Consider the following 113,398-nt stretch of genomic DNA (forward strand, 5'->3'; position numbering starts at 1 on the left):
TGGGTCGATGGATACGTCGCCATCAGGCAAGCGAGCTTGTCCCCTGCCTCCGAGGCTTTTTTCTTGAGGTCATCCAGATCGACGTTGCCGGCTTCGTCGCACTCGACAATCACCACGCGCATCCCGGCCATTTGCGCCGAGGCCGGGTTGGTGCCGTGGGCCGAGGACGGAATCAGGCAGATGTCCCGCGCCCCTTGATGACGGCTCTCGTGGTATTTACGGATCGCCAGCAACCCGGCGTATTCGCCCTGGGCGCCGGAGTTGGGTTGCATGCAAATCGCATCGAAACCGGTGATCGCGCAGAGCCAGCGCTCCAGCTCTTCGATCATCAGCGAATACCCCACGGCCTGCTCCTTCGGCACGAATGGGTGCAGGTTGGCGAACTGCGGCCAGGTGATGGGGATCATCTCGCTGGTGGCATTGAGCTTCATGGTGCAGGAACCCAACGGGATCATCGACTGATTGAGGGCGAGGTCCTTGTTCTCCAGTTGCTTGAGATAGCGCAGCATCTCGGTTTCGCTGTGGTGCGCATTGAACACCGGGTGGCGCAAGTAAGGCGAGGCGCGCAGCAATCCGTCAGGAATGCCGGACGCCAGCGTTTCAGCGTCCAGATCGTCGACGTTCAGACCATGATCGGCGCCAAGGAACACGTCGAACAACTTGGCGACGGTGGTTTCGTCCGAGGTTTCATCGAGGCTCAACCCCAACCGTCCACGCCCCAGAATGCGCAAATTGATCTGCGCGGCTTGAGCGCTTTCGATGATCGCGGTCTGGGTGCCGCCAACGTCCAGGGTCAGGGTGTCGAAGAAGTGCTGGTTGAGGCGGCTAACGCCATGTCGCTCAAGGCCGGCAGCGAGGATGCAGGTCAAGCGATGCACACGCTGGGCAATGCGTTTGAGCCCTTCAGGCCCGTGGTAGACCGCGTAGAAACTGGCGATGTTGGCCAGCAACACTTGAGCGGTGCAAATGTTCGAGTTGGCCTTCTCCCGGCGGATGTGTTGCTCGCGGGTTTGCAGGGCCATGCGCAACGCAACATTGCCGCGAGCATCCTTGGACACGCCGATGATCCGCCCGGGAATCGCCCGTTTGTACTCATCGCGGCTGGCAAAAAACGCCGCGTGCGGCCCGCCGTAGCCCATCGGCACACCAAAACGCTGGGATGAGCCAAACACCACATCGGCGCCCAACTCTCCCGGTGGGGTCAGTAGCAGCAAACTCATCAAATCAGTGGCAACACACGCCAGGGCTTGCTGCGCATGGAGGTGATCGATCAACGGCCGCAGATCGCGGATCTCGCCGTGGGTGTCGGGGTATTGCAGCAGGGCGCCGAACACCTGGTGCTGTTTCAAGTTATCCACAGTGTCGATGATCAGTTCGAAGCCAAAGCCTTCGGCGCGGGTCTGCACCACCGAAATGGTCTGCGGATGGCAGTTCTGGTCGACGAAGAACAGATTGCTTTTGGACTTGGCGACTCGCTTGGCCAGCGCCATGGCTTCCGCGGCGGCAGTGGCTTCATCCAGCAAGGACGCGTTGGCCAGTTCCAGGCCGGTGAGGTCGATGGTCAGTTGCTGGAAATTCAGCAGCGCTTCGAGCCGGCCTTGGGCAATCTCTGGCTGATAAGGCGTGTACGCGGTGTACCAACCGGGGTTTTCCAGAACGTTACGCACAATCACGGTCGGCGTGAGGGTGCCGTGGTAGCCCATGCCGATCAGGCTGGTCCAGACCTGGTTTTGCTCGGCGTAGCCGCGCAGCTTGGCCAGCGCGGCTTGTTCATCGAGGGCGGGCGGCAGGTCGAGCGGGCGGTTCAGACGGATACCCGGCGGTACCGTCTGCTCGATCAGTTCGACCCGGCTGCCGAGGCCGAGGCTGTCGAGCATCGCCTGCTGCTCGGCGGCATCGGGCCCGAGGTGGCGGCGCAGAAAGGCATTGGGGTCGCGTAACTGGCTCAGGGACGGCAACTGGGACATGACGGGCTCTCTCTTGACTGGCGCTCGGCGTCGATGCAACACGGTCAAACCAGCATAGCAGTCGATATCCGGGCGGATGGCTTGGCGCCGACGACCATTGCGGACATCATGCTCGGCATCTGCCTAATGTCCGCTGATCAGGTGCCTGAATTTATGAGCCAACAGCCTTTCCTGCCGTTCTCCAAACCCACCATCGATGAAGCGACGATTGCCGCAGTTGGCGACGTGTTGCGCTCGGGCTGGATTACCAGCGGCCCCAAGGTCCAGGCCTTTGAACAACAACTCTCGGATTTTTTTGGCGGGCGCCCGGTGCTCACCTTCAATTCCGGCACCTGCACCATGGAAATCGCCCTGCGCATTGCCGGGGTCGGACCGGGCGATGAAGTAATCACCACGCCGATTTCCTGGGTGGCCACCGCCAACGTCATTCTGGAAGTCGGCGCCACCCCGGTGTTTGCCGACATCGACCCGGTCACCCGCAACATCGACCTGGCGCAACTCGAAGCGGCCATCACCCCACGCACCAAAGCGATCCTGCCGGTGTATCTCGCCGGACTGCCGGTGGACATGACGCGCCTTTACGCACTGGCGAAGCAGTACAACCTGCGGGTACTGGAAGACGCGGCCCAGGCGCTGGGCTCCAGCTGGAACGGCCAGCGCATCGGCTCGACCGGTGATTTCGTGTCCTTCAGTTTCCAGGCGAACAAGAACGTCACCTCGTCAGAGGGCGGATGCCTGGTGTTGAACAATGATGAGGAAGTGCGACTGGCGCAGAAGTACCGTTTGCAGGGCGTGACCCGTAGTGGCTTCGATGGTTTGGATGTCGATGTGCTGGGCGGCAAGTTCAACATGACCGACGTCGCGGCGGCCATCGGCCTTGGGCAATTTGCTCATATCGAAGCCATCACAGCCGATCGCCGTGAACTGGCCAGGCACTATTTCGCGTATTTTGGTGAGGATTTCGAGGCGCAGTACGGGGCTCAACTGCCTCCGGCGGATTTCGAAAACAGCAACTGGCATTTATTCCAGCTGGTGTTGCCGGAGCGCGGGGATGGCCTGCCGGCACGGGCGACCTTCATGGAGCAGATGCAGGCGTTGGGCGTCGGTATCGGCTATCACTATCCGCCGATTCACTTGCTGAGCCTTTACCGCGAACGCGGGTTCAAGGAGGGCATGTTCCCGATCGCCGAGCGGGTCGGCCGCCTGATTGTCTCGTTGCCGATGTTCACGGCGATGAGCAAAGCGGATGTCGAGCGGTCAGTCGCAGCGGTGAAGTCCGTACTAAATCCATAGAACCTGTGGGAGCGAGCCTGCTCGCGAAGTAAGAGTGTCAGTTGGCATAACTGTTTGCTGACACACCGCTTTCGCGAGCAGACTCGCTCCCACAGGGATTTCGCAGGGCGTGGATTACTCGCCGATCGCAGCCTTGTAGCCAGCCGCGTCGAGCAGTTTTTCCAGGTCAGCGGTGTTGCTTGGCTTGAGCTTGAAGATCCACGCGCCGTACGGGTCGGTGTTGAGCAATTCCGGGTTGGCACTCAGTTCTTCGTTGATGGCAATCACTTCACCGGCAACCGGGGAGTAGATGTCGGAAGCGGCTTTAACCGACTCCACCACACCGGATTGATCACCGGCGGCGAAGACTTTGCCCACTTCGGTCAGCTCAACGAACACCACATCACCCAGCGCTTCCTGCGCGTGATCGCTAATGCCCACGGTGACGGTGCCGTCGGCTTCCAGGCGGGCCCATTCGTGACTTTCGGCAAAACGCAGGTCGGCAGGAATATCGCTCATGTTCTGTGTCCTCAAGAAAAATGTCAGCGGTTGTAGTCCGCCAAAAAAGGTTAGATCAAGGTTTTGCCATGGCGTACGAAGGTCGGCTTGACCACTCGGACCGGGTACCACTTGCCACGGATTTCCACTTCTGCGCGGTCGGCAGTTGCCATCGGCACGCGCGCCAGTGCTATCGACTTGCTAAGCGTAGGAGAGAAACTACCACTGGTGATCTCCCCTTCGCCAACATTGGCGATGCGGACCACTTGATGAGCGCGCAAAACACCGCGTTCCTCAAGGACCAGCCCCACCAGTTTGTGCTGTACGCCACCGGCCCGTTCGGCTTCCAGGGCGGTGCGCCCGATGAACTGGCGAGAGACCGGTTCCCAGGCAATGCTCCAGGCCATATTGGACGCCAGTGGCGATACATCTTGATGAATGTCCTGACCGTACAGGTTCATGCCGGCTTCGACCCGCAAGGTATCCCGCGCACCCAGGCCGATAGGGGAAATGCCCGCGCCGACCAGATCGTTGAAAAAACCCGGGGCTTGATCGGCCGGTAGAACGATTTCCAATCCATCTTCGCCGGTGTACCCGGTACGGGCGATGAACCAGTCACCTTCCGGCTGGCCTTCGAATGGCTTGAGCAGCTGGATCAGATTGCCGCGAGCCTGGGAGACCAGTTCGCAGATTTTCTGACGGGCATGCGGGCCTTGTATCGCCAGCATCGCCAGCTCTGCACGCTCGTTGAGCTGCACATCGAAACCATCGAGGTGAGCCTGCATCCAGGCGAGGTCTTGATTGCGGGTGGAGGCGTTGACCACCAGGCGATAACCGTCGTCGAGGCGATAGACGATCATGTCGTCGACGATGCCGCCGCGCTCATTGAGCATGGTGCTGTACAAGGCACGGCCGGGGCTGTGCAGGCGTTCGACATCATTGGCCAGCAAGTGCTGGAGCCAGGCCTTGGCCTGGGAGCCGCTGACATCGATCACGGTCATGTGGGATACATCGAAAACCCCGCAATCGCGGCGCACCTGATGGTGTTCCTCGACCTGCGAGCCGTAATGCAGAGGCATATCCCAACCGCCAAAATCGACCATCTTCGCGCCGAGGGCGAGATGAAGGTCATACAGAGGCGTACGCTGTCCCATGGGTTTCTCCTTCCGGGCGTGGCGAAGGTGCGGACAGGTGCTGCACGGGGTGAAAACCTTGAAGTAGAAGGCTTTCAGCCGATTTCAGCTACCGGGTCTGTCAGACGGACCGCACCGAATGCCGCGCATTGTAGCCGCAAGGTGTAGGACTGGCACCTAGCTGTTTCGATGCGCCGAACGTCGAATCAATCCGATGACCGGTAACAGGCCGACCAAAACCAGCGTCAGTGCCGGCAAAGACGCCCTCGCCCACTCCCCTTCGCTGGTCATTTCAAAGATCCGCACGGCCAGCGTGTCCCAGCCAAACGGGCGCATCAGCAGGGTGGCGGGCATTTCCTTGAGCACATCGACGAACACCAGCAACGCGGCGCTCAACGTGCCCGGCAACAACAACGGCAGATACACCTTGAAAAACAGTCGTGGCCCACTGACGCCAAGGCTACGTGCTGCTTCGGGCAAAGATGGCCGTATACGCGCCAGGCTGCTTTCCAGTGGTCCATATGCCACCGCGATGAAACGCACCAGATAGGCGAGCAATAACGCCGACAGGCTGCCCAGAAGCAAGGGCTTGCCAGCGCCGCCGAGCCAGCCGGACAGCGGGATGACCAGCTCGCGATCGAGGTAACTGAAGGCCAGCATGATCGACACCGCTAACACCGAACCCGGCAAGGCGTAGCCGAGGTTGGCCAGGCCGATGCCGGAACGGATCGTTCGAGTCGGTGCCAGGCGTCGCGCGAACGCCAGCACCAAGGCAACGCTGACCGTGATCAATGCCGCCATGCCGCCCAGGTACAAGGTGTGAAGAATCAGGCCGGTGTAACGCTCATCCAGATCGAAGCGCCCGCGCTGCCAGAACCACACCAGCAGTTGCAGCATCGGGATGACGAACGCACAGGCGAATACCAAACCGCACCAGCTCATTGCCGCCAGCGCCTTGAAACCCCGCAAGTGATACAACGCCTTGACCCGCGGCCGTTCGTTGCTCGCCCGGTTGGCCCCGCGAGCACGACGCTCGCCGTACAGCACGACCATCACCACCAGCAGCAACAGGCTGGCCAGTTGGGCGGCGGTGGACAGGCTGAAGAATCCGTACCAGGTTTTGTAAATCGCGGTGGTGAACGTGTCGAAGTTGAACACCGACACTGCACCGAAATCCGCCAGGGTTTCCATCAGCGCCAGTGCCACCCCCGCACCAATGGCCGGACGCGCCATCGGCAAGGCCACTCGCCAGAACGCCTGCCACGGCGATTGACCGAGCACCCGGGCGGCTTCCATCAAGCCTTTGCCCTGAGCGAGGAACGCCGTGCGGGCCAGCAGATAGACGTAGGGATAGAAAACCAGCACCAGCACGACAATGACCCCACCGGTGGAGCGCACGCGCGGCAACCTCAGGCCGGTGCCAAACCACTCGCGCATCAGGGTTTGCACGGGGCCGGCGAAATCCAGCAGGCCGACGAAGACAAACGCCAGCACGTAGGCCGGAATCGCAAACGGCAGCATCAGCGCCCAGTCCAGCCAGCGCCGGCCGGGAAACTCACAGAGGCTGGTGAGCCACGCGAGGCTGACGCCCAGCAGCGTGACGCCGACCCCGACGCCAACTATCAGAGTCAGGGTGTTGCCCAACAGGCGCGGCATCTGGGTGTCCCAGAGGTGGGACCAGATCTGTTGATCGATGGTTTGCCAGGACAGCAGTAGAACACTGAGGGGCAACAAGACCAGCGCAGCGATGGCGAAGACCAGGGGATACCAGCGGCGTTGGGCGGGGTGGGCCAAGGGGGTTCTCTAGAAAGTGTTGGGCTAACTCAAACCTGCAGTCAGCTCCATTGTGTGGCGAGGGAGCTTGCTCCCGCTCGGGTGCGAAGCAGCCGCATAGGGTATCAGGCCGTTAGGGCTGCTTCGCAGCCCAGCGGGAGCAAGCTCCCTCGCCACAGGTACGTCACTCGCCACAAAGGCAGTGTCAGTTCCAGCCAGCGCGATCCATCATGCGGATTGCTTCGGCCTGACGCTTGCCCGCCACTTCCACCGGCAGGGTATCGGCCACGAACTTGCCCCAGGCTGCCACTTCTTCCGAAGGCGCTACCGCCGGGTTGGCCGGGAATTCCTGGTTCACGTCGGCGAAAATCTTCTGCGCCTCAGGAGTGGTCATCCACTCGACCAGTGCCTTGGCCGCTTCCGGGTGTGGCGCGTGTTTGGTCAGGCCAATACCCGACAGGTTGACGTGCACACCGCGGTCAGCCTGGTTCGGCCAGAACAGCTTTACGCCCAGATCAGGCTTCTGCTTGTGCAGGCGACCGTAGTAGTAGGTGTTGACGATACCGACATCACATTGGCCCGCGTTGATCGCTTCCAGCACCGCAACGTCATCCGAGAATACGTCGGTGGACAGGTTGCTCACCCAGCCCTTGAGGATCTTCTCGGTTTTTTCGGCGCCGTGGACTTCGATCATGGTGGCGGTCAGGGACTGGTTGTAGACCTTCTTCGCCGTGCGCAGGCACAGGCGCCCTTCCCAGTTCTTGTCGGCCAGTGCTTCGTAAGTGGTCAGCTCGCCCGGCTTCACCCGAGCCGTGGAGTAAGCGATGGTCCGCGCCCGCAGGCTCAGGCCGGTCCAGGCGTGGGAGGCCGCGCGGTATTGCAGCGGAATGTTGGTATCGATCACTTTGGAGGTGAACGGCTGCAGGATGCCCATTTGCTCGGCCTGCCAGAGGTTACCGGCATCGACCGTCAACAGCAGGTCGGCGGTAGCGTTCTCGCCCTCGGCCTTGATGCGCTGCATCAGCGGCGCTTCCTTGTCGGTGATGAACTTCACCTTCACCCCGGTCTTGGCGGTGTAGGCGTCGAAGACCGGTTTGATCAGCTCGTCGATACGCGAGGAGTAAACCACCACCTCGTCAGCGGCCTGGGCGGCGGTGCTGCCAATCAGGGACAGGGCGAGTGCGGTCAGTAGACGCTTCGGCAACATGGGGAGCGATCTCTCGATAGAAAAAGTGAGGCCAAATGATAAGGACTCACATTTAGCATCTCAATCGATCAGTTCGCGGAGGAGTTACCAGATGTTGCATCGACTGAGATATGCGGTGAATGTTCCGGCCTCTTCGCGAGCAGGCTCGCTCCCACAGGGGTTTTGTGAACACTGAAAATTCCCTGTGGGAGCGAGCCTGCTCGCGAAGGGGCCATCAGCCGCAACGAAAATGTCAGGCCTTGGCCAGCGCCGGCAAATCCCCGGTGAGCCCAAGCGCCTCACGCACAAACAACGCCTTGGCCTCGGGCATCTTCTCAACCATCTTCAACCCGGCATTGCGCAACCAGCGCACTGGCAACGGGTCGGCCTGGAACAACCGCTCAAACCCTTCCATCGCCGCCATCAGCGCCAGGTTGTGAGGCATGCGTCGGCGCTCGTAACGGCTCAGCACTTTGACATCCGCCAGGCGCTCACCCCGCTCAAACGCTTGCAGCAGTACTTCGGCCAACACGGCAGCATCCAGGAAACCAAGGTTCACACCCTGCCCGGCCAGCGGGTGAATGGTGTGCGCCGCGTCGCCGATCAATGCCAGGCCTTCGGCCACATAACGCTTGGCGTGACGCTGACGCAGCGGCACGCACAAACGCGGGTCGGCGCTGAGCACGGTGCCGAGTCGCCCTTCAAAGGCACGTTCCAGCTCGCGGCAAAAGCCGTCGTCGTCCAGCGCCATCAGGCGTTCGGCTTCACTCGGCGTGGTCGACCAGACGATCGAACACCAATCCTGCTGCCCATCACGCTCCAGCGGCAAAAACGCCAGCGGACCGTTGTCGGTGAAACGCTGCCAGGCCGTCATTTGATGCGCCTTGGAGCTACGCACACTGGTGACAATCGCGTGGTGCAGGTAGTCCCACTCGCGCGTCGCCATCCCGGTCAAACGCCGAACGGCCGAGTTGGCGCCGTCAGCCGCAATCACCAACGGTGCGCGCAAGGTGCGGCCGTCCGCCAGGGTCAGCAGCCAGTCATCGCCCGAGCGGCGCATCTGCTCCAGACGCGCATTGGCCAGCATCCCGAGGTCGCAGTCGTGCAAACGGTCGAGCAAGGCGTCCTGAACCACACGGTTTTCGACGATGTGCCCAAGCACATCGGCATGCACGCTGGCGGCCGAGAAATGAATCTGCCCGGTGCCGCTGCCGTCCCATACGTGCATGTCGGTGTAAGGGCTGCTGCGTCGCTTGGCGATGCCGTCCCACACGCCCAGGCGTTCGAGAATGCGCTGGCTGGCCGTCGACAAGGCGCTCACTCGCGGTTCGAACGGCGCTTGGCCATCGAAGGGTTTGACGCTCAGGGGGCTGCCGTCCAGCAACAGGACTTCCAGCCCGCTGTCCTGCAACGCCAGCGCCAAGGCGCTGCCGACCATTCCGGCCCCGACAATCAGCAGATCTGCGCGCATGTCCATGCTTAAGCCTGTCTCGCTTGCGGCTTGAGCCGCACGTAAAGGGTTTTTTCGACCCGTGCCACCAAGGTGCCGGCGCCGTCGTGAATATCGACCTGCAACTTCGGCAGGTATTTTTCGCCATCGGCCGTTTGCCGGCGGATCTCGTCGAGCAAGGTCTCGTCGATGCGGAATTTGGCAAACACCGGGCCTTTGCCCGGCGAAATGAAATCGATGTCGGCGGCTTTGTCCCAGACGATGTAACGATGCCCGAGGTTTTCCATCAGCATCAGCATGTAGAACGGATCGACCATCGAATACAGGCTGCCACCAAACTGGGTGCCCACGTAATTGCGGTTGTACCAGCCCAGGCCCATGGACACCGTGATGTCGCGGAAGTCATCACTGATGTGCCGCACCCGAACCCCGGCGCCCATGTACGGCGGGTAAAAGGACATAAACCAACGCATCACCCGCGCTTTGCCGAACCTGTTCGTCAGCCACTTAAGCATCGGGGCGTGTACCCAGACCCATGGCCTGCCGGGCGAACCAGCGCTTGGCCGGCGGCAACAGATCGAGACCGAGCAGGCCGAGATTGCGACCCAGCGACACCAGCGGCTGGGTGCTGCCGAACAACCGGGTGACCTGATCGGAGAAGCCCACGGTCAGGTTTTGATCCAGACGCTGGCGCTCGCGGTAAGCCTGCAAGGTGGCAAAGTCGCCCGGCCCGTTCTCGCTGGCCAACAAGGCCTCGGCCAACGCTTGCGCATCGCGCAGCGACAGGTTGAAACCCTGGCCGGCAATCGGGTGCAGGCTGTGGGCCGCGTTGCCGAGGATCGCCAGATGCGGACGCACCTGCTCTTCGGCTTCGATCAGCGTCAGCGGGTAAAGATGCCGCGCGCCGACCTGTTTCAACGTGCCGAGGCGATAGCCGAACACACTCTGCAATTCGCTGAGGAAACTCTTTTCATCCAGTGCAGCCAGCCGTTGCGCGTCCATGCCCAGACGGGTCCAGACCAAGGCGCAGCGGTTTTCCGGCAGCGGCAACAACGCCATCGGGCCGTCGTCGGTGAATCGCTCGAACGCCATGCCGTTATGCGCTTCGCTCGGGGTAATGTTGGCGATCAGCGCGCTCTGGTTATACGGACGCGTCTTGATGCCGATTCCCAGTTGCTCGCGCAGGCCCGAACGGCCGCCGTCAGCGAGCACCGCGAGGTCACATTCCAGGGTGGTTTCGTCATTGAGGGTCAGGCGGTAGCCATCGGTCAGCGGCTCCATGCGCGTGACTTCTGCCGGGCAACGCCAGGCGACCACGTCCTTGTCCAGACCTTGCCAGAGGCATTGGCCGAGCCAGGCGTTTTCCACCACATAACCCAGCGCCGGAACACCTTCTTCCATCGCCGATAAACGCGCGGTGGAAAAACGTCCACGGTCAGAGACATGAATCTGCTTGATCGGCTCGGCGCGGCGGGAGATTTCCTGCCACACGCCCAACCGTTGATAAATCTGCTTGGCGCCGTAGGACAGCGCCGAAGAGCGCGCGTCGTAGCTCGGCTGATAGGTATCGCCGGGAGCGAAGGGCTCGATCAGGACGATCTTCCAGCCGCGCGCTTTAGCCCCGGCCTGCAACGCCAATGCAAGACTGGCGCCGACCAGGCCGCCACCGATGATTGCCAGATTGACCCGGCTCATGCTGCTTGTGTCCGCGCTTGCGCCATCAGGGCCTCGATGTCGGCGACCGTTTTCGGCACGCCTTTGGTCAATATTTCACAACCGGTCTTGGTCACCACCACGTCGTCCTCGATGCGCACGCCGATGCCGCGCCATTTCTTCGCCACGTTCTGGTTGTCCGGGGAAATGTAGATCCCCGGCTCCACCGTCAGCGCCATGCCGACTTCCAGCACTCGCCATTCGCCGCCGACCTTGTATTCGCCGACGTCATGCACATCCATCCCCAGCCAGTGGCCGGCACGGTGCATGTAAAACGCTTTGTAGGCTTCGCTGGCGATCAGTTCGTCGACGTCACCCTGCAACAGGCCGAGCTTCACCAGCCCGGTGGTAATCACCCGGACCGTGGCTTCGTGCGCCTGATTCCAGTGTTTGTTCGGGGCGATTTCGGCGAAGGCGGCTTCTTGCGAGGCCAGCACCAACTCGTAGATCGCTTTCTGTTCCGGTGAATACTTGCCGTTGACCGGCCAGGTGCGGGTGATGTCGCTGGCGTAGCAGTCGATCTCGCAACCGGCGTCGATCAGCACCAGGTCACCGTCCTTGAGCACCGCATCATTCTGCTGGTAATGCAGGATGCAGCTGTTGCGCCCGGCGGCGACGATTGAACCGTAGGCCGGCATTTTCGCTCCGCCCTTGCGGAACTCGTAATCAAGCTCGGCTTCGAGACTGAACTCGTGCAGCCCGGCGCGGCTGGCCTGCATCGCGCGGATATGCGCCTGGGCGGAAATCCGTGCGGCTTCGCGCATCACCTTCACTTCTGCCGCCGATTTATACAGGCGCATGTCGTGAAGCAGATGATCCAGCGCAACAAATTCGTTCGGCGGCTGGGCACCGAGGTGCGCTTTGGAGCGGATCACGTTGATCCAGTCCATCAGGTGCCGGTCGAATTCGGGGTTGCTGCCCATGGCCGAATACACCCGGTCGCGCCCTTCAATGAGGCCCGGCAGGATGTCGTCGATGTCGGTGATGGGGAAAGCGTCGTCGGCGCCAAAGTCACGGATCGCGCCTTCCTGGCCGGCGCGCAAACCGTCCCACAACTCGCGTTCGGCGTTGCGCTCACGGCAGAACAGGATGTATTCGCCGTGGGCACGCCCCGGCATCAACACGAGGACCGCTTGCGGCTCGGGAAAGCCGCTCAGGTACTGGAAATCACTGTCCTGGCGATAGACGTGCTCGACGTCGCGGTTGCGGATGGCGACCGCGGCGGCGGGCAGGATCGCGATGCTGTTGGGTTCCATCTGCGCCATCAAGGCCTTGCGGCGACGGCTGTATTCCGGTTTCGGGATATGAATCATGGGCAGATGGCTTTTCCTGGCACGCGATTAATGCAACGACGGTTTGGCGGCTGGCGGCACGTCCGCTTTTTTGGTTTCGGAGAACAGCAGCAGCGGTGCGACGCGCAGGTATTCCATGACTTCCATGTAATCGCTTTCGCCGTCTTCGGACTCTTCCAGGGCGTCTTGCACCTGAGAAATGGCCGCCAGGTCCTGCAATACTTCGGTGGCTTCAGTGCTGAGCGTGCTGCTGTCCCGGCAGTTCAAGCCGAAACCGCTGAGGAAGCCCTGGCACCACTCACCCAGTGCGACGGCACGGTCAACCAAGGGCGCGTCATCGGTCGGCAGCAGCAGAACAACGGTCACGTCGTCGCCGGTCAGCTCGCCCTTGACCATCTCCTGCAAGCCGATCAAGGCGTTGCGGACATTGTCCTGCGGTTCGCTTTCCAGCAGTTCGGCGGCATCGATCAACCACTCTTCGGCATTGAAACCGGCACCGGCGCAACTGCGGCCGAGCAACAGGCCATGCAGTTCGGCAGGCGAGACGTTATGACCGCTGGAGGTCAGCAGTGTGGCGAAGGCTTGGTACGGGGAATTCTGAATGGTCATGGGCAGCTAGGCGCCAGACGGCGCTATGTCTAGAATGAAGGCCTTGTATCCTACATCGACAGACTCGCCAAGACTATTAAAGGCTGTCCGCCAGCTACCCCCATCAAGCACACATTCAGTGGACACAATGGAAGACACCGACCTGCAAGCGCTGATGGCCAGACTCGAACTGCTAATTAGTCGAGTCGAGCAACTAAAGAGCCAAAACGGACTCTTACTAGCTCAGGAAAAGACCTGGCGCGAGGAACGCGCGCACCTCATTGAAAAAAACGAAATCGCCCGGCGTAAGGTTGAATCGATGATTTCGCGCCTCAAGGCCCTGGAGCAAGACTCATGAGTTCAAGCAATAGCGTTACCGTGCAGATCCTCGATAAAGAATATTCGATCATCTGCCCCCAGGAAGAACGCAGCAATCTGGTGAGTGCCGCCCGCTACCTGGACGGCAAGATGCGCGAAATCCGCAGCAGCGGCAAAGTCATCGGCGCCGACCGCATCGCCGTCATGGCCGCGCTGAACATCACGCATGACCTGCTGCACAAGGAAGAACGCCCGGATGTACAGGCCAGCGGCTCGACTCGTGAACAGGTGCGCGACCTGCTGGACCGCGTCGATCTGGTGCTCGCTACCGATCCGGACGTCACCAAGGGCTGAAACACGAAACCGCTTGGGGTATACTCGCATCACTCCCTGGGGTGCTTGCCAGTTGACCACGTCCCTGAGCCGATTCGCACTACCCTGGAGGCTGCACGTTGGGCTGGTGTGCATGTCCGCTAGACGGAAAGCCTTAAAGCCTACTGCATCTTCCACCTTGAACTTTCGGGTTCAAGGGCTAAGTCAGCAGCGGTTCATCCGGGGAGCCTGATTCCAGTCCGATGGCGGTTTAATTACCGGCATCGGCTTTTTTACGGGTACGCTTTACGTATTCGTCCTGTCGAAGCCTGAATTCATGACCGAACCTGCGCTGCTGCCCCGCCCGCAACTTCGACGCATGCTGCGCAAGGCCCGCCGCGCACTGACTCCCAGTCAACAGCGCCAGGCTGCTCGCGGGCTGTACAAGCAATTGGCTCAACAGCCGTTGTTTCGACGCGCCAGACACATCTCCCTGTACCTGCCGACCGACGGTGAAATCGACCCGCGCGTTCTGCTGCGTGCCGCCCAACGCCGCGGTAAGGCGACGTATCTGCCGGTGCTCAGTGCCTGGCCGCGCACCAAAATGGTGTTCCAGCGCATTCGCCCCGGCGAAAAACTCAAACCCAACCGCTTTCGAATTCTCGAACCCCTGCACAACCTCGCCCGACAACGCAAAGTCTGGGCGCTGGATCTGATTCTGTTGCCGCTGGTGGGTTTTGACGATGTCGGCGGGCGCCTGGGCATGGGCGGCGGCTTCTACGATCGAAGCCTCGCGTACCTGGCGCGCCGCAAAACCTGGCGCAAGCCGACGCTGCTGGGGCTGGCCCATGAATGTCAGAAAGTCGAACGATTGGCTCAGGCGAGTTGGGATGTGCCGTTGCAAGGAACGGTGACAGACAAGGCGTGGTATTTCGCAGGCTAGACGCCACTGCGATCAGCGGCGTCCAAAAGACCGGTTTAGCGCTTGAACGCCGATGGCTGCTGTTGCTGCTGCGCGATTTCGATCGGCGCGTCGGTCTTGTTATTCCACAGGCTTTGGGCATAACCGGTGGTTACGACGCCGAGGCCGAACAAGATAACCAAAATCCATAGTAAATCCGGTTTGCGTTTCATCGATTGCCCCCCAAAGGCACATCAACACGATGACAGCAGCGGTTCCGTTTCGGGTGTAGGCCGTGCAGCAGCGTCAAGCTTAGAAGGCCGGCATTTTGCGACAACGTGAACTGACACGCAAACGCTGGCGTCAACCGACTGTCGGTTTGTCATAAAATTGCCCGACAACCTGTCCACACACCTCGCAAGGAGCAAAATCCATGGCCTATTGGCTGATGAAATCCGAGCCCGACGAACTCTCGATCAAAGGTCTGGAGAAGCTGGGCCGAGCGCGCTGGGACGGGGTTCGCAACTATCAGGCGCGTAACTTTTTGCGCGCCATGGCGGTCGGTGATGCGTTTTTCTTCTATCACTCCAGCTGCCCCGAGCCGGGAATTGCCGGAATCGGAAAAATTGTCGAAGCGGCGTATCCGGACCCGACAGCGCTGGAGCCGGAGAGTCATTACTACGATCCCAAGGCCACGCCTGAGAAAAACGCCTGGAGTGCGATTGATGTCGAGCATGTCGAGACGTTTGCCAGGGTGTTGAAGCTGGATTATTTGAAGCAGCAGACGGCGTTGGCCGAGATGCCACTGGTGCAAAAGGGGTCGAGATTGTCGGTGATGCCGGTGACGGCTGAGCAATGGGCGGCGGTGATTGCGCTAAAGCCTTGAGACATTTTGCGGCTGCAAGAATGCTTTCGCGAGCAGGCTCGCTCCCACAAGGGCTCTTCAGTGAATGCAGATCCAGTGTGGGAGCGAGCCCGCTCGCGAAGAGGCCAGCCCGGACAGCGAATGACTTATTGAATGATCAGGTTGTTAAACAACAAATCCTCAACCACCGGCTTGCCGGTCTCGTCGTTCATCACTTGCTGCGTCTGCTTCAAAGCTTCCTGGCGCAGCTTCTCCTTGGCTTCAACGTTGCTCATCGTCTCGGTCGTCTGCTGGGCAAACAACGCCACCAGTTGATTACGGATCAACGGCTCGTTGGCCTTCACCGCTTTGGTGGCGTCATCACCGGTCACGCGCAAGGCCACATCAGCCTTGTAGACCTTGAGCTTCGGCGTACCGTCCAGCCCGTAGTTGCCCACGAACGGTGGGCTCAGGGTGATGTAATTGACCTTCGGAGCTTCACCTTCTTTGGCTTCTTCGGCCATCGCTGCCACAGGCAGAGACAGGGCCAGCAACAACATGATCCACGCTTTCACAATTCGCTCCTTATCCGGTTTGCGGCCTAGCATAACGACCCGCAGCTCAAGCACAAGCTTATGGCTGACTATCAGGGTCGGGCATGCTCGTTGACCCATCGACTCACACACCTACACTTATCGGCCATTACTCCCAAAGGAATAGCCCTGATGAAAGCCGTGCTGTGCAAAGCCTTCGGCCCTGCCGAATCGCTGGTGCTGGAAGACGTCGCCAGTCCTGTCGCGAAGAAGAACGAAATCCTGCTGGACGTGCACGCCGCCGGGGTGAATTTCCCGGACACGCTGATCATCGAGGGCAAATACCAGTTCAAGCCGCCCTTCCCGTTTTCGCCGGGCGGTGAAGCGGCCGGCGTGGTCAGCGCGGTGGGCGAAAAGATCAGCCACCTCAAGGTCGGTGATCGCGTCATGGCCCTGACCGGCTGGGGCAGCTTTGCCGAACAGGTCGCCGTGCCGGGCTACAACGTGCTGCCGATTCCACCCTCGATGGACTTCAACACCGCCGCCGCTTTTAGCATGACCTACGGCACGTCGATGCACGCCCTCAAGCAGCGGGCAAACCTGCAACCCGGCGAAACCCTGCTGGTGCTGGGCGCTTCCGGCGGTGTGGGCCTCGCGGCCGTGGAAATCGGCAAAGCCATGGGCGCCCGCGTGATTGCCGCCGCCAGCAGCGCCGAAAAACTTGCCGTGGCCAAGGCGGCCGGCGCCGATGAGCTGATCAACTACAGCGAAACCAGCCTCAAGGACGAGATCAAGCGCCTGACCGATGGCCAGGGCGCCGACGTGATCTACGACCCGGTCGGCGGCGACCTGTTTGACCAGGCCGTGCGCGCCATCGCCTGGAACGGCCGCCTGCTGGTGGTCGGTTTCGCCAGCGGCCGCATTCCGGAATTCCCGGTCAACCTCGCGCTGCTCAAAGGCGCGGCCGTGGTTGGTGTGTTCTGGGGTTCGTTTGCCCAGCGCCAGCCGCAAGACAACGCGGCGAACTTCCAGCAACTGTTTGGCTGGTTTGCCGAGGGCAAGTTGAAGCCGCTGGTGTCGCAGGTGTATCCGCTAAACAACGCGGCGCAAGCGATCAACGATCTCGGCCAGCGCAAGGCGGTCGGGAAAGTCGTGGTTCAGGTTCGCTGAGCCGGAAAATGCGGTCTGGATTGTCCAGACCGCATTTTTATTGGCCGGGACTAAAACAACTTCCGAACCTCCTCCGGCAGCAGACTCACATACCTGCGCACTGGACTTGCCCGGCATTCCCTGACGATTCTAAATGCCTTTCCTGCAAAACGCCGCGACGTCCCATTCCAACGCAGGACATTTCCCAAAGCCTCGTCCTACCCCGGACTGAAATGCGTCGTTAAAGCGTGCCAAAGACGTTTCCCACAACGCCCTTCACTTATACCTGTGCGACATGTTCATAAAGGAACACTCGATTGCCCACATTTCCGCTGTTTTGCTAATGCGAACCGGTGCTATTTTCGGTAACGAAACTGTAACATTCGCATCCGCAGTCAAAACAAGAAATCTGGAGCTCTTGAATGTTTGCTTTCTTTCGCCCTGCCGCACATCAGGCTCCATTGCCTGACGAAAAAATCGATGACACGTACAAACGCCTCCGCTGGCAGATCTTCGCCGGGATATTCATTGGCTATGCGGGTTACTACCTGCTGCGCAAGAACTTCACCCTGGCGTTCCCGGACCTGATTGCCCAAGGCTACACAAAGGGTCAACTGGGCGTGGCCATGTCGGCGATTGCGATCGCCTACGGCCTGTCCAAGTTTCTGATGGGCATCGTGTCCGACCGCTCCAACCCGCGTTACTTCCTGCCCTTTGGCCTGGTGGTCTCCGCGGGGGTCATGTTCGTGTTCGGTTTCGCACCTTGGGCAACGTCCAGCGTGACCATGATGTTCATCCTGTTGTTCATCAACGGCTGGGCCCAAGGCATGGGCTGGCCGCCAAGTGGCCGGACCATGGTGCACTGGTGGTCGCAGAAAGAACGCGGTCAGGTGGTGTCGGTGTGGAACACGGCGCATAACGTGGGCGGCGGTTTGATCGGCCCGTTGGCGATTCTCGGCATGGGCTGGTTCAACGACTGGCACAGCAAGTTCTATGTACCCGCTGCCGTGGCGCTGCTGGTCGCCGTGTTCGCCTTCATTGTGATGCGCGATACACCGCAATCGACCGGCCTGCCGCCAATCGAGAAATACAAAAACGATTACCCGGACGGCTACGACGCCAGCCACGAAGAAGAATTCAGCGCCAAGGACATCTTCGTCAAATACGTGCTGCGCAACAAAATGCTCTGGTTCATCGCCCTGGCCAACGTCTTCGTCTACCTGCTGCGCTACGGCATCCTCGACTGGGCGCCGACCTACCTCAAAGAGGTCAAGCACTTCGACTTCGACAAGACCTCGTGGGCTTACTTCCTGTACGAGTGGGCCGGTATTCCGGGCACGCTGCTGTGCGGCTGGATGTCGGACAAGATCTTCCGCGGCAACCGTGGCCTGACCGGCATGGTGTTCATGGCGTTGGTGACCGTGGCGACAATCGTGTACTGGCTGAACCCGCCGGGTAACCCGATGATCGACATGATCTCGCTGTTCGCCATCGGCTTCCTGATCTACGGCCCGGTGATGCTGGTCGGCTTGCAAGCGCTGGAACTGGTGCCGAAGAAAGCCGCCGGGACTGCCGCGGGCTTTACCGGTCTGTTCGGTTATCTGGGTGGTTCAGTCGCGGCCAGTGCCCTGATGGGTTACACCGTGGACTATTTTGGCTGGGATGGCGGTTTCATTCTGCTGGTCGTTGCCTGCCTGCTGGCGATGGCGTTCCTGGCGCCCACGCTGGGCCACAAGAACGTCGCCAGTCAGACCCGCGAAGCGATCGCCTGATCGGATTGTGATTTGCAGCGCTTGAGCCGCGCCTCCAGATTCCGGTCTGGCATGGCGTGGCTACGCAGGGCGTGAGCGGTCTGCTCGACATAATCGCGAGTGGTACCGTAGCGCCCGCAAGCGTTTTCAAACACATGGCTCAGCACATGATCCGGCAAGTTGCCGGCATAGCTGGGCAGGTGCCGCTCCAGTACAAATCCCAACGCCTGAACCTGGCTTCCGTCTTCAAGACGGCAGTTGAGCCAGTGTGGGCGATAGGACGGGAATGGCATTTCGCGCTGCCAGAGTGCGTAAAGCGAGGCTTCAAGTTGTTCTTCGGGCAAGCGATACGCGAAGCCGCTGCAAGAACCGCCACGATCCAGACCAAACACCAGGCCAGGCACTTCGGGTGTGCCGCGATGTTCGTGGGACCACAGGTACAAACCGCGATGGTAACCATGCACCCGGCCGCGCACGCGTTCTACTGCGGCGCATTCAGGACGCCAGATCAGCGAACCGTAAGCGAACAACCAGACTGGCCCGCCCTTGTGGCGCGCCATGGTCGACTGCATGGAGCAGAGTAATTGTTCGTGCGTGAGCTGCGGCCCCAGATCGAGCTGCGGAGGGTAAGCCAGATTCAAAAAAGCAGATTCAACGGCATTCATGGCAATGGAGTTTCGGCCCTGCGAGTATTGCAAAATGTAAGCAACTTAATCGTTATAGAACATATAGCAGTAATGGTGAAACGAAAAGTGCTAAAGGACCTAGGTCCAACAAACAACAGAAGGGTTCAGGAACTGTTCATATACCCTAATGTAATCTTGGCAATATTCTAAATACCGGAATGAAATATACATAAGCCTTAGGCCCGATCAGGATCGAACCCGCATACAAGACTTTTCCTACGTCTTCTTCTGATTTTTCGCCTGCTCGCCCCATTGGGAGTCGCGTATAACAGCGACCCTCAGGCGCATGCCAACGGCTATCACAAGAGATTGAATGATGAAAACCCCCTGGATGTTCGGGCTACTGCCAATGCTCTTGGCACCGCTTGCACTGGCTGCCGAGACACCCGCCAAAGACACCGGCTCCTGGTATCTGCAAACCAGTGTCTACACCAAACACTATTCGCCCGACCCTGAGCACAATAATAATCAGGACCTGATTGGCCTTGAACGTGACGATGCGTCAGGCTGGTTGTTTGGCGGCGCCACTTTTCGCAACTCGTTCAGCCAGCGGTCTTATTACGCCTATGCGGGCAAACGTTATGAGAGCGCCAACTATCCGGTGTATATAAAACTTACCGGTGGTCTTCTGGAGGGCTACAGCGGCAAGTATCAGGACAAGATCCCGTTGAATCACTTCGGGGTTGCGCCGGTGATTATCCCCTCACTCGGCGCGCATTACGGACCGCTGGCGGCCGAGCTGGTACTGCTCGGCTTCAATGCCGCCATGGTGACGACTGGCGTGCGCTTCTGACACGCCACAATGGCCTAGGATCTTGGCGCGTAAGCGAAAACATCCGCACGCATCTGATGCGCATCCATTCCCGCTTCGACCAACGCATCCAATGTGCCGTAGACCATGGCCGGTGAGCCGCTGGCGTAGACATGCAGGGCTTTCAGGTCCGGGAAATCCTCACACACCGCCTCATGCAGCATCCCGCACCGCCCCTGCCAACCGCACTGATCACTGACGACCTTGTGCAGGAACAGATTTGGCAGCTTCAGCCATTCATCCCAATGCTCGATCTGGTAAAAGTCTTCAGGGCGACGCACGCCCCAATACAGGTGCACCGGGTGCTTGAAGCCGGTGGCGCGGCAGTGTTCGATCAGGCTGTGGATCTGGCCCATGCCCGTGCCAGCGGCGATCAGCACTAACGGGCCGTCCGGCAATTCCGCCAGATGGGTATCGCCGAAGGGCAGCTCGACTCGCACCATGGGATTTCGTTGCAGCTGCTCGATCAGGCTTAGCGCACTGCTTTCGCGCGCCAATACATGAATTTCCAGATCCCGCCCGCCATGAGGAGCCGACGCGAGGGAGAACGCGGATTTTTCGCCACTCTCACGTTCGATCATCAAATACTGGCCCGCGTGATAACGCGGTGGCTTGCCGGCCGGCGTGCGCAGGCGCACGCGCCAGGTATCGCCGCCGACGTCCCTGCATTCAATGACCTGACACGACACGCTGCGCACCGGCAGTTCTCCCAGCGCGAGCACGCCATCCCACAGCAAAATGCAGTCTTCCAGCGGCTCTGCTATGCAAGTGTAGAACTCGCCGTGGTCGTGCACATTGCCGGCTTGTTCGACCCGCCCTTCCACCAGCAACGCCGCGCACACGTGGCAATTGCCGTTGCGGCAGCTTTGCGGGCATTCATAGCCCAGGCGCCGCGCGCCATCGAGAATCCGCTCGCCGGGCAGAATATCCAGCACTGCTCCGGAGGGCTGCAAGGTTACACGCATCAATCTATTCCTAACTGATTCCAGATGGCATCGATCCGTTGGGTCACGGCGTCGTCCTTGACGATCACCCGGCCCCACTCGCGAGTGGTTTCGCCCGGCCATTTATGCGTGGCATCCAGGCCCATTTTCGAGCCCAGGCCCGAGACCGGCGAGGCGAAGTCGAGGTAGTCGATCGGCGTGTTGTCGATCATCACCGTGTCGCGCTTGGGGTCCATGCGCGTGGTGATGGCCCAGATCACGTCGTTCCAGTCCCGCGCGTTGATATCGTCGTCAGTGACGATAACGAACTTGGTGTACATGAACTGTCGCAAAAACGACCAGACACCGAGCATTACCCGCTTGGCGTGCCCAGGATACGACTTCTTCATGGTCACGATGGCCATGCGATACGAGCAGCCTTCGGGCGGCAGATAGAAATCGGTGATCTCCGGGAACTGCTTCTGCAGGATCGGCACGAACACTTCGTTCAGCGCCACGCCGAGAATCGCTGGCTCATCCGGTGGACGGCCGGTGTAGGTGCTGTGGTAGATCGGCTTGATCCGGTGGGTGATGCGCTCGACGGTGAACACCGGGAAGCTGTCGACTTCGTTGTAATAACCGGTGTGGTCGCCGTACGGGCCTTCATCAGCCATTTCACCCGGATGGATCACGCCTTCGAGGATGATCTCGGCAGTGGCCGGGACTTGCAGGTCGTTGCCGCGGCACTTCACCAGCTCGGTGCGATTGCCGCGCAGCAGACCGGCGAACGCGTATTCGGAGAGGCTGTCCGGCACCGGCGTCACGGCACCGAGGATGGTCGCCGGGTCAGCGCCCAACGCCACGGAGACCGGGAACGGCTGGCCGGGATGCTTTTCGCACCATTCGCGGTAATCCAGCGCGCCGCCACGGTGGCTCAACCAGCGCATGATGACCTTGTTGCGCCCAATCACTTGCTGACGGTAGATACCGAGGTTCTGGCGGTCCTTGTTCGGACCTTTGGTGACGGTCAGGCCCCAGGTAATCAGCGGGCCGACGTCGCCGGGCCAGCAGGTTTGCACGGGGAGCATCGCCAGATCGACGTCGTCGCCTTCGATAACCACTTCCTGGCACACCGCGTCTTTGACGACTTTCGGCGCCATGGCGATGATCTTGCGGAAGATCGGCAACTTCGACCAGGCGTCTTTCAAGCCCTTCGGTGGCTCGGGTTCCTTGAGGAAGGCCAGCAACTTGCCGATTTCGCGCAACTCGCTGACCGCCTCGGCGCCCATGCCCATGGCGACCCGCTCGGGGGTGCCGAACAGGTTGCCGAGCACCGGAATGTCGTAGCCGGTAGGGTTTTCGAACAGCAGCGCCGGGCCTTTGGCCCGCAGTGTGCGATCACAGACTTCGGTCATCTCCAGCACTGGAGAGACGGGGATCTGGATGCGTTTCAACTCTCCGCGCTGCTCAAGCTGCTGCACGAAATCCCGAAGGTCCTTGAATTTCATTGACGATGGCACCCCTAAAATAGGCGTACATCCTACCTGCTCTGCCGTCCGCTGGCAGCTTATCGCTGATTACCTGACCGCATTTTGGTTGCCATTGCCGAGTGTTGACCGGGCTTGCAGGTGCCTGAACAACGGCTCAAGTGCCGGCGCGATGAACCGTGCCCCGACCTCGGACAAGTGATTGTCGTCGGTGTACAGCGAATGACCGTCGAGTTCGGCGCGGCAAAGACCTTCGTCATCGCACAGCAGCGGCGCGGGGTCGACCACGGTTACGCCGGGATTGGCGGCCGCTATTTGCGCGAACAACTGGCTGATGAAGGCCTGACGCTTGAAGTGCTCCGCCACCGGCAATCCAACATCATCGGTTGGCCGATGCAACATCGCCAAGCGGCTGAGGCGGTAAGGCGGGCTGAACTGTTGCAGCGGCGCCTCTTTGACCAGCCAGACGCGATGCCCGTCATTGCGCAGCTGCCGGACAGTCGCCGTTAACCCTTCGGCCAGGCGTTGTTCGGCGATCGCCCGGTCATAACGGCCCTGGGAGTCGCGCAGCACATACCCGAGGTCTCCTTTCACATCGCCATAGAGGTACAGGCTCCAGCGTGCGACCAGCACCACATCGCCCACCGATTGCGGCTTCATGGCCTGCTCGACCCGGCGGTTGAAGCGGGCACACTGCGAATGGTGCTCCAGCCCTGCGACCGGAATGCAGCCCGGGGAACTGGCGAGTATCACGCTGACGCCGTGTTTTTGCGCGCCATCGTCGAAAACCGGAATCAGCGCCGTGGCATGACTGTCGCCCCAGACCAGCGCCTTTGATGCGGTAGGTGTGGGCGTCCCGTAATGACAAAAGAGCTTGTCGTCAGGGGTTTTGTCATTGGCCAGGCAACGCATCAGTTCCGCACGCCACTCTTTCCCTTTGGCGTACTGCAAGGCCTGCTCAGGCAGGCGCGCGGGCAAACCATCGGTCCAGCGCAACGTCTGGCCGGCCAGCCCCAGCACCAGCACACCACAGGCCGCCGCGAGCAGAATCTGCCGACGCTCCGCCAACAATCGCCGCTCGCGCAATGGCGTCTCGACGAATCGCCACGACAGATAACCCAGCACCAGGCTGAGCAGAATCAACCCCGAAATATCAAACGGGCCTGGCTCATCGACGCTGGCATAGCTGGCAAAGACGAACACCGGCCAGTGCCACAAGTACCAGGAATAGGAAATCAGCCCGAGCCCGACCAACAAACGGCTGGCGAGCAAGCCACCGACCAGTGTTTGCCGATGGCCGTTGGCCCAGATCAGCGCCACCACGCCCAGCGTCGGCAGCAATGCGGCGGCGCCGGGGAATGGCGTGCTTTTGTCATAGCAGAACACGGCCAGCAGAATCAAAGCAGAGCCGGCCAGGCTCACCACTTGCGCCCCCGTAGAGGTCAGGCGCCAGCCAGTTCTTGGCGCAACCGCCAGCATGGCGCCGGCCAACAGCTCCCAGGCGCGCATCGGCAACAGGAAAAAGGCTTTCTCGGGATGATGCGCCACGGCCCAGACGCTGAGCCCGAATGACACCAACAACACGCCGAACAACGCCAGTCGCCAATGCTTGAGGCGACTCGACAGCACCGTCAGCAACAGCGGGAAGACAATATAGAACTGCTCTTCAACCGCCAGCGACCACGTGTGCAACAACGGTTTGAGATCGGAAGCAGCATCAAAATAGCCGTCCTGACGCATAAACAGGATGTTGGAAACGAACATCACCTGGTAACGCACCGAGCGGCCCAGTTCTTCGTAATCCTTGGGCGCCATCAGAAACCAGCCCACCGCCAGCACCGCGAGAATCATCACGAACAGCGCCGGCAGGATCCGCCGCGCACGACGCGCCCAGAAATCCACAAAGCTGAAGCGCCCGGCCTGGCGCTGATTCCAGATGATCGAGGTGATCAGGTAGCCGGAAATCACGAAGAAGATATCAACACCGACGAAGCCGCCGGTGAAGCCAGGAACACCAAAATGGAACAACACCACCGCAATCACCGCGATTGCGCGTAAGCCGTCGATATCCCTTCGATAAGCAAGAGTGCTCATAAACAAAAAATGCCGTTCAGATTTGAGTTTTGGGTCCGTCGACCCTTTCGATTCTGTACAGACCAATCCCAGCCGCAAACCTCCCTTTTTTCTGCAAAAAAAATGGCGCCCCGAAGGACGCCATTTTCAGCGGCTGAAAAACCGTCTTACTTACGCTTCATCGACAAGAAGAACTCGTCGTTGGTCTTGGTCGTTTTCAGCTTGTCGACCAGGAACTCGATGGCAGCGATTTCGTCCATCGGGTGCAGCAGCTTGCGCAGGATCCACATGCGTTGCAACTCGTCGTCGGCGGTCAGCAACTCTTCGCGGCGGGTGCCGGAACGGTTGATGTTGATGGCCGGGAAGACGCGTTTTTCAGCGATACGGCGATCCAGAGGCAGTTCCATGTTGCCGGTGCCTTTGAATTCTTCGTAGATCACTTCGTCCATCTTCGAGCCGGTTTCAACCAGCGCGGTGGCGATGATGGTCAGCGAACCGCCTTCCTCGATGTTCCGCGCGGCGCCGAAGAAACGTTTCGGTTTCTCCAGGGCGTGGGCATCGACACCACCGGTGAGCACTTTGCCGGAGCTCGGGATCACGGTGTTGTAGGCGCGAGCCAGACGGGTGATGGAGTCGAGCAGGATCACCACGTCTTTCTTGTGTTCGACCAGGCGCTTGGCCTTCTCGATCACCATTTCGGCAACCTGCACGTGGCGGGTTGGCGGCTCATCGAACGTCGAGGCAACCACTTCGCCGCGCACGGTGCGCTGCATTTCGGTCACTTCTTCCGGACGTTCGTCGATCAGCAGCACGATCAGATGAACTTCAGGGTTGTTACGGGCGATGTTCGCTGCAATGTTCTGCAGCATGATGGTTTTACCGGCTTTCGGCGGTGCAACGATCAGACCGCGCTGGCCTTTGCCGATCGGGGCGCACAGGTCGATGACACGACCGGTCAAGTCTTCGGTGGAACCGTTGCCGGCTTCCATCTTCATGCGCACAGTCGGGAACAGCGGGGTCAGGTTCTCGAAGAGAATCTTGTTTTTCGCGTTCTCGGGACGATCGTAGTTGATCGTGTCGACCTTGAGCAGCGCGAAATAACGCTCGCCTTCCTTTGGAGGGCGGATCTTGCCAACGATGGTGTCACCGGTGCGCAAGTTGAAACGGCGGATCTGGCTCGGCGAGACGTAGATATCGTCCGGGCCGGCGAGATAGGAAGCGTCAGCGGAGCGCAGGAAGCCGAAGCCGTCCTGGAGAATCTCCAGCACGCCATCACCGGAGATTTCCTCGCCGCTTTTAGCGTGCTTTTTGAGCAGGGAGAAAATCACGTCCTGCTTGCGCGAACGGGCCATATTTTCTATGCCCATCTGTTCGGCCAATTCGAGCAGTTCGGTAATCGGCTTTTGCTTGAGTTCAGTCAGATTCATATAGGAATGACGTAATCATTTATGGAGGGGGGAAATTAAGCTTTTGGCTTAATGAGGCCGCGCCGCAGAGAAGGCGACAGGATCGCGTACTTATTCGAAAAGGAGTGCGTCGGCGACGGCTAGCAGGGGGCAATGGAGAAACCAGTGCGGGGCCGAATGTACCACCTGAGTTTCGGAGCGTCTAGCCCTGAATAACGAAAAGGCCCCGCAATGTGCGGGGCCTTTTTGATCACGCTTTGATCGACGCTTAGATGTTGGCGTCGAGGAAGGCAGCCAGTTGCGACTTGGACAGTGCGCCGACCTTGGTCGCTTCAACGTTGCCGTTCTTGAACAGCATCAGGGTCGGGATACCACGCACGCCATGCTTGGCCGGGGTTTCCTGGTTTTCGTCGATGTTCAGCTTGGCAACGGTCAGCTTGCCTTTGTAGGTTTCAGCAATCTCGTCCAGAACAGGAGCGATCATTTTGCATGGGCCGCACCATTCAGCCCAGTAGTCGACCAGTACAGCGCCTTCGGCCTTGAGGACGTCGACGTCGAAGCTAGCGTCGGTGACGTGTTTAATAAGATCGCTGCTCATGGAAGTCTCCAGGTTGTAAGCAAAAAAACGTGGCCCATCATAGCCGCCCTTCCTTCGTTCAGGAAGGTGCAGATGATTGAGTCTCGCTATGGTGGTCCATGAGTTTGGGTATAGCTCAAGACAGGGAGGGCCGGGACCGGAGGCAGCAGATTTCGGTACGCAATGCGACATTTGGCGCGGTCACTGGCATTACTGTGCTGGATCAACGCTTTGAACACTGCGCGTTGGCGCCAGCCTTTGATCGTGGCACGATGTCGAGGTTATCGACCGAGACCCCCTGACCATGCCGCAATCCCAAGCCAAGAATCTGTCCCTGATCGCCGCAATCGACCTGGGCTCCAACAGCTTTCACATGGTCGTGGCCAAGGCCCAGAACGGCGAAATCCGTATTCTCGAGCGTCTCGGGGAGAAGGTCCAGCTGGCCGCCGGCATCGACGAAGAGCGCCATCTCAACGAAGAATCCATGCAACGCGGGCTCGACTGCCTCAAGCGTTTTGCCCAACTGATCAACGGCATGCCCCCGGGCGCCGTGCGCATCGTCGGCACCAACGCCCTGCGCGAGGCCCGTAACCGCGCCGAATTCATCCGCCGCGCCGAAGACATCCTCGGGCACCCGGTGGAAGTCATCTCCGGCCGTGAAGAAGCGCGCCTGATCTACCTCGGCGTGTCCCACACCCTCGCCGACACTCCGGGCAAACGTCTGGTGGCCGACATCGGCGGTGGCAGTACCGAATTCATCATCGGCCAGCGCTTCGAGCCGCTGCTGCGCGAAAGCCTGCAAATGGGCTGCGTCAGCTACACCCAGCGCTATTTCAAGGACGGCAAGATCACCCCGGCCCGTTACGCCCAGGCGTACACCGCGGCGCGGCTGGAGATCATGAGCATCGAGCACGCCCTGCACCGCCTGACCTGGGATGAAGCCATCGGCTCCTCGGGCACCATCCGCGCCATCGGCCTGGCACTGAAGGCCGGCGGCCACGGCACGGGCGAGGTGAATGCCGAAGGCCTGGCCTGGCTCAAACGCAAACTGATCAAGCTCGGCGATGTCGATAAAATCGACTTCGACGGCATCAAGCCTGACCGCCGGGCGATTTTCCCGGCGGGTCTGGCGATCCTCGAGGCTATTTTCGACGCCCTCGAACTCCAGCGCATGGACCACTGCGAAGGTGCCCTGCGTGAAGGCGTGCTCTACGACCTGTTGGGTCGCCATCATCACGAAGACGTCCGTGAGCGCACGCTCAGTTCGTTGATGGAGCGGTATCACGTCGATCAGGAACAAGCGGTGCGGGTCGAGCGCAAGGCGTTGCACGCCTTCGATCAAGTGGCCAAGGATTGGGACCTGGATGACGGTGTCTGGCGCGAACTGCTCGGCTGGGCCGCCAAGGTCCACGAAGTGGGCCTGGACATCGCTCACTATCAGTACCACAAGCATGGCGCCTACCTGATCGAACACTCGGACCTGGCCGGGTTCTCCCGCGAGGACCAGCAAATGCTGGCGCTGTTGGTGCGTGGTCACCGACGCAACATTCCCAAGGACAAATTCGCCGAGTTCGGCGATGACGGCATCAAGCTGATTCGCCTGTGCGTGCTGCTGCGTTTTGCGATCCTGTTCCATCACATCCGCGGCACTCAGCAAATGCCTCAGGTGGAACTGCACGCCAATGGCAACAGCCTGGAGGTGGTGTTCCCGGACCAATGGCTGGACGACAACCAACTGACCCAGGCCGACTTCGCCATCGAAGCGGAATGGCTCACCCGTGTCGACATTGTCCTGAACGCCCGCTGAAACTGAAAAAGGCCTTCTTCGGAAGGCCTTTTTTATGCTCGCGATTCAGCAAGCGACACAATCCCCTGTGGGTTAACGAACGGTCAGGATCGGGCTGCCCAAACGCTCCAGCAACGTCGCCTGCGCACTGCGCGGGTTCTGGTTGCCGGTCGGTGTGTTGCGGATGTAACGACCGTCCGACTGCAGGCTCCAGCTGTGGGTGTTGTCGGTGAGGTACAGCTCCAGCTCCTTCTTGACCCGCACAATCAGCTTGCGACCTTCCACCGGGAAGCAAGTCTCGACGCGCTTGTCGAGGTTGCGCTCCATCCAGTCGGCACTGGAGAGGAACATCTGTTCGTCGCCGCCATTGAGGAAGTAGAAGACCCGGGTGTGCTCCAGGAAGCGGCCGATGATCGAGCGCACGTGGATGTTGTGCGAAACCCCGGCGATGCCCGGACGCAGGCAGCACATGCCGCGTACGACGAGGTCGATACGCACGCCCGACTGGCTGGCCTTGTACAGCGCGCGGATGATCTTCGGATCGGTCAGCGAGTTGAACTTGGCGATGATGTGCGCCGGTTTGCCGTCGAGAGCGAACTGAGTCTCCCGGGCAATCATGTCGAGCATGCCCTTCTTCAGCGTGAACGGCGCATGCAGCAGCTTCTTCATGCGCAGGGTTTTACCCATGCCGATCAACTGGCTGAACAGTTTGCCGACGTCCTCGCACAAAGCGTCGTCGGAGGTCAGCAGGCTGTAGTCGGTGTAGAGGCGCGCGTTGCCGGCGTGATAGTTGCCCGTGCCCAAGTGCGCGTAACGAACGATTTCGCCCGCCTCGCGACGCAGGATCAGCATCATCTTGGCGTGGGTCTTGAAACCGACCACGCCGTAAATCACCACCGCACCGGCCGCTTGCAGACGGCTGGCCAGTTGCAGGTTGGACTCTTCGTCGAAGCGTGCGCGCAATTCGATGACCGCCGTGACCTCTTTGCCGTTACGCGCGGCATCCACCAGCGCATCGACGATTTCCGAGTTGGCACCCGAACGGTACAGGGTCTGGCGGACGGCCAGAACGTGCGGGTCCTTGGCGGCCTGACGCAGCAGGTCGACCACCGGGGTAAACGACTCGAACGGGTGCAGCAGCAGGATGTCCTGCTTGCTGATCACGCTGAAGATGTTTTCGCTGTTTTGCAGCAGCTTCGGGATCTGCGGCGTGAACGGCAGGTATTGCAGCTCGCGCTGGCTGTCCAGGCCGGTGATGCTGAACAGACGCGTCAGGTTCACCGGACCGTTGACTTGATACAGCTCGGACTCGCTCAGGTTGAATTGCTTGAGCAGGTAGTCCGACAGGTGTTTCGGGCAGGTATCCGCCACTTCCAGACGCACCGCGTCACCGTAGCGACGGGAGAACAACTCGCCGCGCAATGCGCGGGCCAGGTCTTCCACATCTTCGGAGTCCAGCGCCAGGTCGGCGTTTCGGGTCAGGCGGAACTGGTAGCAGCCCTTGACCTTCATGCCCTGGAACAGGTCATCGGCGTGAGCGTGGATCATCGACGACAGGAACACATAGTTGTCGCCGGCGCCGCCGACCTCTTCCGGCACCTTGATCACGCGCGGCAGCAGACGCGGCGCCGGGATGATCGCCAGACCGGAATCGCGACCGAAGGCGTCGATGCCTTCGAGTTCGACGATGAAGTTCAGGCTCTTGTTCACCAGCAACGGGAACGGGTGCGTCGGGTCGAGGCCGATCGGGGTGATGATCGGCGCGATCTCGTCGCGGAAATAACGGCGCACCCAGGTCTTGAGCTTGGTGGTCCAGTAACGACGGCGGATGAAGCGGACCTGATGTTTTTCCAGTTCCGGCAACAGGATGTCGTTGAGGATCGCGTATTGGCGGTCAACGTGACCGTGCACCAGTTCGCTGATGCGGGCCAGGGCCTGATGCGGCTGCAGACCGTCGGCGCCGGCTTGTTCACGGGCGAAGGTGATCTGCTTCTTCAGGCCGGCCACACGAATTTCGAAGAACTCGTCCAGGTTGCTGGAGAAGATCAGCAGAAATTTCAGCCGTTCCAGCAAAGGGTAGGACTCATCCAGCGCCTGTTCCAGCACGCGAATGTTGAATTGCAGTTGCGAGAGCTCGCGGTGGATGTACAGGCTGCTGTCATCCAGACCGGGAATGGCAATCGCCGGCGCCGCGGCTGCGGCAGCGGTTTCGGCCACCACCGCGGGCGGAGCAGGCTCCAGCTCCGGTGGGGTTTCGGCGATTTGCTCGACCAGGGGTTGAGCCTCTTTTACGGCAACTTCAGTGAGTCCTTCGGTATTCATGGAATGTTCCTGGGAGGGCTATTTTTGCTCTCGTAACAGTTGAGCGGCGCGGACGGCAAAGTAAGTCAGGATGCCATCGGCGCCTGCACGTTTAAAAGCGGTCAGGGATTCGAGAATCACCCCTTCGCTCAACCAGCCATTCTGGATCGCCGCCATGTGCATGGCGTATTCGCCGCTGACTTGATAAACAAACGTCGGCACTTTGAATTCTTCTTTGACCCGGTAAAGGATGTCCAGGTACGGCATGCCTGGCTTGACCATGACCATGTCCGCGCCTTCTGACAAGTCCGCCGCCACTTCGTGCAGGGCTTCGTTGCTGTTGGCCGGGTCCATCTGATAGCTGGCCTTGTTGGCCTTGCCCAGGTTCAGCGCCGAACCCACCGCATCGCGGAACGGGCCATAGTAGGCGCTGGCGTATTTTGCCGAATAGGCCATGATCCGCACGTTGACGTGATCAGCCAGCTCGAGGGCTTCGCGGATCGCCTGGATGCGGCCGTCCATCATGTCCGAGGGAGCCACCACTTGGGCGCCGGCTTCGGCGTGGGACAGGGCCTGGCGGACCAGTGCATCGACGGTAATGTCGTTCTGCACGTAGCCTTCTTCGTCGATGATGCCGTCCTGACCGTGGGTGGTAAACGGGTCAAGGGCAACGTCGGTGATCACTCCAAGTTCCGGAAACTGCGCACGCAGGGCGCGAGTGGCGCGCTGGGCGATACCGTTCGGGTTCCAGGCCTCGGCGGCGTCCAGTGTCTTGAGCTCCGGCGGCGTGACCGGGAACAGCGCCAGCGCCGGAATCCCCAGTTCGACCCATTTGGCCGCTTCTTCCAGCAACAGGTCGATGGTCAGGCGTTCGACACCCGGCATCGAGGCCACCGCTTCGCGACGGTTTTCACCGTCCAGGACGAACACCGGCAGGATCAGGTCATCGACGGTCAGAACGTTTTCACGGACCAGTCGACGCGAAAAATCATCACGACGGTTACGGCGCAGGCGGGTTGCGGGGAACAGACGGTTGGCGGGGGTAAAGCTCACGGCAGACTCCTGAGCCCGCGCTTACGGGCGAGCGTGACAGTTATAAGCGGCCATTATGACGAACGTATTACAGTTATGTGCACCCCTGTGACAGGTAGCCGCATTCCATTGTCGTTGTAGGAAATGTTCACGTCGAGACACATTTGGACACTTTCATGAATGTGCACGAAGGGTTAGGCTGCGCGTTCATTTCGCCAGCACCCAGACAATGCTCCAACAATTTCTGCATGACTTCGGCTACTTTGCCCTGTTTCTCGGCACGTTCTTCGAAGGCGAAACCATTCTTGTGCTCGCCGGCTTCCTCGCGTTCCGCGGATACATGGACATCAACCTGGTGGTGGTCGTGGCGTTCTTCGGCAGTTATGCCGGTGACCAGCTGTGGTACTTCCTGGGGCGCAAGCACGGGCGCAAATTGCTGGCCCGCAAGCCGCGCTGGCAGATGATGGGCGATCGGGCGCTGGAACATATCCGCAAGCACCCGGACATCTGGGTGCTGAGCTTCCGCTTTGTCTACGGTTTGCGCACGGTGATGCCGGTGGCCATCGGCCTGTCAGGTTATCCGCCGGGACGTTATCTGCTGCTCAACGGCATTGGTGCGGCGATCTGGGCGGCAGCCCTGGCGGCGGCGGCTTACCACTTTGGCGCCGTGCTGGAAGGCATGCTCGGCAGCGTCAAGAAGTACGAGCTGTGGGTGCTCGGCGCGTTGCTGGTACTGGGCCTGGGCCTGTGGCTACGTCGGCGTTTCAAGAATGCCCGTCTGGCGAAGAAAATCTACGCCGACGAGCAAGCCCTGAAAGCCGCCAGGGCTCACGCCGAAGTGCCTAAGACGCCAAGCGAGTGAAGCGGTTTCTGCAACAGTAGAGACCGATAGCGCTAAGCAGACTGTAACTGAGCAGGCCGATCCAGCCCACTGTGCTGGCCGGCCACAGCCCGACCACTGGCGCCAGCCATACCAACGGCACGTTCGATGCCAATCGCAGCAGCTCCAGTTTCAACGCCCACGGGCGATTCTCCAGGGCCACGCCCAACGTAAACAACCCTAGCGCCACCGCACTCCAGCCGAGTACCAATGCGGCGGTTGGCAAGCTGCGCTCCAGATTCATCAAGTAGCTGCCCAACGCGATGTAGGCGCAGAACTGTAGCGCCACATACAGTTGCTGACGGCCGTCCAGCGGCACCTCGAATTTGCGGAACAGGTTCAAGTCGGGCTTGTTCATCGGGTACCTGGCCGCCACATCCGCCGGACGCCAACCGGTGCGCATGAACCAGATCCGCAGTTTGTCCCACGTGCGCTCGGCCCGCCGCGCGTCATCCCACAGTTGCACATAAAACTGCACGTTGGCCCACAGCGGATTCCAGCTCGCCAACGGCGTGGTCACACCGAAAATCACCGGCTCGTTGTCGTCTTCTTCCTGGAATGAGCCAAACAGACGGTCCCAAATAATGAACACCCCGCCGTAGTTGCGATCCATGTAGAGAGCGTTCTGCGCATGGTGGGCCCGATGATTGGACGGCGACACGAAGAACCATTCGAACCAGCCAAGCTTGGGAATGTGCCTGGTATGGACCCAGAACTGATACAGCAGATTCAGCGCCGCGACGCTGACGAACACCAGCAGTGGCACGCCGAGCACCGCCATCGGCAGGTAGAAAATCCAGCCCAGCAGGAAGCCGGTACTGGTCTGGCGCAACGCCGTGGAGAGGTTGTACTCCTCGCTCTGGTGATGCACCGAGTGCGCGGCCCAGAGGATATTGCGTTCGTGGCCCATGCGGTGCAGCCAGTAGTAGCAGAAGTCGTAGAGGACAAAGGCCAACACCCAGACCCAGACGCTCTCGGTCGACAGCTCGTACAGCGCCACATGCTCAAGGGCAAACCCATAGGTGAGCAGCCCGATACCCTTGGTCAACAGGCCCGTGGTGGTCGACAGCACACCGGTGCTCATGCTGTTGATCGCATCGGCCACGCGATAATGACTGACCCCGCGCCAACGATCGGCCAGCAGTTCGACAGCGATCAGCACAATGAAAAACGGCACCGCATACAGAATGAAGTCCATGACGCGCCCTGATCGGAATCTTGAGGACAGATGCTAGGTGTAGCCGCCCATTTACCCTATGGCAACGAGCGACAAATTAGTGGACATTTAACGCCATGAATCTGGAGAACAACCCATGAGCAAAAAAATTGCAGTGATCCTTTCCGGCTGTGGCGTGTACGACGGCGCCGAGATCCACGAAAGCGTGATTACCCTGCTGAGACTGGACCAGCGTGGCGCTCAGGTGCAGTGCTTTGCGCCGAACATTGCGCAATTGCATGTAATCAATCACCTGACCGGAGAGGAAATGCCCGAGTCGCGCAACGTACTGGTGGAATCGGCGCGGATCGCCCGGGGCAATATCAAGGACATTCGCGACGCCGACGTCGACGATTTTGATGCGTTGATCGTTCCCGGCGGATTTGGCTCGGCCAAGAACCTGTCGAACTTTGCGATTGAAGGTGCGGGTTGCACGGTACAACCGGATGTCCTGGCGCTAACCGAAGCATTCGCTGAAGCGGGCAAACCGGTCGGTTTGATGTGCATCTCGCCCGCGCTGGCGGCGAAGATCTATGGCCCGGGGGTTAACTGCACCATCGGCAACGACGCCGAGACCGCGGCAGCCATGAACAAAATGGGTGCGACGCATACTGATTGCGCGGTGACCGAAATCGTCGAGGACCGGGCGCGCAAACTGGTGAGTACACCGGCGTATATGCTGGCGCAGAGCATCAGCGAAGCCGCGTCCGGCATCAACAAAATGGTCGACCGCGTCCTCGAGCTGACCCACGAAGACGACGCCTGACCCGATCTAACTGTGGGAGCGAGCCTGCTCGCGAAGACGGACTGCCAATCAACATTATCGTTGGATGTGCTGACCCCTTCGCGAGCAGGCTCGCTCCCACAGGGTTCACTGTCTGGTTCATTGTTTACGGGTCAGCCGGGTGAGTATCCGGTCCAGCGCATTGGCAAACGCCTGCTTCTCGCGATCACCAAACGGTGCCGGCCCGCCGCCCATCTGCCCCTGTTCACGCAGATCGGTGAACAGGTTGCGTACCGCCAGCCGATCCCCCATGTTCTGCGCATCGAACTCCTTGCCTCGCGGGTCCAGCGCGGCCACGCCCTTCTTCACCAGGCGATCCGCCAACGGCACGTCGCTGCAAATCACCAGCTCACCCGGCACCGCGTGTTCCACCAGGTAGTCATCGGCGGCGTCCGGGCCACTCGGCACCACGATCAACTTCACCAGCGCCAGCCCCGGCTTGATCTGCGGCTGCCCCGCCACCAGCACCACTTCGTACTGGCGCTTGAGGGCGAATTTCACCACCAGATCCTTGGCCGCCCGCGGGCAGGCGTCAGCGTCGATCCAGACTCGCATCATGTTTTCCTCTTCCAAAAAAAATCGCGAGCAAGCTCGCTCCCACAAGGTTAACCCTAAACCTGTGGGAGCGTGGCTTGCCCGCGATCATGAGCGCAGCGAATGCCGTTAAGAGGCAGTCACCCGCTGCTTCTCCGCCATCCGACTGCGGCTATACAGCACAACGATCGCAATGATCGCCAGCGCCTGAGCACTCAACGAATACGCATCCGCATGAATGCCCAGCCAGTCAAAATCAAAGAACGGCACCGGCCGGGTGCCGAAAATGCCCGCTTCCTGCAACGCCTTCACGCCATGCCCGGCGAACACCACCGACAACGCGCACAGCAGGCCAGCGTTGATGCTGAAGAACAACGACAGCGGCAATTTCGCCGACCCGCGCAAGATCACCCACGCCAGACCCACCAACAGCACCAGCGCCGTCGCGCCGCCGGCCAACACCGCGTTGTGCCCGGCAGGCCCGGCCTGCAGCCACAGGGTTTCGTAGAACAGAATCACTTCGAACAACTCGCGATACACCGAGAAGAACGCCAGGATCGCAAAGCCGAAACGCCCGCCGCCGCCCACCAGGCTGCTCTTGATGTAATCCTGCCACGCCGCCGCATGGCGACGGTCGTGCATCCATACGCCGAGCCAGAGCACCATGACTGCGGCAAACAGCGCCGTCGCGCCTTCCAGCAATTCGCGCTGCGAGCCGCTGACATCGATCACGTACGCCGCCAGCGCCCAGGTCCCCAGGCCGGCCAACAATGCCAGGCCCCAGCCGACGTTGACGCTGCGCACAGCCGATTGCTGGCCGGTGTTGCGCAGGAAGGCGAGGATCGCCGCCAGCACCAGAATCGCCTCCAGGCCTTCACGCAGCAAAATCAGCAAACCGGAGATGTAGCTCAAGGTCCAGCTCAGGCCATCGCTGCCCAGCAGGTCGGCGGATTCCTTCAGCTTGGCCTTGGCCGTGTCCAGACGCTGCTGGGCCTGAGCCACCGGCAAACCGTCCTGCAACGACTGACGGTAAGCCATCAACGACTTTTCAGTGTCTTTGCGCACGTTGGCGTCGACGTTGTCGAGGGAGCTTTCGACCAGCTCGAAACCTTCCAGATACGCCGCCACAGACAGGTCATAGGCTTGATCGTGATCGCCGGCACGGTAGGCGGCGATGCTCTTGTCCAGCGTCGCCGCGGTGTAATCGAGCAACTGCGCCGGGCCGCGCTTGACCTGCGGCGGTTGCGCCCGCTGCGCACGGAACGTCGCAGCGGCTTGTGGGCCCTCAGCGGCCTGCACTTCGGCCGGGGTCTGACGCCCGAGGTCGGCGATGTTGTAGGTCTTGTCGGATTTTGCAGCCGCCGGATCGGCGCTGAAGCTGGCGATGTAGGTCGCCAGGTCCCAGCGCTGACGATCATCCAGCTGATCGGCGAAGGCCGGCATGTCGGTGCCTTCAACCCCCAGGCCCAGCGTGCTGTAGAGCGCGTAGAGGCTCAGGTGATCCAGGCGTGTCGCATCACGCAGATTGGACGGTGGCGGCGTTAGCCCCACGCCCGCCGGGCCATCACCGGCCCCAGCATCACCGTGGCATACCGAACAGTGTTGGGCATACAGCGGCGCACCGCGGGTCGGGTCCGGCGTAATGATCGGTGCCTGGCTGACTTCATAAGTCACGGCCAGTTTCGCACCCAGCTGCCGGGCCTGACGAGAGACGTCCGCGCCGTCCTGACGGGCAGCGATGGCACTGCGCAGCGAACCGACGCCCTGCTCCAGACCCGCCTTCTCCTGCTTGGCCGGCATCGCCGCGATCAGGCCCTGCAACGTCTTGATGGATTCCAGCTGCCCGCGGTACTCGGACTCATCAATCACCTTGCCCGCTTGCACGGTTTGCGGGTAGTCCGCGCTGATGAAGTCGAGCAAATGCAGCGCTTGCGGTGCGCCTTCCAAGGTGTCGGCCAGCAGATTGAAACTGCACAAGGCAAACAGCGGAAACACCAGCCAGGCCAGTAAACGGGACGGGGCAGTCATGAATGAATCTCAATTGGTAATACGAAGTAACACATTGTTCCCTCCCAATCACTTTCACTCAAGCTTTGTCTGCAAGAAGAGATCAGAGGAAGGGGAACAAAGTGCCATCATTCTCCTCTATAGTTTGCCGCCTCTTGGCGGCTTATCTTCAAGGAAGACACACAGCACATGGCCACCCGCCTGCGCTTCATATTTGTACTCGGTGCCTGCTTGCTACTGAGTGGTTGCCCTACCATGCGGGACTACAACGCGGAGCTGAGCGAGACCCTCGACTATTTCAAAGCCGGCCAGGTCGACTCCGCCGTTGCTGTACTGGACCGAAACAATCCCATTGCCCCGGGCGACCTGCTCTATAACTTTGAGAAGGGCGAACTGCTGCGGCTCACTGGCGATATGACCGGTAGTTACGCCAGTTGGGATTACGCCGACCGGCTGATTGAGGGGTGGGAAAACTCGCCACTGTTCGGCACCTTCAAAGCCTTCACCGAGTTCAACAGTTACGGCGCCAATGACAAAGTGCGTTTGTACGATGGCTACGACTTCGAGAAGGTCGCCCTGACCACGCAAATGGCCCTGACAAGCCTGTCCAGTGCCGACGTCGAACTCGCTCGGGTGATGATCAAGAAAACCCACGAGCGCGAGGCAACCATTGCCGAAAAGCGCGACTTGCAATATCTGGCACTGGAGAACCAGGCCCAGGAACAAGGCGCGGCCCTGAAATACCAGAACCTTCAGGGCTACCCGGTGGCGACCCTTGATGCGCCCGAAGTGATTGCCCTGAAAAACAGCTACCAAAGTGCGTTCAGTCATTACCTGGCAGGTTTCGTCTATGAAACGCTGAACGAAAAAGACCTCGCCGCGCCGGGGTATCGCAAGGCCATTGAGTTGCGCCCCAACACACCGCTGCTGGAGCAGGCGCTGCGCAATCTCGACAAATCGCCGCTCAAGGCCGGCGAAAGCGATGTCTTGCTGATCGTGCAAACCGGCCTGGCACCTGCACGCAACTCGGTGCGCGTGCCGATTTCGGTGGATGTCGAGGGCGAAACCTACATCACCAACATGTCGTTCCCGATCCTTGTCTCCGATACCTCTACGCCACCGGTGGACTTCGTCATCGTGGACGGCAAAAAACACAAGCTGACCTTTCTCAACAGCTATGGCGACATGTCGCGGCGCACCTTGCGTGACGACATGCCGGGCATCATCCAGCGCACGCTCCACCGCGCCCGGTCCAATGTCGAGTACCTGGCCTATCTGAAAAAACACAAACCCGAGAAAATTGAGGAGACGCTCCTGCAGCAAACTCAACGCGAGGATGCGGACACACGAGGCTGGCGCACGCTACCGGACAGGACGCTGGTCGCTCGCCTGCGACTCAAGAAAGGCGAGCATCAACTGACCCTGCCCAATGCCCCGGAACAAGCTCCGGTCAGGTTCAGGATCGACCAGCCCCATCAAGCCTTCAGCCTGCGCGCAGTGACTAACCGGATTTTCGCCGCCGATGTTGCTCTGGAGCTCAACCCCCCTTACGCACCGCAGGCTGTCACCAGCCGCGCTCAACCCTGAACGGAGATCTTCATGGGATTGAAATGCATCGCCATTGTCGCGCTGGCCCTGTTGGCCGGTTGCGCCACCCCACCGCCACCGGAACCGGGCAGTGCTGCCAGCAAAGTCCTGGCCACGGGACCGATCGAGGACCTGGCTATCGGCCCGATGCGCATGGCCCGGGAAAACGGTTTCCTGACCGTCAGCACGCAGCTGAGCAACGCCGACACCCGTAACAAAACGCTCTACTACCGCTATCTGTGGCTCGGACCGGAAGGTTTTCCAGTGGCCGAAGCCGAGTCCTGGAAAAGCCTGACCCTGTATGCCGAGCAGACGAGTTTCCTGCCGGCGATCGCTCCCGTGCCACAAGCCGTGGATTTCCGTCTGGAGATCAATACACCGTGAACCGTCCACACGAGAACCTGCCCATGTTTGTACGCTTGTCGTTCCTTGCCTTGAGCGTCCTGCTGATCGGCGGCTGCGCGGCCAATAAGTCGCCGGTGCTGGGCAGCGGCAACATCAGTTACGGCGACCCGAAAGCCGTGGAACTGGTGACCAACGAATTCGGCTCCACCGACCTGCAGATGATCGCTGAAAGCATGACCCGCTCGCTCGCCCAGTCCGGGGTCCTGAAAGGTCGGCCGGTGGTTCAGGTGTACGACGTGCGGAACAAGACCAGCGAGTACATCGACACGCGCGACATCACCACGTCGATCAAGACCCAACTGATGCGCTCCGGCACCGCACGCTTTGCCAGTGATAACACCGACATGCAGAGCCAGGTCGATCAACTCAAGCTGCAAAACCAGAGCGGCCTGTACAAGAAAAGTACGGTGGACAAAACCGGCAACATGATCGCCGCCCGTTATCGCCTGGAAGGCTCGATCAGCTCGATCATCAAGCGCAGCAACGATTACAAGGACGTCTTCTACAAATTCAGCCTGCAATTGATCGATGTCGAAAGCGGGCTGGCCGAGTGGATGGACGAGAAAGAAATCCGCAAGACCACGGAGCGCTAAGCAATGCGTGCATGGATTGGCATCATGGCCCTGACTTGCGCCCTGGGCGTTCAGGCCGCCCCGAAAATCGCTGTCACCGACATCGCCTACGAGGCCAGCGTGGATCAATACGTCCACGTGATTTCGTCCCGTGACGATCATCAGCAGGACTATTACGGCGCCAGCGGCTCGTCCAGTTATGACGAGTACACGACGCAGAACAGTTATCTGGAACAGACCGAAATCCGTCGGTTCAGCGGTGATATCAAAGGTCAGATGCTCAAGACCGGCATGTTCCAGCTGATTCAGGGGACGCCCTACACCGCCAACGCAAAACGCGATGTGTATGACGTGATCAAACGCATCAAGGCCGGTGATTTCGAAGGTGCTGACTACGTGCTGTTTGGCACGCTGTCAGACATCGACTTCACCCAGGACATGAACGAACTGGCCAACACCGACAGCTATTCGGCGGTGCTGGCGCTGACCCTGGTGGCAGACTTCAGCCTGATCAACACCAAGACCTACGAGATCACCTCGGCCTTCACCGCGATGGGTGAGGCTCAAGACACCAAACTGGTGAATGATCGGGACATCCACGTCTCGCTGAACCGACCCCGGGTGGTGCGCGAAGTGTCCAGGTCTCTGGGTGAGGATGTGGCGCGGCAATTGAGCGAGCAGCTCGGGGATGGCAGTTATCAGCCGTCGGGGCAACCCGAGCCGCGCAACGACCTGCCAGCGGATACCGCGCCGGTCATTCTGCGCTGACGCCTGAAATGAAAAAGGCGACCGTTAAAGGTCGCCTTTTTTGTGCCTGACAGCGTTTACACCGCGGCTTTACGCAGCGTCGCCATAAATGCCGCTGCGCCAATAAACAGCCCGGCAAACGTGCGGTTCATGCGTTTTTGCTGCTGGGGTGTGCGCAATAGGCGCAGCACCTTGGACGCCAGCCCGGTGTAACCGGCCATGACGATCAGGTCGACGCAGATCATGGTCACGCCGATGATCAGGTACTGGGCCAGCAACGGTGCATGCGGATCAATGAACTGCGGCAACACCGCGAGCATGAACACCAGCGCCTTGGGGTTGCTGATGTTGACCAGGAAACCACGGAACACCAACGCCATCGGCTTGCCGATCTGACGCACAGCCGCGTCATCGCTCATGTCGCTGGGCAACGCGCGCCATTGCTTGATGGCGAGGTACACCAGGTACGCCACGCCGAACCATTTGATCGCATAGAAGGCGGACGCTGAAGCGGTGAGGATCGCGCCCACGCCAGCGCCGACAATCGCGATCTGCACCGCCAGGCCCAATTGCAGGCCCAGGGCATTCCAGTAACCGCGCCAGAAACCGTATTGCAGACCGCTGGACATCGACGCAATGGCGCCGGCACCAGGCGACAGACTGATCACCCAGCAGGCGGCAAAAAACGCCAGCCATGTTTGAAGCTCCATTGCACACCTCGACTCAGACTCGTGACAGACGTCTAAGCTAATGCGGCTTTGGGCGGATGACTATCGATTTTTTGCCGGATGTTGCGGCTGCCGACCAGCCTTTGCAGCCCATTTTGTGAACGACCAAAAAATAGTGTGGGAGCGAGCCTGCTCGCGAAGGCGGCATGTCAGGCAACAGAAGCCTTACTTTTCAAACCCGCTCGAAGGGAATACATCACTCCCCCGCCAGCGCCGAACCGAGCGCTGGAAGAACAGGCTGTTAGGCACCTGCACCATCGCACTGCCAGTCCCGAGTTCTTCCGCTTCGATCAACGTGGTGTACAGCAGATTGATCGCCACCACCCGGCCTTTGACGCCAGGCTTATCGGTGGTGTCCACCAACTCGACCACGTCGCCGAGGCGAAACGGGCCGACGGTGAAAATCAGGATCGCGCACAGCAGGTTGGAAAGCACACTCCACATGGCGAAGAACGCCACCGCCGCCACCGCGACGAAACCGGACAACGCGGTCCAGAGTACGGTGGCTGACACGCCAAGGCGTTCCAGCACGAAAATCAGCGCGCTGCCCATGATCAGCCAGCGCAGCCCGCCCCGCAGCGGCATCAGCAACTGCGGCGGAAACGGATAGCGCTCGCCCAGCCGGGTCAGGCCCTTCGCCACAAAGCGTTGGGTGAAGTAGCCGGCCAGCAGAATCAGCAGAATCTGCACGACCAGCCAGAGGGGCTCGATCCACACCGCCGGCAACGGCAGCTTGAACGCCTCCATCAAGACAGTGCCTCCAGCTCCGCCTGCATGCTTTCCAGCAGTTCCAGCGCTTCCATCCAGGATTCTTCCAGCTCTGCTTCACGCACCTTCAGCTTGGCCTGTTCAGCCAGCAGATCGCGCAGATCATTCTTGCGCGCCGGTTCGTAGATATCGCTGTCGCCAAGGCTGGCATCAATCTTCGCCAGCTTCTCGTGCAGCTTGCCCAGCTCGGCTTCCAGCTTGTCAGCCTCACGCTTGTGCGGCGCCAGTTGCTGACGCAACGCAGCAGCGGCCTGGCGCTGGGCCTTCTTGTCGGTTTTGTCCGGATTGACCGGCGTGGTGTTGACCGGCGCATTGCGCTGGCGATAGTCGACCAGCCAACGGGCGTAGTCTTCCAGGTCGCCGTCGAATTCCTCGACCTTGCCGTCCGCCACCAGATAGAAATTATCGGTCGTGCTTTTAAGCAAATGACGATCGTGGGAAACCACCAGAACCGCACCACTGAACTCCTGTAGCGCCATGGTCAATGCCAGGCGCATTTCCAGGTCCAGGTGGTTGGTCGGTTCGTCGAGCAGCAGCAGGTTCGGCCGATCCCAGGCGATCAACGCCAGGGCCAGACGGGCCTTTTCGCCGCCGGAGAAGTTCAGCACCGGCTCATCGATGCGCGCACCACGGAAGTCGAAACCACCGAGGAAGTCGCGCAGGGTCTGCTCACGCTCGGTCGGGGCCAGACGCTGCAAGTGCAGCAACGGGCTGGCCTTGGCGTCGAGAGAGTCCAACTGATGCTGGGCGAAGTAACCCACGACGGTGTTTTCGCCACGGGTCAGGCGACCGGACAACGGTTCGAGCTCACCGGCGAGGTTCTTGATCAGGGTCGATTTACCAGCGCCGTTCGGGCCGAGCAAACCGATGCGCGCGCCAGGGGTCAGTTGCAGCTTGACCTTTTCCAGCACGGCTTTGTCGCCATAACCCAAACGGGCATCGGACAGGTCGATCAGCGGACTGGAGATTTTCTGCGATTCACGGAAGACGAAATCGAACGGCGAATCGACGTGGGCGGCGGACAGTTCTTCCATCCGCTCCAGCGCCTTGATCCGGCTCTGGGCCTGACGGGCCTTGGTGGCCTGGGCCTTGAAGCGGGCGATGTAGCTTTCCATGTGCGCACGTTGCGCCTGCTGCTTCTCGTAAGCCTGTTGTTGCTGGGCCAGACGTTCGGCGCGGGCGCGTTCGAAAGCGCTATAGCCACCGCGGTACAGCGTGATCTTGCGTTGATCGACGTGAGCCACGTGATCGACCACGGCATCGAGGAAATCCCGGTCGTGGGAAATCAGCAACAACGTGCCGGGGTAACTTTTCAGCCACTCTTCGAGCCAGATGATGGCGTCGAGGTCCAAGTGGTTGGTGGGTTCGTCGAGTAGCAACAAGTCCGAAGGGCACATCAAAGCCTGCGCCAGATTCAGACGCATCCGCCAGCCACCAGAGAAATCTCCTACCGGACGATCCATCTGTTCGTTGGTGAACCCAAGGCCGGCCAACAGCTTTCTGGCACGGGCGTCGGCGGTGTAACCGTCGGCGCTGTCGAGTTCCGAGTGCAGGCGGGCCTGAGCGGCACCGTCATGGGCCGCTTCGGCTGCGGCGAGGTCGCGTTGCACCTCACGCAGGCGCAGGTCGCCATCGAGCACGTAGTCGACCGCCAGGCGTTCGAGCGTCTCGATTTCCTGGCGCATATGGGCGATGCGCCAGTCGGCCGGCAGGAAGCAGTCACCCGAGTCCGGGTGCAGTTCGCCCCGAATCAAGGCGAACAGGCTCGATTTGCCGGCGCCGTTGGCACCGATGAGGCCGGCTTTGTGGCCGGCGTGCAGGGTCAGCTCAGCGTCTTCTAGCAGACGTTGAGGGCCACGCTGTAAAGTCAGGTTCTGAAGTCGAATCATAATGGCGGCGGAGTCTACCAGCTTCGCTCGCAACTGGCGCGAGTAGCACTATGTCCTCTGACCTGTGGAGCTTTTCCCTGACGACTTACGCCCGTCCCGGCGTTGAACGCGCGTGCCTGCAGTTGCAGTCGGATGGCGTCAATGTGTGTTTGCTGCTCTGCGCAGCATGGCTGGGACAGCGTGGCGTCGCCTGCAATGAACAGCGAATCAAGCTACTGCGCACAGTGGCGGAGCCCTGGGATGGGGATGTCGTGCAACCGTTGCGCGCATTGCGCATGCGTTGGAAAGTCGTCGCGACTGAGGATGCCGAGCTGAAAAAGCTGCGTGAACGCGTGAAGGCACTGGAGCTAGAAGCCGAGCGGCATCTGTTGTTGCGGCTGGAGCGAACGGCGCAGAGCTGGCCGCAGGGTGAGGCGACCGATCTGACGGCCTGGTTGGAAGGTGTGGCGGCAGGCGCCGCCAACCTGGACCGCGACGCGCTGCATCAGCTGCGCGTCGCGGTAACCGGCACTTAGGAAGCGCTGGTTGGGGTGGTGCTGGCGCTCGACGGGGCGGCTGGCGTTGGCGCAGGCGTGGCTGTCGAGGTGGTAGCTGCGGGTGCAGCCGATGCTGCTGGCGCTGGAGTCACTGGCTTGGCAGCGGGCGCTGGGGTCGGCTTGGCAACGGCAGGTTTTGCAGCAGCTGGTTTGGCTGCTGGTTTTGCAGCGGCAGGTTTAGCTGCTGGTTTTGCAGCCGGTTTAGCAGCGGCAGGTTTAGCTGCTGGTTTAGCGGCGGCTGGCTTGGCAGCAGCAGGTTTCGCGGCAGCCGTTCTGGCAGCCGGTTTCGCGGCTGGTTTGGCTGCAGCTTTTACAGCAGGTTTAGCAGCGGGTTTAGCGGCGGCTTTTACAGCCGGTTTAGCAGCCGGTTTGGCAGCAGCTTTTACAGCCGGTTTCGCGGCAGGCTTGGCAGCAGCGGTACGCGCAGCAGCTGGCTTGGCAGCAGGTTTTGCAGCAGCCGTTTTGGCGGCAGGTTTGGCAGCCGGTTTAGCGGCTGTGGTTTTTGCTGCAGCAGGTTTGGCAGCAGGCGATTTTGCAGCTGGCTTGGCAGCAGCGGTTCGCGCAGCAGCTGGCTTGGCGGCAGGTTTCGCAGCGGCAGTTTTAGCGGCCGGTTTGGCAGCGCTGGCAGCGGCTGGTTTTTTTGCAGCGGCAGGTTTTGCAGCAGCTTTAATCGGAGCCTTGGCAGCAGGCTTGGCCGGTGCTTTTGCAGCAGCCGGTTTGGCGGCGGTTTTCTTGGCAGGTGTAGCAGCAGGTTTGGCCGCACGCAGGGACAACGCCTTGCCGACAGCCTCTTGAACACGACCGACGCCCTGGGCCAGTTTCAGGCTTTCTTGAGCATCGCGCTTGAGTTGCAGAATGTAGGCACGGGTGTCGGACTGACGATCCTTGAGGGCATCGAGCACGTCTTCGAGTTGCTGCACGCCGTCCTTCGCCTTGGCTTGTGCCTTGGCTTTGCCGGCCGACGCAGCGTCCTGCAATTTGGTACGGGACTTGTGCAATTTTTCCTGCGCTTTTCCGCGCTGCTTTTCCAGTTTGGCGAGCAGTTTTTCTGCATCAGCCAAGGCTTGGGAACAAGCATTTTCCAGATGCTCGAGCAGGCTGCCCGAGAGTTGTTGGAGTAAGTGCAACGGGGTATTTACAGGCTTCTTGGTGGCCGACATGGTTTACCTCCTGGCTGACGTGGGTGCGGCTCATACTAGACCTCTGCTGCTACCGCCGCTAGGGCATGTTGACAGTATCGAAAGCGTTGCGTTGCAACGGATCGAAAAACTTCTGCGCTTGCGCAAAACCAGTTCACCTTTGTGCCCATTCTCACTGGCATAATCCACCGCATTCCAGGTCGGAGAGTGCCCATGTCGCGCTACCTTTTTTTATCGCTGTGCGTGTTTTTTTCAGTGGCTCAAGCCGACGAAAAAACCTCCGCAAATAACCCTCACGATCTTGCTTACAGCCTGGGCGCGAGCCTCGGTGAACGCCTGCGCCAGGAGGTCCCCGATCTGCAACTTCAGGCACTGCTGGAGGGTCTGCAACAAGCGTATCAAGGCAAGCCACTGGCGTTGAAGGACGAGCAGATCGAGCGAATCCTGGCCGAGCATGAAGCCCAGCTCGCCGAGCAGCCGGCGCTCCCGCAAAGCGAAGCCGCACTGGAAAAAGAGCAGCGCTTTCTCACCGAGGAAAAAGCCAAACCGGGTGTTCGCGAATTGGCGGATGGCGTGTTGCTGACGGAGCTGACTCCCGGCACCGGCGCCAAGGCCGGCCCTAATGGCAAGGTCCAGGTTTTGTATGTCGGGCGCCTGCCGGATGGCACGGTGTTCGATCAGAACAGTCAGCCGCAGTGGTTCAGTCTCGACAGCGTGATCAGCGGCTGGCGCAGCGCACTGCAAAATATGCCGGTCGGTGCGAAATGGCGCTTGGTGATTCCATCGTCTCAAGCCTATGGCGCGGACGGCGCCGGCGACCTGATCGCACCGTTCACCCCACTGGTATTTGAAGTCGAATTGCGCGGCGCTACCATCTGAATTACAGGCATAAAAAAACGGTGCGCAGTGCGCACCGTTTTTAGTTTGCCGGGAGGGATTCAGGCCTGAACCGAATCCTCTTCCTTGTGAGCGGTATGCAGCACTTCGATCAGGCAATCTTCCAGTTCGAAGCGTTCATGCAACAGGCCGCCCAACTCCTTGAATTTCTCCGCGACGCACTTGCCTGCATCACACAGGTCGTTGAACGCCAGCAGCTTCTCGGTGATGACATCGATGCGCGGGTAGATTGTCTCGGCCAGCTCCAGACCACGCGTGTCGCCAAATGCCTTGGCTTCACCGGTGAGCTGTTCGTAGATCTCGAAATGCCCCGCCGACACATAATCGACCAGCACGCCGCAGAATTCCTGCAACGGCTTGCGGTTCTCGCCTAGTGCCTCAGGCTTGGCGCCGAGAGCATCATAGGCCCGAACCAGTTCGTGACGCTCCTGCAACCAACGATCGATCAGCAGATGCACTCCACCCCAACGTTCCTGAGCATTCTGACAACTTTCGAGCATGGTGATCTCTCTTCCCTTGTGGGTCAGCTGCTCAATGCCTGCTCGCCTCTTGTTAAGTCAATGGGCGGTCAGGCAGAGCGTCATCGAGCAACATAATTCCAATGACACGTGCGGGCCAGATTATGCCCGCGCGACTGTGGCTTCAAGGTACGCAGGAGATAAAGTTCATACAAGTGTTTAATCGCCCATCTGCACCCGGTGCGACGACACGCCGCTGAGCGGTCGCTCACACGCGAGCCAAACGACGCGAAGCAATTGATAAACCCCCAGAATCGTCACCCCGATAAAGAACAGCAGGCTCCATTCCGGGATGCTCAGGTCGAACAGCGTCCAGGAAATCTCGGCACAATTAGCCTCCCCCTTGAACATCTCCGTGACCCGGCATAACCAAGGCATGTTCTCGTAGGTCACCTCCAGGCTGGACGAGCACGTCAAGAGCTGATGCATGGGATCACTTTGCAGCAGTATCTGCCGCCACGCCGTAATCATGCCCGCGAGACTGCAGAAGAATCCGAGCAACCAATACAGGAACGATCCAAAGCGCCCCGGACCCTGCACGGAGGCTGCCAGGCAGATACCCGTGAGTAGCGCCAGACAAGCCCGCTGCAAAACGCACAAGCCGCAAGGTTTGAGTCCGACCGCATATTCCAGGTAATAGGAAATGCCCAAGGCCAGGGAACCTGTAATGAAAACCATGAAAAACAAGGAGCGTGAGCAGGCCAAAGACATGGCTTTTCCGTACCAGTAGAGACAGGTGGTTACGGTAGAGGAAAGCGCGCAAGCCTTTCAAGGCAGGCCGGCACGGACACTTCACCAGAAGTGTAGGGAATTCCCGACAGCGTCGAGAGGAATCGGTGTAGTCCTCTGTAGGAGGATTCCGATCAGGGACTACAAGGCCAAACACGCGACGCGTTTCGAACCCAGAGAGCGCCGCCCCGCCCCTGTAGCCGCTGGCGAAGCCTGCGGCTACAGGACCAGCCTCAGGCGTAAACGGGCGCTGGCAGCGGTGCCGCCAGCAGACGCTCATCGAGCATGCCCAAGCCTTCCTGGAACAACTGATTGCTGCGTTCGGTGTCGCCCAGTTGCGCCAGCAACCGCGCCAGTTCCGCACAAGCTTCCGGGTTACGCTGAATCCGCAGACTGTTCTCCAGATAGTCTCGCGCCTTGCCCCACAAGCTGTTTTGCAGGCACAAGCGGCCCAGTGTCAGCAACAGGCTCGGGTCGGCTGGATGATCCTTGAGCCAGCCCTCGGCAGTCTGCAGTTGGCGCGCCGGATCGCTGCCGCGAACCAGTCCATACAGTCGCGCCAGATGACTGTCGTAATGGCGCTTGAGGGCCGTGCGCAGAACCTCCTCCGCCTCGACCTGCGCCCCCAGTTGTCGTAGCTGCTCGGCATAGGCCAGCACCAATTGCGGTTCCTGACGCTGAGCCGACGTGAGCTGTTGCCAAGCGCGAGTGAGCGATTGCAAACCGACCTTGCCATCTTCTTCCTGATGCGCCGCCAGCGACAGGTTTTCACCCCACGCACGGCGCTCCAGTTCGGCCAGTTCGGCGGGCGGCAGGACCTTATCCTTGCGCAGCTCGGGCAACAGGCGAATCACCGCCGACCAGTCGCCACGCTGCTGAAGCAGGCGCTGTAACTGGCGCAATGTCTGGGCGTTATGGGGATGACGCTCATGCATGGCTTGCAGGGTGGCCAAGGCGCCGTCGGTATCGCCACGGTCGGTCTGCAATTGGGCGTGATTCAAGGCAATCGCCAATTCGGCCTGTGGCTGGCGCTCGAGGGCACGCTCCAGCAAATTGTCGCTTTCTTCGTAATGACCCTGCTCGTTGGCGGCACGTGCCGCACCAAGGTAGTAGAGCAGTGGTTGGCGCTCAGCTTCGGCAGCGCGATGCAAATGACGCTGTGCACTCGCCCAGCGACCTTCCGCCAGATCCAGCTGACCGTGCTCGATCGCCACTTGCACCCGGCGACTGCGATTGCGCCGCGACCAGGGATTGACCACGCCACTGGAGGTCATCACCAGCTCGACCAGCACCTTGATGCCCCAGAACAGCAGCCACAACACTGCGACCAATGCGAGGGTCGCCCACAGGCTCGATTCGTAACGAAAGCTCTTATAGGCAATCAGCACGTAACCGGCATGCTCGGCAATCGCCAATCCCAGCGCGGCAGCAGCGGCGATCACCAGGAACACGATCACATAGAGGCGCTTCATGGCGTTGCCTCCTGAGCGGTACCTGCAGCAGGCTTGGCCATTGGCTTGATCGAGTCTTCAGCGTTGACATTACGCCGCTCCAGATACCCCTGCACCGCGCTCAACGTGCCGGTCAGATCCGGTGTCACGACCGTGACCCGTTGCTTGCTCAGCTCGCCAACCTGCTCCAGCATCACTTTGCTCTGGGGGTTGTCCTGGTTGAAGTTGCCGGTCAACACATCCCGAGCCTCCGCCAGCGCCTGGGTGTAAACCGCGGCCTGGCCATTGAGCGCGGCCCATTGCGCCTGCTCCAGCGCCAGGCTCAGGGCAAGCCGTACCTGGCTCAGGCTCTGCCCGGCCAACAGTGGACGGACATTTTTGTCAGCACTGAAGTCGATGCGAATGTAACGGGAGATCTGATCCCACCATTGCGCCCAACGACTGGCACCGTCGCCATCAGCGGTCAGGCCCAGCAGAGACTCGCCCCGGTCCTTGTACTCGGGTGCCAGCTCGGTGAGGTCGATCACTTGATCACGCAACGCGCCCAGTCGCAGGAACAACCCGGTACGATCCGGCTGTTCCGTACTGCGTAACGCCACCAGGGTTTTGGCCACTTGCTCGCGAGCGGCGAAGGAGCCCGGATCGTTCTGTTCACGGAGAATATCGTCGGCCCCCTGCACCAGCGCCTGCGCGCTGCTGATGTCCTGCAAGGCAGAGAGGCGCAGGCTGGCCAGACGCAACAAATGCTCGGCCTCGGCCAGGCGCCAGTCCTTGCGGCTGGCACCGAGGACGGTTTCCAGGCGCTGGTTAAGGCGTTGTTGATCACCCTGCAACTGCGTGACCAGACGGGCGCGCGCCTCCAGTTCATCAACGGCGGGTAACTGCTCCAGACGGGTGCTGATGCGCTGCTCATTGAGCTTGAGGCTTTGCGCCTGGTCGTTCAGCGCTTGCACCTGAGCCAGTTGCTGCTGGTTATTGGCTTGCAGGTGACGCACCTGCCAGACACCCCAGCCGCCCACGGCAACACCGGCAGCGCCGAGCAGCAGCGCGACGATTGCCAGCCCATTGCCTCGACGCTGCACGTCAGGGGGTGGCGTCGTTTCAACCGGAGTTTCAACCGGTGCATCAAGCACTGGCTGGACGTCATCTTTAGGCAAGGCAGTTTCGCTCACGTATCCATCCTTTGCATTAGAGAACGGGTTCGGGATGCTCCCGTAACGCCGTCAGCAAAGCCGCGGCACTGGCGCCGCGACAATCCACAACTGTTTGAGCCCCGGCGGCACGTGCCAGTTCGGCGACCCTTGGGCTTGGAACAAACAACGGCAACCGCGCCAATTGTGGCCAGGCAACGCCGGCCAGTTGATGCAGGTGCTCAAAACCTAGTCCACTGCTGACCACCAGCCCGTTCAAGCGTTCCGCTTCAATCCGGTCAGGCAGTGCCGCCAGCGGGTAATGAGGCAGGCCGCGACGGTACAACTCCAGATACTCGACACTAGCACCAAGCTCGCGCAAACGCTCTGCCAGGAGTTCGCGTCCACCTTCCCCGCGCACGATCAACACGCGCGGATCGGGCCGGTTGACAGCCTCGCGCAACCCGGGAAGTTCCAGCAAGGCTTCGCTGTCATCACCTTCGGCTGGAAAGCTCACGTCCAGCCCGCGGTCCTCAAGGATTTGCGCAGTGGCGGCGCCGACACTGAACCATTTCAACGCAGGAGGATGCGGCCAAACCTGGTCGACCAGATCAACAGCGATTCTGGCCGCGGGTTTACTGACCACGATCACCGCACAAAAGCGATCCAGTGCCTGAATCAGCCCGCGCATTGTGTCAGAGGCCGGGATCGGCTCGATTGCCAAAAGCGGCAAGCTGCTACTGAAAATCCCCGCTTGCGCCAAAACATCGCTCAACGCTGCGGATTCATCCGCAGGTCGCGTCAGCAGCAAGCGCCAGCCAGTCACTCGTGACCTGCCTCGCCATACACCGCTTTGAGGATATCGTCGGCGCCCTGGCTCAAAAGGTCCTCGGCGACTTGCACACCCAAGGTTTCGGCGTCAGCGCGGGGGGCACGGGCTTCGGCGCTGAGCAGCCGGCCGCCACTTGGATCACCGACCAGGCCTCGCAACCAGATCTGCTCGCCTTCCAGCACGGCGTAGCAGGCGATCGGCACTTGGCAGCCACCGTTCAAATGTTTGTTGAGGGCACGTTCGGCGGTCACGCGAGTGGCGGTGTCGAGATGGTGCAGCGGGGCCAACAAGGCATGAATTTCGCTGTCGGCGGTGCGGCATTCGATACCGACTGCGCCCTGGCCACCGGCCGGCAGGCTGTCGTCGACGCTGATGGCCGAGGTGATGCGGTCTTCGAAGCCCAGGCGAATGAGGCCAGCGGCGGCGAGGATGATGGCGTCGTACTCACCCGCATCAAGCTTGGCCAGACGCGTATTGACGTTGCCACGCAGGAAGCGGATCTGCAGGTCCGGGCGACGGGTCAGCAACTGGGCCTGACGGCGCAGGCTGGAGGTGCCGACGATGCTGCCTTGTGGCAACTCATCCAGGCTGGAGTAGGTGTTGGAGACGAACGCATCGCGTGGATCTTCACGCTCGCAGATGCAAAACAGGCCGAGCCCTTCCGGGAAGTCCATCGGCACGTCTTTCATCGAATGCACGGCGATGTCGGCTTCGTTTTCCAGCAGCGCGGTTTCCAGCTCTTTGACGAACAGGCCCTTGCCGCCGATTTTCGACAGCGGCGAGTCCAGCAGCTTGTCGCCGCGACTGACCATGGGCACCAGTGTCACGAGCAGACCGGGATGGGCCTCTTCCAGACGGGCTTTGACGTATTCGGCCTGCCATAGGGCCAGGGCACTTTTGCGTGTGGCGATGCGGATTTCGCGAGAGGACATGGATCAATCCGTACTGAATAGATACGGCGGATAATAACAGCTCAGCCAAATCCACTTTGACTTGTATCAGGTACTGCATGGCCTCCCTGGCCTGGTTGTCCGGCAAGCGGGTGTGAAGATCGCCCCGTGAACGGCGAATTAAAGCTGCTGCATCATCTTGCGCACGCCGGCCACATGGCGCCGGCTGACGATCAAAGCGTCGCCGTTCAAACCTTTGAGGAACAGCTGGAAATGCCCCAGAGGTGTGCGTTGCAGGCGTTCGATGCGCTCGCGGGCGACCAGGGCATTGCGGTGGATTCGCACGAATCGGTCGCCAAACTCATCCTCAAGGGCCTTGAGCGGTTCATCCAGCAACACTTCGCCGCTTTCATGGCGCAAGGTCACGTATTTGTGGTCGGCAATGAAGTAGACCACCTGATCCAGCGGGATCAGCTCGATACCCTTTCGGGTTCGTGCGCTGATGTGGCTGCGGGGGCCGCTGCCACTTTCGGCGGCGGGACGCGTCAGGGCAGCGAGCTGGAGACGATTGGGGCGCTCGGCTTTCTTTAATGCTTCGTGAAGCTGTTCAGTACGCACAGGTTTCACCACATAGCCTACGGCGCTGGCCTGTAAGGCTTCCACGGCAAATTCATCGGGTCCTGCACAAAACACCACAGCGGGCGGAGTTTCGCGTTCGCACAACCGCGCAGCCACTTGCAGGCCGTCAAGGCCTGGCATACGGATATCGAGTAGCACGATATCCGGCTTGTGGCTGTCGATCAGTGCCAACGCCTCTTCGCCGTTCGTGGCGCTGGGCTCCAGGACACTGTATCCCTCGAGTTCGCCGACCATTCGGCTCAGGCGCTCGCGGGCCAGGGGTTCGTCATCAACGATCAGGACATTCATATTGCGCTGGATTCCTGCGTGAGTCTCGCACAAGGATAGCGTAGACAGGTGAAGTGACGTCCGTCACCGCGATCCACGCTAAGACTAGCGCGAGGGCCAAAAAGTGCCGCGAGATCGGCGGCTAAATTTTCAACTGCCGCGTGATTGGAGGCTCTGGCCCGCGTTGGCGAGGGATCGCCGTAGGGTTTGCCGATACACAATATGAACACCCCCTCTTCTTATAGTCAGTGGTCGCACCAAAAAGTGCGCTGATCCTACTGTCCAACTGTAGACGGTTGCCGGGACGTTATTGCTCAATTGAAAAATATCGTTGCGCAATTTCCCAAAGGCTCACCTTGAGTATGGACCGCGCCATAAGAAAAAAACGTATCGACCAGTGTCAGCGACAGGATTGGCAACCCTGTTATTATCCGCGACAGCTTTCAACGTCACTTTTCTCCAGCCGATACGAGCGAATTCATGAGCACTGACAAGACCAATCAGTCCTGGGGCGGCCGCTTCAGTGAACCCGTCGACGCCTTCGTCGCCCGCTTCACCGCCTCCGTCACTTTCGACCAGCGCCTGTATCGCCACGACATCATGGGCTCGATCGCCCACGCCACCATGCTGGCCAAGGTCGGCGTGCTGACCGATGCCGAGCGCGACAGCATCATCGATGGCCTGAACACCATCCAGGGTGAAATCGAGGCCGGCCAGTTCGACTGGCGCATCGACCTCGAAGACGTGCACATGAACATCGAGGCGCGCCTGACCGATCGCATCGGCGTCACCGGCAAGAAGCTGCACACCGGCCGCAGCCGTAACGACCAGGTCGCCACCGATATCCGCCTGTGGCTGCGTGACGAGATCGACCTGATCCTCAGCGAAATCACCCGTCTGCAAAAAGGCTTGCTGGAGCAGGCCGAGCGCGAAGCCGGCAGCATCATGCCCGGCTTCACTCACTTGCAAACCGCACAGCCGGTGACCTTCGGGCACCACATGCTGGCCTGGTTCGAAATGCTCAGCCGCGACTACGAGCGCCTGGTCGACTGCCGCAAGCGCACCAACCGCATGCCGCTGGGCAGCGCTGCGCTGGCCGGCACCACCTACCCGATCGACCGTGAATTCACCGCGCAGTTGCTGGGTTTCGACGCCGTCGGCGGCAACTCGCTGGACAACGTGTCGGATCGTGACTTCGCCATCGAGTTCTGCTCGGCGGCGAGCATCGCGATGATGCACCTGTCGCGTTTCTCCGAAGAGCTGGTGCTGTGGACCAGCGCGCAATTCCAGTTCATCGATCTGCCGGACCGTTTCTGCACCGGCAGCTCGATCATGCCGCAGAAGAAAAACCCGGACGTGCCGGAACTGGTTCGCGGCAAATCCGGCCGCGTCTTCGGCGCACTGATGGGTTTGCTGACCTTGATGAAGGGCCAGCCGCTGGCCTACAACAAGGACAATCAGGAAGACAAAGAGCCGCTGTTCGACGCGGCTGACACCCTGCGCGACTCGCTGCGGGCCTTTGCCGACATGATCCCGGCGATCAAACCCAAGCACGCGATGATGCGCGAAGCGGCGCTGCGTGGCTTCTCTACCGCCACCGACCTGGCTGACTATCTGGTGCGCCGCGGCTTGCCGTTCCGCGACTGCCACGAAATCGTTGGCCATGCCGTGAAGTACGGCGTGGAAAGCGGCAAGGACCTGGCGGAAATGAGCCTGGAAGAGCTGCGCAAGTTCAGCGATCAGATCGATCAGGACGTATTTGCCGTGCTGACCCTGGAAGGTTCGGTGAATGCCCGTGACCATATCGGCGGCACTGCGCCGGCGCAGGTCAAGCAGGCAGTGGTTCGCGGCCAGGCGCTGCTCGCCAGCCGCTAATCGCTAAAAGCATCGCGAGCAGGCTCACTCCCACAGGGTCCGGTGTGTTCAACACTTTCCCCTGTGGGAGCGAGCCTGCTCGCGAAGGCTATCTTACAAACACCAAAAAACTACTTCTTGGACGCGATCATCGCCATAAACGCTGGCATCGCCGCTTCCTTGTCCACTGCAATCCGCTTTACATTCGGGTTCTCGCCCAGTCGCTCCAGCAATGCCTTGGCTTCTGGCATCTCGGCCAACAAATCCAGGCCAAACAACTTCTGCCCCACCGCAGCGGCCAACGGCACGCTGTACAGGAAATACAGATCGGCAATGCTCAGGCTGTCGCCCGCCACATAAGGGGCAAACTTGCCGTGCCGCGCGAGCGAGGCAAACCCCAGCAGCAACTCGGACCTGGTCCTCTCCTTGATCGCGTCCGGCACCGGCGAACCAAAAAACGCCTCGCCGTAGCACATGCGCCCCGGCAGCTCGATATACAGCTCGATTTCCTTGGCCAGCGCCAGCACCTGTGCGCGCTCGAAAGGATCGCTCGGCAACAGCGGCGTACCTTTCTGACTCTGTTCGATGTATTCGAGAATTACAGCGGTTTCGTTGATGAAACCTTGTTCGGTGCCCAGCACAGGGACCTTGCCGCGCGGGCTGATGGCCAGCGCTTCTGGGCTCGGGCCAGGGTAAAACAGCACTTCTTCGAACGGCAGTCCCTTCTCCAGCAGCGCCAGTTTCACCATGTTGTAGTAGTTGCTGACAGAAAATCCATAAAGCTTGAGCATCACAAAGCCTCCAGGCCGTGCGGGGTTGGCAGTCCTGTTTTATAGAACGCCCGTGCGATTCTTGCCAGCAGCATCACAGCGTTGAATGCAGGTAAACTGGCCGCCTTAACTTGAGGAGCCTGCCATGAGCGAGCCAACCGACATCGATAGCGACGAAGAAGAATTTACCGAAACCACCCTGATCGAAGCCATCGAAAACCAGATCGAAAGCGACAACCCGCCGGCTGCCAAGGCGACCTTCAACAAGTTGACGCTGGTCGGTTACGAGCGTGAAGAAATCCTCAATTTGATGGCACACGTGTTGGCGGTAGAAATCGACGCAATCCTCGAAGAAGACCGCGCGTTCAATACCGAATGGTACGAAACAGCGCTGCGCGCGCTGCCGGAATTGCCGCCGGAAAAGAAGTAAACCCGATTTGATGGACAGCAAGCTTCTGTGGCGAGGGAGCTTGCTCCCGCTCGGCTGCGGAGCAGTCGCAAAACTTTTGGGGCCGCTCCGCGCCCCAGCGGGAGCAAGCTCCCTCGCCACACAATCCGCTCCTACACAAATTGTCACCCATCAATCCTGCCTTCCCCCATACCCTGACTACACTGGTACGCACCCCGCTGCCGCACCAGCCGCCGGGGAATGCTTCCCGAGGTGAAAAAACCCTGATGCAGGCACTGGACATGCCGCACGAGTGGGCTCACCTTAGGGGCGCTGTCGTCCAATTCCTAGAAAGTCTGGAGTCCTTATGTCGCTTACCCCTGAGTTGGTTGCCGAACTGGAAGTCCTCGCACTCTTCAACCTGGACAGTTCCCAGGAAGGTCTGAAAATTCATCAGACCGCTGCCCCGAAACACATTGCCGCCGCCCAACGCCTTTTTGAAAAAGAACTGACCGACCAGCCCGATGGCGGTTACCTGACCAGCCTGGGTCGTGACGCCGCGCAAAATGTACAAACCGTGCTGACCATTCTGCGCGCCGAAGAAACAGCCTGAACAACACCGCTTCGCCCACGGAAACCCCTGTCACGGGATTTCCGCGGGCAAACCCGGCGCCTGCTGTCGCCCCGCGATAAAAATCTGACGTCAAAAATACAAATTCAGCTTAAAAGTGGCAGGCCCGAGGCGCTAAACTGCCCCTCATTCGCCGCCCCCACGTCCGAGCCTCGCGAGCCGGTTTGAGCTGACATGACCCGCACCCATGAAATCCGCCCCGATCTGGACGAGGGAATCGACCGCAAGGTTCTCAGCCAACTGCGCGCACGCTTTCTAAAACTCAATGAAGGCCGCATGGCCCGGGCCATGGAAGGGTTGTCGACCCGCCAGCAAACGGTGCTGACGCTGCTACCGCTGTTTTTCCACGTCAATCATCCGTTATTACCGGGGTATGTTTCCGGCGCTACGCCGGCCGGGCTGTCGAACTTCGAGCCAGATGCCAATGCCCTCGCTGAAGCCCAGCGCCTGACCCGCTCGTTCTCTTACAAGCCGCGACACGGCAGCAATCCGCCGCGACCGATCCACGGCCTGTTCCTGATGGGCAGCCTTGGCACGCTGGCTCAAGCCGATCAAAGCGACATGGACGTCTGGGTCTGCCACGCGCCGGACCTCAGCGAAAGCGAACTCGCCGAGCTGCGCAAAAAATGCCAACTGCTGGAGGTCTGGGCCGCCAGCCAGGGCGCCGAGGCGCATTTCTTCCTGATCGATCCGACGCGCTTCGTGCTCGGTGAGCGCGACACCCAGTTGAGTTCCGAAGACTGCGGCACCACCCAGCATTACCTGCTGCTGGATGAGTTCTATCGCACCGCCATCTGGCTGGCCGGTCGCACGCCGATCTGGTGGCTGGTGCCGGTCTACGAAGAGTCCGCCTACGACCGCTACACCCACACGCTGCTGTCCAAACGCTTCATCCGTGCCGACGAAAGTCTGGACCTGGGGCATCTGGCATTCATACCGCCGGGGGAGTTCATCGGTGCCGGGCTCTGGCAGTTGTTCAAGGGCATCGAGTCGCCCTACAAGTCCGTACTCAAGCTGCTGCTGACCGAGGTCTACGCCAGCGAACACCCCAAGGTTCATTGCCTGAGCCTGCGTTTCAAGCAAGCGGTGTTCGCCAATCAACTGGACCTCGACGAGCTGGACCCGTACATCGTGGTCTACCGGCGCATCGAGGAATACCTCAAGGCCCAGGGCGAACCGGAGCGGCTGGAACTGGTGCGCCGCGCGCTGTACCTGAAGGTCAATCGCAAACTGACCGGCAACATCCGCACCCAGAGCTGGCAGCGTTCATTGCTGGAGCGACTGGCCCAGGAATGGGGTTGGGACCAACGGCAACTGGCGCTGCTCGATAGCCGCAGCCAGTGGAAAGTCCGCCAGGTCAGCGCTGAACGTCGCGCCTTGGTCAACGAGCTGAATTACAGCTACCGCTTCCTGACCCAGTTCGCCCGCACTGAAGACACCGCCAGCCTGATCAACAAGCGCGACCTCAATGTGTTGGGTCGCCGACTGTATGCCGCCTTCGAGCGCAAGGCCGACAAGGTCGAATTCATCAACCCCGGCATCGCCCCGGACCTGGCCGAAGACACGCTGACGCTGGTGCAGGCGCCGAACAAGAAGGAACCGGGGCAAACCCAGTGGGGTTTGTACAACGGCAGCCTGACTGCTCAAGAGTGGGAGCATTTCGCGCCGATCAAGCGCAGCCGCCAATTGCTGGAACTCCTGACCTGGTGCCATCGCAACGGCGTGATCGACAGCAGCACGCGCCTCGCCCTGCACCCTGGCATTAGCGACCTGAGCGAATTCGAACTGTTCAACCTGCTCGGCAGCCTGCAACAGTGCATCGCCCTGCCCCTGACCACCGTGGCGGAAGAGCCCTTGCTGCGCGCCAGCGTACCGAGCGAGGTATTGATCCTGGTGAACGTTGGCGTCGACCCGCTCAAGCACCATCGCGACTTGAACATCCTGATGACCACAGAACGCACCGACTCGCTGAGCTATGCCGGGGTTCGCGAGAACCTCGTGCTGACGCTGGACCAGGTCACGCTCAACAGCTGGAACGAAGTGCTGGTCAGCCGCTATGACGGCCCTCACGCCCTGCTCGACTGCCTGCGCGCTTACCTCAACAACCTGCCGAGCGGGCCACAACAGCCCAAGCTGCGGGTTCGTTGTTTCTGCCATAACCGTGCGCAGTTCATTGCCCGCCGGGTAGAAGAGGTGATCGACACCGCACAGAACCTTCTGTTGAGCAACCTCAATCACCGCTACCTGATCCAGGTCCAGCAGCACTATCACGTGCTGGAACTGGTGCCGGGCCAAGTCAATCACGTCGCCATCGCCACCTTGCCGGCGTTGATCGATTACCTGGGTGAGGAGCTGACAGGCTACAGCCCGCTACACCTGGACCCGATGGCACTGGAAGACCACGACCTCGCGCTGATCCTGCCGATGGGCCAGCCCGAGTGCATTCAGGTGTTCTACAGAATCAACGAGGATCAGGCTGATCTCTACGTGCTGGATGAGCTCAATGCGCTGTGGCAACAACGCCTGCCCTATCACGACGAACAGAGCCTGTTGGTGCCGTTGCAACGCTTCCTGCAATCCATCCAGTACCGGCGCGATGCCTTGTTGCCGATGGATGCCGCTCAACCCGTGAGCATGGACACGTTGTACTACCAACTGCTGCCGTCCGGCCCCGGGCGGGCGCGTCGGGTCGAAGTGCGGCCAGCGCCGCAAACGCCGGTCAACAAACCTTTCTACGACGTGCAAGCCATCATCGGCAAAGCCGCGCCAGGCGAGGTGCAGGTGACGTTGTATTGCAATCAGCGAGAGTTTTCAGAGCTGGAACATGGCGACCAACTGTTCAGCGTGGTCGCGCAGGAGATTGTCGATCAGCGACGCGAAACCGAACGCTATCGCTGCTACATCACCGACCTGGACCTCTCGGGCCTGCTCGGTGACGGTCAGAGTTCCAGCAATCTGTATCTGCGTTACAAGGCTGACCTGGAGCGCTCGTTGAACGAGGCGCTCGAACAGGTCTGAAGGGGGTTATTCCGGAAAGTGGCCGCCCTCGGCCGGCTGCGATTCGACTTCCAGCAGGGTCAGTTTCAGTGTCTTGCCGCCCGGTGCCGGCCAGTCGATGTGCTGACCAACCTTGAGACCGAGCAGTGCGCTGCCGACCGGCGCCAGAATGGAAATCTTGCCTTCGTCGGCATTGGCGTCTTTAGGGTAGACCAACGTCAGGTGATAGTCCTTGCCGCTGCCTTCTTCGCGGCAATGCACACGGGAATTCATCGTCACGACATCGGCCGGCACTTCATCGTGGCCGACCAGGGTATCGGCGCGATCCAGTTCGGTTTGCAGCGCGATAACGCCCGGCAGCGTGTCGTCCAGGCTGTCGATCAGGCGCTCCAGACGTTGCACGTCCAGACGAGTAAGGGTGATGGAAGGTGCGGTCATGATTGAGGCAGACTCCTTTCTTCTGCACAGAAAAAGCAAAACCCCGCCAGAAAAAGGCGGGGTTTTCACGAGCCTCGATGAGTTGAGGCGTTTCCGGACACTATCACAGCTCAATAAATATACAAGTCAGGTGCGACCATGGGCCTGTGTAGACCACTGTGGCGAGGGAGCTTGCTCCCGCTGGGGCGCGAAGCGGCCCTGAAAATCTTGCGGTCGCTTCGCAACCGAGCGGGAGCAAGCTCCCTCGCCACAAAAACCCTTATGCCAAGGATTTTCGCTGGACCGCTTGGGCGCAGATAACCCGCCTGCGCTCATCATCCGCCGAGCGCCATTCGCGGATGTCTTCGACATGGCGAAAACATCCCAGGCAAACCTTCTGTTCGTCCAGCCGGCACACACCACTGCACGGCGAAGGGACCGCCGGGCTGACATTACTGTAGAGCGGCTTGGGTGGGCGAACGACGGCGGGCTCGGTCACGATCTCACAGACCTTCGAAATCGAGTTCGACGTCAGCCTGCTGCTTGACGATGCGCTCGAGCATTTCGCCCAGCTGCTCTTCGCTCTTGTCGCACATCCAGCGCTCGCTCTCTTCGTCATAGTCGAAGTGGAAACCACCGGACACCGCCGCCAGCCACAGCTGACGCAGCGGTTCCTGACGACTGAAGATCAACTGGCTGCCGTTTTCGAACTTGACGGTGAGCACACCGGCCGAGCTCTCCAGATCGATATCCAGGTCACACTCGTCAAAAATATCCTCCAGCGTCTGCTGGGTGGCATCGACCAGATCGTGGAAACGGGCTTCGGTCAAACTCATTGCGGCAACCTCAAAAAGTGTCTGTTCACGCTCAAGCGCCGCAAGATACGGGCGAGCCCCGGTGATTGCAAAGGATAACGATCAAGCACCGATTTAGGTACATCAAACACTGTACCTGTGGGAGCGGGCTTGCCCGCGAAGAGGCCAGCACATTCAATATCTTTGTTGACTGAACCACCGCTTTCGCGGGCAAGCCCGCTCCCACAGGGATTGCGCCTGGCTGACCGGCATCGTGCCAAGCCCCGCCGGACGGGAGCCCCGTCGCATAGGCAAGCTGACGGGTGGCCGGTATACTCCGGCGCAATTAACGCATTTTCAAGGATTTCGCCATGAAGCGCCTGATCTCTTCCCTTGCTGCGCTCGTCGCGGTTGCCTGCCTTGTGTCGGCCTGTGGTCAAAAAGGCCCGCTGTATCTGCCAGACGAAGACCAGGACCCTGTCGAGCAGGCCAAGTCCTCGCAAAAACAGCCTGCCTCCAAAGCACACAAGCACGACGTCTACCAATAAGGGAACGCCATGGACGCTTTTAATTACCGTGGCGGGGAGCTGTTTGCCGAAGGTGTGGCCCTGTCGGCCATTGCCGAACGTTTCGGCACACCGACCTACGTCTACTCCCGCGCGCACATCGAAGCCCAGTACCTGGCTTACGCCGATGCGCTAGCCGGCATGCCGCACCTGGTCTGCTTCGCGGTCAAGGCCAACTCCAACCTCGGTGTACTGAATGTCCTGGCGCGTCTGGGCGCCGGTTTTGACATCGTCTCCCGTGGCGAGCTGGAACGTGTGCTGGCCGCTGGCGGCAGCGCCGACAAGATCGTCTTCTCCGGTGTCGGCAAGACCCGTGACGACATGCGTCGCGCCCTCGAAGTCGGCGTGCATTGCTTCAACGTCGAATCCACCGATGAGCTGGAACGCCTGCAAGTGGTCGCCGCCGAGCTGGGCGTTCGCGCACCGATCTCGCTGCGTGTGAACCCGGACGTTGATGCGGGCACGCACCCGTACATCTCCACCGGTCTCAAAGAGAACAAGTTCGGCATCGCCATTGCCGACGCCGAAGACGTGTACATCCGCGCCGCGCAACTGCAAAACCTGGAAATTGTCGGCGTCGATTGCCACATCGGCTCGCAGCTGACCACGCTGCCGCCCTTCATCGATGCCCTCGACCGCCTGCTGGGCCTGGTCGATCGCCTCGGCGATTGCGGCATCTACCTGCGTCACATCGATCTCGGTGGTGGTTTGGGCGTGCGTTATCGCGACGAGGAGCCGCCATTGGCTGGCGACTACATCAAGGCTGTGCGCGAGCGTCTCGACGGTCGTGACCTGGCGCTGGTGTTCGAGCCGGGCCGCTTCATCGTGGCCAACGCCGGTGTACTGCTGACCCAGGTCGAGTACCTCAAGCACACCGAACACAAAGACTTCGCCATCGTCGATGCGGCCATGAACGACTTGATCCGCCCGGCGCTGTATCAGGCCTGGATGGACGTCACTGCCGTGCGCCCACGCGATACCGCCGCGCGTGCCTACGACATCGTCGGCCCGATCTGCGAAACCGGCGACTTCCTGGCCAAGGATCGTCAGCTGGCCCTGGAAGAAGGCGACCTGCTGGCCGTGCATTCGGCTGGCGCCTACGGGTTTGTCATGAGTTCCAACTACAACACCCGCGGCCGCGCCGCTGAAGTGTTGGTGGACGGTGATCAGGCAGTTGAAGTGCGTCGCCGTGAGACGGTAGCCGAGTTGTTTGCTGGCGAAAGCCTGCTGCCGGAGTAACCCCATGCTGCTGCGTTTTACCAAAATGCACGGCCTGGGCAATGACTTCATGGTCCTCGACCTGGTCAGCCAGCACGCGCACATCCTGCCCAAGCACGCCAAGCAATGGGGCGACCGGCACACCGGCATCGGTTTCGACCAGTTGCTGATCGTCGAAGCGCCGAGCAACCCGGATGTGGATTTCCGTTATCGGATCTTCAACTCCGACGGCTCCGAAGTGGAACAGTGCGGCAACGGTGCGCGCTGTTTCGCCCGCTTCGTGCTCGACAAGCGCCTGACCGCAAAACGGCAGATTCGCGTCGAAACCAAAAGCGGCATCATCGAACTGGACGTGCGTAGCGACGGCCAGATCAGCGTCAACATGGGGGCACCGCGCCTGGTACCGGCGGACATTCCGTTTGTGGCCCCGGAGCAAGCGCTGAGCTATCCGGTCGACGTCGATGGCACGCCGGTCGAACTGGCCGCCGTGTCCATGGGCAACCCCCATGCCGTGGTGCGGGTCAGCGACATCAATAACGCACCGGTGCATGAACTGGGGCCGAAAATCGAACACCACCCGCGCTTTCCGGCGCGGGTCAATGTCGGTTTTCTCCAGGTCATCGACCGGAGCCGTGCACAGTTGCGCGTCTGGGAACGTGGCGCCGGGGAAACCCAGGCGTGCGGAACCGGTGCCTGCGCAGCCGCAGTGGCCGCGATCAGCCAGGGGTGGATGGATTCGCCGCTATTGATCGACCTGCCTGGCGGGCGCTTGTCCATTGAGTGGGCAGGCCCTGGCCAACCGGTCATGATGACCGGCCCGGCAGTCCGCGTATACGAAGGACAAGTGCGTCTTTGAGTGAGCGAAATCCATGACCGACAAGCCCCAGGTTCCCGCCCTGCAGCCCGACGAATCCCCTTCCGAAAGCCTTGAGGCGGCGGCGATTGCCGCGTACCTGGAGGCTCATCCGGATTTCTTCATCGAGCACGAAGAACTGCTCCCGGCCATGCGCATTCCGCACCGTCGCGGCGACACCATTTCACTGGTCGAACGGCAGATGACCATCCTGCGTGACCGTAACATCGAGCTGCGTCATCGCCTGTCGCACTTGATGGACGTGGCCCGCGACAACGACCGCCTCTTCGACAAGACCCGCCGCCTGATTCTCGCGCTGATGGACGCCACCAGCCTGGAAGACGTGGTGATCAGCGTCGAAGACAGCTTGCGCCAGGACTTCCAGGTGCCTTTTGTCAGCCTGATCCTGCTGGGTGACAACCCGATGCCGGTGGGTCGCTGGGTGACTCACGCCGAGGCGCAAACGGCCATCGGTGGCTTGCTCTCGGAAGACAAAAGCGTCAGCGGCAGCCTGCGTGAACACGAACTGGACTTCCTGTTCGGCGAAGAACAGCGCAAGCAAATCGGCTCCACCGCCGTCGTCGCGATCAGTCATCAAGGCATTCACGGTATCCTGGCCATCGCCAGCCGTGATCCGCAGCACTACAAAAGCTCGGTCGGCACCCTGTTCCTGAGCTACATCGCCGAAGTCATGGGCCGCGTGCTGCCACGGGTCAACAGCTCCCTGCGCTCGGTCCGCTGAGCATGGAACGGCAACTGGACGCTTACTGCGAACACCTGCGCAGTGAGCGACAGGTGTCGCCGCACACGCTGTACGCCTATCGCCGCGACCTCGATAAGGTGCTGGGCTTCTGCGTCAAACAGAACATCGGCAGCTGGGCCGCGCTGGACATCCAGCGCCTGCGCAGCCTGATCGCCCGCCTGCATTCACAGGGCCAATCGTCGCGCAGTCTCGCGAGACTGTTATCAGCGGTTCGCGGGCTCTACCACTATCTGAATCGCGAAGGCCTGTGCGACCACGACCCGGCCAATGGCCTGGCGCCGCCCAAAGGTGAGCGCCGCCTGCCGAAAACCCTCGACACCGACCGCGCGCTGCAACTGCTGGAAGGCGCGGTGGAGGATGATTTCCTGGCGCGGCGGGATCAGGCGATTCTGGAGTTGTTCTATTCCTCGGGATTGCGCCTTTCCGAGCTGACCGGGCTTAATCTGGATCAACTTGACCTGGCCGATGGCATGGTTCAAGTGCTGGGCAAGGGCAGCAAAACCCGTCTGTTGCCCGTCGGCAAGAAAGCACGCGAAGCGCTGGAGCTGTGGCTGCCGCTGCGGGCCATGACCAATCCAGCCGACGACGCCGTATTCGTCAGCCAGCAAGGCCGGCGCCTCGGGCCTCGGGCGATTCAGGTGCGGGTCAAGGCTGCCGGCGCGCGTGAGCTGGGACAAAACCTGCACCCGCACATGCTGCGACACTCCTTTGCCAGCCACCTGCTCGAGTCCTCGCAGGACCTGCGCGCGGTGCAGGAACTGCTCGGCCACTCGGACATCAAGACCACCCAGATCTACACCCACCTGGATTTCCAGCACCTGGCCACGGTTTACGACAGCGCCCATCCACGGGCCAAACGCATTAAAGGCGATGACTCATGACCATCCAATTGATCACCTTCGACCTCGACGACACCCTGTGGGACACCGCCCCGGTAATCCTCAGCGCCGAAGCCGTATTGCGTGAATGGCTGACCGAGCATGCGCCGAACCTTGGGGCGGTGCCGGTGGAGCATTTGTGGGCGATTCGCGAGCGGATCCTCAGCAGCGAACCGGGGCTCAAACATCGCATCAGCGCGTTGCGTCGCCGCGTGTTGTTCCATGCGCTGGAAGAGGCCGGTTACGACCATGACCAGGCCAACGATCTCGCCGACCAAAGCTTTGAAGTGTTTTTGCATGCGCGGCATCAGATCGACGTGTTCCCCGACGTCGAGCCGACCCTGGAAACACTGGCCAAGCACTACGCCCTCGGCGTGGTCACCAATGGCAACGCCGATGTGCGTCGGTTAGGGCTGGCGGATTACTTCAAGTTTGCGTTGTGCGCCGAAGATATCGGCATCGCCAAACCGGATGCGCGGTTGTTTCATGAGGCGTTGCAACGCGGTGGGGCAACGCCCGAGACGGCAGTGCACATTGGTGATCATCCGGGTGATGACATTGCCGGGGCACAGCAGGCAGGGTTGCGGGCGATCTGGTTTAACCCGCAAGGCAAAGCGTGGGAAGCCAATAAGGCACCGGACGCGGAGATTCGCAGCCTGATTGAATTGCCGGCGTTGTTGGCCCTGTGGAACTCCGTCTCGGGTTGACGCAAAAACTGTGGGAGCGAGCCTGCTCGCGAAAGCGCTGGGTCAGCCGACATGGATTTTGAATGTGAGGTCCTCTTCGCGAGCAGGCTCGCTCCCACAGGGGATCGTGTCGAGCTCAAGAGTTTTGTTTCACCCATGAAAAAGCCCGCAGCGACGGCGGGCTTTTTCAGCAAGCAAGGGCAGACGCTTAGATAGGCCGGCTGCCGTACTTGTTATCAGGCTTCTTGGGAGGATCGGCGACCACGTTGGCCTCCACTTCCTGCACCTTGCCGCCCTTGGCCAAAAACTCTTCCATGGCCCGCGCGAGAGCATCGCGTTCCTTGTTCTTGGCTTCGACACTCGGCAGCTCATCGACCGATACCGCTGCCTTGGCTTTGCCTTTGGCGGTCGGAACGGGCGTTTCACCACCGTCGTCTTCAGCGACGTCTTCGGCCGCTGCTTCCAGACCTTCTTCGGTTTCGTCGTCGTCGCCTACTTCGAGGTCGTCGTTTTCCAGATCATCGTCGCTCATGTTCTACCTCATGACTCTTGCGAAAAGCAGATTAGTTATAGCCCAGCTTTACCGTCTGTCGACAGCTGCCGGAAAAATTCAATAACCGCTGGTGACCAGCGGTTCATGCCTCTTCACCGTGCACGGTGGCGAGGACTTTACGGGCACCGCCAAAATCACGGTGCTCGCCCAGATAAACACCTTGCCAGGTCCCCAGCGCCAGTCGGCCTGCCGAGATCGGCAAACTGAGCTGACAGCCAAGCACGCTGGCCTTGAAGTGCGCCGGGAGGTCGTCCAGGCCTTCGTCGTTATGCTCATAGCCGTCTGTTCCTTGTGGGATCAGACGATTGAAAAATCGTTCGAAGTCGCGACGTACCGCCGGATCGGCGTTCTCGTTGATGGTCAACGACGCCGAGGTATGCTGTAGCCACAAATGCAACAGACCGACCCGACACGCCTTGAGTTCAGGCAAGCCGGCGAGTAACTCGTCCGTTACCAGATGAAAGCCCCGGGGCCGCGCCCGCAGGGTAATCAGAGTCTGTTGCCACATACAGTTCTCCGCACGTTCGGGGCGCATTCTAGCGCGCTCTGGGAAAAAACAAAGGCCCTAATATTCCTTCAATCATGTAAGCCATTGGCCGCAGAAAAACGCCCGTCGTAAACGCCCCTGAACGTGTACGAAAAAACCTTTCAGCAGTTCTATCACTGACAAACGCCAGACAAAAAAATGCCCGGCAAGCCGGGCAAGTTTTTTATGCGCGTCTTACAAGTTGTAGCCGCGTTCGTTATGGAGTGCCAGGTCGATGCCGACAGCCTCTTCTTCTTCCGTGATACGCAGGCCCATGACAGCGTCCAGGACCTTGAGAATGATGAAGGTGACGATCGCGGTGTAGATCACCGTGAAGCCCACGCCTTTGCACTGGATCCAGACTTGTGCGGCGATGTCGGTGACGGTGCCGAAGCCACCCAGGGACGGCGCAGCGAACACACCGGTCAGGATCGCGCCGAGGATACCGCCGATACCGTGTACACCGAAGGCGTCCAGGGAATCGTCATAACCAAGTTTGCGTTTCAAGGTGGTGGCGCAGAAGAAGCACACCACGCCCGCTGCCAGGCCGATCACCAGAGCGCCCATCGGGCCCACGGTGCCAGCGGCTGGCGTAATGGCGACCAGGCCGGCGACCACACCCGAAGCAATACCCAGTGCACTTGGTTTGCCGTGAGTCATCCACTCGGCGAACATCCAGCCCAGCGCAGCGGCGGCGGTTGCGATCTGGGTCACCAGCATCGCCATGCCGGCGGTGCCGTTGGCCGCAGCTGCGGAACCGGCGTTGAAGCCGAACCAGCCGACCCACAACATCGCGGCACCCATCAGGGTGTAACCGAGGTTGTGCGGGGCCATTGGGGTGGTCGGGAAGCCTTTGCGCTTGCCCAGCACCAGGCAGGCAATCAGACCGGCCACACCGGCGTTGATGTGCACCACGGTGCCGCCGGCGAAGTCGAGCACGCCCCAGTCCCACAACAGGCCGCCATTACCGGACCAGACCATGTGCGCAATCGGTGCGTAAACCAGGGTGAACCACACGCCCATGAAGATCAGCATGGCGGAGAACTTCATCCGCTCGGCGAAAGCACCGACGATCAACGCAGGAGTAATGATGGCGAAGGTCATCTGGAAGGTGACGAACACCGCCTCAGGGAACAGCGCCGCAGGACCCGTCAGGCTGGCCGGCGTGATGCCGGCGAGGAAGGCCTTGTTCAGGCTTCCGAAGAACGAGTTGAAATTGATGACGCCCTGTTCCATGCCGGTGGTGTCGAACGCGATGCTGTAGCCATAAATGACCCACAGGACGCTGATCAGACCGGTAATGGCGAAGCACTGCATCATCACGGAAAGAATGTTTTTGGACCGAACCATGCCGCCGTAGAACAGCGCGAGGCCGGGAATGGTCATGAACAGCACGAGGGCTGTCGAGGTCATCATCCAGGCGGTGTCGCCGGAATTGAGGACTGGGGCCGCCACTTCGTCTGCCGCCAAGGCCAGGCCGGGCATTACGAGGGACAACAGGGCTCCTAGCCCTGCGAATTTACGCAGAGTCATATTGTTTTCTCCTGGGGCGTTGGGTTTGTGGCGGCTTTTAAATCGCGTCGGTATCGGTTTCGCCGGTACGGATGCGAATCGCCTGTTCCAGATTGACCACGAAGATCTTGCCGTCACCGATCTTGCCGGTGTTGGCTGCCTTGGTTATCGCCTCGATAACCCGGTCCAGATCCTTGTCGTCAATGGCGACATCGATCTTCACCTTGGGCAGAAAATCGACCACGTATTCCGCGCCGCGATACAGCTCGGTGTGACCCTTCTGCCGACCGAAGCCTTTGACTTCAGTAACGGTAATGCCCTGCACGCCGATCTCGGACAGCGACTCGCGCACGTCGTCCAGTTTGAACGGCTTGATGATGGCAGTGACTAGCTTCATGAAAACTCTCTCCCGAATTGGTGGACTTGCCCCAGGAAAACAAACCCGACTCAAGTCTAAGCGCAGTGCCTGGCTTTGTAACGCATCGTCGGCCTTGAATGCCCGTCCGACCCCAGCTAACCACCCCGTACGAAACACTTCCCCCGTTTCGCCTGGCGCACTGCATTCGTCACAGCGACTGCATCAGTGCATGGGTTGATAGTCACTAAGCAGAAAGCTTGCCATCTCGCCAAAAACCTCTGAATTCAATCCCTTGGCCAATACCACGAGCCGGCGTTCTCCATTACCCGCGAACTAACGCACAACAACAGTGCGCTGCCGTCCGTCCGCATGCGCGAAAAGCGTGCGCGGGCTACCCGCCGGAATTGACTATAGACACTGCGTGATACACTGCCCGCCATTGTTTCCAGGACCTTTCCCATGCTCGCGCCCAAAGACTTCCTCGACGCCCTGACGGGCACCGCCTCCCGCCTCTTCAGCGGCGAAACCCCGCTGCCGAAAAGCGAAATCGAAAGCCAGTTCAAGGCGTTGTTGCAGAGCGGCTTCAGCAAGCTCGACCTGGTCAGCCGGGAAGAATTTGATAGTCAGATGGTTGTGCTGGCTCGCACCCGTGCACGGCTGGAAAGCCTTGAGGCCAAAGTTGCGGAACTGGAAGCGAAGCTGACTCCGCCAAGCGAGTAACACGATCGATCCCACGGTGAAACCCAATCCACTGTGGGCCCCCAATCTACTGTGGGAGCGAGCCTGCTCGCGATAAGGTCGGAACGACCTTCCAGCTATTCCGGATTCAGCGCTGATTCAAGGCAGAGTCCTACAACGATCTCATCCGCCGTCCGATAGCGCCGCAAAGCTCCAGTTCCTAAGCTCACCCAATGCTGAATGTTCAGCACTGGGTTTGGCGACCCGGAAGCTTAAGGCGCATTACGACCATCCGATGGCGGGTTTACTTCCGCCACATCGAGTCATGGCGGTTGTGCGTGGGAGATCTTCGGGTCTGCCGGGTTCCTTTTGCTCCGGTTCGCCAACCCGCGTACAGCTGCCACCCAATCGTTTGGCGACGATTGACGGCAGCCCCTTTAGCAAAAGGAGTTGTATCAATGAATAGCAATGACGTTTATCTAATTCCCCACGTCTTCACCCGCCACAAACTCAGCCTCCACGCCCTCCTCCTGGAAAACCAACCCTGGTTCAGCGCCCGCGACCTCGGCCGACTGCTCCGCCTTTTCCTCGACGAACGCGCCGTCCGAAAAATCGACCCCGATCAACACCAGTCCGCGCAAATCCTCATCCATGGCGTCATCGAAGACACCCTGCTGATCAGCGAATCCGGCATCTACGCCCTGCTGGTCTACCACTACTGCCCCGAATACCGGGCCCTGCGCGAATGGCTGACCCACGACGTGGTCCCCGCCCTCAGGGACGCACAGCAACCGACCACAAACGAACGCCCGATTTTGAGCCTGTTGAACTGGCCCGAGATGTCATTGAGTTTGCTGCACTGGAATAACCAGCCGTGGATTCGGTTGCAGGATGTTCCGCACATGCTGGGAGAAGGTGAACGGCCACAGCGTGCGGTCATTGCGCCGTGGTGGAAGCGTGCTTCACAGGTGCTGCAGTCGCTTTAATTACTCAAATCGCTACCACGTCCGATTTCGGCTTTGCGCAGCTCGTAAGTCAATTGCAAGTTCAGCCAGAACTCGGGCGTGGTGTGCAAATGGATGGAGAGCTTCTTCGCAAGACCTGCACTGACACCGACCTGCTGACTCACAACATCGCCTATTTCCGCCTCTGGCTCGTTCAGCAATCGAGCCAAAGCCTCGTTTGCAATATCCAGCGGCTTTAAAAACTCTTCGCTAAGAATTTCACCAGGATGAATCGGGCACATTCCATTCCTTTTCATTCGCGTCTCCTATGGCTGTTTCAGCGAGATAATAAGTAGCAACCTTCTTATCGCAAGACCAACCGCGCTCTTTCACCGTCGTCCTTCAACTTTTTAGGCACGGCCCTACAAAAAAAGCAGCTCTCCAGTCTGATTTAATAGTTCGCACCGGCTCCTCTACGCTTCCCGCCAAACAAAAATTCAATCCCAGGAGGTGCGAATGAGCCCAAAAAAGCGAAAGGCGAAGCTGTTACAAATTGCTGAGTTTCACGCCGAAGCACGTCGCTTGGCTGGAAGTTTATCGGCCAATCAAGAACGTTTTATTGAAGTCGCCATCGCGCATGGCAAAGAACTTGAACCAAGCGGTTGGCTGGCCGGTGGGCAAGCTGATTTTTTCGATAAAAAAACCGTCTAGTGGCGGCTTTTTTACCTCGCCGATGCTCTGGTTCGTAACCGTAACATCCCGCGAAAGTTTGCTCGCGTAACCGCCCCACCAATCCCCTCTCCCCGTCTACCCTTAAAAAACCCGCAGGAAGCGGCCTCTCGTCTAGCTCAAGGAACGACCATGCCCCTCTCCATCGTCCACTGCCGCGCCCAGATAGGGGTGGATTTGCCCGCCGTCTCTGTAGAAGTTCATCTGGCCACAGGCTTGCCGTCGCTGATGATGATCGGCTTGCCTGAAGCGGCGCTTAGCTAGCGATTTATCAAAATCCAGCCAAAATGAGCAAAAAGCGGTGACGTGACCCTAAAGGGTAAACACGGTAGAATTGTGGGTCGGCCTACGCCCCTAGGATTCGAATCTGCTCACCAAATTTCACGGAGACACCGATGACGTATACGTTTAACTACGCCAAAGGCCGCGGCGGATTTGCAAGGGTAGATATCGTCTCCAATCCTCAAGGTCAGCAGTTCGCGCAAAAAACCTATGACCCACAATCACAGCTCTTGAATGACGTTGGAGATGCAGAGCTTCGGCGCCGTTTCGTAAGGGAAGTCCAATACCAATCATCAGTGAACCATCCGAATGTCGTGCAGATTTTGGAAAGCTTCCTGTCGGCTGACCCGCCCGCGTTCATCATGCCAGTGGCAGACTGCACCCTCAGAGACGAAATGGCGTATGACCCGACCCTAGGGACAAATCTGCATACCGCTCTGTCCGATATCCTCAATGGCCTAGAACACCTCCATCGGAGTGGATATGTACATCGTGACCTGAAGCCTGCGAACGTGCTGCGATTCACAAACGGCACACAGGTGAGATACGCCATCTCCGATTTTGGTCTCATGAGTGCATCGCACAGTGACTCCTCGACATTGACGGGGACGAACGCTAATGGCGGCACGACTAACTACGCCGCCCCAGAGCTCATAGGCAATTTTCGGCGAGCCACAGCGGCTGCCGACATATACGCCTTCGGCGCTATCCTACATGACATCTTCGGCAATGCAGCTCAACGCATTCCTTATACGGAATTAGATGGGCCTGGCGAAATAGGCGCAATAATACAGCGCTGCACGAAACGCCTGCCCATGCGTCGATACCCTAATGTAAGCGTATTGCGCGATGAACTATATCAGGCTCTAAACAATCGACCTGTAGTGTTCAATTCATCCGGCGAAGAGCGCATTGTAGACTTACTAAGAGCTAACGCGACCTTAACAGATGCTCAATGGGACGAAGTTTTCATTCAGATTGAAAGAAACACAGATAGAAGCCAATCTACAAATACTATTTTTCAAGCGTTATCAATTGATCACATTACAGCGCTGAGCGCAAATGCGCCTGAGTTATTTATTGCCTTTGGGAGTTATTTCTCCGACCATATCAACGGTGCAAGCTTTAATTTTGACTATTGCGATGTTCTCGCAAGCAAAGCCGAGATTTTCTACAACTTTGGCGATATAACACTAAAAACAAACATCGCGCTCTCGCTTCTTTATTTAGGTGTTTCTCACAATCGCTGGTATGTAGAGAGAAAGGCAGCCGCTATGGTTTCTAGCTCAATAGAGGATGCGCTTGCCGACCGGATTCGGGTGGAGATTGCAGTGACCAATTATCCATTCGCATCCCGAATACAAAGCATGGAAAGGTCGATTAGTTTCACAAGGGAGTCACTACATCCAACTCTTAGAGCGCTCGTATGACTATCGAGAGCTTTAAAATCGACTCATTTTCGTTTCCTGGCAGGAATAAACCTAATCAAGATTCGGTGATGACCAGAAGATATGGAAAAGGTCATCTGGTACTCGGTATCGCTGACGGAATGGGTGGCAAACCGGGTGGAAACTTCGCGTCCAAAATTGCACTTCAGACCATTGATTCAGAATTAGATAATAACCCTGAGATTTCAATTGAAGAGATTTTTTCACAGGTGAAAAAAGCACTTGTGGCGGATAGCCACTCATTTCCAGCCTTTGGAGAAATGGCTACAACCCTTACCGTATGCTTGATTAAAGGAAAGGAAGTTACCCTTGGACATGTTGGAGATTGCCGAGTATACCAACTTAGAGGTAACGGAATCGCTACGAGAACAAAAGACCAAACTGAAGTTCAACGGCTGCTTGATGACGGAATACTTCCTCGACACATGGCTAAGGATTATCCCAGAAGAAACATACTTCTTTCCGTAATGAATGCAACGCTGGAGTATACCCTTCAGAAGAGCACGTTCAGCATGAAGGCCGGAGATAGGATTGTCCTAATGAGCGATGGAGCGTATAGCCTTCTTTCCAAATCAGAAATCAGAGACCTTTCGGTCAGCACGGAATCCGAAGCCTCGTTCAAGTCCAGCGTTCTTGAGTTAATCCGAACACGCCCTATCAAAGATGATTACTCTGCAATATTTTGCCGAGTCAATTAATACACCTCCAACCCTTGTAGTTTAAAACCTGCTCTATCGAGTAGAACCCTAAGGAGAAAAATTGGAGTGTGCGGCCTTCTGGCGTGTATTTTATAAAGGCACTTACGCCAGTTTTCTAATGTTCAAAGATATTTCATTTTTACATTAGCGAATATTTCATATTGTAGGTTCGCCCTTCACGCTTAAACGGGACAGATCTATTAGAAAAGCTCTTAAATGCCAAGACCGATCCTGCATCCGCAACCTTTCTCCGGTGTCCTTCATTGGTCTCGGCAACGTCCTACAAAAACCTCATCCCGCGACTGATTACGTCGGTACTCCACACTCGCTTACGCTCCACCAACCAGAAAGACACTCGCAACATCCTGCGAAAGTTTGGTGCCTGTGCCGTCGCGCGACCCGGCTACTCTTCAAAAAACCGCAGGAAGCGGTTCCCGTAAAGCTCAAGGAACGACCATGTCCCTCTCCATCGTCCACAGCCGCGCCCAGATTGGCGTGGATGCGCCCGCCGTCACCGTCGAAGTCCACTTGGCCAACGGTTTGCCATCGCTGACCATGGTCGGTTTACCCGAAGCGGCCGTGAAGGAAAGCAAAGACCGGGTTCGAAGCGCGATCATCAATTCAGGCCTGCAATTCCCAGCACGACGCATCACGTTGAATCTTGCCCCGGCGGATTTGCCAAAGGACGGCGGACGATTTGATCTGGCGATTGCCTTGGGGATTCTTTCGGCCAGCGTGCAGGTGCCGACGTTGACGCTGGATGATGTGGAATGTCTGGGGGAGTTGGCGCTGTCAGGCGCAGTGCGGGCAGTACGCGGTGTATTGCCGGCAGCCTTGGCAGCGCGCAAGGCCGGGCGGTCGCTAATGGTGCCGCGAGCAAACGCTGAAGAAGCGTGCCTGGCCTCAGGGCTCAAGGTGATCGCGGTGGATCATTTGCTGGAAGCGGTCGCGCACTTCAATGGGCACACACCGGTCGAGCCTTATGTTTCCAATGGTTTGCTCTACGCCAGCAAACCCTATCCGGACCTCAATGAAGTGCAGGGGCAACTCTCGGCCAAGCGCGCCTTGCTGATTGCCGCGGCAGGGGCACATAACCTGTTGTTCAGCGGGCCGCCGGGCACGGGCAAAACCCTGCTGGCGAGCCGTTTGCCGGGGCTGTTGCCACCCTTGGCCGAGAACGAAGCGCTGGAAGTGGCGGCGATTCAATCGGTCACCAGTTGTGTGCCGTTGAGCCATTGGCCACAGCGGCCATTTCGCCAACCCCACCACTCCGCCTCAGGACCCGCACTTGTAGGTGGAGGTTCGAAACCTCAACCCGGTGAAATCACCCTCGCCCACCATGGCGTGTTGTTTCTCGATGAACTCCCGGAATTTGATCGCAAGGTATTGGAGGTTCTGAGAGAGCCATTGGAGTCTGGCTGCATCGTGATTTCCCGCGCCAAAGACCGCGTACGATTCCCGGCGCGATTCCAGTTGGTCGCCGCGATGAACCCGTGCCCTTGTGGATATCTTGGCGAACCGAGTGGCAAATGCAGTTGTACACCGGACATGGTCCAGCGCTACCGCAATAAACTGTCGGGGCCGTTGCTGGATCGCATCGACCTGCACCTGACGGTCGCGCGGGAAGCTACGGCGTTGAACCCTGCGCGCAAACCCGGTGACGACACCTCCACCGCCGCATTACTGGTCGCCGACGCACGAGAGCGACAACATAAACGCCAGGGCTGCGCGAACGCTTTCCTTGATCTACCGGGCCTGCGCCAACACTGCAAGTTGTCCACAACCGACGAAGCCTGGCTGGAAACCGCCTGCGAGCGTTTGACCTTGTCACTCAGGTCAGCCCATCGACTGCTCAAAGTCGCGCGTACCTTGGCAGACCTTGAACAAGTCGACGGCATTACTCGCGAGCACTTGGCCGAAGCGCTTCAGTATCGGCCGACCTCAAACTAGCAGGGACTATTCCTTGCTCAGGTCCACCAACGGCGCCTGCCGCACCTCAGTCTCCCGCCCACCTTGAATATCACTCACCGTCTTCAACGCCTTATCCACAGCCCCTTTATCCGCCAGCAAGCTGTACCGGATCTGGAACTGCTTCTGTTCTTTAACCCCAATCATCGGCACCAACCCCAGTGGCCGCTGATACCGCCGGTTGTAAGAAAAACTCGTCCCCGGCTCCAACCCGGTCACATACCCCTGCCCCTGCGTATCGGTGTTTTTCCACAACGAAAAAACCGGCAACTGCTGAGTATTAAACCCGACCGAAACCCCAAGGCTTCCCGCCTTGTTATGCAACACGGTCAACGTGTCACCCTGGGCATCGCCATAAGGCACAACGTTGTAAACGGTCTCGTCATAATCCTTGGTCGGCGCGCGGTAGGTCTGCCAGTCCGGCAAATCGCCTTTGGCCTTGTCATTGAACGGCGAAACCTGTTTCACCGGCGCAGCGAATCGAGCGCCCTGCTCCAGGAACGGGGTACTGAAATTACTGTGGTACAGCGCCTGATATTCCTTCGGATAATCACCGTTGTTGGTCAGGGTGTCGTTGAGGGCGAACGTGACGCTACCGGGCTCCGTGACCAGTTCGGTCATCACCGAGAAGTCGACTTTCTTGAACGCCTGCTCTTTAAGCTCGCCACGCAGACTGATGGCGTAAGGCGGTTTTTCATCGATGTGCAGAGAGACTTTGCTGGCCGGGATGTTGGCGGCACGGCCATGCAGGGTCAGCAGTTCGCCGTTGTCCATGCCGGGATGGCCGACCCATTCGTAACCGCAGCGGGCGACCAGTTCGTTGAAGCCTTCGAGCCAACCCAGGCCGCCGCGGCCGTTGAGCTCGATGAAGGACGGATTGACCACATCCTTGACCGGCGAATCCCAGCCCATGCGCACAGTACCGACCGACGCCTGCAAGACGTTCATCCCGCGAGTCGGGACCACCGAGAGTTTCATCGTGCCGTTATCGATGTCGACGATGCTGACGCCTTCTTGCCGACCACCGTGCAAGGTGCGAAGGGTCACGGAAAAAGGTCGGTCGGTTTTCACCCCGAGTTGTTGGCTGGTGATCTGCCAGTTCTGGGGAGCCTTGTCGCTGTCGAGCAGCACGTAATCCCAGGCCAGGGCGTGGGAGGCCGCGGTGAGCGCCCCGAAGGCGACAGCGAGTTTGAGCAGGGTCATGGGAAAAGCCTTTCTTGGAGTTGTGCGTTTTTTATAGCGCTGATGAAACGTTTCAGCAAGCTTAAAAAAGCGCACCTCCGAGCCTTCCCAAGTCAATTCAAATTGACCTCATGCAACCTCTGCACACTTACGCTAGTCTCATACGGTTTTGGACCTCCGCTAATTGACGGCGACATCATTATGACATTAAGGTCGCCAGCTAATTGCAGGAGCAAGCGCAGACACCTTTGTCTGTCAATTTTGCGCAACGGAACATATGGAGTTTGAATGCGCGGGGCACTATTACGCAGCGGTAAGAGCGGGTCATTTATTGCCCTGGGCGAAACAGGTCAACCGGTCTACCGGGCTGCCTTGCAATTGCGCGAAGCCATTCGCCGCAAAAATCCTGAGTTGGTCGATCATCTGGCCATCCCTCAAAGCGATGAGCTCGGTAACCAGATCGACTGGTACAGCGGCCTCGACGGTGATGTGATCCCGTGGAGCAGTGCGACCGAAGAAGAACGCGCGCCTGCCCGCCTCCAACTTGAAGCGCTGAAAACCGCGCTCGAAGACTTGAGCCAGCGTTTCCTGGTGACTGATTCCGGCGAACCGCAGCAAGGCGACAAGGCCGTGTTCGGCAAGCTGCTCAAGCGCGTCATTCATTTCCCCGACGAGAATTTCGTCTACCTGGTGCAAGGCAAACCGGTGCTGACCTTTTGGGGTTTCGAGCATGCCGGTAACGGCACTCGCGATCCCCTGCACTGCCTCTATCAGGTTCCGCCCGCGTTCACGCTTCCACCTGAGGTCGAACCCGCGCCTGTTGTTGCGCCCGTCGTGCCGGTGGTTGCTCGTCCATGGTGGCGGCGCTGGTGGTGGCTGTTGCTGCTGCCGCTCCTGCTGCTGCTTTTGTGGCTGCTGCTCGGCCTGCGCGGTTGCGTACCGATTCCGTCGGTGGCGGTAGACCTGTTGCCTGAGGGCATCGTGCCGGTGGAAAAACAACTGGAAGAGCCGAAGCTGCCTGGCAATGTCACGACGTTGAATGGCGTTCCGGTGAATGGCACGGTTGTTGGCTCCACCACGGGAACCGGCACCGCCGTGACCGGAACCCATGGCGTGGAAGCGCCGGCGGTAGAAGGTAGCGAAGCTGACACAGCGCCCGCCGGCGTGACCCAAGACCCCGGCAAAGACCCGGCCAAAGACCCGGCAGCAGACCCGGCCGCCGAATCACCAACCACACCACCCGAAAACAAAACCGCGCCGCCGGATATCACATCGCCCGAGGCCGAAAAACCCGCCACAAAACCCGGCCCTCCGCTGAGCATTCCGCCAGACGCCGCTGACGGTGCCGCCAAGTTCCTCGACGGTCAGTACCGCGCCGGGGCGGGAATTCAGGATCGCCGGACCGGCAAACCGTTGCGTCTGGAGTACCAGCTCAAGGACGGCAAGGGCGAAGTCACCGTGCACCAGGCCGACGGCACCAAGTGCAGCGGGCCAGTGAGCGCTACCATGAAGGGAGGCAGCTTGGCCATCGACAGCCAGGGTCAGGCCGTGTGCGCCGATGGCAGCACTTACGACATGCCCAAGGTCAACTGCCGCAAAGGAGCGACCACGGTCGCGGACTGCACCGGCGGTTACGGAAAAGATCAATTCCCCATGTCCATGCGGCACGCGGCCGAATAAAAACGGAATAACCTGACATGTTGCCTGAAGTCACCCAATTCGAAGACACCGTCACGCTGGTCAGCGACACCGGCATCCAGTTCATGGATTTCGCCCTGCGCCTGGACCCCCGCAAGGAACCGGCGGGCGAATTCGCGCCGATGATCAGCGGACTGATCTGCCGCCTGGCGTACAACCAAGAGAAAGACTTCTTTTTCTACGAGCCCGAACCGGAAAAGATCGAGAAGGCCAAGCCTGCGTTCAGCGTCGACATGAAGAGCAGCCTCGAATTGCTCGACGGTGTCTGGCTGCCGACCCCGTTTTTCCGCTTCATGCCGCCCCATCGCTTCGATGAAGGCCCGACCAACTGGTCGCGCATGCGCCTGGTGAAACTGGCGACACCCGACATTGACGGCAACACCCACCGCCTGACGATGGCGTTCGACAGCCGTGTGATGCCCAAGCGTGACGGCACCGCTTACCTGGCGCCAAACGAAGAAGACATCAGCTCCGGCGTGTCCTTCAAACTGGCGACCAAGGCCAGCGAAACCCGCTGGTTCCTGGCGCAGCCGTGGGTCAACGAGTGGCTACTGGAAGTCTTCAACGAGGGCAATGCCCACCGTTCGCGCGCAGAGCTGGACACCGATATCCGCGCCAACTATCACCTGGCGCACTACCTCAATTTGCTCAGCCTGTTGAGCACGCCGTCCGCTGCCCAGCAATCAACGGTCCGTGCAAAAGTTGAAATCCCCGAGCTGAAAGTGGTTGCCAACGACAGCAATGGCCTGGTCAAACCGATTCCGGTGGACCTGGTGCTGGACGTCGGCAACTCGCGCACCTGCGGCATCCTGATCGAGAACCACGGTCAGGCCGGCTCCGGGCTGAAGCAAAACTACGTGCTGGAACTGCGTGACCTGATCACCCCGGAACACACCTACAACCTGCCGTTCGAAAGCCGCGTGGAGTTCGCCCAGGCGTATTTCGGCAAGGATCACTGCTCGGTCAAGAGCGGCCGGCACGATGCGTTCCAGTGGGCGACGATTGCCCGCGTCGGCAATGAGGCCAGCCGTCTGGCCAGCCGTCGTCGCGGCACCGAGGGCTCCACCGGCCTGTCCAGCCCGAAACGCTACCTGTGGGACGAAAACGCCTACGGCCATGGCTGGCGTTTCAACTGCTCGTACATCAAGACCGACAGCGAGCCGTACGCCACCGCCGCGCCGTTCTCTCACCTGATCAACGAAACCGGCGAGGCGCTTTACAGCCTCGAAGAAGATGATCGCCTGCCGGTGTTCATGCCGCGTTATTCGCGCAGCTCGCTGATGACCTTCATGCTCGCCGAAGTGCTGGCCCAGGCGCTGTCGCAAATCAACAGCCCGGCCCAACGCTCGCGCCAGGGTCACACCCGCGTGCCGCGCCAGCTCAACAGCATCACCCTGACCGTGCCGCCGGGCATGCCCCAGGCCGAGCGCAGCATTCTCAACGAACGCATGCTGCAAGCCATCGGCCTGGTGTGGAAAAGCCTCGGCTGGCATGCCGGCGAGGAAGACCCGCATCTGGATCAGGCCGTCAGCCCGCGCACGCCGATCCCGAGCATTCGCGTGGAATGGGACGAAGCCTCCTGCGGCCAGTTGGTGTACCTGTACACCGAGGTCAACGAGAACTTTGCCGGTCACCCGGAAGAGTTTTTCGACACCATCGCCCGGCCGGACAAGACCGACCGCGAACGCATCACCCTGGCGACCATCGACATCGGCGGCGGCACCACCGACCTGGTCATCACCGACTACCGCCTCGACCGTGCTGGCAATACCGGCAGCGGCAGCAACGTACACATCGTCCCCGAGCAGCGTTTTCGCGATGGTTTCAAAGTCGCCGGTGACGACATCCTGCTGGACGTGATTCAAGACTTCATCCTGCCGAGCTTCGAAAAAGCCTTGCAGAACGCCGGCGTGAAAGCCCCGGATTCGCTGATGTCACGCCTGTGCGGCGACGAATCGGTCAGCGCTCAGGACATGATCCTGCGCCAGCAATTGAACCTGCAGGTGTTCGTCCCGCTGGGCCTGGCACTGCTCAAGGCGTACGAGCATTACGACCCGCAAGTCCCGCAAGAAGTCACCCCGCAAAGCTATCGCCAGTTGCTCGGTGACAACGCTATCAGCCAGACCGTGCTTGACTACGTCAACGCCGCCGTGCGCCGCGATGTCGGTGCTCAGAGCGGTTTCGACCTGTATGCCGCGCCGATCAGCTTCGACCTGCAAAAGCTCCACGCCGCGTTCCTCAACGACCAGATCAACATCACCAAGATTCTCGGTGCGCTGTGTGAAGTGGTCGCGCATTACCCGTGCGACGTCCTGCTGCTGACCGGCCGCCCTTCGCGCCTGCCCGGCATCCAGGCGTTCATCCGCAAGGTGCTGCCGCTGCCACCGGGGCGCATTCTGGCGCTGCAAAACTACCGCACCGGCGGCTGGTATCCGTTCCACAAGAACGGCCGGATCGACGACCCGAAAAGCACCGCGTCGGTCGGCGCGATGCTCTGCCTGCTCTGCGCCAACCATAGCGTGCCGAACTTCTACTTCCGTGCGTCGGCGCTCAAGCCGTATTCGACGGTCAAGCATATCGGCGTGATCGACCTGAACAACGTGATCAAGGATGCCGACGTGCTGTACCGCGACATCCAGTCCGAAGACTACAAAATCAAGCTGCCGGAAATCGGCGTGGGCGAGGCCGCCGACACACCACAACTGGAAATGCGTGGCGATCTGCGCCTCGGTTTCCGCCAACTGGCCGCTGACCGCTGGGCCGCCTCGCCGCTGTACACGCTGCGGTTCACCAAGGTCGGTCGGGAAAAGTTTTCCCGGGCGATCGGCGAAAACGGCAGTGCGCCGTTGCTCAAGGTACGGTTCGAGGTCAAGCCGGCGGACAAGTACACTCGCAAGCAGGATCTGGTCAGCGACCGCCTCTCGGTTCGCAACATCGAATCCAACTGTAACAACGTCAACTTCAACCCGCGCAGCGACCTCGAGCTGGAACTCAACACCATGCTCGACGCCGGCCTGAGCGAGACCAAGTACTGGCTCGACAGTGGAAGTGTGAAACGCAAATGAATGACCTGACCCCCGATCAAACTCAGCTCTCTGCCAGTTGGGCCGCTGTTTATGAAGGCGCCGGTCAGGCGCTGGACTGGATTGCCCAGACGCGCGGCAACGCGCCGCGCCTGGACAGCGAAGCCGATAACCTGAACATCCGCCTGCACCGTGCCCGCAACCTGGCTCGCAGCCTTGGCCGCGTGGCCTGCACGCCGATGACCATTGGCTTTTTCGGCTTGTCCCAGGCCGGCAAGTCCTACCTGATCTCGGCCCTCGCAGCGGGTCAGAACGGCAAACTGGAAACCGATTTCGGCGGCCAGCGCCTGGACTTCATCAAGCACATCAACCCGGTGGGGGGCGGCAAGGAAGCCACCGGCCTGGTGACGCGCTTCAGCCGTCGGGCGACGGAAAGCCAGGACAATGACTTTCCGGTACAGCTCACGCTGTTCAAGGAAATCGAGCTGGCGAAGATTCTCGCCAACTCCTGGTTCAAGGATTTCGACCTTGAGCGCATTTCCTACGAGATCGACGAAGAGCGCATCCAGCGCGTGCTCAAACCGTTCGAAGGCCGCGAAACCGGACCGCTGCAAACCGGTGTCAACGCCGACGACCTGGTGTCGCTGTGGGATTACCTGCGCGACAACTTCCGCAACTCGGTGAAAAAACTTGAGCACTTGTACTGGCCCAAGGCATTGCAGTTGGCGCCACGCCTGAATTTCCAGGAACGGGCCGAGCTGTTTTCGATCCTCTGGGGTGAGCAAAGCGAACTGACGCGGGTGTACCAGCAACTGGCCGGCGCCCTGCACGCGCTGGGCCTGCCCGAAACCGTGTTCGCACCGCTGAAGGCCTTGGTGAGTTTCGAAAACGACACCTACAGCCAGCGCGACAGCATCATGAACGTCGACATCCTCGAACGCTTCGGCAGCCCACGGGACTTGCCGATTGAGGTTCGGCCCCTGATTGGCGGTCGCCTGCAAAACAGTCAGGGCATCCCGGTCGCGCAACTGGCGGCACTGACGGCCGAAATGACCTTCCGCCTGATCGAAGCGCCGCTGGATGACATCGTCAATCAGGTCGACCTGCTGGACTTCCCCGGTTATCGCGGGCGCAAGAAGCTGCACGAGATCGCCGACTCCAACGATCCGCAATCCGCCACCAAGGACAACTCCGTTTCGCAGCTGATCCTGCGGGGCAAGGTCGCCTACCTGTTCGAGCGCTACACCGACAACCAGGAAATGAACGCGCTGGTGGTCTGCACCGGTTCGACCAAGCAGAGCGACGTCAACGACGTGGGCCCGGTGCTGACCCGCTGGATCGAAAAGACCCAAGGCGCCGACTCGGCCGCTCGCAGCAAGCGCGACACCGGTCTGATCTGGGCGCTGACCATGCTCGACCTGCGCATCACCAATTCCCTGAGCCTGACGCCGGACCAGTACGACGAGAGCTGGAACGGCATGGTCAAGCTGACCATGCTGGAGCGCTTCGGCAGCCTGAGCTGGATGAGCGATTGGGCCGGCACGCCGTTCCAGAACACCTTCCTGGTGCGCAAACCGCGCATGGACGCGGCGTTCATCGAGCAAGACGCGAGCGGTGCGGAAACCGGCCTCAACGCCATCTATCAGGAACGTGTCGACGCACTGGGCAGCAGCTTCGCCAGCAACGCCCTGGTGTGCAAACACATCAAGAACCCGGTTAATGCCTGGGCGCAAATGCTGCGCAACGATGACGGCGGTATCAGCCACTTCAGCAGCAGCTTCACTGGCGTGGCCAACATCGAATTCAAATTGCAGCGCATCCGCGAGCAATTGAGCGAATGCCTCGAAGGCCTGACCACTCACGGCCTGAGTACTTGGTACCACGCCGACGCCGACGGTGCCGCCGCCGCGAAGAAAGCCCAGGCGCAGATGATTCTGACCGGCCTGGGCCGTCGCCCGGCAGTGCTCGGCGAGCTGATCGATCAACTCGACATGCCGAGTGAAGAGGTGCGCGACCTGTACCTCAGCGGCGTGTATGAAACCGATGACGAGCCGGCCGCTGACGATGAACCGGTCTCGCCGACACCGAGCCAGAGCCTGTACGGCAACGACGCCGGTTTCGATTTCGATTTCGGTGACGACACCAGCCCTGAAGCGCCCGTCAGCAACAACACCGGCACTCCGGCGCCCGAGCTGCAAAGCAACGAGCACCGATTCGCCAAAGCGGCGTTCAAGGCCTGGATCGCGCATTTGCGTGAGCTGACCACCCGCCAAAGCCTGCTCAATCTGCTCGGTCTGGAAAAGGCCTTGCTCGAAGCGGTGGTCGACGAACTGATCACTGCCGGCTATCGCCAGGACCTGCCGGGGCAACTGAGCCGCGCCGTCCTCAAGCGTGCACAAAGCGGCGCGCGGCGCGATCAACTGGTCGAGCGGCAGGTATTCGAAGTGCAGCGTGTACTGCGCGATTTCGTGTCCTGGTTCGGCTACCTGCAGAAGCCGGTGAGCGAGCGTCCGAACAGCCGCGCCGGTGCCAAGGCGCCGCTGTTCTCGTTCTACACCGACGTTGGCCCGGGACAAGTGCCCGTGCTGCCGGCACAACCGGCGAACCAGGCGCAGCGCTACCTCGGCGACTGGCTCTCGGGCCTGGCCTATGTCACGCAGGACAATGCCGGCCATGGTGCCGGACGTGAAATCACCCCTGAACAGAACGAACGGCTGGGCAAAGTGCTCACAGCCTTCGCAGCGAGATAAGTAATGCCAATTCGTGTCGACCTGCTCGCGTTAGAGCCCAATGTGCCTGGCAAGGCCCGCCTTACTGTGAAGAAGTGGCAGGGTGGCGAGGAACAGCTGGAGTTTTCCATTCAGCGTAACCAGGACGGTTTTTACCTCCAGGACCACAAGGCCTGGAGCAACAATCCATTCTGGTTCAAGGTCTCGCGTTTCGACGTCACCGCCAGCGGCGACGGCCTGGAAGCGCAGGTCGGCCCGGACGTGGTCGACCCGCTGCTGGAGGGTGGCGTCAACTCGCAATTCCAGATCGAACTGCGTGAACAGAGCCAAGGCCACGCCGACAAAGGCGTGGTTCGCCCAGGCGTTGGCGTGTTGCCGTCCACGGCCGGCGGCCAGACGCGCTCGACGTATGGCGGCGCCGAACTGACGGCGCCGAGTGCACCGGCACCCACGCCGGAAATCCTGGAAATCCCGGAGCTGCCTGAACTGGTCCTGTCCACCGCCGAGCCCGAAGTGGAGCTGGAGTCAGTGCCCCACGACCCCGACTACGCACCACCTCCCCCTCCGGTGAAGAAAAGCAACAAAGGCCTGATCGGCCTGTTGATTGTCGTGCTGTTGCTGCTCGCAGCGGGTGGTGGATTCTGGTTCTACAAACGCACTCCGGCGCCTGCCCCGGTGGCCGCCAACCCTGCCGCCGTACCGGCCGGCGCTGACGCTCAAGCCTGCACCCTCGAGAGCATGAACAGCCTGCCTGAATTGACCTTCGTCCAGACCTGCATCAAGGCGGCGCCCGACAGTGCCAAGTTGCTGGAGATCATCAATCAGGCCAAGGCCGGCAAACACTGCGGTGTCGCCCAACGGCTGTACGCCAACCGTGCCCAGGCCGGTGACGCGCTGATCGCCAACGCTTATGCGCGCGAATACGACCCTAAATACCTGCAGGCCAGCGAGTGCTTCCCGACCGCGGACAATGCCACTGCCGCCTATTGGTACGAAACCATCCTCACCCAGGACCCGAACAACGCCGAAGCCAAGCAGCGTTTCGAGGAGTTGCAGAAGTGATGCGTTCTCCCCTGAGTCGATTCCTGTTGAGCGGCGCCGCCCTGCTGGCGCTGTGCATCAGCCCGCTGTCCCAGGCCGATGACAAGCCGCTGATCCAGGCCGGTAAAAAAACCCTGTTCCAGCGCGTGCTGACCACCCCGGGCTGCAAGATCAGCCCTACGGCCGGCGGTGCCGCCGGTGACGAACAGCCGGTGTTCAGCCGCTTTTACGTGTACGAGCGCGCGCAGGCGAACAACGCCGAGTGGCTGAAAGTCGGCCCCGACAGTTACGGCAAAACCATTGGCTGGTTGCCGGCCGGCTGCACCACCGACTGGAAGATGCAGCTGACGCTGGCCTTCACCAACCCGGCCAACCGCGACCGGTTGCTGTTTTTCAAGGACCGCGCCACCGTCGAAGCCATCCTCGATGCGCCGGACCCGGTGAGCAAAGTTGCACCGCTGCGGGCCAAGCTGAAAAAGGGCCAGCAGGCACCAGGCGTACTGGCTGAAGAACCTGAATTCTTCGTCGACCTGCAAAAGCAGTTCTACCTGCTGCCGGTGCTCAGCGGCGAAGAAGTCATGACCGAAAGCGGTTTCCGCACGCGCCTGCTTAACGTCGCGTCGGTCAGCAAACCGGATGACAAGACTGCCAAGGCCGGTGCTGCCAACAGCGCTGCCGGCGGCAAGGAAGCCGAAGACAAAAACGCCAACCAACTGAAGGAATTCAGTGCGGCGGTGGTGTTTGTCATCGACTCGACGATTTCCATGGACCCGTACATCGACCGCACCCGCGAGGCAATCCGCAAGGTCTATCAGCAGATCGAAGCGCAGAACCTCGGCAAGCAGGTCAAGTTCGGCATGGTCGCTTTCCGCTCCAACACACAGGCGGTGCCGGGGCTGGAATACACCACCAAGATGTACGCCGACCCGACCAAGGTGAAAGACAGCGCCGACTTTTTTGCCAAGATCGCCGACCTCAAGCAGGCCTCGGTGTCGAGCAGCAGCTTCGATGAAGATTCGTTTGCCGGCGTCATGGAAAGCATCGACAAGGTCGACTGGAGCCAGTTCGGCGCGCGCTACGTGGTGTTGATCACCGACGCGGGCGCCATCGAAGGCGACGACAAGCTGTCGAAGACTGGTTTGAGCGCCGCACAGGTGCGTATCGAAGCCGCCAACCCGGGCGTGGCGATTTACACGCTGCACTTGAAAACCCCGGCCGGGGCCAAGGACCACGCCAAGGCTGAGGCGCAGTACCGGAACCTGTCGACTTACCCGGGTACCAACACCTCGCTGTACTACCCGGTGGACGCGGGCGATGTGCATGAGTTCGGGCGCAAGGTCGACGCACTGGCCGCCGCGATCACCACTCAGGTGAAAGCCGCCTACATGGGCGAAGACGCCATCGGCAGCGCGGCGAACGCCAAGCAGGACCCGGCCGAGAAGAAAATGCTCGAGGACGCGGCGCTGATCGGCCACGCGATGCAACTGGCCTATCTCGGCGAGAAGACCAACAGCAAGGCCCCGCCGGTGTTCAAGGCGTGGATCACCGACCGCGACCTGATCAAGCAGAACATCCCGACCACCGATGTGCGGGTGCTGTTGACCAAGTCGCAGCTCAGCGACTTGAGCGACGTGATGAAAAAGATCCTCGATGCCGCCAACGAAGGCCTGATTTCGCCAACGGAAATGTTCGATCGCCTGCGCACAGTGGCGGCGACCATGGGCGCCGATCCCAATCAGCTCAAGCAGAACAGCAACGCCAAACTGGCGGACATGGGCGTGCTCGGCGAGTACCTCGAAGACCTGCCCTACCAGAGCGAAGTGCTGAACCTGGATGAAGAGACCTGGAAGAGCTGGGACGGTCTGGCGCAAGAGAAATTCATCCGCACGCTGAACACCAAACTGCGGCATTACCAGCGTTACAACGCTGACGTCGACCGCTGGGTTGCTTTAGCCAAGGACAGCGATGCGCGGGACAACGTGTACCCCGTGCCACTGGAAATGATGCCTTAACGAGACGCTGATGCTCGATATCAAGAACCTGCTGGTGCGCCGTGGTGAAGGCGCACAGGCTCATCATGTGCGTCTGCCGAACTTGCAGGTCGGTGCCGGGGAAATCCTCGCCATCACCGGCGAGAGCGGCAGCGGCAAAAGCACCTTGCTCGAAGCCATCGGCCTGTTGCTCGCGCCGGTGGAACTCGAGCGCTTTCGGCTGGGCCCGACGCTCGCTCAGGACGTAGCCCAACTGCTGGCGACCGACGACCAACCGGCGCTCGCAGCGGTGCGTTCACGGCATTTGGGCTTCATTTTGCAGAGCGGCGGCTTGCTGCCGTTCCTGAGCGTGCGCGACAACATCAGCCTGCCACGCCGTTTGCTCGGGATGTCGGTGAAGAGCGCGCACATCGACCACGCCGTCGACGTGTTGCGCCTGCAAGGGTTGCTGGATAAACAACCGCAGGCCTTGTCGATCGGCGAACGCCAGCGCGTGGCCTGCGTTCGCGCGATTGCCCATGAACCGCTGCTGCTGTTGGCCGATGAACCGACCGCCGCGCTCGACCCGCTCAGCGCCCGGCGTTTGTTCGAGTTGCTGCTGAGCCTGGTGTCGAGCATGGGTTTAAGTGCGCTCGTGGTGTCCCATGACTGGGCCTTGCTGAAGGATTTCGGCTTGCCGCGACTCGGCGCTATCAGCCGTCAGGGAGAAACACTGTTTGAACCGATGGACTGACCGCTTGCGCCTGCTGGCCTCACTGGCGCTGCAAGACCTCTGGCACGACCGCAAGGTCTCGCTGTGCATTGCCGCGTCCCTGGTGGCGGTGATTGCGCCGCTGTTGCTGCTGTTCGGGCTCAAGCACGGGGTGGTCAGCCAGTTGCAGGACGAACTGCTGCGTGACCCGCGCAACCTTGAAGTGAAGATGCTCAGCAACGGCAACTACGACACGGCCTGGATCGAGCGTTTGCGCCTGCGCCCCGAAACCGGTTTTGCCCTCGGCCAGACGCGCTCGCTCAATACCCAGGCAGACCTGCTGATCGGCATGCAGCGGTTTGTCGAAGGTGCTGAAATCATCGCCACCGAGCCGGGCGATCCACAACTCAACATGGCGTCGCTTACCCCGGTCGGCAATCAAGTGATCCTCAGCGCCAGCGCCGCGCAGCGCTTGCAGGCCAAGGTCGGCGACAGCGTGAAACTGCGAGCATTGCGGCGCCTGGAAGGGGTCAATGAACGCGGTGAGATGACGCTGACAGTGTTGGCAGTGCTCGACGGCGCCCGGTTCGGGCGTGCGGCCGGGTTTGTCGCCCCGCCGCTGCTGCTGGATCTGGAGCACTTTCGCGACGGTTATCAAGTCAGCGCTTTCGGCATCGCCACCGGCAAGCCGCTGGGCGATCTGCAACCGCTGTACGCCCGCGCCCGTGTTTATGCGCGCGACATCGATCAGGTCGCGCCGCTGGAGCACTGGCTCAACGAACAACACATCGAAACATCCAGCCGATTGGCCGACATCGACAACGTCAAAGCCATCAACCATGTGCTGGGGCTGATCTTCGGCGTGATCGCCGTGGCGGCGCTGATCGGCTGTGTGGCGTCGATGGTCGGCGCGTTCCTGGCCAACATCGACCGCAAGCGTAAAAGCCTGGCGGTCCTGCGCCTGCTGGGGTTCAAACGTCGGGCCGTCGGCGGTTTTGTGGTTCTGCAAGCGCTGATACTGAGCCTGGCCGGTTACATCGGCGGGCTGGGGTTTTATGCTGTCGGCAGCCATTTGTTCGATTACTTGCTCGGCAGCAGCCAGGCCACCGGCACCTTCGTTTGCCACATTACTGTCTGGCACGGCGTTGCCGCCCTGCTCCTGACCTTTCTGGTCGCCGCATTGGTGGCCGTGATCGGCGCCCTGCGAGCCATCAACATCCAACCTGCGGAGAGTCTGCGTGAGCTATAAACGTTTTGGCTTGCTGTTGCCCCTGAGCCTCGGCTATTTGCTCGACGCCTCGGCGGCGGGCTGGGAAGAGAAGTTTTACAACCCGATGCCGGACGCCGCCGACGTGGTGCTGCCGATGCCCTGCGAAGGCTCGATGGTGTTTCGCAAGGTGTTCATCCCTGTCGCCGGACCGCTCGACGACTACCCGATCAACATCGGTCAGGACGGCGCGGAATACGGCTACGTCGAACAGACCCGGCCGACATTCATCGCCGGTAGTTTCACAGGCGGCAAGAACGACAAATCCCGCTACTACCTGATGGCCAAGTACGAGATGAGTCAGCTGCAATACGCCGCGCTGACCGAAGCCACCTGCCCCACCGCCGCCACCAAACTGCGCGTGCCGCAAACGGCCGTGAGCTGGGTGCAAGCCATCGAAGCCGCCGACAAGTACAACCTGTGGCTGCGCAAAAACGCCGCCGACAAGTTGCCCAAGGAAGACGGCGCGCAGGGCTTCCTGCGCTTGCCGACTGAAGTCGAGTGGGAGTTCGCCGCACGTGGCGGGCTGGAAGTCAGCGCCGCTGAATTCCGCGATACGAACTACCCGATGCCGGACGGCATCAATGCCTACGAGTGGTTCGCCGGGGCGCAATCGTCCAACGGCAAAGTGCAGTTGTCCGGCCTGCAAAAGCCTAATCCGCTGGGCCTGCATGACATGCTCGGCAACGTCGACGAAATGATGTTCGAGCCGTTTCGCCTGAACAAACTCGACCGTCAGCACGGTCAGGCCGGCGGCTACGTGGTGCGCGGTGGCAACTACCTGACCGCCCAGGCCGACCTGCGCACGGCATTGCGCAAGGAAGAGCCGTACTACAACGCCGACGGCCAGGTGAAGAACAAAACCACAGGCATGCGCCTGGTCATGGTTTCCCCGACCCTGACGTCTCGCGAGCGGGTCGCCAGCATTGAAAACAGCTGGAAGAAACTCGGCACCGGCAGCAAGGAAACCGAATCCGCCGACAAAGGCACGGTGCAATCCCTGAACAGCCTGGCCTCGGGCGTCGAAGACAAAGCACTCAAGGAAAAACTCCAGGCCTTGGAGAACCAATTGCGCGCCAGCAACCAGCAGCAGGAAGAAACCCGCGACCAGGCGATTCGCGCCAGCCTCAATCTGGGCGCATTCTTGTGCACCAAGATGCTCGACGACGGCCAGTACGTGGACTTCCTGCAAAAGAACTACAAGCTCAATTGCGAAAGCGCGGACAAAGACGCGAGCTGCGACATGCGTAAAACCAAGCTCGACGAGCAGAAGGATCGCCTGCACAAACTCAGCCGTTACTACGCCAGCAGCCTGGTGGAATCGGCGACCTTGTACGGCCAGCCACTGCTTGAAACACAGGTCCCGGTGATGGAAGAAATCATCACCCGCAACAAACAGCTGCAAGACCTGAAACCTTACTTGCGCACCCACTGGGCCAATCAGAAAGCGTTCCTGCAAAAACAGAAGATCGACACTGAAGCCTGGCTGAGCAGTTGCAAAGCCGTCACTCAATAACAACACGTCAACACCGTCATCAGGAGTTTCACCATGTCGCGCAGCCTTTGGACTCGCTTCAAACTACAGATCGCTTTCGTACTGGCCGGCAGCTTGCTGCTGACCGGTTGCGCCAACACCGGTAGCTCCATGCTCGGCGAAAGCGGCGGGGCCGACCCGCGCCTGACCCAGGGCCAGGATGCCGAGTTCTTCAGCAAGTCCGGTTACCAGGCCTGCGCCATGGGCGCCGGTGTCGGCATCCTCGCGTGCGCGCTGTCCAACAGCAGCAACAAAGCCGTGTGCGCCGTCGCCGCCGGTATTACCGCGTGTGGCGTGGCCATGGGCGCGAACTACTATCTGGATCAGCGTCGCAGCGAATACGCCGACACCACCACCCGCCTGGCTAAAATGAACAGCGACGTCGAACTGGACACGCAGAACGTGATCGCCCGTACCGCGACCGCTCAGCAAGTGATCAATGACGATCAGGCGCAAATCGCCCAGATCAAAAAGGACATCGCCAACAAGAAAGTCGACAAGGCCAAGGCCCAGGTGCAAATCGCCGAGATTGATTCGAACATCGCGCGCCTGCGCAAAGACCTCGGCAACATGCGCACCAAAGTCACCGAGTACACCAAAGTGGCAGACGCCGAGCGTGCACAAGGCGCTTCCGGTGCCGAGATCAAGCAGGTGGACATGAACATCATGAAACTGAACCAGAAAGTCGCCGCCCTGCAGAAGGAAGTCGACGGTCTGTACAGCCAACGCTCCGCTATCACCCTGGGCTAAGCACATGACGTTACGACAACTGGCGGTCCTCACCGCCGTCCTGGCCTTGAGCGGTTGCGCGACCAAGCCGGGCGAATGCGATGCGACCAATCGCGACAGCAGCATGCTGACCAAGATGAACTGCGACTACTCCGGTGGTTACAGCGATCAGGTCAAGCAGAAGGAACTGGCCCTGAGCGAGTCCCGCCAGCAAAACGCGATGTTCCGTCAGGTGTACGAGAACATTCAGGCCCAGCAGCTCAGCACCAAGACTGACCTGGCCAGCCAGCAGAAAGCCCAGGCAGCGCTGAATCAATCGCTGGGACAACTGCTGAGCTCGCTCAAGACCCGGCATGCCAATGAAAGCTCGGTGCAGAAGCAGATTGCCGGCCTGGAGCAGCAGCTCAAGGCTTCGCAAGCGGCGCCAATGACCAAATCGACGCCCGCAACCCTGGCGGCCAAGCAGCAAGAGCTGAAGGCGTTGCAGAAGAAGGTCAACCAGCTGCAATTCAGCCTCGGCTACGAAGAGTAACTTTTCACCCCGCTGGCCTCCCGAAGGAGGCCTGCACTTTTTCAGGAATCGTCGTCATGCAGCGGGTCATCAGGGATGCGCAAGCCACACCGGAGGGGATGAGTGCGCTGCAAGCCAAAGTCGCCCTCATCCAGAAACACTTTCCGCCGACCGTCGCCAGCCTGTTTGCCATCCCGCGGATGGGCAGCGGTGACGTGCTGGAATGGTGGACCGAACTGGGTGGCCAACCCACGCCCTACGCCGACCTCAAAGAGGACGCGCAACGACGTTTGCTGCAAACCTATGAAGTGCGTCAGACGTCCCTCGGACAGCTGGCGGACGAACTGCAACGACGCGGTCAACCGACCGAAGCCGAAGGCCTGCGCAGCCTGCTCGGCACGCCTGAGCTGGACAAACTCTACAGCCTCAACGGTGAGCCGTTGGTGGTGCGCTGGCACCAGCGTCCGCCCAAGCCGATCGTGCCGCCGGTGGTTCCCGTGGTGCCGGTCGTACCGCCATCGCGTCGTGGCTGGTGGATCGCGGCGGCCTTGCTTGCGCTGCTGTTGCTGCTGCTGGCGCTGTGGCTCTGGTGGTTCCTGCACCGTGAACCGGTGGTCGTGGTTCCACCGGTTGCGCCGGTCGCGCCAGTGGTGGCGCCTGTCGAGAAACCGGTTGAGAAACCGGTTGAGCCCGTTCCCGAGCCTGTCGTAGAACCGGAACCTGTTCCGGAACCAGAACCGGTGCCCGAACCAAAACCAGTGCCGCCACCCAAGCCGGTCCCGCCTCCAAAACCGGCCGCGCCGCCACCGCCACCACCGCCGCCACCTCCAGCCCCGACGCTGGACAACTACGCGTGCCGTAAAAAAGCGCCGGATGCCGTGCCTCCGCAATTTGTGGTGGTACTCGACACCTCGGGCTCGATGGACTTGAACATCAGGTCGTTGAAATCCGATGAGGACTGGTTCTTCGGCAATGAGATGAACAAGTACCTGGACGTGAACCGCACCCGGGCGATCTTCGCCAAACCCAGTCGCATGGACGTCGCCAAGGACTCGCTGGCCGGCATGATCAACGGGCTCGATCCGAAGATCGACACGCGTCTGATCACCTTCGCCGGTTGCGAAAGAACACCGGACCAGGGCGTGTTCAGGTTCGGCGACCGTCAGCGGTTGATCAACGGGATCCGCGGCCTGGTGCCCAACGACGGTACACCGCTGGCCGACAGCCTGGCCTATGCGGCGAGCACGGTCGACGGGCGCAATAACGATGCGGTGATCGTGATGTTTGTCGACGGTGAGGACGGTTGCCAGAAAGACGCGTGCGCGGTGTCCCGCCGAATCGCCAGGGAACAACCGCGCCTGAGGGTCAACGTAGTGAAAATCGGCGCCGGTGGCCCGTCACGCTGCATCGCTGAAAACACCGGTGGCCGGGTTTACAGCAGCACCAATGCGGCAGAACTGGGTAGCCAGCTGAAACAGGCGACCAAGGAAGTGTCGAGCAATGCCAAGTGCGACTAGCCGGGGATTTATCCTGAATTGAGGTGATCCCATTCGCGAGCAGGCTCGCTCCCACAGGGGTTTTGTGTCGATCACAAATCCAGTGTGGGAGCGAGCTTGCTCCGGGCGGCGTTCCGACGAAAGCTATTTCAGCGGCGCCTCAACGAAACCGGTCAACCTCCTGGCGCAAGTCCGCCGCCAGGCTTTCCAGTTCCTTGGCCGTCACCGCCAAGTTCGACACCACCTCACGCTGCTCACTGTTCGCCAACGCAATACTCTGCAGGTTGCTGCTGAGCAACGTCGCAGTGCTGCTTTGCTCCTGAGTCGCGGTGGTAATCGCCGCAAACTGCTGACCGGCGGAACGGCTCTGCTCATCGATCCGCGCCAGAGCTGAAGCCACATTGGCGTTACGCGACAGGCCTTCCTGCATCAACACATTGCCCTGCTCCATGGTGCTGATGGCATTGCCGGTTTCCTGCTGGATGCTGCTGATCATCCCGGAAATTTCGTCAGTGGCCTGACGAGTGCGCGACGCCAGGTTACGCACCTCATCGGCCACCACTGCAAAGCCACGGCCCTGCTCACCGGCGCGGGCAGCTTCGATGGCGGCGTTCAGCGCCAGCAAGTTAGTCTGCTCGGCAATCGCGGTAATCACGCCAACGATGCCGCCGATTTCCTGGGAGCGCTGGCCCAAGGTGTTGATCACCGTCGCGGTGCTGTTCAGCGCACCGGCGATTTGTTCCAGCGAGGCAGACGCTTCGTCCATCGAGGTACGACCGATCTGGGTTTGCTGGGCGTTTTCCTGGGCCAGGCGCTGAGTGCTGCCCATGTTGTCGGCAATGTTCAGGGACGTGGCGCTGAATTCTTCCACGGCGCCGGCCATGCTGGTGATCTCGCCGGACTGCTGCTCCATCCCTTCATAGGCACCACCGGACAGACCGGACAAGGCCTGGGCGCGGCTGTTGACCTCGGCCGAGGCCTTGCGGATGTGCTCGACCATGGTCGACAGGGCCTGGCTCATCTGGTTGAACGCGCGGGCCAGTTGACCGATCTCGTCATTGCTCGCCACGTTCAGGCGCACGCTCAAATCACCGGCGCCCAAGGCTTCGGCCTGACGCACCAGATCACCCAGCGGCGCGAGTTTACTGCGCAGCAACCAGACGGCCGATCCAACCGCAATCAACATCGCCAGCAGACTGCCGATGGCCAATTGAATGCCGACACTCCAGGTCACCGCGCTGATTTCAGCTTTTGGCATGCTCGCCACGACCGACCAAGGGCCGCCATCGAACGGCACGGACACGCTGTAGAAATCCTCGGATTTGTCGCTCCAGAACTGGCCTTTGCCCGGTGTCTTCGCCAGTCCGACGATGGCCGGGACGGCTTGATCCAGTGCTTGCACACCCGAAATCGGCACCAGCCATTTGCTTTGCTCATCGAGCAACGCCAAGGAGCCGGTCTGGCCGATACGGAAACGCTTGAGGTTGTCGAACTGCGCGTTCTGCGCGTCGGTGTAGTCGAACCCGACGAACAGCACGGCAATCACTTTGCCACTGCTGTCGCGCACGGGGGTGTATTGCGTCATGTAGGAGCGATCAAACAGCAAGGCGCGACCGACGTAGCTCTGCCCCGCCATCAAGCGTGCATACGCCGGGTGAGCATGATCGAGCAGCGTGCCGATGGCGCGGTTGCCGTCCTGTTTGGTCAGGGAAGTGCTGACCCGGATAAAGTCTTCGCCGCTGCGCACAAACAACGTCGCCACGCCGGCGGTCATTTGCTTGAACTCGTCGACTTCCTTGAAGTTGTTGTTCAACACTTCGCTGCCCAAGTGCAAGCCCGGGGTCTGCGTGCCCGCCACGGCCACCGGCTCATCCGGATGCACGCTCAGGCCGGCGCTGAAGCGCTTCTCGAACAGGCCGGCCAGGCGCTGGGTGCTTTCACGCAAGGTGCCGTGAAAGGTGCTCAGCTGATCGGCCAGCAACCGGGCTTCACTGGCCAGGTGCTCTTCGCGGGTGGCGAGGTTGGCAGTGTCCAGCGAACGCAGGGCGAACACGGTACTGCCAGTGATGACAATCGCCAGTATCACGGCAAGCGCAAGACCAAGCTGTGAGGCGATCCGGGCACGGGGTTGAGACATGACAGCTCCTGGCCGAGCAACCTGATCCTGCTTGATCGGGCTGAACACTCAGCAAAATTTTCCAGATAATGGGGAAAAGCGTCGAACCTGCACGAAGGTTCCACCTGCAGATATTCGGCGGCAAAACTGAATACTTGAGTAATTAGCGGGGATATGGCGCAAGGCCTCTACTGCGAGGGCTCTATCGATTCAGCTCAGACGCTGCACAACCGGCAAATCCATGGCCCGGACTTCACCCAGCAGGAAATCGCTGAGCCGGCGCAAACGTTCACCTCCGGGGCGGGTTTTCGGCCAGACCAGGTAGTAATGCTCACCGCTGGCGACCGCCGTCGGCCACGGCAGGCTCAGGCGTCCCTGCGCAACATCCTCCGCCACCATCAGCAAATCCCCCATGGACACGCCGTAGCCGCGAGCGGCGGCGATCATGCCCAGTTCCAAGGTGTCGAACACCTGGCCGCCCTTGAGCGAGACCTGATCGGTCAGGCCCATGCGGTCGAGCCAACTGCGCCAGTCACGCCGATCCGGTGTCGGGTGCAACAACTCGGTGCTGGCCAGGCGCGTGACGTCCCACGGCTGATCGTTCAGCAGATTCGGCGCGCCGACGGGGATCAGCTCCTCGGGGAACAGCAGCGTGGCCTCCCAGTCCGGCGGGAAATGTCCGCTGCTGAGGATCACCGCGCAATCGAACGGTTCCTGATTGAAGTCCACCGAGTCGATGTCCATCCAGGCGCTGGTCAGCTGCACTTCATTACCCGGTTGCAGGTGCCGGAAACGGCTGAGCCGCGCCAGCAGCCAGCGCATGGTCAAGGTCGACGGGGCTTTCATGCGCAGGATGTCGTCTTCGGCGCGCAAGGTATTGCAGGCACGTTCCAGGGCGGTGAAACCGTCACGAATGCCCGGCAGGATCAACCGCGCCGACTCGGTCAGTTGCAAGTTGCGCCCACTGCGGTGAAACAACCGACAGGCGAAGTGCTCTTCGAGGGTACGGATATGCCGGCTCACCGCGCTTTGAGTGATCGACAGTTCTTCAGCCGCGCGGGTGAACGAGCTATGCCGCGCCGCCGCTTCAAATGCGCGCAAGGCATACAAGGGAGGAAGACGTCGGGACATGAGGAAAGCTCCTATAGCGCAATCCGGCTACCGTAGCAGAATCTGTCCAACATGAGTCTGACTCATGCTACCCATCCTTTTTATCCCTTTGTGTTAACCCCGTGAAGCGCCGAGAATCGACGCTTTCCAGACCTCTTTGATAATCGAGCGTGATGACCATGAAGCATCCAGCGCGTATTGAACTCTGGGCCATCCTGCGGCTGGCGGGGCCGCTGATTGCCTCGCAGTTGGCGCACATGCTGATGGTCCTCACCGACACCCTGATGATGGCGCGCTTGAGCCCCGAAGCGTTGGCCGGCGGTGGTTTGGGTGCGGCGACTTACTCGTTCGTGTCGATTTTCTGCATCGGTGTGATTGCGGCGGTCGGCACGCTGGTGGCGATTCGTCAGGGCGCGGGCGACATTGTCGGCGCGGCACGACTGACCCAGGCCGGTTTGTGGCTGGCGTGGTTGATGGCCTTGGTGGCCGGGTTGCTGCTGTGGAACCTCAAACCGGTGTTGCTGCTATTCGGCCAGACCGAAACCAACGTCCACGCCGCCGGGCAGTTCCTGACGATCCTGCCGTTCGCCCTGCCCGGTTACCTGAGTTTCATGGCGTTGCGTGGTTTCACCAGCGCCATCGGCCGCGCAACGCCGGTGATGGTCATCAGCCTCGGCGGCACCGTGGCCAACTTCCTGCTCAACTATGCGTTGATCACCGGCATGTTCGGCCTGCCGAAAATAGGTTTGATGGGCATCGGTCTGGTGACGGCGATTGTCGCTAACTTGATGGCCGTGGCGCTGGCGCTGCACATCCGCCGGCATCCGGCGTATGACGCGTATCCGTTGCGCCAGGGCCTGTCGCGGCCGAACCGGCAGTACCTGAAAGAGCTGTGGCGCCTTGGCCTGCCGATTGGCGGCACGTACGCGGTGGAAGTCGGGCTGTTTGCGTTCGCCGCGTTGTGCATGGGCACCATGGGCAGCACGCAACTGGCGGCGCACCAGATCGCCCTGCAGATTGTGTCGGTGGCGTTCATGATTCCGGCGGGGATGTCTTATGCGATCACCATGCGCATCGGCCAACATTACGGCGCCGGGCAGTTGCTGGATGCGCGGTTGGCCGGTCGGGTCGGTATTGCCTTCGGCGCGGCGGCAATGCTGGGGTTTGCGATGGTCTTCTGGTTCCTGCCGAATCAGTTGATCGGCCTGTTCCTCGATCACAACGACCCGGCATTCCGCCCGGTGATTGAATTGGCTGTGAGCCTGCTGGCGGTGGCGGCGTGGTTCGAGCTGTTCGATGGCACGCAAACCATCGCCATGGGCTGCATACGCGGGCTCAAGGACGCCAAAACCACGTTCCTGGTCGGGTTGGGCTGTTACTGGCTGATTGGCGCACCGGCCGCATGGTGGATGGCCTTCCACTTGCACTGGGGGCCGACCGGAGTCTGGTGGGGGTTGGCGCTGGGGTTGGCGTGCGCGGCGGTGAGTTTGACGCTGGCGTTTGAATGGAAGATGAAGCGGATGATTCGGCAGGAGCCTCAATCCCAAGGCTTCAAGATCGCTCAGGCCGAATGAAATCTCGCGAGCATTTGTGGCGAGGGAGCTTGCTCCCTCGCCACACAAGCTCGCTCCCTCAGGGGTATGTGGTTAGTTCACGACTTCCAGCACTGGCAGCTGATCGCTGCCGTAGGTCAGGTACTCAACCAGATCCGCCAGCGGCAACGGCTTGCTGATCAGATACCCCTGCACTTGATCGCAACCAAACCCGCGCAACAGATCCAGTTGTTCTGCGGTTTCCACGCCTTCCGCGACGACCTCAAGATTGAGGTTGTGCGCCAGGTTGATCATGGCGTGGACCAGTTTGCGGTTCTCTTCACGTTCTTCCATGCCACCGACAAAGCTCTTGTCGACCTTGAGCAAGGCGATCGGCAGGCTGTTGAGGTGCACGAAGGACGAGAACCCGGTGCCGAAGTCATCCAGCGAAAAGCGCACGCCCAAACGTCCGAGGGCGTCCATGGTTTGCTTGACCAGATCGCTGCGGCGCATCACCGCGGTTTCGGTCAGTTCGAACTCCAGCCACTGCGCTTCGACGCCGCGTTCGGCAATCAACCGGCTCAGCGTGGAGAGCAATTGACTGTCCTGGAACTGCCGGAACGACAGGTTGATCGCCATGTGCAGCGCCGGCAGACCCTGTTCGCGCAAGGCCTGCATGTCCCGTAGCGCACGGGAAATCACCCAGTAACCGAGCGGCACGATCAAACCGCTTTGCTCGGCCAGCGGCACGAATTCGCTCGGTGGCAGCAAACCGCGCTCGGCATGGCGCCAACGCACCAGGGCTTCGAGGCCCACGATCTGGCCGTCTTCAAGGTTCAGGCGCGGCTGGTAATGCAGCTCCAGCTCGTCACGACGCAAGGCCCGGCGCAGTTCGCTTTCAAGGTCGGCCATGCTGCGGGCGTTGCGGTTGATGCGTTCGTTGAAGATGTGGAAGGTGCAGCCTTGGGTGCTCTTGGCTTGCTGCATGGCGATGTGCGCGTGCCACATCAGCGGGTCGGCGCCGGCCTGGGCACGGGCATGGGCGATGCCCAGGCTGGAACCGATCAACAGGCTTTCGCCGTCGACCCAGTAAGGTTCGGCCAGCGCTTCGGTAATGCGCTCGGCCATCCATTCGGCGCGCTGCGGCGCGCGGCGGGTGTCGATCAGCAAGGCGAATTCATCGCTGCCCAGGCGCGCCAGTTGATCGCCGGCCTCAAGCTGGCTTTTCAACCGCGCGACCACTTGCAGGATCAAACGGTCGCCCGCCTGGTGGCCAAGGGCATCATTGGCGTGTCGGAAGTTGTCGAGGTCCAGGTGACCGAGGGCCAGGCCGCGGCCGTCGTTTTCCGCCAGACGCGCAGCCAGCAGGGTCTGGAAACCCTGGCGGTTGGCGATGCCGGTCAGCGGATCTTGCTCGGCCAGCCGTTGCAGGGTGTGTTCCAGCAGGCCGCGTTCGCGCACATGCCGCAGGCAACGACGCAGCATCCCGGCATCGAGCAGGTCGCGCACCAGCCAGTCACTCACACCATCGGGCGGCATCAGTGGCTCGTGTTCGAGCAATAACACCGTCGGCAAGCTGCAACGGCCGGGTAGCGGCTGAAGTGCAGGAACAGTCAACAACACCGCGTTGCGGTTGTCATCGAACAGACTGCTGACCGACTCCCAGCTCGGCGCGCTGATGAGCACGGCCAAGCTCCCCATCGGAGCCAGACACTCGCGCAACAACGCTGCCCACGCTGGCTCTTCGGCCAGTAGCAGCAAACGCAAGGGTTCGACAGGCGTAGACAAGCTAGCTCCCTAGACTCTGCAAAGATGTAGGCGGCAGGCATTATGCCGCGCCGCTAACCAATGACCAAATGACATCAGTTGTCAAACGTGACTTTGTGTCAGGAATACGAACATTAGCCGCAGATTCACCGCGCATCCTGCTTGAAAGTAACAAAACCGGCAATTAGAGAAAGCGTGTTACGTCACAAGTCGGACAGAGCAGCACAATTCGCTGAGCCTGTTAAAATGCCGGCCCATTTCACATATGACTCCCTGAATTCCGTATGTCCCGACTCAATCCCCGGCAGCAAGAAGCCGTGAGCTACGTCGGCGGCCCTCTTTTGGTGCTCGCCGGCGCAGGCTCCGGCAAGACCAGTGTGATCACGCGCAAGATCGCGCACCTGATCCAGAATTGCGGCATCCGCGCCCAGTACATCGTCGCCATGACTTTTACCAACAAGGCCGCGCGCGAGATGAAGGAACGGGTCGGCACCCTGCTCAAGGGCGGCGAAGGCCGTGGCCTGACGGTGTGCACCTTCCACAACCTGGGGCTGAACATCATCCGCAAGGAACACGTGCGGCTGGGCTACAAACCGGGCTTCTCGATCTTTGACGAAACTGACGTCAAAGCCTTGATGACCGACATCATGCAGAAGGAATACGCGGGCGACGACGGCGTCGACGAGATCAAGAACATGATCGGCTCGTGGAAAAACGACCTGATCCTGCCCGCCGAAGCCCTGGAAAATGCGCGCAACCCGAAGGAACAGACCGCCGCCATCGTCTACACCCACTACCAGCGCACGCTCAAGGCGTTCAACGCGGTGGACTTCGACGACCTGATCCTGCTGCCGGTAAAGCTGTTCCAGGAACACGCCGACATCCTCGAAAAGTGGCAGAACAAAGTCCGCTACCTGCTGGTGGACGAATACCAGGACACCAACGCCAGCCAGTATTTGCTGGTGAAATTGCTGATCGGCACGCGTAACCAGTTCACCGTGGTCGGCGACGATGACCAGTCGATCTACGCGTGGCGCGGTGCGCGTCCGGAAAACCTGATGCTGCTCAAGGATGATTACCCGTCCTTGAAAGTGGTGATGCTCGAGCAAAACTACCGATCCACCAGCCGCATCCTGCGCTGCGCCAACGTGCTGATCTCGAACAACCCGCACGAATTCGAAAAACAGCTGTGGAGCGAGATGGGCCACGGCGACGAGATCCGCGTGATCCGCTGCCGCAACGAAGACGCCGAAGCCGAGCGCGTGGCCGTGGAATTGCTGACCCTGCACTTGCGCACGGACCGGCCGTACAGCGATTTCGCGATCCTGTACCGCGGTAACTACCAGGCCAAGCTGATCGAGCTGAAGCTGCAACACCACCAGATTCCGTATCGCCTGTCCGGCGGCAACAGCTTTTTCGGGCGTCAGGAAGTGAAAGACCTGATGGCCTACTTCCGCCTGATCGTAAACCCGGACGACGACAACGCCTTCCTGCGGGTGATCAACGTGCCGCGCCGGGAGATCGGTTCGACGACGCTTGAGAAGCTCGGCAACTACGCCACCGAACGCAAAATCTCGATGTACGCCGCCACCGACGAAATCGGCCTGGGCGAGCATCTAGACACGCGCTTCACCGATCGCCTGTCGCGCTTCAAGCGCTTCATGGACAAGGTGCGCGAGCAGTGCTCTGGCGAAGACCCGATCTCTGCGCTGCGCAGCATGGTCATGGACATCGACTACGAGAACTGGCTGCGCACCAACAGCTCCAGCGACAAGGCCGCCGATTACCGCATGGGCAACGTCTGGTTCCTGATCGAGGCGTTGAAAAATACGCTGGAGAAGGACGAAGAAGGCGAGATGACCGTCGAGGATGCCATCGGCAAACTCGTGCTGCGCGACATGCTGGAACGTCAGCAGGAAGAGGAAGACGGCGCTGAAGGTGTGCAGATGATGACGCTGCACGCGTCCAAAGGCCTGGAATTCCCTTACGTGTTCATCATGGGCATGGAAGAGGAAATCCTCCCGCACCGCTCCAGCATCGAAGCCGACACCATCGAAGAAGAACGCCGCCTGGCCTACGTCGGGATTACCCGGGCGCGTCAGACCCTGGCCTTCACCTTCGCCGCCAAGCGCAAGCAGTACGGCGAGATCATCGATTGCGCGCCGAGCCGCTTCCTCGATGAGCTGCCGCCGGACGACCTTGCGTGGGAAGGCAACGACGACACCCCGGTTGAAGTCAAAGCCGTTCGCGGAAATACCGCATTGGCGGATATACGCGCGATGTTAAAGCGCTAGAATTGAGCACTTTTTAATCAAAGCATTTTTAACCGAACACTTTTTACAAACTAGGCGCATTTGGCGCCAGTAGAGGAAAGCTTCATGGAAGCACTGCACCAGAAAATCCGCGAACAAGGCATCGTGCTTTCCGATCAGGTCTTGAAGGTCGACGCCTTTTTGAACCACCAGATCGACCCGGCCCTGATGAAGCTGATCGGCGACGAATTCGCCGCGCTGTTCAAGGACTCGGGCATCACCAAGATCGTCACCATCGAAGCCTCGGGCATCGCCCCGGCGATCATGACCGGTCTGAACCTCGGCGTGCCGGTGATCTTCGCCCGCAAGCAACAATCCCTGACCCTGACTGAAAACCTGCTGTCGGCGACCGTTTACTCGTTCACCAAGAAGACCGAAAGCACCGTGGCGATCTCCCCGCGCCACCTGACCAGCAGCGACCGCGTGCTGATCATCGATGACTTCCTGGCCAACGGTAAGGCCTCGCAAGCGCTGATCTCGATCATCAAACAGGCCGGCGCCACCGTGGCGGGCCTGGGTATCGTGATCGAGAAATCGTTCCAGGGTGGTCGTGCCGAACTGGATGCGCAGGGTTACCGCGTGGAATCCCTGGCTCGCGTGCAATCGCTGGCCGGCGGCGTCGTGACCTTCATCGACTAAAGCCACACCGCCTGCCCCCTGTGGGAGCGAGCCTGCTCGCGAATGCTGCGTGTCAGCCGACATCAATGCCGACTGACACGACGCTTTCGCGAGCAGGCTCGCTCCCACAGTTGTTTCGGGGTGGTTGTTATTGCGCGGTGGCTTTCAGGCCGGTGAGTAGCAGGCGCTGGAACAAGTCTTCCTTCAACCCGTCCGTGCTGGTCAGTTGCATCCGCTCCAGATGCTCGGGAAACATCGATGCCTCTGGCGCATCCAGTGCAGCTTTGCCCAGCTCCAGAATCTCCGTCAGCTTGAACTTGCTCTTCAACCAGTTCAGCGCCCTCAACACATCGCGCTCCACCTCGGTGAAATCACAGCCCAGCGGATACTCTGGAAACAGGTTCGGATGCCGCGCCTGAATCGCCTGTAAACGCTCTGGGCTGTTGTCGGCGAAGCGTGGGTCGATGCGGAAGTCCTTGGGCAGCTTGCCAACGCTCTGCGCCTGCTGGATCAGCCCCGACTGAAACCGCGAATCGCTGATATTGAGCAACGCCTCGATCACCGCCGCATCGTTTTTGCCGCGCAAGTCGGCGATGCCGTATTCGGTGACCACGATATCGCGCAGATGCCGTGGGATCGTGCAGTGCCCGTACTGCCAGACGATGTTCGAGCTGACCTCCCCGCCCGCCTCGCGCCAGCTGCGCAGTAGCAACACTGAACGTGCGCCTTCCAGCGCATGGCCCTGGGCAACGAAGTTGTATTGCCCACCCACACCGCTCAGCACTCGTCCGTCTTCGAGCTGATCGGCCACGCCGGCACCGAGCAGGGTCATGGTGAACACAGTGTTGATGAACCGCGCATCCAGGCGCTGCAAACGCTTGAGCTCTTCTTGCCCGTACAGTTCGTTGATGTAGCTGATGCGGGTCATGTTGAATTCAAGACGTTTGCTTTGCGGCAACTCGCGCAGACGCTCGTAGAAACTGCGCGGCCCGAGGAAGAAACCGCCATGCACCGAGATGCCGTCGGTTTGCGCGGCTTCATCGAGGGTGCCGGCATTCGCCTGTTGTTGAGTCGGCACATCGGGATACACCTTGCGCCGTACGATCCCGGCGTCGGCCAGCACCAGCAAGCCGTTGACGAACATTTCGCTGCAGCCGTACAGGCCTTTGGCAAACGGTTCGACACCGCCTTCACGGTCGATCAGCTGTGCCCACTGACTGAGGTTCACGTCCGCCAGCAAGGCCTTGTAACCGCCATTGTCGGCTTGCCGCGCCAGCAACGCCGCCGTCAGCGCATCGCCCATCGAACCGATGCCGATCTGCAACGTACCGCCGTCGCGCACCAATGTGCTGGCGTGCAGCCCGATGAAGTGATCCTGGAAACCCACCGGCATGTTCGGCGTCGAGAACAACGTGCTGCTGTCCTTTTCATCGACCAACAGGTCGAAGGTGTCGATACCGATTTCGGCGTCGCCGGGCATGTAGGGCAAATCGTTATGCACCTGGCCCACCAGCAGGATCGTCTCCCCCGCCGCCCGGCGCTTGGCGATCATCGGGAACAAGTCGAGGGTGATGTCCGGGTTGCAGCTCAGGCTCAAGCGATCGGGATGCTCGGAATGGCTGGCCACCAACTGCGCGACCAGGTTCAAACCAGCGGCATTGATGTCCCGCGCAGCATGGCTGTAGTTGCTGCTGACATAATCCTGCTGGGCGGATGCGCTATGCAGCAAGCTGCCCGGCTGCATGAAGAACTGCTGGATGTGGATGTTCGGCGGCAGGTTGTCGCGTTGCAGTTCGGCGAGGAAATCCAGTTCCGGATAGTCGCCAAATACGCGTTCGATGAAGGGTTCGAGAAAGCGCTTCTGCAAACCATCGCCCAGTGACGGACGACCCAGGCACAGCGCGGTGTAGATCGTCAGTTGCCGCTGCGGCAGTTGCGCGATGCGCTGGTACAGCGCGTTGACGAAGTGGTTGGGTTTACCCAGGCCGAGGGGCAAGCCCATGTGAATGTGCGCCGGCAACCGCGCCAACACGTCATCGACCGCTTGCTCGATAGAACACAGCTGCACCATCTGATCCTCCCTTACATTCCGTGAATCGGGGTTGGACCGAGCTTGCCGGGTCTTTGCTGCAATGGATAGCCTCCCGCACAAATCGCAGGCACAAAAAAACCGCTCGAAAGCGGTTTTTTTACTGAAGATGTCGGCTTATTTCAGGCCGGACATTTTCTGGATGGCGCCTTTGAGATCGGCGTCGGTGCAATCGGCGCAGGTGCCTTTAGGCGGCATCGAGTTGATACCGGTAATGGCCTTGGCCAGGATGCCGTCGAGGCCGCCCTGGTGATCGGCACGTTCTTTCCAGGCAGCAGCGTCACCGATTTTCGGTGCGCCCAACAGGCCAGTACCGTGGCAAGCGTTGCAATGTTTGGCAATCACTTCGTCCGGGGTCTTGGCACCGCCGCCACCGCCAGCAGAAGCAGCAACTTCCATCCCCTTGCACTCTTTGCCCTGTACACAGACCTGACCGACCGGTTCAAGGCGTTTGGCAATATCGTCGTTCGTCGCAGCTTGAGCGCTGACAGCCCATAGGGCCAATACGGTTGCTGGTGCAGCCAGCATTTTCATAATTAGGTTCACGCGTTCACCCTCAATGGTGGCTAGTCACGCCTACGGCCACGGTTCGCAGGCGGGCGCAAGTATAGCGGTAAGCCCGCCACACTGAAACAACCCCAAAGTCGAAGGGGTCTTGTGCAGCAGCGGAAAAACCGCCCGGGTGCCTCGGCCTTACTGGCAGGGCGCCTTCTTTACTTAGAAATTCGCTGGTGTCGCTGCGCTGATTAGTCGCGCCGGCGCATCGAACGGATTTCGGAAACGGTGCGGCTTGGTACTTTCAAAGTAGTAGCTATCACCGGCTTCGAGCACAAAAGTTTCCAGCCCGACCACCAGTTCCAGTCGACCCTCCACCAAAATGCCGGTTTCCTCACCCTCATGGGTGAGCATCTCGTCACCGGTGTCGGCGCCTGGCGGGTAGATTTCATTGAGAAAGGCGATAGCCCGGCTCGGGTGTGCCCGACCGACCAGTTTCATGGTCACGGCGCCATCGGAAATATCGATCAGCTCGTTGGCTTTGTAGACGATCTGCGTCGGTTTTTCCTGCAGGATTTCTTCAGAAAAGAACTCGACCATGGACATGGGAATCCCGCCCAGTACTTTGCGCAGCGAACTGATCGAGGGACTGACGCTGTTCTTCTCGATCATCGAAATCGTGCTGTTGGTGACACCCGCGCGCTTGGCGAGCTCACGCTGCGAAAGGCCTTTGAGCTTACGGATGGATTGCAGTCGTTCACCGACGTCCAATGCTTGCGCCTCCAGGGATTCAGGTTGTTGGAATATTGAGCGTTATCATGGCGACAGCGTTCAGTATTTACAACACTTGGACCTGAATCCTGTGGGGCGAGGCGACTTTCGGTGTGGCCCGCGAGGTGTCAGCCCTCGGAATAGAGCAGTGGCACCCGGCGCAGGTTGCAAAAGATCTGATAAGGAATTGTGTCCGCCGCTGCCGCCACATCGCTGGCAAGGATGTTTTTGCCCCACAACTCGACGGTCGAACCGAGGCCGGCTTGCGGCACATCGGTCAGGTCGATGCAGAGCATGTCCATCGACACCCGGCCGATCAACTGGCTGCGTTGCCCGGCGACCATGACCGGCGTGCCGGTCGGTGCATGACGCGGGTAACCGTCGGCATAACCCATGGCGACCACGCCAACGCGCATCGGCTTGGGGGTAATGAATTTGGCGCCGTAACCGATCGGCTCGCCGGCCGGCAGTTCCCGCACGCAAATCACTTTGGATTCGAGGGTCATCACCGGTTGCAAGCGTGCCGCCACAGTGTTGGCTTCTTCGAACGGCGTCGCGCCGTACATCATGATGCCGGGGCGAACCCAGTCACTCGGGATCTGCGGCCAGCCGAGCACGGCCGGCGAGTTACGCAGGCTGACTTCCGCCGACAAGCCTTTGCGTGCGGCTTCAAACACGGCGACCTGCTCGGCACTGGCCTGTTCGTGCAGCTCATCGGCCCGGGCGAAGTGGCTCATCAGCACGACTTTCGCGACCTTGCCGCTGGCCAGCAGCCGTTGATAGGCGTCCTGATAATCCTTTGGATGCAGGCCGACGCGGTGCATGCCCGAATCGAGCTTGAGCCAGACCGTGATCGGCTTGCTCAGTGTGGCTTTTTCGATGGCTTCGAGTTGCCACAGCGAATGCACCACGCACCAGAAATCATGCTCGACGATCAGCGCCAACTCATCGGCTTCGAAGAACCCTTCCAGCAGCAACACCGGCGCCCGAATACCCGCCGCGCGCAGCTCCAATGCCTCTTCGATGCAGGCCACGGCAAAACCGTCGGCCTCGGCTTCCAGCGCCTGGGCGCAACGCACCGCGCCATGGCCGTAGGCATCGGCCTTGATCACCGCGAGGGCTTTGGCCCCGGTGAGTTCACGGGCGATACGGAAGTTGTGACGCAGGGCTTGAAGGTCGATCAGGGCACGGGCTGGGCGCATGGCGGCAGACTTCTAGGCGGTCGTAGAATAAAAAAACCGGCGCTGGCTGGCGGCGTGAACCGCCAACAGCACCGGCAGAGGGATCTTGTAAAAGGTTACGGCAACGCGGCGACGATGGAGATCTCAACCAGGATGCTCGGCTTGGCCATCTTCGCTTCGACGGTGGCCCGGGCCGGTGCGGCGCCTTTGGGCAGCCACTGGTCCCACACCGAGTTCATCCCGGCAAAGTGCGCCTCGATGTCGTTCAGGTAGATCGTCGCCGACAGCAGATGCTGCTTGTCAGTCCCGGCCAGATCCAGCAAACGCTCGATATTGCCGAGGACGTCGCGGGTCTGCTGTTCAATCCCGGCGTTGAAGTCATCGCCGACCTGCCCCGCCAGATACACGGTGCCGTTGTGGCTGACGATCTGACTCATGCGCTCATTGGTGAGCTGGCGCTGGATTGCCATGTTTTGCGGACTCCTGGGGTTTGCTGCCGTAACGGGAAATATCAAGGCCTTCGGCGCTGATCTGCGGCGTTTTCTTGGCCATCAGGTCGGCCAGCAAACGGCCGGAGCCACAGGCCATGGTCCAGCCGAGTGTGCCGTGACCGGTGTTCAGGAACAGGTTCTTGAACGGTGTCGCGCCAACGATCGGCGTGCCATCCGGGGTAGTCGGACGCAGGCCGGTCCAGAAACTCGCCTGGGCCAGATCGCCGCCCTGAGGATAAAGGTCGTTGACGATCATCTCCAGGGTTTCGCGGCGGCGCGGGTTCAGCGACAGGTCAAAACCGGCGATCTCCGCCATGCCGCCGACGCGGATGCGGTTGTCGAAACGGGTGATCGCGACCTTGTAGGTCTCGTCGAGAATGGTCGAGGTCGGGGCCATCGCCGGGTTGGTGATCGGCACGGTCAGCGAGTAACCCTTGAGCGGGTACACCGGCGCCTTGATCCCCAGCGGCTTGAGCAATTGCGGCGAGTAGCTGCCGAGTGCCAATACGTAGCGATCAGCGGTTTCCAGCTTGCCGTCGATCCACACGCCGTTGATGCGATCACCGGCGTAGTCGAGTTTCTGGATGTCCTGGCCGAAGCGGAATTCCACACCCAGTTTCACAGCCATTTCGGCCAGGCGGGTGGTGAAAATCTGGCAGTCGCCCGTCTGGTCGTTCGGCAGGCGCAGGGCACCGGCGAGGATGTCGGTGACGCTGGCCAGCGCTGGCTCGACGCGGGCAATGCCGGCGCGGTCGAGCAGTTCGAACGGTACGCCGGACTCTTTCAGCACGGCGATGTCTTTCGCGGCGCCGTCCAGTTGAGCCTGGGTGCGGAACAATTGGGTGGTGCCGAGGCTGCGGCCTTCGTAGGCAATACCGGTTTCGGCGCGCAATTCGTCGAGGCAGTCACGGCTGTACTCGGACAGGCGGACCATGCGCTCCTTGTTCACCGCGTAACGGCTGGCGGTGCAGTTGCGCAGCATCTGCGCCATCCACAGGTACTGATCGATGTCGGCAGTGGCCTTGATCGCCAGCGGCGCGTGGCGCTGCAACAACCATTTGATGGCTTTGAGCGGCACGCCCGGCGCGGCCCACGGCGAGGCATAGCCCGGCGAGACCTGGCCTGCGTTGGCGAAACTGGTCTCCATGGCAGCGGCCGGCTGACGGTCCACGACCACCACTTCAAACCCGGCCCGAGCCAGATAATAAGCACTGGCGGTACCGATGACGCCGCTACCCAAGACCATAACGCGCATTTTCATATCCCTCATCGCGGCTGACCGCTGACGTGTGTTGTATTCAAGCAGTGATGTGCGCAGTGTAAAAAAGATCTGCCAGTGTTTTTCACTATATAAGCAGCTATATTTGGCGACAATTCTCGGCAAAAACCCTTTTCACGGAGGCGCATCCCCTATGCGTACCAACACTCAGACCAAACGAGAGCTCGACAAGATCGACCGCAACATCCTGCGGATCCTGCAAGCGGACGGACGCATCTCGTTCACGGAGCTGGGGGAAAAGGTCGGGCTCTCCACCACGCCGTGCACTGAGCGGGTGCGGCGCCTGGAGCGGGAAGGGATCATCATGGGCTACAACGCCCGGCTCAATCCGCAGCATTTGAAGGGTAGTCTGCTGGTGTTCGTCGAGATCAGCCTGGACTACAAGTCCGGCGATACTTTCGAGGAGTTCCGACGCGCGGTATTGAAACTGCCCCATGTGCTGGAATGTCACTTGGTGTCAGGGGATTTCGACTACCTGGTGAAGGCGCGGATTTCCGAGATGGCCTCGTACCGCAAGCTGCTGGGGGACATCCTGCTCAAGCTGCCGCATGTGCGTGAGTCCAAGAGTTATATCGTGATGGAAGAGGTCAAGGAGAGCTTGAGCTTGCCGATCCCGGATTGAAGTATGCGGCGTCTGTTCGGCCGCCTTCGCGAGCAGGCTCGCTCCCACAGGTGATTTTCAGTGGACACATATTTTGTGTACGAAGCAATTCCATTGTGGGAGCGAGCCTGCTCGCGAAGGCAGGCACCTCGGTCTACCTAGACCAACACCTGGCGGGTAGACGCCATGTACTCATGAATCTGCTTCTCCACCCGCGGATGAATCAACTCCACCGGCCCGCGCCCATTCGGGCATGGCAAGGTCTTGGTGGTGCCAAACAACCGGCAAATCAGCGGGCGCTCGTCATACACCGTGCAGCCGTTGGGCCCCAGGTGTACGCAATTGAGCTCATCCATCGCCGCGTCCTGCTCGGCGCGGGTCTTGCGCGGCAGGCGGGACATTTCTTCCGGCGAGGTGGTCACCGGCCCACAGCAGTCATGGCAGCCGGGCACACACTCGAACGAGGGGATCTGCTGTCGAAGCGTACGGATTTTCTGACTGTTGCAGCTCATTGAAGCGGTGACCAAAAGCGGAATAGAGCGCGATTCTGAAGCAAAGGCGCCGATCCATACAGCAGCAGCCGACCAATGTTGCCCGTGCCAGAAGGTCCGGCTTATGCTCCGTCAACTTTTCCAGACGCCAGAATCGGGAACACGCCCATGAACGCCGGTGCTCAGCCATCCGCTCCAGGTCACCAGCACATCGCCTCTTATTACGCTGCCAGCAGCCTGCCGCAGCCCGATTATCCGGCGCTCAGGGGGGATCTGGTGGCGGACGTGTGCGTGGTCGGTGGCGGATTCTCTGGCCTGAACACTGCGCTGGAACTGGCTGAACGTGGCTTGAGTGTCATCCTGCTCGAAGCCCACAAAATTGGCTGGGGCGCCAGCGGGCGCAACGGCGGACAATTGATTCGCGGCGTCGGTCATGGCCTCGATCAATTCGCCAACGTGATCGGTGCAGACGGCGTGCGTCAGATGAAACTCATGGGCCTGGAGGCGGTGGAAATCGTCCGCCAGCGCGTCGAGCGTTTCCAGATCCCCTGCGACCTGACTTGGGGTTACTGCGACCTGGCCAACAAACCCCGCGACCTCGAAGGCTTCGCCGAGGATGCCGAAGAGTTGCGCAGCCTCGGTTACCGTTATGAAACCCGGTTGCTGCAGGCCAACGAAATGCACTCGGTGGTGGGTTCCGACCGTTACGTCGGCGGTTTGATCGACATGGGCTCGGGGCATCTGCATCCGCTGAACCTGGCGCTGGGTGAAGCGGCGGCGGCCGAGGAAATGGGCGCGGTACTGTTTGAACAATCGGCGGTCACCCGCATCGATTACGGCCCCGAAATCAAGGTCCACACAGCAAAGGGTTCGGTGCGCGCGAAGACACTGGTGCTGGGCTGCAACGCCTACCTCAACCAACTCAACCCCGAACTCAGCGGCAAAGTACTGCCGGCCGGCAGCTACATCATCGCCACCGAACCGTTGAGTGAGGATCTGGCCCATTCACTGTTGCCGCAGAACATGGCGGTCTGCGATCAACGCGTGGCACTGGATTACTACCGACTCTCGGCGGACCGACGTCTGCTGTTTGGCGGTGCCTGTCACTACTCGGGCCGCGATCCGAAAGATATCGCCGCGTACATGCGACCGAAGATGCTGGAAGTGTTCCCGCAATTGGTCTCGGTGAAGATCGACTACCAATGGGGCGGGATGATCGGCATCGGCGCCAACCGGCTGCCGCAGATTGGCCGGCTTAAAGACCAGCCGAATGTGTATTACGCCCAGGCTTATTCCGGTCATGGGGTGAATGCCACGCACTTGGCCGGCAAGTTGTTGGCTGAAGCGATCAGCGGGCAGCACAGTGGTGGGTTTGATCTGTTTGCCCAGGTGCCACACATCACCTTCCCTGGCGGCAAGCATTTGCGCTCGCCGTTGTTGGCGTTGGGGATGTTGTGGCATCGGCTTAAAGAGTTGGTCTGAGGGGTTGATGTCGCCCTTTCGGACGCCTTCGCGAGCAGGCTCGCTCCCACAGTTGATCTTTGGTGCTCACATATTCTGTGTTCACTAGAGATCTAATGTGGGAGCGAGCCTGCTCGCGAATCGGTTTAAAGAACATCACAGGACTTTAGATCCTCCAGAAAGGCTTGAGCCCCTCCTCCCGCGCCTGCTCCTGCGTCAGCCCCACATCCCTGAGTTGCTCCGGCGTCAGCGCCAGCAACGCCTTGCGCGTGTGCAGACGATGCCAGAACAGACCCCAGCGACCCAGGCCGGACGGTGCGTTGCGCATCAGCGCCTCACGCGTACCGTTTTCCTGCCCTCTCACCAGTTCCTGACTGTGTAACGTCAGCCGCACATCGCTCAAGCCGTTCATTTTGATTGCTCCTGTTTACTTGGGTAGCCAGAGCTTTCATGATGCGTGGACGACGAAAAGCATTACAGATTCAACGAGCAAGTATTAATTCCATACAGATTTTGCGTTTTCGTGTCTGAATCCTGATTTTTGGCCCGATCTGTATTGGTTTACCGAATCTCCCACAGCGAGACTGCACCATGACCCTTTACGTCAACCTCGCCGAATTGCTCGGCACGCGTATTGAACAGGGCTTCTATCGCCCCGGTGACCGGCTGCCCTCGGTGCGGGCGTTGAGTGTCGAACACGGGGTCAGTCTGAGCACCGTGCAGCAGGCCTATCGTGTGTTGGAAGACAGTGGTCTGGCGACGCCAAAACCCAAGTCGGGCTACTTCGTGCCGGTGGGTCGCGAGCTGCCGGAGCTGCCGGCCATTGGGCGTCCGGCCCAGCGGCCGGTGGATATTTCGCAGTGGGATCAGGTGCTGGAGCTGATTCGCGCGGTGCCGCGCAAGGATGTGGTGCAATTGGGTCGCGGAATGCCAGACATCACCACGCCGACCATGAAACCACTGCTGCGCAACCTCGCGCGTATCAGCCGCCGGCAAGACATGCCCGGTCTGTATTACGACAACATCCACGGCACCCTCGAACTGCGCGAACAGATCGCGCGCCTGATGCTCGATTCCGGGTGCCAGTTGAGCGCCAGCGATCTGGTGGTCACAACCGGGTGCCACGAAGCACTGTCCACCAGTATCCGCGCGATCTGCGAGCCGGGGGACATCGTGGCCGTGGACTCGCCGAGTTTTCACGGCGCCATGCAAACCCTCAAGGGGCTGGGCATGAAAGCCCTGGAGATTCCCACCGACCCGATCACCGGCATCAGCCTCGATGCGCTGGAACTGGCCCTGGAACAGTGGCCGATCAAGGTCATACAGTTGACCCCCAACTGCAACAACCCGCTGGGCTACATCATGCCCGAGTCGCGCAAACGCGCGTTGTTGACACTCGCACAGCGTTTTGACGTGGCGATCATCGAGGACGATGTGTATGGCGAACTGGCCTACACCTACCCGCGTCCGCGCACGATCAAGTCCTTCGACGAGGACGGTCGCGTGCTGCTGTGCAGTTCGTTTTCCAAGACCCTGGCGCCTGGATTGCGCATCGGCTGGGTCGCGCCCGGCCGATATCTGGAACGGGTGCTGCACATGAAATACATCAGCACCGGCTCCACCGCGCCACAACCGCAGATTGCGATTGCCGAGTTTCTCAAGGCCGGACACTTCGAGCCACATTTGCGGCGGATGCGCACGCAATACCAGCGCAATCGTGACGTGATGATTGACTGGGTCACGCGCTACTTTCCGGCCGGCACCCGCGCCAGTC

General features: G+C 60.3%; 105 protein-coding genes, 1 other RNA gene and 1 pseudogene (2 of these 107 cut by a window edge). 52 read left to right on the top strand and 55 right to left on the bottom strand.

Annotated features, from left to right (window positions below; all coding sequences use genetic code 11):
* Positions 1-1,967: the 5' portion of an aminomethyl-transferring glycine dehydrogenase gene (gene gcvP / locus AC07N8_RS16090; RefSeq protein ID WP_493144531.1), read on the bottom strand. It extends 907 nt beyond the left edge of the window; only the first 1,967 of its 2,874 coding nucleotides appear in the window; it begins with the start codon at positions 1,965-1,967; its stop codon lies off the left edge, out of view.
* A gap of 153 nt (positions 1,968-2,120) precedes the next feature.
* Between gcvP and AC07N8_RS16095 the strand changes: the two genes are divergently transcribed.
* Positions 2,121-3,260: a DegT/DnrJ/EryC1/StrS family aminotransferase gene (locus AC07N8_RS16095; protein WP_493144534.1), complete on the top strand. Its 1,140-nt coding sequence runs from the start codon at positions 2,121-2,123 to the stop codon at positions 3,258-3,260.
* Between the two features lie 114 nt (positions 3,261-3,374).
* Here the strand turns inward: AC07N8_RS16095 and gcvH are convergent, their stop codons facing one another.
* The 9 genes from gcvH to AC07N8_RS16140 form a co-directional block, all read right to left on the bottom strand.
* Complete coding sequence (gene gcvH / locus AC07N8_RS16100; RefSeq protein WP_483843791.1) at positions 3,375-3,758, bottom strand: glycine cleavage system protein GcvH; 384 nt, start codon at positions 3,756-3,758, stop codon at positions 3,375-3,377.
* A gap of 50 nt (positions 3,759-3,808) precedes the next feature.
* Positions 3,809-4,891 (bottom strand): glycine cleavage system aminomethyltransferase GcvT, encoded by a 1,083-nt coding sequence (gcvT, locus tag AC07N8_RS16105; protein ID WP_483843790.1) that lies wholly within the window; start codon positions 4,889-4,891, stop codon positions 3,809-3,811.
* A gap of 156 nt (positions 4,892-5,047) precedes the next feature.
* Positions 5,048-6,664: an ABC transporter permease gene (locus AC07N8_RS16110; RefSeq protein WP_493144536.1), complete on the bottom strand. Its 1,617-nt coding sequence runs from the start codon at positions 6,662-6,664 to the stop codon at positions 5,048-5,050.
* Positions 6,665-6,848: 184 nt separating this feature from the next.
* A complete protein-coding gene (locus AC07N8_RS16115) occupies positions 6,849-7,850 on the bottom strand; it encodes an extracellular solute-binding protein (protein WP_483843788.1) in 1,002 nt (333 codons plus the stop codon).
* 232 nt (positions 7,851-8,082) lie between these two features.
* Positions 8,083-9,300, bottom strand: a complete 1,218-nt coding sequence (locus tag AC07N8_RS16120) for a 2-octaprenyl-3-methyl-6-methoxy-1,4-benzoquinol hydroxylase (RefSeq protein ID WP_483843805.1) — start codon at positions 9,298-9,300, stop codon at positions 8,083-8,085.
* An 8-nt stretch (positions 9,301-9,308) separates the two neighbouring features.
* Complete coding sequence (locus AC07N8_RS16125; protein WP_493144538.1) at positions 9,309-9,794, bottom strand: DUF4442 domain-containing protein; 486 nt, start codon at positions 9,792-9,794, stop codon at positions 9,309-9,311.
* Positions 9,787-10,974, bottom strand: a complete 1,188-nt coding sequence (ubiH, locus tag AC07N8_RS16130) for a 2-octaprenyl-6-methoxyphenyl hydroxylase (protein ID WP_493144540.1) — start codon at positions 10,972-10,974, stop codon at positions 9,787-9,789. Before ubiH ends, AC07N8_RS16125 begins: the two co-directional genes overlap by 8 nt.
* Positions 10,971-12,305 carry a Xaa-Pro aminopeptidase gene (gene pepP, locus AC07N8_RS16135; RefSeq protein WP_483843785.1) on the bottom strand — a complete coding sequence of 445 codons (1,335 nt, stop codon included), beginning with the start codon at positions 12,303-12,305 and terminating at the stop codon, positions 10,971-10,973. Before pepP ends, ubiH begins: the two co-directional genes overlap by 4 nt.
* Positions 12,306-12,332: 27 nt before the next feature.
* Complete coding sequence (locus tag AC07N8_RS16140; RefSeq protein WP_483843784.1) at positions 12,333-12,893, bottom strand: YecA/YgfB family protein; 561 nt, start codon at positions 12,891-12,893, stop codon at positions 12,333-12,335.
* A 127-nt stretch (positions 12,894-13,020) separates the two neighbouring features.
* Between AC07N8_RS16140 and AC07N8_RS16145 the strand changes: the two genes are divergently transcribed.
* The 4 genes from AC07N8_RS16145 (at position 13,021) to AC07N8_RS16160 (ending at position 14,445) form a co-directional block, all read left to right on the top strand.
* A complete protein-coding gene (locus AC07N8_RS16145) occupies positions 13,021-13,230 on the top strand; it encodes a TIGR02449 family protein (RefSeq protein ID WP_007942437.1) in 210 nt (69 codons plus the stop codon).
* Positions 13,227-13,544, top strand: a complete 318-nt coding sequence (locus tag AC07N8_RS16150; RefSeq protein WP_007942435.1) for a cell division protein ZapA — start codon at positions 13,227-13,229, stop codon at positions 13,542-13,544. The genes AC07N8_RS16145 and AC07N8_RS16150 overlap by 4 nt, the downstream gene beginning before the upstream one ends.
* A gap of 30 nt (positions 13,545-13,574) precedes the next feature.
* Positions 13,575-13,753: non-coding RNA, 6S RNA (ssrS, locus tag AC07N8_RS16155), on the top strand.
* Between the two features lie 86 nt (positions 13,754-13,839).
* Positions 13,840-14,445 (top strand): 5-formyltetrahydrofolate cyclo-ligase, encoded by a 606-nt coding sequence (locus AC07N8_RS16160; RefSeq protein ID WP_483843783.1) that lies wholly within the window; start codon positions 13,840-13,842, stop codon positions 14,443-14,445.
* Between the two features lie 35 nt (positions 14,446-14,480).
* Here AC07N8_RS16160 and AC07N8_RS16165 read toward each other — a convergent pair whose 3' ends face one another.
* Positions 14,481-14,636 (bottom strand): hypothetical protein, encoded by a 156-nt coding sequence (locus AC07N8_RS16165; RefSeq protein ID WP_172825923.1) that lies wholly within the window; start codon positions 14,634-14,636, stop codon positions 14,481-14,483.
* A gap of 200 nt (positions 14,637-14,836) precedes the next feature.
* Here AC07N8_RS16165 and AC07N8_RS16170 point away from each other — a divergent pair, with 200 nt between their 5' ends.
* Positions 14,837-15,289, top strand: coding sequence for an EVE domain-containing protein (locus tag AC07N8_RS16170; protein WP_483843782.1), 453 nt, complete (start codon positions 14,837-14,839; stop codon positions 15,287-15,289).
* Between the two features lie 125 nt (positions 15,290-15,414).
* Here AC07N8_RS16170 and AC07N8_RS16175 read toward each other — a convergent pair whose 3' ends face one another.
* Complete coding sequence (locus AC07N8_RS16175) at positions 15,415-15,822, bottom strand: flagellar basal body-associated protein FliL (protein ID WP_123434831.1); 408 nt, start codon at positions 15,820-15,822, stop codon at positions 15,415-15,417.
* 150 nt (positions 15,823-15,972) lie between these two features.
* Between AC07N8_RS16175 and AC07N8_RS16180 the strand changes: the two genes are divergently transcribed.
* Together AC07N8_RS16180 and glpT are read left to right on the top strand one after the other, a co-directional pair.
* Positions 15,973-16,950: an NADPH:quinone oxidoreductase family protein gene (locus AC07N8_RS16180; protein ID WP_493144547.1), complete on the top strand. Its 978-nt coding sequence runs from the start codon at positions 15,973-15,975 to the stop codon at positions 16,948-16,950.
* A gap of 401 nt (positions 16,951-17,351) precedes the next feature.
* Positions 17,352-18,701, top strand: coding sequence for a glycerol-3-phosphate transporter (glpT, locus tag AC07N8_RS16185; protein WP_493144549.1), 1,350 nt, complete (start codon positions 17,352-17,354; stop codon positions 18,699-18,701).
* On the opposite strand, the gene AC07N8_RS16190 is transcribed toward glpT, so the two are convergent.
* Complete coding sequence (locus tag AC07N8_RS16190; RefSeq protein ID WP_483843779.1) at positions 18,677-19,345, bottom strand: gamma-glutamylcyclotransferase; 669 nt, start codon at positions 19,343-19,345, stop codon at positions 18,677-18,679. The two genes, glpT and AC07N8_RS16190, sit on opposite strands and share 25 nt — an antisense overlap.
* A gap of 337 nt (positions 19,346-19,682) precedes the next feature.
* Here AC07N8_RS16190 and AC07N8_RS16195 point away from each other — a divergent pair, with 337 nt between their 5' ends.
* Entirely contained in the window at positions 19,683-20,159 is a 477-nt protein-coding gene (locus AC07N8_RS16195) for a sn-glycerol-3-phosphate transporter (RefSeq protein ID WP_483843804.1), read from the top strand.
* A gap of 14 nt (positions 20,160-20,173) precedes the next feature.
* Here AC07N8_RS16195 and AC07N8_RS16200 read toward each other — a convergent pair whose 3' ends face one another.
* The 5 genes from AC07N8_RS16200 to trxA all read right to left on the bottom strand — a co-directional run bounded on the left by AC07N8_RS16200 (position 20,174) and on the right by trxA (position 26,664).
* Positions 20,174-21,142 (bottom strand): CDP-6-deoxy-delta-3,4-glucoseen reductase, encoded by a 969-nt coding sequence (locus tag AC07N8_RS16200; protein ID WP_483843778.1) that lies wholly within the window; start codon positions 21,140-21,142, stop codon positions 20,174-20,176.
* Positions 21,142-22,608, bottom strand: coding sequence for a 4-hydroxy-3-polyprenylbenzoate decarboxylase (gene ubiD / locus AC07N8_RS16205; protein ID WP_007942423.1), 1,467 nt, complete (start codon positions 22,606-22,608; stop codon positions 21,142-21,144). The genes AC07N8_RS16200 and ubiD overlap by 1 nt, the downstream gene beginning before the upstream one ends.
* A 69-nt stretch (positions 22,609-22,677) precedes the next feature.
* A complete protein-coding gene (locus tag AC07N8_RS16210) occupies positions 22,678-24,681 on the bottom strand; it encodes an acyltransferase family protein (protein WP_493144552.1) in 2,004 nt (667 codons plus the stop codon).
* Positions 24,682-24,827: 146 nt separating this feature from the next.
* Positions 24,828-26,087: a transcription termination factor Rho gene (gene rho / locus AC07N8_RS16215; RefSeq protein ID WP_007942421.1), complete on the bottom strand. Its 1,260-nt coding sequence runs from the start codon at positions 26,085-26,087 to the stop codon at positions 24,828-24,830.
* A gap of 247 nt (positions 26,088-26,334) precedes the next feature.
* Positions 26,335-26,664, bottom strand: a complete 330-nt coding sequence (gene trxA / locus AC07N8_RS16220; protein WP_008150340.1) for a thioredoxin TrxA — start codon at positions 26,662-26,664, stop codon at positions 26,335-26,337.
* Positions 26,665-26,947: 283 nt separating this feature from the next.
* On the opposite strand from trxA, the gene ppx reads away from it, so the two are divergent.
* Positions 26,948-28,450 carry an exopolyphosphatase gene (gene ppx / locus AC07N8_RS16225; RefSeq protein WP_493144556.1) on the top strand — a complete coding sequence of 501 codons (1,503 nt, stop codon included), beginning with the start codon at positions 26,948-26,950 and terminating at the stop codon, positions 28,448-28,450.
* Between the two features lie 72 nt (positions 28,451-28,522).
* Here the strand turns inward: ppx and ppk1 are convergent, their stop codons facing one another.
* Both ppk1 and hemB read right to left on the bottom strand, forming a co-directional pair.
* Positions 28,523-30,751 (bottom strand): polyphosphate kinase 1, encoded by a 2,229-nt coding sequence (gene ppk1, locus AC07N8_RS16230; protein ID WP_483843775.1) that lies wholly within the window; start codon positions 30,749-30,751, stop codon positions 28,523-28,525.
* An 18-nt stretch (positions 30,752-30,769) separates the two neighbouring features.
* Positions 30,770-31,783 (bottom strand): porphobilinogen synthase, encoded by a 1,014-nt coding sequence (gene hemB, locus AC07N8_RS16235; protein WP_027926437.1) that lies wholly within the window; start codon positions 31,781-31,783, stop codon positions 30,770-30,772.
* A 208-nt stretch (positions 31,784-31,991) separates the two neighbouring features.
* On the opposite strand from hemB, the gene AC07N8_RS16240 reads away from it, so the two are divergent.
* Positions 31,992-32,624: a DedA family protein gene (locus AC07N8_RS16240; protein ID WP_483843774.1), complete on the top strand. Its 633-nt coding sequence runs from the start codon at positions 31,992-31,994 to the stop codon at positions 32,622-32,624.
* Here the strand turns inward: AC07N8_RS16240 and AC07N8_RS16245 are convergent.
* Positions 32,605-33,840 (bottom strand): sterol desaturase family protein, encoded by a 1,236-nt coding sequence (locus AC07N8_RS16245; protein ID WP_493144559.1) that lies wholly within the window; start codon positions 33,838-33,840, stop codon positions 32,605-32,607. The two genes, AC07N8_RS16240 and AC07N8_RS16245, sit on opposite strands and share 20 nt — an antisense overlap.
* A gap of 115 nt (positions 33,841-33,955) precedes the next feature.
* On the opposite strand from AC07N8_RS16245, the gene elbB reads away from it, so the two are divergent.
* Entirely contained in the window at positions 33,956-34,624 is a 669-nt protein-coding gene (elbB, locus tag AC07N8_RS16250) for an isoprenoid biosynthesis glyoxalase ElbB (protein ID WP_483843772.1), read from the top strand.
* Positions 34,625-34,741: 117 nt separating this feature from the next.
* Here the strand turns inward: elbB and AC07N8_RS16255 are convergent, their stop codons facing one another.
* On the bottom strand, positions 34,742-35,197 hold the full coding sequence (locus tag AC07N8_RS16255; protein ID WP_483843803.1) for a YaiI/YqxD family protein: 456 nt from the start codon (positions 35,195-35,197) through the stop codon (positions 34,742-34,744).
* Between the two features lie 108 nt (positions 35,198-35,305).
* A complete protein-coding gene (locus tag AC07N8_RS16260; protein WP_493144561.1) occupies positions 35,306-37,204 on the bottom strand; it encodes an FTR1 family protein in 1,899 nt (632 codons plus the stop codon).
* 168 nt (positions 37,205-37,372) lie between these two features.
* Between AC07N8_RS16260 and AC07N8_RS16265 the strand changes: the two genes are divergently transcribed.
* Genes AC07N8_RS16265 through AC07N8_RS16280 form a run of 4 tightly spaced genes read left to right on the top strand, consistent with a single transcriptional unit; the run spans position 37,373 to position 40,515 of the window.
* Positions 37,373-38,770 carry a COG3014 family protein gene (locus AC07N8_RS16265; RefSeq protein WP_483843770.1) on the top strand — a complete coding sequence of 466 codons (1,398 nt, stop codon included), beginning with the start codon at positions 37,373-37,375 and terminating at the stop codon, positions 38,768-38,770.
* Between the two features lie 12 nt (positions 38,771-38,782).
* Positions 38,783-39,154 (top strand): YcfL family putative periplasmic lipoprotein, encoded by a 372-nt coding sequence (locus AC07N8_RS16270; RefSeq protein ID WP_483843769.1) that lies wholly within the window; start codon positions 38,783-38,785, stop codon positions 39,152-39,154.
* A gap of 23 nt (positions 39,155-39,177) precedes the next feature.
* Positions 39,178-39,768 carry a penicillin-binding protein activator LpoB gene (lpoB, locus tag AC07N8_RS16275; RefSeq protein ID WP_493144677.1) on the top strand — a complete coding sequence of 197 codons (591 nt, stop codon included), beginning with the start codon at positions 39,178-39,180 and terminating at the stop codon, positions 39,766-39,768.
* Positions 39,769-39,771: 3 nt separating this feature from the next.
* A complete protein-coding gene (locus tag AC07N8_RS16280) occupies positions 39,772-40,515 on the top strand; it encodes a penicillin-binding protein activator LpoB (protein ID WP_493144565.1) in 744 nt (247 codons plus the stop codon).
* Positions 40,516-40,571: 56 nt separating this feature from the next.
* Here AC07N8_RS16280 and rhtB read toward each other — a convergent pair whose 3' ends face one another.
* From rhtB to AC07N8_RS16295, 3 genes are all read right to left on the bottom strand, one after another.
* A complete protein-coding gene (rhtB, locus tag AC07N8_RS16285; RefSeq protein ID WP_027926427.1) occupies positions 40,572-41,204 on the bottom strand; it encodes a homoserine/homoserine lactone efflux protein in 633 nt (210 codons plus the stop codon).
* Between the two features lie 183 nt (positions 41,205-41,387).
* The gene (locus AC07N8_RS16290; RefSeq protein WP_027926426.1) at positions 41,388-41,969 is read right to left on the bottom strand and encodes a mechanosensitive ion channel family protein; all 582 of its coding nucleotides are present in this window, start codon (positions 41,967-41,969) and stop codon (positions 41,388-41,390) included.
* Complete coding sequence (locus AC07N8_RS16295; RefSeq protein ID WP_483843767.1) at positions 41,969-43,879, bottom strand: ATP-binding cassette domain-containing protein; 1,911 nt, start codon at positions 43,877-43,879, stop codon at positions 41,969-41,971. The genes AC07N8_RS16290 and AC07N8_RS16295 overlap by 1 nt, the downstream gene beginning before the upstream one ends.
* A gap of 50 nt (positions 43,880-43,929) precedes the next feature.
* Here AC07N8_RS16295 and AC07N8_RS16300 point away from each other — a divergent pair, with 50 nt between their 5' ends.
* Complete coding sequence (locus AC07N8_RS16300; protein ID WP_493144568.1) at positions 43,930-44,394, top strand: TIGR02444 family protein; 465 nt, start codon at positions 43,930-43,932, stop codon at positions 44,392-44,394.
* Here AC07N8_RS16300 and AC07N8_RS16305 read toward each other — a convergent pair.
* On the bottom strand, positions 44,391-45,575 hold the full coding sequence (locus AC07N8_RS16305; RefSeq protein WP_493144570.1) for an AlgP family protein: 1,185 nt from the start codon (positions 45,573-45,575) through the stop codon (positions 44,391-44,393). The genes AC07N8_RS16300 and AC07N8_RS16305 overlap by 4 nt on opposite strands.
* 192 nt (positions 45,576-45,767) lie before the next feature.
* On the opposite strand from AC07N8_RS16305, the gene AC07N8_RS16310 reads away from it, so the two are divergent.
* Positions 45,768-46,433: an FKBP-type peptidyl-prolyl cis-trans isomerase gene (locus AC07N8_RS16310; RefSeq protein WP_493144573.1), complete on the top strand. Its 666-nt coding sequence runs from the start codon at positions 45,768-45,770 to the stop codon at positions 46,431-46,433.
* A gap of 59 nt (positions 46,434-46,492) precedes the next feature.
* Here AC07N8_RS16310 and AC07N8_RS16315 read toward each other — a convergent pair whose 3' ends face one another.
* From AC07N8_RS16315 to AC07N8_RS16345, 7 genes are all read right to left on the bottom strand, one after another.
* Entirely contained in the window at positions 46,493-46,951 is a 459-nt protein-coding gene (locus AC07N8_RS16315; RefSeq protein WP_007899333.1) for an Rsd/AlgQ family anti-sigma factor, read from the bottom strand.
* 177 nt (positions 46,952-47,128) lie between these two features.
* On the bottom strand, positions 47,129-47,680 hold the full coding sequence (locus AC07N8_RS16320) for a disulfide bond formation protein B (RefSeq protein ID WP_493144576.1): 552 nt from the start codon (positions 47,678-47,680) through the stop codon (positions 47,129-47,131).
* Positions 47,681-47,931: 251 nt separating this feature from the next.
* Positions 47,932-49,170, bottom strand: coding sequence for a heme biosynthesis protein HemY (locus tag AC07N8_RS16325; protein WP_493144578.1), 1,239 nt, complete (start codon positions 49,168-49,170; stop codon positions 47,932-47,934).
* On the bottom strand, positions 49,167-50,321 hold the full coding sequence (locus AC07N8_RS16330; RefSeq protein WP_493144581.1) for a uroporphyrinogen-III C-methyltransferase: 1,155 nt from the start codon (positions 50,319-50,321) through the stop codon (positions 49,167-49,169). The genes AC07N8_RS16325 and AC07N8_RS16330 overlap by 4 nt, the downstream gene beginning before the upstream one ends.
* Before the next feature lie 16 nt (positions 50,322-50,337).
* Entirely contained in the window at positions 50,338-51,105 is a 768-nt protein-coding gene (locus tag AC07N8_RS16335; protein WP_493144583.1) for a uroporphyrinogen-III synthase, read from the bottom strand.
* Positions 51,102-52,043, bottom strand: a complete 942-nt coding sequence (hemC, locus tag AC07N8_RS16340) for a hydroxymethylbilane synthase (RefSeq protein ID WP_493144586.1) — start codon at positions 52,041-52,043, stop codon at positions 51,102-51,104. Before hemC ends, AC07N8_RS16335 begins: the two co-directional genes overlap by 4 nt.
* 138 nt (positions 52,044-52,181) lie before the next feature.
* On the bottom strand, positions 52,182-52,928 hold the full coding sequence (locus tag AC07N8_RS16345; protein WP_493144588.1) for a LytR/AlgR family response regulator transcription factor: 747 nt from the start codon (positions 52,926-52,928) through the stop codon (positions 52,182-52,184).
* A 459-nt stretch (positions 52,929-53,387) separates the two neighbouring features.
* On the opposite strand from AC07N8_RS16345, the gene argH reads away from it, so the two are divergent.
* Positions 53,388-54,782, top strand: coding sequence for an argininosuccinate lyase (gene argH / locus AC07N8_RS16350; RefSeq protein ID WP_483843757.1), 1,395 nt, complete (start codon positions 53,388-53,390; stop codon positions 54,780-54,782).
* Positions 54,783-54,892: 110 nt separating this feature from the next.
* Here argH and AC07N8_RS16355 read toward each other — a convergent pair whose 3' ends face one another.
* The gene (locus tag AC07N8_RS16355; protein WP_493144592.1) at positions 54,893-55,552 is read right to left on the bottom strand and encodes a glutathione S-transferase family protein; all 660 of its coding nucleotides are present in this window, start codon (positions 55,550-55,552) and stop codon (positions 54,893-54,895) included.
* A gap of 124 nt (positions 55,553-55,676) precedes the next feature.
* Between AC07N8_RS16355 and AC07N8_RS16360 the strand changes: the two genes are divergently transcribed.
* The 3 genes from AC07N8_RS16360 (at position 55,677) to AC07N8_RS16370 (ending at position 59,568) form a co-directional block, all read left to right on the top strand.
* Entirely contained in the window at positions 55,677-55,961 is a 285-nt protein-coding gene (locus tag AC07N8_RS16360) for a hypothetical protein (protein ID WP_010465083.1), read from the top strand.
* A gap of 325 nt (positions 55,962-56,286) precedes the next feature.
* Positions 56,287-56,532: a TIGR02647 family protein gene (locus tag AC07N8_RS16365; protein ID WP_123434869.1), complete on the top strand. Its 246-nt coding sequence runs from the start codon at positions 56,287-56,289 to the stop codon at positions 56,530-56,532.
* A 192-nt stretch (positions 56,533-56,724) separates the two neighbouring features.
* The gene (locus AC07N8_RS16370) at positions 56,725-59,568 is read left to right on the top strand and encodes a class I adenylate cyclase (RefSeq protein ID WP_493144595.1); all 2,844 of its coding nucleotides are present in this window, start codon (positions 56,725-56,727) and stop codon (positions 59,566-59,568) included.
* A gap of 6 nt (positions 59,569-59,574) precedes the next feature.
* Here AC07N8_RS16370 and rnk read toward each other — a convergent pair whose 3' ends face one another.
* The 3 genes from rnk to cyaY all read right to left on the bottom strand — a co-directional run bounded on the left by rnk (position 59,575) and on the right by cyaY (position 60,800).
* Complete coding sequence (gene rnk / locus AC07N8_RS16375; protein WP_046045088.1) at positions 59,575-59,985, bottom strand: nucleoside diphosphate kinase regulator; 411 nt, start codon at positions 59,983-59,985, stop codon at positions 59,575-59,577.
* A 259-nt stretch (positions 59,986-60,244) separates the two neighbouring features.
* The gene (locus tag AC07N8_RS16380; RefSeq protein ID WP_483843754.1) at positions 60,245-60,463 is read right to left on the bottom strand and encodes a DUF1289 domain-containing protein; all 219 of its coding nucleotides are present in this window, start codon (positions 60,461-60,463) and stop codon (positions 60,245-60,247) included.
* A 4-nt stretch (positions 60,464-60,467) separates the two neighbouring features.
* Complete coding sequence (gene cyaY / locus AC07N8_RS16385) at positions 60,468-60,800, bottom strand: iron donor protein CyaY (RefSeq protein WP_123434872.1); 333 nt, start codon at positions 60,798-60,800, stop codon at positions 60,468-60,470.
* Between the two features lie 329 nt (positions 60,801-61,129).
* Between cyaY and lptM the strand changes: the two genes are divergently transcribed.
* Genes lptM through AC07N8_RS16415 form a run of 6 tightly spaced genes read left to right on the top strand, consistent with a single transcriptional unit; the run spans position 61,130 to position 65,743 of the window.
* The gene (lptM, locus tag AC07N8_RS16390; protein WP_483843753.1) at positions 61,130-61,306 is read left to right on the top strand and encodes an LPS translocon maturation chaperone LptM; all 177 of its coding nucleotides are present in this window, start codon (positions 61,130-61,132) and stop codon (positions 61,304-61,306) included.
* 9 nt (positions 61,307-61,315) lie between these two features.
* Positions 61,316-62,563: a diaminopimelate decarboxylase gene (gene lysA, locus AC07N8_RS16395; RefSeq protein ID WP_483843752.1), complete on the top strand. Its 1,248-nt coding sequence runs from the start codon at positions 61,316-61,318 to the stop codon at positions 62,561-62,563.
* A 4-nt stretch (positions 62,564-62,567) separates the two neighbouring features.
* Positions 62,568-63,398: a diaminopimelate epimerase gene (dapF, locus tag AC07N8_RS16400; protein ID WP_483843751.1), complete on the top strand. Its 831-nt coding sequence runs from the start codon at positions 62,568-62,570 to the stop codon at positions 63,396-63,398.
* Between the two features lie 13 nt (positions 63,399-63,411).
* Complete coding sequence (locus AC07N8_RS16405; protein WP_483843750.1) at positions 63,412-64,137, top strand: DUF484 family protein; 726 nt, start codon at positions 63,412-63,414, stop codon at positions 64,135-64,137.
* A gap of 2 nt (positions 64,138-64,139) precedes the next feature.
* Positions 64,140-65,039 (top strand): tyrosine recombinase XerC, encoded by a 900-nt coding sequence (gene xerC, locus AC07N8_RS16410; RefSeq protein ID WP_493144600.1) that lies wholly within the window; start codon positions 64,140-64,142, stop codon positions 65,037-65,039.
* Entirely contained in the window at positions 65,036-65,743 is a 708-nt protein-coding gene (locus tag AC07N8_RS16415; RefSeq protein ID WP_493144602.1) for an HAD family hydrolase, read from the top strand. The genes xerC and AC07N8_RS16415 overlap by 4 nt, the downstream gene beginning before the upstream one ends.
* A 187-nt stretch (positions 65,744-65,930) precedes the next feature.
* Here the strand turns inward: AC07N8_RS16415 and sutA are convergent, their stop codons facing one another.
* The 4 genes from sutA to glnK all read right to left on the bottom strand — a co-directional run bounded on the left by sutA (position 65,931) and on the right by glnK (position 68,710).
* Positions 65,931-66,254, bottom strand: a complete 324-nt coding sequence (sutA, locus tag AC07N8_RS16420) for a dormancy-specific transcriptional regulator SutA (protein ID WP_094470027.1) — start codon at positions 66,252-66,254, stop codon at positions 65,931-65,933.
* A gap of 103 nt (positions 66,255-66,357) precedes the next feature.
* On the bottom strand, positions 66,358-66,783 hold the full coding sequence (locus tag AC07N8_RS16425; RefSeq protein ID WP_008030499.1) for a secondary thiamine-phosphate synthase enzyme YjbQ: 426 nt from the start codon (positions 66,781-66,783) through the stop codon (positions 66,358-66,360).
* A gap of 213 nt (positions 66,784-66,996) precedes the next feature.
* A complete protein-coding gene (locus AC07N8_RS16430) occupies positions 66,997-68,334 on the bottom strand; it encodes an ammonium transporter (RefSeq protein WP_027926392.1) in 1,338 nt (445 codons plus the stop codon).
* A gap of 37 nt (positions 68,335-68,371) precedes the next feature.
* Complete coding sequence (glnK, locus tag AC07N8_RS16435; RefSeq protein ID WP_002555808.1) at positions 68,372-68,710, bottom strand: P-II family nitrogen regulator; 339 nt, start codon at positions 68,708-68,710, stop codon at positions 68,372-68,374.
* Positions 68,711-69,130: 420 nt separating this feature from the next.
* Between glnK and AC07N8_RS16440 the strand changes: the two genes are divergently transcribed.
* Both AC07N8_RS16440 and AC07N8_RS16445 read left to right on the top strand, forming a co-directional pair.
* Entirely contained in the window at positions 69,131-69,391 is a 261-nt protein-coding gene (locus AC07N8_RS16440; RefSeq protein ID WP_493144606.1) for an accessory factor UbiK family protein, read from the top strand.
* A gap of 416 nt (positions 69,392-69,807) precedes the next feature.
* Positions 69,808-70,335 (top strand): BRO-N domain-containing protein, encoded by a 528-nt coding sequence (locus AC07N8_RS16445; RefSeq protein WP_493144607.1) that lies wholly within the window; start codon positions 69,808-69,810, stop codon positions 70,333-70,335.
* Here the strand turns inward: AC07N8_RS16445 and AC07N8_RS16450 are convergent.
* Positions 70,332-70,610, bottom strand: a complete 279-nt coding sequence (locus AC07N8_RS16450; protein ID WP_493144609.1) for a HigA family addiction module antitoxin — start codon at positions 70,608-70,610, stop codon at positions 70,332-70,334. The genes AC07N8_RS16445 and AC07N8_RS16450 overlap by 4 nt on opposite strands.
* 199 nt (positions 70,611-70,809) lie before the next feature.
* Between AC07N8_RS16450 and AC07N8_RS16455 the strand changes: the two genes are divergently transcribed.
* The 5 genes and pseudogenes from AC07N8_RS16455 (at position 70,810) to AC07N8_RS16475 (ending at position 75,400) form a co-directional block, all read left to right on the top strand.
* A complete protein-coding gene (locus tag AC07N8_RS16455) occupies positions 70,810-71,004 on the top strand; it encodes a hypothetical protein (RefSeq protein ID WP_493144610.1) in 195 nt (64 codons plus the stop codon).
* 150 nt (positions 71,005-71,154) lie between these two features.
* A pseudogene (locus AC07N8_RS16460) lies at positions 71,155-71,280 on the top strand (magnesium chelatase domain-containing protein); the annotation flags it as partial.
* 137 nt (positions 71,281-71,417) lie between these two features.
* Entirely contained in the window at positions 71,418-72,734 is a 1,317-nt protein-coding gene (locus AC07N8_RS16465) for a serine/threonine-protein kinase (protein ID WP_493144611.1), read from the top strand.
* Positions 72,731-73,450, top strand: coding sequence for a PP2C family protein-serine/threonine phosphatase (locus tag AC07N8_RS16470; protein ID WP_493144613.1), 720 nt, complete (start codon positions 72,731-72,733; stop codon positions 73,448-73,450). The genes AC07N8_RS16465 and AC07N8_RS16470 overlap by 4 nt, the downstream gene beginning before the upstream one ends.
* A 456-nt stretch (positions 73,451-73,906) precedes the next feature.
* Positions 73,907-75,400: a YifB family Mg chelatase-like AAA ATPase gene (locus tag AC07N8_RS16475; RefSeq protein WP_493144614.1), complete on the top strand. Its 1,494-nt coding sequence runs from the start codon at positions 73,907-73,909 to the stop codon at positions 75,398-75,400.
* Between the two features lie 6 nt (positions 75,401-75,406).
* Here AC07N8_RS16475 and AC07N8_RS16480 read toward each other — a convergent pair whose 3' ends face one another.
* Complete coding sequence (locus AC07N8_RS16480) at positions 75,407-76,621, bottom strand: aldose 1-epimerase family protein (RefSeq protein WP_483841690.1); 1,215 nt, start codon at positions 76,619-76,621, stop codon at positions 75,407-75,409.
* 267 nt (positions 76,622-76,888) lie between these two features.
* On the opposite strand from AC07N8_RS16480, the gene AC07N8_RS16485 reads away from it, so the two are divergent.
* Genes AC07N8_RS16485 through AC07N8_RS16535 form a run of 11 tightly spaced genes read left to right on the top strand, consistent with a single transcriptional unit; the run spans position 76,889 to position 93,331 of the window.
* Positions 76,889-78,280, top strand: a complete 1,392-nt coding sequence (locus AC07N8_RS16485; RefSeq protein WP_493144617.1) for an SrfA family protein — start codon at positions 76,889-76,891, stop codon at positions 78,278-78,280.
* A gap of 17 nt (positions 78,281-78,297) precedes the next feature.
* The gene (locus tag AC07N8_RS16490) at positions 78,298-81,363 is read left to right on the top strand and encodes a virulence factor SrfB (RefSeq protein WP_483841688.1); all 3,066 of its coding nucleotides are present in this window, start codon (positions 78,298-78,300) and stop codon (positions 81,361-81,363) included.
* On the top strand, positions 81,360-84,071 hold the full coding sequence (locus tag AC07N8_RS16495) for a putative virulence factor (protein WP_493144622.1): 2,712 nt from the start codon (positions 81,360-81,362) through the stop codon (positions 84,069-84,071). Before AC07N8_RS16490 ends, AC07N8_RS16495 begins: the two co-directional genes overlap by 4 nt.
* Positions 84,072-84,074: 3 nt before the next feature.
* Positions 84,075-85,112 carry a hypothetical protein gene (locus AC07N8_RS16500; RefSeq protein WP_493144624.1) on the top strand — a complete coding sequence of 346 codons (1,038 nt, stop codon included), beginning with the start codon at positions 84,075-84,077 and terminating at the stop codon, positions 85,110-85,112.
* Positions 85,112-87,103 (top strand): vWA domain-containing protein, encoded by a 1,992-nt coding sequence (locus AC07N8_RS16505; RefSeq protein WP_483841699.1) that lies wholly within the window; start codon positions 85,112-85,114, stop codon positions 87,101-87,103. The genes AC07N8_RS16500 and AC07N8_RS16505 overlap by 1 nt, the downstream gene beginning before the upstream one ends.
* A 10-nt stretch (positions 87,104-87,113) precedes the next feature.
* Complete coding sequence (locus tag AC07N8_RS16510) at positions 87,114-87,815, top strand: ABC transporter ATP-binding protein (protein WP_493144628.1); 702 nt, start codon at positions 87,114-87,116, stop codon at positions 87,813-87,815.
* Complete coding sequence (locus AC07N8_RS16515; protein WP_483841684.1) at positions 87,799-89,022, top strand: ABC transporter permease; 1,224 nt, start codon at positions 87,799-87,801, stop codon at positions 89,020-89,022. The genes AC07N8_RS16510 and AC07N8_RS16515 overlap by 17 nt, the downstream gene beginning before the upstream one ends.
* Positions 89,012-90,556: an SUMF1/EgtB/PvdO family nonheme iron enzyme gene (locus AC07N8_RS16520; RefSeq protein ID WP_493144630.1), complete on the top strand. Its 1,545-nt coding sequence runs from the start codon at positions 89,012-89,014 to the stop codon at positions 90,554-90,556. The genes AC07N8_RS16515 and AC07N8_RS16520 overlap by 11 nt, the downstream gene beginning before the upstream one ends.
* A gap of 33 nt (positions 90,557-90,589) precedes the next feature.
* The gene (locus tag AC07N8_RS16525) at positions 90,590-91,324 is read left to right on the top strand and encodes a zinc ribbon domain-containing protein (protein WP_483841682.1); all 735 of its coding nucleotides are present in this window, start codon (positions 90,590-90,592) and stop codon (positions 91,322-91,324) included.
* A gap of 4 nt (positions 91,325-91,328) precedes the next feature.
* Entirely contained in the window at positions 91,329-91,835 is a 507-nt protein-coding gene (locus AC07N8_RS16530) for a hypothetical protein (RefSeq protein ID WP_483841681.1), read from the top strand.
* A 56-nt stretch (positions 91,836-91,891) separates the two neighbouring features.
* The gene (locus AC07N8_RS16535; RefSeq protein ID WP_493144633.1) at positions 91,892-93,331 is read left to right on the top strand and encodes a vWA domain-containing protein; all 1,440 of its coding nucleotides are present in this window, start codon (positions 91,892-91,894) and stop codon (positions 93,329-93,331) included.
* Between the two features lie 139 nt (positions 93,332-93,470).
* Here AC07N8_RS16535 and AC07N8_RS16540 read toward each other — a convergent pair whose 3' ends face one another.
* Both AC07N8_RS16540 and AC07N8_RS16545 read right to left on the bottom strand, forming a co-directional pair.
* Positions 93,471-95,447 (bottom strand): methyl-accepting chemotaxis protein, encoded by a 1,977-nt coding sequence (locus tag AC07N8_RS16540; RefSeq protein WP_493144635.1) that lies wholly within the window; start codon positions 95,445-95,447, stop codon positions 93,471-93,473.
* A gap of 189 nt (positions 95,448-95,636) precedes the next feature.
* The gene (locus AC07N8_RS16545) at positions 95,637-96,557 is read right to left on the bottom strand and encodes a LysR substrate-binding domain-containing protein (RefSeq protein ID WP_493144638.1); all 921 of its coding nucleotides are present in this window, start codon (positions 96,555-96,557) and stop codon (positions 95,637-95,639) included.
* Positions 96,558-96,715: 158 nt separating this feature from the next.
* Here AC07N8_RS16545 and AC07N8_RS16550 point away from each other — a divergent pair, with 158 nt between their 5' ends.
* Positions 96,716-98,110 carry a NorM family multidrug efflux MATE transporter gene (locus tag AC07N8_RS16550; RefSeq protein ID WP_493144643.1) on the top strand — a complete coding sequence of 465 codons (1,395 nt, stop codon included), beginning with the start codon at positions 96,716-96,718 and terminating at the stop codon, positions 98,108-98,110.
* A gap of 72 nt (positions 98,111-98,182) precedes the next feature.
* Here AC07N8_RS16550 and AC07N8_RS16555 read toward each other — a convergent pair whose 3' ends face one another.
* On the bottom strand, positions 98,183-99,856 hold the full coding sequence (locus AC07N8_RS16555; protein ID WP_483841676.1) for a putative bifunctional diguanylate cyclase/phosphodiesterase: 1,674 nt from the start codon (positions 99,854-99,856) through the stop codon (positions 98,183-98,185).
* Between the two features lie 263 nt (positions 99,857-100,119).
* On the opposite strand from AC07N8_RS16555, the gene rep reads away from it, so the two are divergent.
* Entirely contained in the window at positions 100,120-102,129 is a 2,010-nt protein-coding gene (rep, locus tag AC07N8_RS16560) for a DNA helicase Rep (RefSeq protein ID WP_027926371.1), read from the top strand.
* A gap of 84 nt (positions 102,130-102,213) precedes the next feature.
* Positions 102,214-102,786 (top strand): xanthine phosphoribosyltransferase, encoded by a 573-nt coding sequence (locus AC07N8_RS16565; protein WP_046030651.1) that lies wholly within the window; start codon positions 102,214-102,216, stop codon positions 102,784-102,786.
* Positions 102,787-102,913: 127 nt separating this feature from the next.
* Here AC07N8_RS16565 and AC07N8_RS16570 read toward each other — a convergent pair whose 3' ends face one another.
* The 6 genes from AC07N8_RS16570 to dadA all read right to left on the bottom strand — a co-directional run bounded on the left by AC07N8_RS16570 (position 102,914) and on the right by dadA (position 109,047).
* The gene (locus AC07N8_RS16570) at positions 102,914-104,836 is read right to left on the bottom strand and encodes an acetyl-CoA hydrolase/transferase C-terminal domain-containing protein (RefSeq protein ID WP_483841675.1); all 1,923 of its coding nucleotides are present in this window, start codon (positions 104,834-104,836) and stop codon (positions 102,914-102,916) included.
* 135 nt (positions 104,837-104,971) lie between these two features.
* Complete coding sequence (locus AC07N8_RS16575; RefSeq protein WP_483841698.1) at positions 104,972-105,388, bottom strand: c-type cytochrome; 417 nt, start codon at positions 105,386-105,388, stop codon at positions 104,972-104,974.
* Positions 105,389-105,571: 183 nt separating this feature from the next.
* Complete coding sequence (locus AC07N8_RS16580) at positions 105,572-106,120, bottom strand: cupin domain-containing protein (protein ID WP_007947433.1); 549 nt, start codon at positions 106,118-106,120, stop codon at positions 105,572-105,574.
* A gap of 128 nt (positions 106,121-106,248) precedes the next feature.
* Positions 106,249-107,322 (bottom strand): alanine racemase, encoded by a 1,074-nt coding sequence (alr, locus tag AC07N8_RS16585; protein ID WP_493144647.1) that lies wholly within the window; start codon positions 107,320-107,322, stop codon positions 106,249-106,251.
* Between the two features lie 95 nt (positions 107,323-107,417).
* Positions 107,418-107,771 carry a RidA family protein gene (locus AC07N8_RS16590; protein WP_027926366.1) on the bottom strand — a complete coding sequence of 118 codons (354 nt, stop codon included), beginning with the start codon at positions 107,769-107,771 and terminating at the stop codon, positions 107,418-107,420.
* Positions 107,743-109,047 carry a D-amino acid dehydrogenase gene (dadA, locus tag AC07N8_RS16595; protein ID WP_046031107.1) on the bottom strand — a complete coding sequence of 435 codons (1,305 nt, stop codon included), beginning with the start codon at positions 109,045-109,047 and terminating at the stop codon, positions 107,743-107,745. Before dadA ends, AC07N8_RS16590 begins: the two co-directional genes overlap by 29 nt.
* A 157-nt stretch (positions 109,048-109,204) precedes the next feature.
* On the opposite strand from dadA, the gene AC07N8_RS16600 reads away from it, so the two are divergent.
* Positions 109,205-109,693: an Lrp/AsnC ligand binding domain-containing protein gene (locus tag AC07N8_RS16600; protein ID WP_003177284.1), complete on the top strand. Its 489-nt coding sequence runs from the start codon at positions 109,205-109,207 to the stop codon at positions 109,691-109,693.
* Positions 109,694-109,830: 137 nt separating this feature from the next.
* On the opposite strand, the gene AC07N8_RS16605 is transcribed toward AC07N8_RS16600, so the two are convergent.
* Entirely contained in the window at positions 109,831-110,184 is a 354-nt protein-coding gene (locus tag AC07N8_RS16605) for a YkgJ family cysteine cluster protein (RefSeq protein ID WP_007947437.1), read from the bottom strand.
* 147 nt (positions 110,185-110,331) lie between these two features.
* On the opposite strand from AC07N8_RS16605, the gene AC07N8_RS16610 reads away from it, so the two are divergent.
* On the top strand, positions 110,332-111,645 hold the full coding sequence (locus AC07N8_RS16610; protein WP_493144650.1) for an NAD(P)/FAD-dependent oxidoreductase: 1,314 nt from the start codon (positions 110,332-110,334) through the stop codon (positions 111,643-111,645).
* Between the two features lie 145 nt (positions 111,646-111,790).
* On the opposite strand, the gene AC07N8_RS16615 is transcribed toward AC07N8_RS16610, so the two are convergent.
* A complete protein-coding gene (locus tag AC07N8_RS16615; protein ID WP_493144652.1) occupies positions 111,791-112,036 on the bottom strand; it encodes a DUF1127 domain-containing protein in 246 nt (81 codons plus the stop codon).
* 179 nt (positions 112,037-112,215) lie between these two features.
* Here AC07N8_RS16615 and AC07N8_RS16620 point away from each other — a divergent pair, with 179 nt between their 5' ends.
* A protein-coding gene (locus AC07N8_RS16620; protein ID WP_483841672.1) for an aminotransferase-like domain-containing protein crosses the window boundary here: on the top strand, positions 112,216-113,398 show its 5' portion. Its footprint extends 251 nt past the window's final position; 1,183 of the gene's 1,434 nt are visible here — the first part of the coding sequence; the start codon lies at positions 112,216-112,218; its stop codon lies beyond the right edge, outside the window.

Source organism: Pseudomonas sp. GW821-FHT10C09, assembly GCF_059415465.1.

What these genes read in the sequence shown, in the direction of transcription:
- AC07N8_RS16455 (WP_493144610.1), top strand. Translation starts at nt 70,810, where the DNA reads ATGAGCCCAAAAAAGCGAAAGGCGAAGCTGTTACAAATTGCTGAGTTT.
- AC07N8_RS16565 (WP_046030651.1), top strand. Translation starts at nt 102,214, where the DNA reads ATGGAAGCACTGCACCAGAAAATCCGCGAACAAGGCATCGTGCTTTCC.
- AC07N8_RS16590 (WP_027926366.1), bottom strand. Translation starts at nt 107,771, where the DNA reads ATGGCAATCCAGCGCCAGCTCACCAATGAGCGCATGAGTCAGATCGTC.
- AC07N8_RS16415 (WP_493144602.1), top strand. Translation starts at nt 65,036, where the DNA reads ATGACCATCCAATTGATCACCTTCGACCTCGACGACACCCTGTGGGAC.
- AC07N8_RS16500 (WP_493144624.1), top strand. Translation starts at nt 84,075, where the DNA reads ATGCCAATTCGTGTCGACCTGCTCGCGTTAGAGCCCAATGTGCCTGGC.
- AC07N8_RS16240 (WP_483843774.1), top strand. Translation starts at nt 31,992, where the DNA reads ATGCTCCAACAATTTCTGCATGACTTCGGCTACTTTGCCCTGTTTCTC.
- AC07N8_RS16545 (WP_493144638.1), bottom strand. Translation starts at nt 96,557, where the DNA reads ATGTCCCGACGTCTTCCTCCCTTGTATGCCTTGCGCGCATTTGAAGCG.
- AC07N8_RS16320 (WP_493144576.1), bottom strand. Translation starts at nt 47,680, where the DNA reads ATGTCTTTGGCCTGCTCACGCTCCTTGTTTTTCATGGTTTTCATTACA.
- trxA (WP_008150340.1), bottom strand. Translation starts at nt 26,664, where the DNA reads ATGAGCAGCGATCTTATTAAACACGTCACCGACGCTAGCTTCGACGTC.
- lpoB (WP_493144677.1), top strand. Translation starts at nt 39,178, where the DNA reads ATGTTTGTACGCTTGTCGTTCCTTGCCTTGAGCGTCCTGCTGATCGGC.
- AC07N8_RS16465 (WP_493144611.1), top strand. Translation starts at nt 71,418, where the DNA reads ATGACGTATACGTTTAACTACGCCAAAGGCCGCGGCGGATTTGCAAGG.
- AC07N8_RS16200 (WP_483843778.1), bottom strand. Translation starts at nt 21,142, where the DNA reads ATGCGTGTAACCTTGCAGCCCTCCGGAGCAGTGCTGGATATTCTGCCC.
- AC07N8_RS16310 (WP_493144573.1), top strand. Translation starts at nt 45,768, where the DNA reads ATGTCGCGCTACCTTTTTTTATCGCTGTGCGTGTTTTTTTCAGTGGCT.
- alr (WP_493144647.1), bottom strand. Translation starts at nt 107,322, where the DNA reads ATGCGCCCAGCCCGTGCCCTGATCGACCTTCAAGCCCTGCGTCACAAC.
- AC07N8_RS16475 (WP_493144614.1), top strand. Translation starts at nt 73,907, where the DNA reads ATGTCCCTCTCCATCGTCCACAGCCGCGCCCAGATTGGCGTGGATGCG.
- AC07N8_RS16485 (WP_493144617.1), top strand. Translation starts at nt 76,889, where the DNA reads ATGCGCGGGGCACTATTACGCAGCGGTAAGAGCGGGTCATTTATTGCC.
- rnk (WP_046045088.1), bottom strand. Translation starts at nt 59,985, where the DNA reads ATGACCGCACCTTCCATCACCCTTACTCGTCTGGACGTGCAACGTCTG.
- rhtB (WP_027926427.1), bottom strand. Translation starts at nt 41,204, where the DNA reads ATGGAGCTTCAAACATGGCTGGCGTTTTTTGCCGCCTGCTGGGTGATC.
- AC07N8_RS16260 (WP_493144561.1), bottom strand. Translation starts at nt 37,204, where the DNA reads ATGACTGCCCCGTCCCGTTTACTGGCCTGGCTGGTGTTTCCGCTGTTT.
- AC07N8_RS16315 (WP_007899333.1), bottom strand. Translation starts at nt 46,951, where the DNA reads ATGCTCGAAAGTTGTCAGAATGCTCAGGAACGTTGGGGTGGAGTGCAT.
- pepP (WP_483843785.1), bottom strand. Translation starts at nt 12,305, where the DNA reads ATGATTCATATCCCGAAACCGGAATACAGCCGTCGCCGCAAGGCCTTG.
- AC07N8_RS16360 (WP_010465083.1), top strand. Translation starts at nt 55,677, where the DNA reads ATGAGCGAGCCAACCGACATCGATAGCGACGAAGAAGAATTTACCGAA.
- hemC (WP_493144586.1), bottom strand. Translation starts at nt 52,043, where the DNA reads ATGTCCTCTCGCGAAATCCGCATCGCCACACGCAAAAGTGCCCTGGCC.
- rho (WP_007942421.1), bottom strand. Translation starts at nt 26,087, where the DNA reads ATGAATCTGACTGAACTCAAGCAAAAGCCGATTACCGAACTGCTCGAA.
- AC07N8_RS16430 (WP_027926392.1), bottom strand. Translation starts at nt 68,334, where the DNA reads ATGACTCTGCGTAAATTCGCAGGGCTAGGAGCCCTGTTGTCCCTCGTA.
- glpT (WP_493144549.1), top strand. Translation starts at nt 17,352, where the DNA reads ATGTTTGCTTTCTTTCGCCCTGCCGCACATCAGGCTCCATTGCCTGAC.
- AC07N8_RS16210 (WP_493144552.1), bottom strand. Translation starts at nt 24,681, where the DNA reads ATGAGCACTCTTGCTTATCGAAGGGATATCGACGGCTTACGCGCAATC.
- AC07N8_RS16180 (WP_493144547.1), top strand. Translation starts at nt 15,973, where the DNA reads ATGAAAGCCGTGCTGTGCAAAGCCTTCGGCCCTGCCGAATCGCTGGTG.
- AC07N8_RS16115 (WP_483843788.1), bottom strand. Translation starts at nt 7,850, where the DNA reads ATGTTGCCGAAGCGTCTACTGACCGCACTCGCCCTGTCCCTGATTGGC.
- AC07N8_RS16140 (WP_483843784.1), bottom strand. Translation starts at nt 12,893, where the DNA reads ATGACCATTCAGAATTCCCCGTACCAAGCCTTCGCCACACTGCTGACC.
- AC07N8_RS16575 (WP_483841698.1), bottom strand. Translation starts at nt 105,388, where the DNA reads ATGAAAATGCTGGCTGCACCAGCAACCGTATTGGCCCTATGGGCTGTC.
- AC07N8_RS16165 (WP_172825923.1), bottom strand. Translation starts at nt 14,636, where the DNA reads ATGAAACGCAAACCGGATTTACTATGGATTTTGGTTATCTTGTTCGGC.
- dapF (WP_483843751.1), top strand. Translation starts at nt 62,568, where the DNA reads ATGCTGCTGCGTTTTACCAAAATGCACGGCCTGGGCAATGACTTCATG.
- AC07N8_RS16245 (WP_493144559.1), bottom strand. Translation starts at nt 33,840, where the DNA reads ATGGACTTCATTCTGTATGCGGTGCCGTTTTTCATTGTGCTGATCGCT.
- glnK (WP_002555808.1), bottom strand. Translation starts at nt 68,710, where the DNA reads ATGAAGCTAGTCACTGCCATCATCAAGCCGTTCAAACTGGACGACGTG.
- AC07N8_RS16195 (WP_483843804.1), top strand. Translation starts at nt 19,683, where the DNA reads ATGAAAACCCCCTGGATGTTCGGGCTACTGCCAATGCTCTTGGCACCG.
- AC07N8_RS16280 (WP_493144565.1), top strand. Translation starts at nt 39,772, where the DNA reads ATGCGTGCATGGATTGGCATCATGGCCCTGACTTGCGCCCTGGGCGTT.
- argH (WP_483843757.1), top strand. Translation starts at nt 53,388, where the DNA reads ATGAGCACTGACAAGACCAATCAGTCCTGGGGCGGCCGCTTCAGTGAA.
- AC07N8_RS16530 (WP_483841681.1), top strand. Translation starts at nt 91,329, where the DNA reads ATGACGTTACGACAACTGGCGGTCCTCACCGCCGTCCTGGCCTTGAGC.
- AC07N8_RS16365 (WP_123434869.1), top strand. Translation starts at nt 56,287, where the DNA reads ATGTCGCTTACCCCTGAGTTGGTTGCCGAACTGGAAGTCCTCGCACTC.
- AC07N8_RS16615 (WP_493144652.1), bottom strand. Translation starts at nt 112,036, where the DNA reads ATGAACGGCTTGAGCGATGTGCGGCTGACGTTACACAGTCAGGAACTG.
- AC07N8_RS16550 (WP_493144643.1), top strand. Translation starts at nt 96,716, where the DNA reads ATGAAGCATCCAGCGCGTATTGAACTCTGGGCCATCCTGCGGCTGGCG.
- AC07N8_RS16470 (WP_493144613.1), top strand. Translation starts at nt 72,731, where the DNA reads ATGACTATCGAGAGCTTTAAAATCGACTCATTTTCGTTTCCTGGCAGG.
- AC07N8_RS16490 (WP_483841688.1), top strand. Translation starts at nt 78,298, where the DNA reads ATGTTGCCTGAAGTCACCCAATTCGAAGACACCGTCACGCTGGTCAGC.
- AC07N8_RS16495 (WP_493144622.1), top strand. Translation starts at nt 81,360, where the DNA reads ATGAATGACCTGACCCCCGATCAAACTCAGCTCTCTGCCAGTTGGGCC.
- sutA (WP_094470027.1), bottom strand. Translation starts at nt 66,254, where the DNA reads ATGAGCGACGATGATCTGGAAAACGACGACCTCGAAGTAGGCGACGAC.
- cyaY (WP_123434872.1), bottom strand. Translation starts at nt 60,800, where the DNA reads ATGAGTTTGACCGAAGCCCGTTTCCACGATCTGGTCGATGCCACCCAG.
- ppk1 (WP_483843775.1), bottom strand. Translation starts at nt 30,751, where the DNA reads ATGAATACCGAAGGACTCACTGAAGTTGCCGTAAAAGAGGCTCAACCC.
- AC07N8_RS16505 (WP_483841699.1), top strand. Translation starts at nt 85,112, where the DNA reads ATGCGTTCTCCCCTGAGTCGATTCCTGTTGAGCGGCGCCGCCCTGCTG.
- AC07N8_RS16150 (WP_007942435.1), top strand. Translation starts at nt 13,227, where the DNA reads ATGAGTTCAAGCAATAGCGTTACCGTGCAGATCCTCGATAAAGAATAT.
- AC07N8_RS16450 (WP_493144609.1), bottom strand. Translation starts at nt 70,610, where the DNA reads ATGAAAAGGAATGGAATGTGCCCGATTCATCCTGGTGAAATTCTTAGC.
- AC07N8_RS16160 (WP_483843783.1), top strand. Translation starts at nt 13,840, where the DNA reads ATGACCGAACCTGCGCTGCTGCCCCGCCCGCAACTTCGACGCATGCTG.
- AC07N8_RS16570 (WP_483841675.1), bottom strand. Translation starts at nt 104,836, where the DNA reads ATGGTGCAGCTGTGTTCTATCGAGCAAGCGGTCGATGACGTGTTGGCG.
- dadA (WP_046031107.1), bottom strand. Translation starts at nt 109,047, where the DNA reads ATGCGCGTTATGGTCTTGGGTAGCGGCGTCATCGGTACCGCCAGTGCT.
- AC07N8_RS16300 (WP_493144568.1), top strand. Translation starts at nt 43,930, where the DNA reads ATGTCCTCTGACCTGTGGAGCTTTTCCCTGACGACTTACGCCCGTCCC.
- AC07N8_RS16125 (WP_493144538.1), bottom strand. Translation starts at nt 9,794, where the DNA reads ATGCTTAAGTGGCTGACGAACAGGTTCGGCAAAGCGCGGGTGATGCGT.
- AC07N8_RS16290 (WP_027926426.1), bottom strand. Translation starts at nt 41,969, where the DNA reads ATGGAGGCGTTCAAGCTGCCGTTGCCGGCGGTGTGGATCGAGCCCCTC.
- AC07N8_RS16600 (WP_003177284.1), top strand. Translation starts at nt 109,205, where the DNA reads ATGCGTACCAACACTCAGACCAAACGAGAGCTCGACAAGATCGACCGC.
- gcvH (WP_483843791.1), bottom strand. Translation starts at nt 3,758, where the DNA reads ATGAGCGATATTCCTGCCGACCTGCGTTTTGCCGAAAGTCACGAATGG.
- AC07N8_RS16295 (WP_483843767.1), bottom strand. Translation starts at nt 43,879, where the DNA reads ATGATTCGACTTCAGAACCTGACTTTACAGCGTGGCCCTCAACGTCTG.
- AC07N8_RS16510 (WP_493144628.1), top strand. Translation starts at nt 87,114, where the DNA reads ATGCTCGATATCAAGAACCTGCTGGTGCGCCGTGGTGAAGGCGCACAG.
- AC07N8_RS16405 (WP_483843750.1), top strand. Translation starts at nt 63,412, where the DNA reads ATGACCGACAAGCCCCAGGTTCCCGCCCTGCAGCCCGACGAATCCCCT.
- AC07N8_RS16480 (WP_483841690.1), bottom strand. Translation starts at nt 76,621, where the DNA reads ATGACCCTGCTCAAACTCGCTGTCGCCTTCGGGGCGCTCACCGCGGCC.
- AC07N8_RS16255 (WP_483843803.1), bottom strand. Translation starts at nt 35,197, where the DNA reads ATGCGAGTCTGGATCGACGCTGACGCCTGCCCGCGGGCGGCCAAGGAT.
- AC07N8_RS16440 (WP_493144606.1), top strand. Translation starts at nt 69,131, where the DNA reads ATGCTCGCGCCCAAAGACTTCCTCGACGCCCTGACGGGCACCGCCTCC.
- AC07N8_RS16170 (WP_483843782.1), top strand. Translation starts at nt 14,837, where the DNA reads ATGGCCTATTGGCTGATGAAATCCGAGCCCGACGAACTCTCGATCAAA.
- AC07N8_RS16535 (WP_493144633.1), top strand. Translation starts at nt 91,892, where the DNA reads ATGCAGCGGGTCATCAGGGATGCGCAAGCCACACCGGAGGGGATGAGT.
- AC07N8_RS16540 (WP_493144635.1), bottom strand. Translation starts at nt 95,447, where the DNA reads ATGTCTCAACCCCGTGCCCGGATCGCCTCACAGCTTGGTCTTGCGCTT.
- AC07N8_RS16305 (WP_493144570.1), bottom strand. Translation starts at nt 45,575, where the DNA reads ATGTCGGCCACCAAGAAGCCTGTAAATACCCCGTTGCACTTACTCCAA.
- AC07N8_RS16605 (WP_007947437.1), bottom strand. Translation starts at nt 110,184, where the DNA reads ATGAGCTGCAACAGTCAGAAAATCCGTACGCTTCGACAGCAGATCCCC.
- xerC (WP_493144600.1), top strand. Translation starts at nt 64,140, where the DNA reads ATGGAACGGCAACTGGACGCTTACTGCGAACACCTGCGCAGTGAGCGA.
- AC07N8_RS16120 (WP_483843805.1), bottom strand. Translation starts at nt 9,300, where the DNA reads ATGCGCGCAGATCTGCTGATTGTCGGGGCCGGAATGGTCGGCAGCGCC.
- elbB (WP_483843772.1), top strand. Translation starts at nt 33,956, where the DNA reads ATGAGCAAAAAAATTGCAGTGATCCTTTCCGGCTGTGGCGTGTACGAC.
- AC07N8_RS16525 (WP_483841682.1), top strand. Translation starts at nt 90,590, where the DNA reads ATGTCGCGCAGCCTTTGGACTCGCTTCAAACTACAGATCGCTTTCGTA.
- AC07N8_RS16425 (WP_008030499.1), bottom strand. Translation starts at nt 66,783, where the DNA reads ATGTGGCAACAGACTCTGATTACCCTGCGGGCGCGGCCCCGGGGCTTT.
- AC07N8_RS16265 (WP_483843770.1), top strand. Translation starts at nt 37,373, where the DNA reads ATGGCCACCCGCCTGCGCTTCATATTTGTACTCGGTGCCTGCTTGCTA.
- ubiH (WP_493144540.1), bottom strand. Translation starts at nt 10,974, where the DNA reads ATGAGCCGGGTCAATCTGGCAATCATCGGTGGCGGCCTGGTCGGCGCC.
- gcvT (WP_483843790.1), bottom strand. Translation starts at nt 4,891, where the DNA reads ATGGGACAGCGTACGCCTCTGTATGACCTTCATCTCGCCCTCGGCGCG.
- AC07N8_RS16325 (WP_493144578.1), bottom strand. Translation starts at nt 49,170, where the DNA reads ATGAAGCGCCTCTATGTGATCGTGTTCCTGGTGATCGCCGCTGCTGCC.
- rep (WP_027926371.1), top strand. Translation starts at nt 100,120, where the DNA reads ATGTCCCGACTCAATCCCCGGCAGCAAGAAGCCGTGAGCTACGTCGGC.
- AC07N8_RS16145 (WP_007942437.1), top strand. Translation starts at nt 13,021, where the DNA reads ATGGAAGACACCGACCTGCAAGCGCTGATGGCCAGACTCGAACTGCTA.
- lptM (WP_483843753.1), top strand. Translation starts at nt 61,130, where the DNA reads ATGAAGCGCCTGATCTCTTCCCTTGCTGCGCTCGTCGCGGTTGCCTGC.
- AC07N8_RS16095 (WP_493144534.1), top strand. Translation starts at nt 2,121, where the DNA reads ATGAGCCAACAGCCTTTCCTGCCGTTCTCCAAACCCACCATCGATGAA.
- AC07N8_RS16370 (WP_493144595.1), top strand. Translation starts at nt 56,725, where the DNA reads ATGACCCGCACCCATGAAATCCGCCCCGATCTGGACGAGGGAATCGAC.
- ubiD (WP_007942423.1), bottom strand. Translation starts at nt 22,608, where the DNA reads ATGAAATTCAAGGACCTTCGGGATTTCGTGCAGCAGCTTGAGCAGCGC.
- AC07N8_RS16270 (WP_483843769.1), top strand. Translation starts at nt 38,783, where the DNA reads ATGGGATTGAAATGCATCGCCATTGTCGCGCTGGCCCTGTTGGCCGGT.
- lysA (WP_483843752.1), top strand. Translation starts at nt 61,316, where the DNA reads ATGGACGCTTTTAATTACCGTGGCGGGGAGCTGTTTGCCGAAGGTGTG.
- AC07N8_RS16345 (WP_493144588.1), bottom strand. Translation starts at nt 52,928, where the DNA reads ATGAATGTCCTGATCGTTGATGACGAACCCCTGGCCCGCGAGCGCCTG.
- ppx (WP_493144556.1), top strand. Translation starts at nt 26,948, where the DNA reads ATGCCGCAATCCCAAGCCAAGAATCTGTCCCTGATCGCCGCAATCGAC.
- AC07N8_RS16610 (WP_493144650.1), top strand. Translation starts at nt 110,332, where the DNA reads ATGAACGCCGGTGCTCAGCCATCCGCTCCAGGTCACCAGCACATCGCC.
- AC07N8_RS16190 (WP_483843779.1), bottom strand. Translation starts at nt 19,345, where the DNA reads ATGAATGCCGTTGAATCTGCTTTTTTGAATCTGGCTTACCCTCCGCAG.
- AC07N8_RS16355 (WP_493144592.1), bottom strand. Translation starts at nt 55,552, where the DNA reads ATGCTCAAGCTTTATGGATTTTCTGTCAGCAACTACTACAACATGGTG.
- AC07N8_RS16445 (WP_493144607.1), top strand. Translation starts at nt 69,808, where the DNA reads ATGAATAGCAATGACGTTTATCTAATTCCCCACGTCTTCACCCGCCAC.